Consider the following 115343-nt stretch of genomic DNA (forward strand, 5'->3'; position numbering starts at 1 on the left):
TCGATAAGCGCTGAAAGCATCTAAGCGCGAAGCGAGCCCTGAGATGAGTCTTCCCTGGCACTTTAAGTGTCCTAAAGGGTTGTTCGAGACTAGAACGTTGATAGGCAGGGTGTGTAAGTGCTGCGAGGCATTGAGCTAACCTGTACTAATTGCCCGTGAGGCTTAACCATACAACACCCAAAGGGTTTTGATGGACTCAAATAAGAACTTTGAATGTGTGATGTAACTTTTACTCTCTGTTATAGAGAAGCAGCTTTCCGAATTATTAATTTTTGCCTTTAGCCTTTTTTCGAGAAAGCTGAAGACAAATAAGAGATTTTTCTCGATGACCATAGCATTGTGGACCCACCTGATTCCATGCCGAACTCAGAAGTGAAACGCAATAGCGCCGATGGTAGTGTGGGGTTTCCCCATGTGAGAGTAGGACATTATCGGGATTTAATATCATTGTACTGAAGCACGTTAAGATAAGACTTCATTGCAATAACAATTTGTGGAGAGATGGCTGAGTGGTCGAAAGCACCGGTCTTGAAAACCGGCAACCGTTAATAGCGGTTCTAGGGTTCAAATCCCTATCTCTCCGCCACTATTCAAAACCCCAGCAGAAATGCTGGGGTTTTTGTGTTATTGGGATAGTCATTTCTTGGAAATTAATGATCTATTGGTGAATGTATCTCATACCAATAGAAGTAATTAACGGGTCAGAAAATTGCGACAAAAAAATTACTGAGAACAAGGCAAAGGTTTTCGTAGGTGGTTGTTCTACCTGTAAAATTTTCAACGCCGTTATCAGTGATTTTAACAAGCTAGAATGATCAGGTAATTGTTTTGGTTGGTATCATCCCACATAGAAGCAGTGCAGTCATAAAAGCACGGTAATGACGGCTAGCATTAATAAGCCCAATAGTTAAATGCGGCCAACAATATGAACTCTAGCATTACTCAAGTGCTGTATACGCCAACAGGCATAGATCCCTAATGCTGTATTGTGCTAAGTGTTTGTTTATCTGACGAGTTATACCAACAGCTGATGCCGATATCATTTGCCAGTCTAATACGAATAATCATCAGCTACGCCACCTCGCTGATGTAGTTGTCGTCTTAGTCATAACCATTTAGCTAGAGTGACTCGCTATCTAAGATCTAATTCCTACCTAGTGACCAATCCTTCGACATAAAAAAACACAGCGCAAAGGCTGTGTTTTTACGTTTCTATTAATGATAGAGCTTAGCTTGCGTCTACCAATGCCAAAGCCTTCTGGGCAACTTCATTGGCTGCGTTAGTGAAGTTCTGCTTATGCAGTGCATCACTCAAGTAGGCGTAGTCTTTCGTATCGCTTCGCAACTTAAGCGCAGTTTCAAACGCAAGTTGTGCAGCGCTCCAATCTTCTTCATGTAGGTGCAATTGGCCCAGTGCGCTATATGCGTCAGCTTGTTCTGGATGTTTGATCGTGTACTTCTCTAGATCTTTAATAACCGGATGACGGTCCTTAAGTTGCAACTCTGGAATGAGCTGGAACAGCGCAGCTTCAGGGTGTTTTGCAACAGTCTCTTTGATTAATGTGTAAGCGGTGCTGTCTGCGTGTCGCTCTATGAGTTGACGTACAAACGCTTCAATCAGTACTGGATCTTTGCGCTGTTTACGAGGCATGCTGTCCCAATACTTGATCAGCCCATTGGTGCCCTCAAGATTTGCGACATCTTTGAGCTTGCCACTTTGCGATAGTTGAGTCAGTTGTACCTGTTCAGGTTGTTCAAGTAAGTGTTTTTTATCCAGTGCTGGCAGAAGTTCATACAGTGGTTGCCACAATTCTAACTTCACATAACACTGCTTAATTAGCTTTAGCAGTACTGGGTTATCAGGGTACGTATTGCGAAGCGTGCTTAATACATCGAAGGCATTTTCATACTCAAGGACACTAATATGTTGTTTGGCTTTGGTTAGGCCAACGGCCAGAGTGGAATCCGGTTGCTCTGAGGCCTTTTCCAAGTACTTATCTCGCTCAGGAGTCTTTCCTTGAGCGTGTGCCGCTTCTGCAGCCACCAAATAACACAGCAAAGGTTTATCGTGATGGTTAGACCAACGGGTCACTTTCTTTTCTGCGGCCTTCCAATCGCCTTCTACAAGCTTAATGATGCCTTCGTTTGTATAGCGGCGTGCTCGTTTAAGTTTGCGAACACTAAAGTAGTTCCATGTTGCGCTGGTATAGCGAAATGACTTTTTAATTAAGGTTTCGACTAAGAACAGCAGGGCGAGCAAAATAATCACTAGGATCACAAGAGTAGTCACGCTCATTTCTAGCGTTTTATCCGCGATTGATATCAGTACATAACCTTGTTGACCCGAAAATTGCGTTCCTACAAATAGGCCGGCTGCTAAGATCGCAAATAGAAATAGAATACGTATCATGATGCCTCCTTGCTGCCTAAGGTGGTCACTTCTTTACGTAAGCGTACGCGGATGATCTCTTCTAAGATCGGTTGAGTACTGAGTTTGCTTGGATACTCGATGGAGATATCTTGATCGAGTAGTGCTTTGACTTGTTTTTGAAAGCTTTGAACTTTGGCATCATCTTGCGCAAAGTACACCGCTGACCACTCTAAAACAGTGTCGATTGATGTACGGTACAGCTCATCTTGCTCTTGATAAACACCACGGATCGCGGTTTCAAGCTTCGCCTTGGCATTCTCACGTAGGTAGAAGTGCTGCTGAGGTGACAGCAAAGGTACGGCGCTGCCATCACGGACTCGATAGGTGATGAACTGATCTGAAAACGCCTTTAAAGATGACATTAGATTATCTTGCCAGTCGGTAATGTCACTGGAGACTTCTTTAATGGCAACTTCTTCGGCTTCCGGTATAACGGCATTGGCCAGTGGCAAGGCGTCGATGGTTTTTTGCAAACTAATCAGTTTAAGAACCAGACCATCTTTATCATAGACGGGGGTCGAGCGAAGCTCGGTTAAGTCATCATTAATGTGTTGTCGTAGTTCGGTCAGGCTAGGATCGTTTAAGGCCGCAATTCGCTGATCTGCGCTTTCCATTAAGTGCGTCGCAGTAACGACATCGTGTTCTAAGTGAAGCTTGCTAGACGCTAAATTGACCAGGTAATCAGCTTCTGCCAGTAACCAATCGTTAGGACGGCGACCTTTTACATCGGTGACGGCGGACTGCAACGCTTCAATACTTTGTTGTTGCTGCGTTTGTGTCACTTCTACTCGGCTGACCATTTCTGATGTCTGTGCGGTAAGATCTTTACTCGCGTCATTCACCGATTGACTCAGCTGCTGATTATTACTGGTAATCGAGCTTTTGATAGTCGCTAACTCTTGGCTCAGTTGTTGGTTTTGCTGTTGCAAGTACCAGTAGCCGTATGCCGCGGTTATGATCGCGATAATCAGCGCAACCCACGCAATCTTGTTGCTAGGCTGCTTTTGTTTGTCTGTATCAGGCGTTTTAGGCTTAGGCTGTGACTTAGGTTTATCAGCCTGAACCGATGAGGCGTTTGACTCGTCTTTATTTGGGGTGCTTTTCGGTGATTCCTTTGCCGGAGCGGTGTCTTTCTCGGTTGTTTTGGCATCTGATGTGGAAGTAGGGGTCACGTCAGTGTCTTTGGGCTCGGAGGCGTTTGTTTTATCCGTCATACAGGAGTCCTATAGTGATTCAGCGAGCAATGTGCTGCAACAAAGTTTGGTTATCGGCTTTATGAGTTATGATTATTTGGTTAAAGCCATAATGCTGTGCCAATTTACTTATCCTAGCGCTAGTTACAAAAAGTTGCCGTGATTGTAACCAAGCTAATTGATCTAGATTGGCTTTTTTTATTAACAATTTCAATTGTTCCGCGCTGGTAACAACCAGCTTTTCGACGCCTTGTGCTTGCCAGTGTCTAAAGTGAGACTCGCTATCCCATATTACAGGGTACCTTTGGTAGCTCTCTATGTACGAGACATGAGCACCTCGGCTAGTTAATGTTTGAAATAGTAATTCCCGCCCGCTATTGCCGCGTAAAATAACTATAGAGCGCCCATCAACACTGCGCAATTTAGGGTGACTTAATAAGTGTTCGCTGTCTTCGACTGTAGGATGCAGCACCTGTTGCTTGGTAAACTGTTGCAAACAGTACGCGGAAGATTTACCCACTGCCATGTAACAAGCTGAGGTTGGCCAAGAAGAGTGGTGAGTGGTTATCCACTCATTAAGGAACATGGATGCTGGCTTGCTGACTGAGATGATGATGTCGGCTTGGGAGAGTTGTTTAAGGCAACCCTCAGACAGTGATGTGGACTGGGAAAACTCAATCAGCGGAAAGGCGATAGCCTGTATGCCTTGCAATGCCAGCTGTTGCGCTAATTCGTTGGCCGCTTGTTGCGGCCTTATGATTAGCACACTCATTAATTACGATTCCTGTTCGTAAAGTCGAGTTAATATCTCCCTTGCACCTTCATCGAGTAACTGATTGGCAAGAGAAACACCTAATGATTCACCTTGTGATTTCGGGCCGGAAATCTCACCGCGAACAATCATGCTGCCATCGGGTTCACCAACCAGGGCGCGCAAGTGTACGGTGTCGCCATCGATAGTGGCATAACTGCCGATAGGGACCTGACACCCCCCTTCTAGAGTTAAGTTCATGGCTCTCTCGCACAATACACGCTCAGTCGTTTCCTGATGGGATAATGGAGCGAGCAAGTTCAATATACGCTCGTCATCTAGGCGGCATTCGATACCTACCGCACCTTGCCCCACAGCGGGAAGCGACTGTTCCGGCTCAATAAACGATTGAATTCGCTGTTCTAGTTTAAGGCGTTTTAGGCCTGCGGCAGCCAGAATGATCGCGTCGTAGTCCCCGGCATCGAGTTTGGATAAACGAGTGCCTACATTCCCTCGAAGCTCTTTAATAATAAGGTCGGGGCGTCGCTCTTTGAGCTGACATTGACGGCGCAAGCTGCAGGTACCTACTGTTGCTCCGTGAGGGAGCTCATCTAAGCTATCATAAGTATTAGAGACAAATGCATCGCGCGGGTCTTCACGCTCACAGATGATTGCCAGCCCAAGGCCGTCAGGAAAGTCCACCGGAACGTCTTTCATTGAGTGAACGGCGAGATCGGCGCGGCCTTCTAGCATCGCGACTTCAAGCTCTTTCACAAACAACCCTTTGCCGCCCACTTTGGCTAATGGCGTATCCAATATGATGTCACCCTTAGTGACCATGGTGACCAATTCAACATTAAGTTGAGGATGATGCTTTTCCAGTTCTGCTTTAACGAATTCAGCTTGCCAAAGAGCAAGTGGGCTTTTTCTAGTCGCAATACGGACCGTATTAGTCGAGTGAGGCATGATGGTTTATGAGGTCAATTAGGTTGGTTTTATCCTAACATTCAGAGCAAGAAAGTGTACTTTTTCAGAGGTTTGTTGCGGCATTTTTTCAGCAAACGGCTCAGCCAAATGATCTAGTGTGATGTAGATCGCAAAAACTACTTGAGTCTATACAGTGCTTGAGGCAAGATGTTGCCCGACTTTAAGCACGGATGCTTGAGACGAATCCTTTACCTGATGGCCAAAAAGTGTTACATTTGTCACGTTTTTATGGTCAATTCGGTTGAGATTTATTCAACTTTGGCGTTTTGGCCCAGATAGGAAATACCTTTGCAGTCATTCACTAAAAGCATGATCCATCGTTTAGACTTGCTGAACGAGCAACGCGTTGCTCGCGCACTTGCGTTGATGGACACCAGTGCGCAAAGAGTATTCCACCTTATCCCTGCACTTTTTCACTATCAACACCCGGCATTACCAGGCTTTGTAGACGGTGACACCCCTTTTGGTATTCCTGACTTTCAGCTTGATGAGACAGCTCAACAACTGCTCGAATCTCTGGTAACAACTGAAAACACACTTCAAGCACACACTGAAACTCAAGTCCTAGGTCTTTACACTATGGGCAGCACATCATCTATTGGTCAGTCTACGACCAGTGATATCGATGTATGGGTGTGCGTGTCGTCGCTAATGTCACCAGAACAAAAATCATTGCTCAGTCATAAGTGCACATTATTGTCTCAATGGGCTTCCGAGCAGGGTGTAGAAGCAAGCTTCTTTGTTATGGACGAAATGCGGTTCAAAGCGCAACGTTCAGAAGCAATGACTGGTGACAACTGTGGTTCAAGCCAGCACATATTGTTACTCGACGAGTTTTATCGCTCGTCTATGCGAATTGCCGGGTACCGATTGTTATGGCAAGTCGTTCCACCCGAAATGGAAGAGTGCTACGACGACTATATTCAGCAGTTATGTGACAGTAATGCCATTGATTGCAGCAAATGGATCGATTTTGGTCGATTAAACTCTATTCCAGCTGAAGAGTACTTCGGCGCCAATTTGTGGCAACTGTACAAGAGCATCGACTCTCCATTTAAGTCGGTTCTTAAAGCTATTTTGTTGGAAGCGTATTCTTGGGAATACCCTAATACTCAGCTTTTAAGCCTTGATTATAAGCGCCGATTCTTTGCACATGAGCCTGATCTGTACAGCATGGATGCCTATTATCTAATGCTAGAAAAGGTAACGCGTTATTTAGAGCGCACAGGCGATCACACCAGACTTGAGCTCGTTAGACGCTGTTTCTATTTAAAAACCAAAGAAAAAATCACTCGTGAGCCAGAATCTGGCTCAGTGGCATGGCGCCGTGAAGCTCTGAAAGAGCTAACCGCTCAATGGCACTGGCAACATGACACCCTAGAGTGGCTGGATAATCGACGCAGTTGGAAGGTTGAAGACGTTAAAAGCATGCATCATCAATTGCTAGAAGCCTTGATGCTTAGCTATCGAAACCTGATCCAGTTTGCACGTCGTAATAAGATCACTTCGGCAATTAGCCCGCAAGATATCAGCATACTTGCCCGTAAGTTATACGCGGCGTTCGAAGCCTTACCGAGTAAGGTGACTTTGTTGAACCCTCAGATCGCGACCGACTTACACGAGTCTGATTTGACCTTCATCCAAGTGAATCCGGGCACAGTAAACAAACATGGCTGGTACCTTTACAAGCAACCTTTAATCGCTGAGCGCATCATTGGCCAACCTAAAATTGCGCATGATGAAAATCTCTCTAAAGTGGTCGCTTGGTCATTCTTTAATGGCTTAATTACTGAGTCCACTCGTTTGCACTCGGTAGTCAAATCATCCGACATCGATATTGATAAGTTTTATCAGATGGTTAGCGATCTAAGAAACACCTTTTCGCTTCGTAAACGAAGAGCGACGATGGAAGCGTTGGCCAGTCCATGTGAAATTAGCCAGTTAGCACTGTTTATCAATTTTGAAAACGACCCAACCAGTCGTTTAAGCAGTAAAGACGCTAAGCTCGATCCGCGCAAAGTGGATGTCTTTTCGTATGGCAAACAGAAGCAGTGTCTTATTGGCAGTGTCGATGTGGTGTACCGCAACTCTTGGCATGAAGTTCGGACAATGAGCTTCAAAGGTGAGCACAGCTTGCTTGACGCACTCAAAATGCTGCTAGGGAAAATGCACCAAGGTGCGATTCCTCCAGAATCATTGGATGTGTTCAGTTACAGTCAGAACCATCGCAACCTTATTCGCAACTCGGTCTATCAGCTGCTTGCAGAGTGTGTTCGTCTACGTTTGCAACCTGTCGAAGAGAAAGCGCAACGTGGTTACAAAACAATTGGATTGGGCCAGCAGCGCTATGGACTGTTCTTCGAACGTCGTGGGGTCTCTGTACAAGCTCTTGATGGCGGCGTCGACTTCTACCGCTCAGTGGCGGACCAAAAGCTGAATGGCTCACTATTTACCAAAATGGATCGCGATCAGTCGTTCGAGCTGCCACACGCTATCGAAACGTTTGCCAGTGAAGGGTTGATTCAGTTTTTCTTTGAAGACACTAGCGATGGATTTAACATTTACGTGCTAGGTGAGAATAACGAAGCGGAAGCGTATCATCAGCTTACTGATAAGCGCACAGATAAAAGTGAAGTTATAGCATCAATCAATCAACACTACACCGACATCAACAATGACGGCGATGTAAGTATGGCTAACTTCAATCTACCTCAGTATTACCAAATCATTCACCCTGAACAGGGCGAATGTTATGTGGTGCCTTACAGTACTGACTTTGATATAGAGTCTAGACCCTCACAAGCCGTGGGTTTGTAAGGCTACTCTGGCCAGTCTATAGGCTCATTAGCGTGTTTAACACACTCTTGTTTGACCAATTCAATGAGCTCCAACCCTGACTTTGAACAAATCCAAGCGTCTGCCTGTAGTGAAAAATGATAGCCTCCCGACTTGGACGCTAACCAAATTTCTCGCATGGGCTCTTGCTTGTTGATCACAATCTGACTGCGGTCTTCAAACTCAAGCGTAAGCACGTTACCCGTCGCTTCATAATCGATATCGGCACCCGATTCATCGATCATTTCTTCGATTTGGGTCAGCAGTGCATCCGCTAATTGGTGAAATTCACTCTCCTTCATGCTTTGTCCTATTGCTTTTCTTAATGGTGGTGCGATTATAAAGGCACTATATCACTGAAAAACAATATTGAATATCAGGCCAACATGAGAAAACTGTACATCATTGTCAGCTTAGGGTTGATGATAGGGCTTACTGGCTGCGGCCAGACAGGAGCGCTCTATCTGCCTGACGACACACAACAATCGCAACCACAACCAGATTAAAGGACAAATCGTTTGGACTACTTCAATTATCAGCAGGACGGTGAATTGTGGGCCGAACAGGTACCCTTGCGCCAAATTGCAGACACCTATGGCACACCGACTTATGTTTACTCGCGTGCTACCTTAGAGCGCCACTGGAACGCGTTTGATCGTTCCGTGGATGGGCACCCTCATTTAGTGTGTTATGCGGTTAAGGCCAATTCCAACTTAGGGGTGCTAAACACGTTGGCACGTCTAGGGTCAGGATTTGACATCGTTTCTATGGGTGAGCTTGAGCGTGTTCTTGCCGCCGGTGGCGATCCTAAGAAAGTGGTGTTTTCCGGCGTAGGTAAAACTGAAGACGAAATGCGCCGCGCTTTACAGCTCAACATTAAATGCTTCAATGTCGAATCTGAACCTGAACTGGAAAGGCTGAATAAAGTCGCCAGCGAAATGGGCGTTCGCGCGCCAATTTCATTGCGGATCAACCCGGACGTTGACGCTAATACTCACCCGTACATATCTACGGGGTTGCGTGACAACAAGTTTGGTATTGCCTTTGAGCGCGCACCAGAGGTGTATGCGTTTGCCCACGGATTACCGTCACTTGAAGTGATGGGGATTGATTGCCACATTGGCTCTCAATTGACCGACTTGGCGCCGTTTATCGATGCAACCGACCGACTATTGGGCTTGATAGACCAGCTACAAGCCAGTGGCATTGAAATCCGACATTTGGATGTTGGTGGTGGTTTAGGCGTGGTGTACCGTGATGAGTTACCGCCACAGCCGTCTGAGTACGCGAAAGCCTTACTGTCTCGGCTAGAGAACCACCCCGAGCTTGAGCTGATCTTTGAACCTGGTCGCGCGATTGCTGCGAATGCTGGGGTGTTGTTGACTAAAGTTGAATTTTTAAAACACACTGAGCACAAAAATTTTGCCATTATTGATGCCGCAATGAATGACTTGATGCGACCGGCTCTTTACTCGGCTTGGCAGGATATTATTCCTGTCGCACCAAGAAAAGGCGAAGCGCACACGTACGACTTAGTCGGCCCTATATGTGAAACCGGCGACTTTATTGGTAAAGACCGTGAGCTGGTACTGCAAAATGGCGATCTATTGGCAGTGCGCTCTGCGGGTGCGTATGGCTTTGTGATGTCATCCAACTATAATAGCCGCCCACGTGTCGCGGAAGTTATGGTGGATAAAGAAGCGACTCATATAGTTCGTCAACGCGAAACACTTTCCTCTTTGTGGGAACTCGAATCGATTTTACCGGAGTAATGCGTCGTAATGCACTTTCACTTTTCTAAAATGCACGGACTGGGTAATGACTTTTTGGTGGTGGATTGCATCACCCAAAACGTGTTTTTTTCCGCTGAACTGATTAAGCGATTGGCCGATCGTCATACTGGTGTCGGGTTTGATCAGTTACTGGTGGTTGAAGCACCGTATGATCCTGAAACTGACTTTCATTACCGAATTTTTAACGCCGATGGCAGTGAAGTGGAACAGTGTGGTAATGGTGCGCGTTGTTTTGCGCGTTTTGTGACCATGAAAGGCTTAACCAATAAACGAAGCATTAAGGTCAGCACCAAAAAAGGAAAAATGGTACTGAATTTAACTCAGGACAACTTGGTGTCTGTGGACATGGGTGTGCCCGAGTTCGAACCGAAACGCATCCCGTTTAACGCAAAACAGAAAGAAAAAACCTATATTTTACGTACTGGTGAAAAGACTCTGTTTTGCGGCGCAGTATCTATGGGTAATCCTCATGTGGTCACGACAGTGGATGATATTAATACCGATGATGTCAGCGTTTTAGGGCCAGAGCTCGAGTCACACGAGCGTTTTCCCGAACGTGTTAATGCGGGTTTTATGCACGTCATAGATCGCAAGCATATTGCGCTACGAGTGTATGAACGCGGCGTGGGTGAAACTCAGGCCTGTGGCAGCGGTGCATGCGCTGCGGTGGCCGTTGGTGTTATTCAAGGACAGCTCGACAGTGAAGTGAACGTTACTTTACTGGGTGGTGAGTTGACCATTAAGTGGGAAGGCGAAGGGAAGTCATTGTTTATGACTGGCCCTGCTACCCATGTTTACGACGGACAGATAAGCTGCTAATCATGAGCGGAGTGAATACACAAAATCAACCTCAAGAGCCTTTGAGCACAGAAGAAACCGATCTTGTTGTGGCTGAGTACCTTGAACAGCACCCTGGTTTTTTTGAGCGTCACCCAGAGTTGCTAGAAAGGTTGAATATACAAGCTAAAGACACGGGTACAGTGTCGTTGTCTGGGATCCAGTTGCAACGACAACGTAAGCGAATCCAAGAGCTTGAAGAAGAAGTGACGGACCTCATGTCTCTCGCTTCGGCAAACGACAAAACCTTTAACGAGTTTATGTCGCTACAGCAACAAGTATTGAGTTGTGAGCGTGGCAGTGACGTGATTAATGCGATTGCGACCAAAGCTCGCGATCTCAAGCTGACCGCCCATGTGGCTCTTGTCGGCAGCGAGCATTTACCGCTTTCGGCAGAAAGCTGGCATCGGTTTCAGCAAAATAATTTGCACGGTAAGTCAGCGTACCTTGGTCGATTAAAACAAGGAGATCGCAGTGCGTTGTTTGACACACTCCCTTCTTCAGTGATCCCTGAGCTGGGCTCCTACGTGATCCTGCCACTGGACAAAGCAGGTTTACAAGGGTGCTTGGTGTTTGCAAGTGAAGACGGTGGGCACTTTAGGCCAGAACAAGACACGCTGTTTTTGCGTCACTTGGCTTTAGTGACTGCCCACATGCTTGCCGACCTACCGTGGAAATAGCCGGTGACTAGTGCTAATGCGCAAGCAATGATGTCACACCAATGGGTGACATCGTTTCTTGAGTATCTCATCAACGAAAAAGGTTACAGTCCCTTAACCCAAGCCAACTATAAAACTCAACTTAATGCGATCGCGGCGTTAAGTGGTGAGTTGGGATTAACGAGCTGGGAACAGTTAGATGTTAACTGGATTAAACAGTTGGTGGCCAAAAGTGCACGTAACGGTCTTTCAAGTCGCTCTATTGCCCTTCGATTGTCGGCACTTCGCAGCTTCTTTAACTATTTAATGCTCACCGATCAAGTCACTGTGAACCCAGCCCAAGCTGTCAATGCACCGAAACAACCCAAACCGCTGCCCAAAAACCTAGACGTCGATGAAGTATCTCAGTTACTGGAAGTTAGCGACAGCGATCCCCTATCTATTCGCGATAGAGCGATGATGGAGCTGCTGTATGGCACAGGAATGCGCCTCAGTGAGTTAGTTGGCCTAACAGTGATTCAAGTGACGGATGGTCGTGATGAAATTCGCTTACTCGGTAAAGGCAACAAAGAGCGAATGGTGCCCTTTAGCGGCGAAGCCAAGCGATGGGTGGATAAGTGGCTAAGTGTGCGCCCACAACTGTTAAAGGCGCCACACAATGCGCTGTTTTTGTCTAAACTTGGTCGACAGATCTCTACGCGACAGGTGCAAGTAAGATTAAAGGAGTGGGGCCTAAAGCAGGGGGTAACTAGCCACATTACTCCTCATAAACTGCGTCATTCATTTGCAACACACGTGTTGGAGTCCAGTCAAAATCTGCGAGCTGTTCAAGAACTACTAGGCCACGAAAACCTGTCTACGACTCAAGTATATACGTCATTAGACTTTCAGCACTTAGCCTCGGTCTATGACAGTGCTCATCCTAGAGCAAAGCGCAAAAAGACCGATCAGTAATTCGGCTTGTCACCATGATTTTTGGCACACCTAGAAGGCACTCGCTATGAAGTTTTACCGCTCTTTACCTCCTTTAACTGCCATTACTTTCGATTTAGACGATACCCTCTACGACAATCACAGTGTTATGCTTCGATTGGAAGCCCGCTTTCTTGAGTGGCTAAATGACAATGCTGCGCAGATGAAGCGATGGGACCGGAAGCATTGGCGAGTATTGAGAGAGCATGCTTTACGACAAGCGCCATCGTTAAAAAATGATATGACTGCACTTCGTATTGCAACGATAGAAGCTGGATTATCAGAGCAAGGCTACACTAGGCCTCACATTGATTCGATTACGACGGCTGCAATGGAGCGGGTGTATCGATGGCGAAATGAGGTTGAGATTTTACCTTCAACACATGATGTGCTTTCCAAGTTAGCGAAAAAGTACCCCTTAGTGGCAATTACCAATGGTAATGTAGACTGTCACGCTATAGGACTAAGTCATTACTTTACTCATACTTTCTGTGCAGGACCCGATGGAGTGGCCAAGCCTGATCCACACTTGTTTAACAAAGCCGCGAAGGCGCTCGATGTAAACCCTGAGAGTATTTTACATGTTGGTGATCACTTAATTAGCGATGTTGCCGGTGCCAATGCTGCGGGGTTTAATTCAGCCTGGTTGAACACCAGTAATCGGAGCTTACGTCACTCACGGAATGTTGAGAGTCTACCGGATATTGAGCTAAGCGACCTTCGTCTGCTACTTTCGTTGTAATTTACGTGATTTTGGCCTAGGAAATCGTTTGCGCAAGGCGAATCTGGTAAGCTTTTCTTGGAACAAAACGGATAATCAGGCATAGTTATAGTATATCATACCGATAAGAGTCACCATGCATAGTCGATCACTAATATTTCACAGTATTCATGAGCTTAATGAGCATTTAGAGCAGACTGTGATCCACAGAGATGCAGATTATCTTGTTCAGCTTTTTGCCGCATGTAACGCTGATCAAGCCAAAGAGTACTCATCTGCGCTAAAAAGCGCGATCCCGAACGCCGTCGTCGTTGGTGCAAGCGCTCAGTTTACTATTGCGCAAGGCCGCACGCTTGAGAAACAGTGTGTCGTGCACATCACTCAGTTTGATACAAGCGAACTCTTCGCTTATCACGCACCGATAACGGACGATATTGTCGATACCTGCAGTGATATCGCACCGATGTATCGTCGACATAAAGATCGAAAAGCGCTTATTGGTTTTGCCGACAGTATCAATGCAAATGACTACCCGTTGTTTTCTCAACTCACCCGCTATGAGCCAATGCTACCGATCTCTGGGGGTGTCTCACATGAAGTGGATGGAGAAAGCTGGGTATTGCTCAATCAAACCACTTATCAGCGCCACTTAGTCACCGTGTTGCTATGTGGTGAGCAGCTCAATGTTGAGCGTCAATGCTTCACTGAATGGCACCCGATAGGCCGAGAGTTTGAAGTTACAGAAGCAGAATTTGGGCGAGTCTATTCACTTGATGGACAACCCCCTCTTCATTTTTACAAAAAATACCTCAATCAAGGCCACCCTGTAGCCTATGAGGTCGCTCGTGATTTCCCGCTCCTTAAAAATACTCAGTCTGGTCAAGATACCTTCATCCCAACGTCAATATCGGCCGATGGCAGTATGGATTTTATCGGTGAGTTGAAACAGGGGGATCGAGTTCGATTTTGTTACAACCACCCAAGCTTGACTCTAAACCAAGTTAACGGCGCAGTTAAACAACTCAAGCGATTTTCTCCGCAAGCTCTATTTGTTTATAACTGCCTGTCCCGTCTAGACTTTATGGAAGGGGACGAAGAGCTGGAAGTGTTTGACGACATTGAGGGGGTTAAGGCGCAGGGCTTTTTCTGCATGGGCGAGTTTTTTTATACTGCGGGTCAGCACAGCATTATGCATCACTCTATGACGCTACTCGCATTGAGTGAGAGAGAGACGCCGTTAACCTCTCAGTCTCTGATCAGTGAACAAGCGCAAGAGAAAAAGGACAATCTTCCACCGCTCTTTTCTTTGATTAAAAATGCATTGGATGATGTCGATACCATGCAGCAGCAGATGGAACAGCGATTAAAAGCACAATCTGATTCGCTACTGACCAGTTATCGGATTGACCCAAGAACAGAGCTGCCCAACCGCACGGTTCTAAAGCAGCGCTTAGAGCAATTTACCAATAACGACCACCTTATATCGGTCAAAGTGACGAACTTCCCGCAGGTGAACGAAAAGTATGGCTATGAGATTGGCGACTTACTGCTAAAAGAATTGACCGCGCACATTAAACAAACCATCGCCCAGCACATTCCTAACGGAGAGGTGAGTCTATACAGTCTTGGGATCGCAGAGTGGGCGCTGGTGTTTAACTCTCAAATGAGCCAAGAAAAAATTAAAGAATATTTTATCGGCTTGGCGGATTACACAGAAAAACTCAACTTCGAACCTGTTGGCCTACCCGAAATGGATTACTTGTCGGTGTCAGTACGAGGAGGGTTGGTTTCACGAGATAATTTCCCCGTAGACTCGCCGGATGAACTGTTGTTGAAGTCGATAGAGTCGAGACGGTTTGCCACCAAGAATCACCAATTTATTGTCAGTGCGAATGAGCTGCGCAGTGAAGAGCGCCAACGCCAAGAAGAATTTGGTTGGCTCAACAGCGTGAGCCGTGCCGTACAACGGAAAAATGTCGTTTCCTATGCGCAAGGTGTGGTGAGCGTCGAAACCAATCAACCGGCGTTTTACGAATGTTTAGTGCGTATAGAGGAAGAAGGCAAAATCATTATGCCTGGGCAATTTCTGCCAGTTATTGAAGGGACGCACCTGTATGCTCGACTGAGTCATCAAATGATCAAAGAGACTTTTCGACATATGCGTAATCGCACCGAGTCATTCTCGATAAACTTGTCGCCGCAAGACATGCTCAGTAACCGCACTATGTATTTACTGGAGCAAGAAGTTGTGCAGCTCAAAGACCCATCACGTTTTGGTGTGGAAGTGCTGGAAACCGAACAGATCAAAGACTACAACCGAATGCGTGAGATTTGCGATCATTTTCGCGCCATGGGCGTAAGAATTGTGGTGGATGATTTTGGCTCGGGGTATTCCAATATCGATGAAATCATCAAACTGGAGCCGCATATCATTAAGGTCGACGGCAGCTTGGTTCGCAATATCGATCGCGATCCCAAACAGCGTGCTATTACAGAGCAACTGGTGAACCTATGTCAGGTATTCAATGCTAAGACGGTTGCCGAGTTTGTCCATAATAAACAAGTTGCCGACATTGCAACCGATATGGGGTTTGACTTCCTGCAAGGCTTTTATTTCTTTGAGCCAAAACCTACGGAACTGATTTAACTAAGATTTTAGAGCGTGCCCACTTCGATCCGCTTGATAGGCAGCAAAATAGTGCTTCATCGAGTGAGACAGGGTGTGGGCTTGTTCTGTCTGGTTATGCAGTTTTAGAAGTTCAATGCCTATTTCACAGGTGCAGACGCTATTGGGCTTTTGATTACGTCGCAACGTAAACTCGCTGCTGTGTTCCAAATCTAAGTGAAAGGTTGGTAGAGCCTGCAACCATGGACTTTGACGCCACATTTTACCGGCCTCCTGCCATGTGGCATCTAATACAATATACAGTGCATCCGACTGAGTAAGGCTTGGTGAGCTTACCGGTTGGCTGTTCGGTGTAGGAAACAATAATACAGGATTAACGTGGTTGTTTATGATCTCTAGCAGAGCTTCAGGTGGCGTACGTCGATCCCAAGTAAACGATGCACACCGTGTCAGGCGCCATTGCAGCAATTTTGCACTGTTGGTGGCACGAGCCAACTCATTGGGGTGCTGGATCAACAGCAAGTCAAAATGATTGTCCAGTGGCGTCATCATTTCGCATACACACTGATGACGCATCCCACATTTTGGACAGCTCATGACAATCCCTGAAATGTCGCCGTTGCGATCGTTAACATCAACATTTGAGCCCATTACTCGGGCTTCTTAAACAGCACAATACCACCTTGTTGCAGTGGATACGTGGTCCCATTGACGGTTTCTTGTTGCGCAGAGAGTTGATCACCATTGCGAGTAAACACGCGTTGTGCAACCAGTCGCTGTCCTTGGTGTGAGGTACTTACTACCTCCACTTGGTTCGCGGTTTTTGCTTGCCAGTACCCAAGCTCTCGCGTGCTGGCGCTGCCATCTGAGTAATCATACTGCGTGATTGCGCTATGGTCAGGGTACAGCGAAACGTTGATAGAAAAACCGAGGCTCTCTGTACTTTGCGCCGCATATTCACCGTACCATTGCGTGTCTAACGGTTGGTTACTAGGAATGACGCACCCTTCTAACGTCTCATCGGAGATTTTGGCTTGGGCTTGCCAGCCATAAAGAGAATCACTCATACCATCGCGGCACCAGCCACGGGTCAGTGCTAACTCGCCCTTAGGTTGGTCAAAGCGAAACGTCGTTTTGTCCTGAGATGAGCGGACCTCTGAAACTGGAAAAGTTTGAGCCTCAGTGCCCATTCTTTGATAGGTGATGGCATCATTGTCCCACTTCATGATCCAGTTAGGCTCGTTACCAATGGCTCTGGCCGGTTGGAGAGATTGATTGCAGCGCTGTGGGTTTTCTGCCGACACTAGATTGGCGGCGGTGACTTTAAATTGAGCAGGAAAGTCGGTGCTAAGCACGGCTTGACCTACGGGCGCTAATACACCTTCTAGCTCCGCATACAGCGGCTGATAGGGCTCACGAGTCAGCAGCAACAGCTCTTTCGCAACCTCTGGTGCTAAAGAAACCCAGTACTGCTGATTAGAGCCACAAGGTTGGAAGCTTCGCATTTCGTGGCCGATTACCAACTGCCCTCGCAACATAACCGAGCTGTCAGCAGTAGACAGTGCGGCTTCGGCGACATTAGATTGAGTCGCGTTGGTTGAACTGCTAGAGGAAGACCCTGCAGTAGGTTGTGTGCTTTGAGAACACGCACTGAGAGCGGCGATGGCAATAACGGGAAAAAAGTAACGCATTGGCTTCCTACAGACTTTCATATTCAATATGGCGTTAGTTTAACAGGTGATCCGCCAAATAGTGAGCAACTGCGTCATCAGCGTGACTGCCAATCACTTCGTTTACAGGCAATGCTTGTTTTACTTTTGGGTGAGAGGTCTGCATCACTTTTCCGTGCTTCGCCATACTAAGCATCTCAACATCATTCATCCCGTCACCAAACGCAATACAGTTATCGAGTGAGTAGCCAAGTGACTGCGCAACGGCTTTTAACGCTTCACCTTTTGAAACTCCACTTGCCATCACTTCTAAGCATTGTGGCGTAGAAAATGCGACTTCAATACGTGCACCAAACCGTTGGTTTAATTGCGTTTCATAGTCGACTAAATGGTCATGATCATTGTGCGTAAAGAAGAGCTTAGCGATACCTTGGGTCGGTGCTGCCTGTTGCTCGAACACCTTGTAGGAGTACCCGGAGTCCTTATGAAACTGTTTGAAATAGTCAGTTTCTTGGTTGATCATCCACTGGTCATCTTTATAGATATGAACCACGGTATCGGCGTCGTTCTCAAATAGATCCACGATAGGTTGAATCAAATCTGCGTCTACATCTTTGCTGTACATCAGTGCGTCGTTGAGGTCATGCACGCGAGCGCCGTTTGAGGTGATCATGTGTGCAGGAATCCCTGCAGTTTCGCGGATAGACGCGACATCGACATGATGGCGTCCTGTAGCGAAAATAAAATGGAATCCTTGAGCGTGAAGCTGCTTCAATATCTGTTTGGTATACGCCGATAACTTATGATCCGGCGCCAGTAAGGTGCCATCGAGATCCGATGCAACAATACAGATATTTTCTAAATTGGGAGTAAGAGAAGTCATAACTAGGCCTTGAGTAGCAACATCAAAGACCTAGTTTACTCTAAAACACCTGACGCAAAGAGGGTAAAGCGTCATTTCCTCTTTTGTGTGTCTAGTCAGCGCTGTCAGTGTGGTTGTCAAACCACTGAAGTATTTCATTCATTGCCTGATTTCGCATTTTGTCGGCTTCTACTAGCAGTTCGTGGCGAGCCCCTTTAATGACGATCAATTTTGTGGAGGCAGGAGCGTGCTCCATAAACTGACCATGGGCTAGATTGTCGACGACCAAATCTTCTTCGCCTTGCATGATCAGCAGCGGTAGCGGAATCTTCGCTGCATTTTCAACACACAACTTGGCACCATCCATCGCTTGCCACACCCAGTGCGAGGTTGGTCCACCCATCTGGATCTGCTCGGTATTAAGGTGCAATTCATCGGCCCATGCATAACGCACTTTTGAGTGGCTTAAGGTGTTGTTTTCAAAAGGTTTAGGATCAAAACCAGATTGCCCTACTGCGTAGTGCGTTGTGGGGATGAGTTTTGCCATCCATTTCGACAGACCCCGAGCGATTGGCTTAAGTGCTGCAGGCAAATAGATACCAAACATTGGCGCGCTTAGTGCCGCTGCGTTGAATGCCGAGCAGTCGTGAGTTTGCAAAAAGCGCGTTGTGATTGCACCGCCCATTGAGTGTCCAAGCAAGAACCTTTGTTGATAGCCGCCAAGGTCGAAATGATCGATCATGCTGCTGAGATCTCTAACATAGTGGTCAAACTCTTCGACATGCCCCATTTGAGCATTGTGAGCGACTCTGTCTGAAAGGCCTTGACCACGATGATCAAATGAATAGACATCGTACCCTTGCTGAAACAGGTCAAAAAACAATTCTTGATACTTGAGTACGGTCTCAGTGCGTCCATTCACCATCACAATGGCTTTGCTGTGTTTTGGCGAAGTGAATTTTACCCAATACAATTTTTTGTTTTCGATGGCTGGTAAAAAACCCTGCTCGCGAGCGGCCCAGAAGTCGGCGATTGGGCCTTGCATTTGACTGACAAATTGCGCTTCTTGTGTGAAGTCCTGAGAATGATCCAGCGACATGGTAAGCAAATCCTTTTCGTTTTAACGGCAAGAGCATATCATTGTCACCATTAAAGAAACATGAAGGATATCAAGATGACACTTTCTGTATGGCTTGCGTATGTGGCAACAGCGATCGTTTTTAGTCTTGCACCGGGCTCTGGTACGGTCAACTCCATCTCTAATGGCATTAACTTTGGTGCTCGCCGCTCGCTAGCTGCCGTCGCGGGACTTCAAGTTGGATTAGTGTGTCATATTGCATTGGTTGGCGCCGGTATAGGGGCGTTGGTGGCCCAGTCCGCCACCGCGTTTTCGGTCATTAAGTGGGTCGGAGTCGTCTATTTGGTGTGGCTTGGCATCCAGAAATGGCGAGAAACCAGTGGCATGTCAGTCACCGACAGCCACGAACAGTTAAGCTCAATAACTCTTTTTCGTCAGGCCGTGCTCGTTAACTTGACCAACCCTAAGTCGATTGTTTTCTTAGTTGCGTTATTTCCTCAATTTATTAATCCCAGCCAACCGCAGTTTGTTCAGCTACTCATATTGGGTGTAACCACGGTAGTGATTGATGGTGCCGTTATGATTGGATACACGACGCTTGCCTCGCAATTGCGTCGTGCCGTTCAGTCGCCACGTTGGATGCGCTCACTCAATCGAGTGTTCGGGAGCATGTTTATTGGTTGTGGGGCCTTACTTTCTTTGGCGAAAAGCTAAATTCTTCTGTCTGTTTGCTTACAGGGGCACCCTCTGCCCCTTTATGAACTCTTTGTGACAATCCTCTAATTTCTATTGACAAACACCCCTAAATATCCGATATATACGCATATCCATATATGGGGGGGTATTTCTGTGTTACCACATCAACTGTTTAAACTTCTGTCAGACGAAACACGGCTACGCTGTTTGCTTTTAATTGCGCAGCATAAAGCGCTGTGTGTTTGCGAGCTGACAGCTGCGCTCGGAGAAAGCCAGCCTAAGATATCGAGGCACTTGGCACAGCTGCGTCAATCTGGCGTCGTCACGGATGAGCGACGTGGGCAGTGGGTGTATTACCACTTGTCTCCACACCTACAACCTTGGCAGGCAAAGGTGATAGAACAATTACATGAAGCAGATGATCTACTGGCGAATTATCAAGATGATCATCAGCGCTTAAGCAATATGGCCGATCGGCCTTGTCCCTAATATTTTAAAAGAGATCCGATTATGACGATTAAAGTAGGAATTAACGGTTTTGGCCGTATTGGTCGCCTCGCAATGCGCGCGGCATTTGATTGGCCTAATGTAGAATTTGTCCTTATTAACGATGTTGCGGGAGACACCAAAACTCTTGCACACCTGTTGGAGTTTGATTCTGTGCAAGGCACTTGGTCTCACCCAGTACAAGCTGATGGCGAGTATATGGTTGTGGCTGGCCAAAAAATTAAAACTACTCAGCAGCGTGATATTGACGCAGTGGATTGGTCTGGATGTGATGTGGTGCTAGAAGCTACAGGTGTGCATCGCAAAACAGAATTTTTGCAAAAGTACCTCGATCAAGGCGTTAAGCGTGTCGTTGTTTCAGCGCCGGTTAAAGAGGCTGGAGTAGCAAACATTGTTGTCGGTATTAATGATGACATCTTTGACCCAGCTCAGCACCGTATCGTAACGGCAGCATCATGCACGACAAACTGTATTGCACCAGTAGTTAAAGTCATCAATGAAAAATTAGGCATTGAGCAGTCGTCATTTACCACTATCCATGATTTGACCAACACTCAGACAATCTTGGATGCGCCGCACAAAGATTTACGTCGTGCCCGCGCGTGTGGAATGAGCCTTATTCCTACCACAACAGGTTCGGCGACAGCTATCGTAGAAATCTTCCCTGAGCTTAAAGATAGAATTAACGGACACGCTGTTCGTGTGCCACTGGCTAATGCGTCACTCACAGACATTATTTTTGACGTTAAGCGCGATACAACGGCGGAAGAAGTGAATGCCTTGCTTGAAGAAGCCTCAAAAAACGAGCTGAAGGGTATTCTTGGCTTTGAAGGTCGTCCTTTAGTATCGATTGATTACCGTGGCGATCAGCGCTCTACCATCGTTGACGGACTATCTACGATGGTTGTTGGCAGCCGCATGGTCAAAATTTACGCTTGGTACGACAACGAGATGGGCTACGCCACTCGTACGGCCGAGTTGGTTCTTAAAGTTGGATTAGCGGATAAATAGGAGTTTTTATGACACACCCAACATGGCAACTGAACGTCGATGAAGGCGCACTTATTTTAACGCCTTGTCCAGGTACTAAAGAGCTGGATCTTGATGCGTCTCTGGCACAGCTTAAGCAAGATGGCGTGACTGTGGTTGCCACTGCATTGAGCCACGAAGAAATGAACAGCAAAGGCGTTGGCTCTTTAGGTGAACAAGTTAAAGCACTTGGCATGAGCTGGCTGCACCTACCGATTGAAGATGACTGCGCACCGGGCGACAGTTTTTCTCAGCAATGGGCAGACGCTTCACCAGTGATTCAACAAGCGCTGAACAACGGTGAAAAGGTGGCGATGCATTGCATGGGCGGTTCAGGCCGTACTGGGCTACTTGCTGCTAATGCTTTACTCGAGCGCGATTGGCCATTGGCTAAAATCAAAACCGATGTTCAAGCATTGCGTCCAGGCGCATTCACCAAGCCAGTTCAAATCGACTACGTCGATGCTCTGGCAAAAGCCGTAAAGTAGTAATCAATAGCACAGTGGGGCTGTAAGTAATGAGTTTGGCGAGTTTAGATCGTAATATCCGTCAGTATATGTTGGTGACGTTCAACTATTGGAATTTCACAATCACCGATGGTGCCCTGCGAATGCTGGTGGTGCTTTACTTTCATGACTTAGGTTATGGCACATTAGCGATTGCCTCACTGTTTCTGTTTTACGAATTCTTTGGTGTAGTGACCAACTTGGTAGGCGGATGGTTAGGAGCACGGCTGGGGCTTAACCGGACGATGAACCTCGGACTGGCGATGCAAATTGGTGCTCTGCTCATGTTGGCAGTGCCTAATGCTTGGTTGACGATCCCATGGGTTATGGCGGCTCAAGCCTTCTCCGGCATTGCCAAAGATCTCAATAAAATGAGTGCCAAGAGTGCCATCAAATCCTTGGTGCCCAATGAGCAACAAGGGGCACTTTACAAGTGGGTTGCTATCTTAACCGGCTCTAAGAACGCACTGAAAGGCGCAGGCTTCTTTATTGGTGGTTTGCTTCTGAGCGTAGTCGGGTTCCAGTATTCTATGATGCTAATGGCCTCAGTGCTTGCCTTGGTGTTTGTAGGTAGCATCATTTGGTTAGAGAACGATTTAGGCAAAGCCAAAAGTAAACCTAAGTTCAAGCAACTGTTTTCTAAGTCTGACAGTATCAATGTTCTCTCACTTGCTCGCATGTTTTTGTTTGGTGCGCGTGACGTCTGGTTTGTGGTGGCTCTTCCTGTTTACCTTGGTACGGTATTCGGTTGGGAGCACTTATGGGTGGGAGGGTTCCTCGCCACATGGGTCATAGCTTATGGTTTCGTGCAGGGCTTTGCGCCTAGAATTACCGGCAGTTCTCTTGGCAAAGTGCCAGACGGTGCTGCAGCGATGGGTTGGGTTGCCGCGTTAGCATTGGTTACGGGCTTGATCGCTTATTCTGTACAAATCCAATGGCACCCTCAATGGGTTATTGTGATTGGCCTACTCATATTTGGCGCTATTTTTGCGGTTAACTCGTCAATTCATTCTTACTTAATTGTGAGTTACGCCAAAGGCGATGGTGTCTCTATGGACGTTGGGTTTTATTACATGGCCAATGCTATGGGACGCTTAATTGGTACCGTTCTCTCTGGTTACCTGTTCCAGGTTGGTGGACTAAGTTTGTGTCTTTGGGTTTCGTTTGGATTCTTGGTAACAACAACTCTCGTCTCGATAAAGTTGCCACGACACGCTCACTAACCCCTGTGCATGGTTGTGTAAGGCAATATAGGCTCTTCCAGAAATATATGGTAGTTTTTAGGTACTCTCCTATTTGCGACTAGCCTTATGAAACAACGTGTGCTCTTTTTTGATCTCGCCCGCTGCGTGGCAGCGGTTGCGGTGATCGCAATCCATGTATTGGCTCCCTATCGTCGTCAGCTTGGCGACATTCCATTTAATGAATGGTTTTTTGCCATTAGCGTCAACTCTGTAAGTCGCTGGGCCGTCCCTGTGTTTATTCTTATTACCGGCGCTTTGATGTTGTCGGATACACGGCCTTTTGACCTCAAATATTATGTGTCTAGACGATTAGGTAAAGTACTGATCCCGTTTGTAATTTGGTCGCTGTTTTACGCATACCTATCTGGTTGGAGTATTAATGGCTTCGATGCGGGTCATGCAATGGAAGTGGCAAGCAATGGACTCACTCATTCCACCTATTACCATTTGGGCTTTTTTTACTACTTCATTCCGCTCTATTTTGTGATCCCATTTTTCCAATGGTTTGTAAGGCGCTTTGACGATGCCGCACTATATGCAATCACGGGGATCTGGTTACTCACAACGTTATTGTATTTACTGCGATTTGATGGTCCTTGGAGCAACCAGATGTGGCTCTATTCCGGTTTGTTGCCTTTGGGGTATATTTTGTATCAAAAGGTCCCTTTAACTCGAATGAACACCATATTGCTATTCGGAGCAGGAATGCTTTCGTTTGCAGTGACAATTTATATGGTCACTACGATGAGCCTAGAAGCCGACAAGTACAGCTTTGGTCGATGGTTATCGTATAAGACGTTAAATACGATCGTGGCTGCGAGTATGGTATTCATGGTATGTCGATATTTTGGAGAAGGTCTCAGCCAAGGTGCGAACAAACTCGTAGGATTCATCAGTAAACACAGCTTAGGGATCTATATTTTGCACCCTATATTTTTATGGCCAATGAAAGAGATGGGTTGGTATCAGGGGCATCCAGCGTGGGTGATCCCGTTGTGGATAGTGATCAGTGGGGCACTATCGCTTTCTTGCAGTTGGTTACTGTCTCAATCCTCTAAAACGCGTTGGCTGCTACCTTAACGCATAGGGTTTAAACTTTGTTTCGTTACTGCTTTTGGCGGGAAAAGTGAATGAACTTGCCACCTTGGTAGGTGAGTTCACCTTTGTCGCCAGGTGATAGTGCGTGATAATAGTGAACGCCAACTTGAAACTCCCGCTTTGGTCCAAAGCGTCCTTTTTGCACATAGATCCAATATTCTTTGTCTTCTTCGCCGGGAGCTGCATCGTCAATATCAACGCTCTGTTTATCGATGACGACGACCATTGCGCTCTGTTCTGGTGCCTGCTGTCCAAGTATGTGTTTTTGATAGAATCGACTGAACACCCACAGCCCCAAAACAATGAGTAGTGCTATGGCAACAAGAAAGTATAGAGGCACGACGCTGCTCCTCGCTGGTGGTGAGTGTTGCCAGTGTAATTGGGGCGAGAATGAGAGAAAAGAGTCGATGTGAGCTTTTTGCGGAACTTCTGGCGACTTCACATTCTAATAGGTTAAAATCAATACAGTTTTATTTTACTGCCGCAAAAGCGTGGTATTCTAAAATGCCTATGACAACAAAGGAGTGCTTATGTCAGACATTGAACTTGTAGTGAGTCGATCTCGCCGACTAGAAGCGCTGCTTAAATCGCAGTTTCATGCGGAAGGTAAAGGCTTACATCAGTTGATTAATAGCGTTGAAGAACGCTTACCGCACGATATCATCAAAAAACTACGTTATATCGCTACGATTCGCAATAAAGTGGTTCATGAAGAACACTATACATTGGACGATCCAGAGGCGTTTAAACAGGCTGCTCGTGAGTGTGAGAAAGAGCTGACACCAAACAGCGGAAGAATCATATGGGGAGTGGCCATCGCGTTGGTTATCCTACTGACCGGCGCCGCGCTAGTCTTTTACTATAATAACTGGCACGCCATCAAACTTGACTGATGCACATAATTGACTCATTACGAAAAAGGGGTATGCCATGGCATACCCCTTTTTCGTAATAGGCAGTAGATGTTCGCTAAGTCGATTAGACCAGTGCTGGAATACTCATGAAACCAATGGTCAGAACGATCATTACCAATCCTTTAACTTGTGATTGTGTCATATATCCTTCTGTAGAATTTTTGTGCGCTGTATAAAAAATACCTAATACGGTTTAACTTTGCAAGTTTTTATTTGATTTTATTAATAATTACTCATAAGTGAAGTTTAATAATTAGAAGCAAACGTTTGCTTTTGTGTTGTTTTTGTTTTGATTGCTATTTAACTTGTTGATATTTAATTGTTTAAACATTCTTATTTTTATTTTTGGGGTTGTGAGTCTATTGGGTGCCTTATGTAACTGAATGGGCTCTACTTGTGGTTGGTTTTTCTTGTTATTGATACTAACTCGCAACTGAAGGTGTGAAGTTTCTAGATTCGGCCTATTTGTGTAGGGAAAGTAAGGTTAGTCGATAGAATTGATCATTAGCCTTCAAAACACGGTGTTGGATGGGTGATGTATTTTAACTGCATGTTTTTTAATGTTTAAATTTGATTTTTAATTTGGGTTTGACACGTTTTAAATGAGCTGTGCGTTCCAATCCTATTAGTTAGTCAATGCTTATAGGTAGATTATGGACACTCTGAGAAGTAGCCGAAGTTTTTGATGGTTATACCGGTGGCCTTAAAAAAAATGAGATATTGATCAATCCTAAGTACAAAAGCGGTGAATGCTTTATCGAGCTTCACTACACTAGGCGACCTACAAGCATGAGAACGTCACAGTGATTTGGATTTTTTATCTTCTATTCGCGCTAGCTCAAATCGTTAGTAATAATCGCAATAGCGCAATTGGTGGGTTCGGCCTGTTGGTCATGACCCCATCACTGATTGCTACTGCGCTATTGGTTTCCCCTGAAGCGTTCTCCGCGTCTACACCACTGTTCTGGGTCATAACTGCCTTGTTGTTTGGCTACTGCGGAGAGTGGGTGCTGAAACTCAATGATTCAGCCGTACCTTCTATGTTTATCCTGCACACCATCGCTTACATCTGTTATAGCAAAGCTATTTGGATGCAACTCGATACCATGGTCAGTTGGTGGCTGCCTATTGTGGTTATCGCGGTTGCGGTCATAGTGATTCTGCTATTACTACCAATATTGGATAAAGTTCTACTGCCCGTAATTGTAATGGGGATTATGATGCTGCAGCTATTGTCTGTATCTGCTCAAGTTTGGCTATCTGAACCTAGTTTGCAGCATGTGTTCGCCATGAGCAGTAGCGTGCTATTCATCCTAGCGGGTCTGTTTTTCGCGATTTCAAAAAATCCTCATGTCGCGCATAAGCGTGGGTATTCACGTTTAACCATGACATGCTATAGCTGTGCGCAATTGGGCATGGTGGTTTCAGTCGTTTAGAGTCATTTTCAATCGTTAGTGGCAGTGGTACACTTCGCGCACATTAAGTACGAGGTTCCTATGACACAGACTACATTGTCCAATCTACATGGGCATACGATATTGAAAAAACTGACAGAAACTCCGATGACGCTGAGTGAACTCAAATCTTGGCTCGATGGCGAGCATGGCTCTTCCTATCAATTTCATACGTGTAGTCAAGATGGATTGTCGTTTGATGCAATCATTGCTTTTTTCCAATCACGCGAAAAAATTGTTGAAGTAGACGGTAAGTGGCAAACCCAAGCGCATCGAGTGTGCAACCACTAATTTAAACAACAATTTACGACGCCGAATCAGGGAGAGAAGAATGGACATATTGTCAGCTGCAACCATGATGTTTTTGATCATGGATCCACTGGGCAATTTGCCTATCGTCCTATCCATTCTAAAACACCTCGATCCCAAAAGACGTCGTAAAGTGTTAGTTCGAGAGTTGCTATTTGCTCTTGCAATACTCATGTTGTTCTTGTTCGCTGGGCAATCAATCCTTAAGTTTTTAAACGTACAACCAGAAACATTGAGTATCTCTGGCGGTGTAATCCTTTTTGTCATTGCCATTCGAATGATCTTTCCTCAACCGGGAGGTGTGGTATCTCTTGCGGCGGGTGAGGAACCATTTTTCGTCCCCATGGCGATACCTATGATTGCTGGGCCTTCAGTGATCGCTTCAATCCTATTGCTTTCCAATCAATACCCAAACCAAATGCTAGAGCTATCTTTATCGGTGTTTCTTGCTTGGTTTGCGACCTTTATTATTCTGATGTTCTATAACTTTTTCCATAAGTTGCTGGGTGAACGTGGCTTAAAAGCCATCGAGAGGTTGATGGGGCTACTACTCATTATGATCTCTACGCAAATGTTGCTTGACGGCGTAAAAAGCTATTTAGGCTAAAGTTAGAATAAACCATGTAGAATTTAACCCTGTATCTTTGGGTGTTTTCCGGTACTTAATGTTGAGTATTGGCGGTATGACCAGTCATATGGAGCTGTGTTTTTATGAAAGTTAGGGTTTGTTTCTAAAGTGTTACTAGTTTTAACTGAATGGTTATGCGCATCGTATTTGCGTCTAAAAACGGTCAATTAGCTTTGTAACTAGAACCTCGATCACAGGGTGAACGTTTGCTTTTTTGCTCATCAGAATAAAAATTCATGAAAACCTGCGAATTAAGCATCAATCGTGCCTAAAATCTGTACAAATTCAACTTTCTAGCGATTAAATGTTGCTTTTTTGTGAGTTATTTGCCAGATTGTTCTGCCATAGATAAGAATCAGAAACTATTCTGACGCAATTATTAGTTACAGACAGAGCAGGAAGCTGCCGGCAGTAGAGGTCTGGTGCATGTCACTATTAGAAGTAAAAAACCTTCGGATTGAATACCCGTCGCGTCATGGCGTTCTCGCCGCAGTAAAGTCGTTAAGTTTCAACATCGAGCGAGGGGAGATCGTTGGTGTTGTGGGTGAATCTGGTGCGGGTAAATCGACAGTAGGTAATGCTGTGATTGATTTGCTTAGCCCTCCAGGACGCATTGCCAGTGGCGATGTGTTTCTAGACGGTGAAAAAATATCGGGGCTCACCCCCGAGCAGATGCGCAGTGTGCGTGGGTCAAAAATAGGGTTCATTTTCCAAGACCCTATGACGTCGCTTAATCCATTGTTTACTGTCGAGCATCAGTTAACTGAAACCATTCATGCCAATATGACTGTCTCGCAAGAAGAGGCCTATCAACGCGCGCTCTCATTAATGAAGCAAGTCGGCATTCCACAGCCTGAAAATCGCTTGAAACAGTATCCTCATCAGTTTTCTGGCGGCATGCGTCAGCGTGTGGTTATCGCGATTGCGCTAGCTGGCGAACCCGACCTGATTATTGCCGATGAACCGACTACGGCACTGGACGTATCCATTCAGGATCAAATACTGACACTGATCCGTGATCTATGTATTCAAAATAATGTTGGTTGCATGCTCGTCACCCATGATATGGGTGTGGTGTCTAATGTGACTGATAAAGTCGCGGTAATGTACCGTGGAGACTTGGTAGAGTTTGGTCCAACAGCGAAAGTACTTGGCGATCCAGACCACTCGTATACACGCAGTTTGATTTCTGCGGTACCACGCTCGGATGCAAAGTTAGAACGTTTTCCATTGGTGAGTTACATTGAAGAAGCAACAGAAATGCAGCCTCTCGATGTGAAAAACCACTGGTTAGGGCAAAGCCAAGATGATCGTGAGTACACTGGGCCACTGCTTAACGTAGAAAATGTAAGTCTCCGCTTTGTCACCAAAGATTCACTGTTTGAAAGCCGCCGTGAATATGTGCAAGCGTCTAATAACGTGAGCTTTGAAGTGCACGAAGGTGAGACCTTTGGATTGGTGGGTGAGTCTGGTTCAGGGAAATCGACCATCGCTCGTGTTATCGCAGGATTGTATGAGCCCAATGAAGGCAAAGTCACCTTTGAAGGCATTGACTTGACCGCGCTTAAATCTGAAAAAGAGCGTCGTCCGTTGCGTCGTCAGATGCAGATGGTTTTCCAAAACCCGTATACGTCAATGAACCCTCGAATGAAGATCTTTGACATCATTGCAGAGCCAATTCGATTCCATAAGCTCACTCGTAATGAAGCCGAAACCCGTGAAATCGTTAATGACCTGCTTGATCATGTGGGTCTAGGCCGTATGGCTGCGGTGAAATATCCGCACGAATTCTCTGGTGGCCAAAGACAACGTATTTCCATTGCTCGCGCATTAGCGACTCGTCCACGTCTTTTGATTTGTGATGAGCCAACGTCTGCATTGGATGTATCCGTTCAAGCGCAAATTCTTAATTTGTTGAAGGATTTGCAAGATGAATTAAACCTAACCATGTTGTTCATCAGCCACGATTTACCGGTTATTCGACAGATGTGTGACCGAATTGGGGTGATGAAAATGGGGACCTTGCTTGAAGTTGCGCCAACAGAAGCGCTGTTTGAGTCTCCACAACATGAATACAGTCAGCAACTTATTTCGTTAATGCCTGAATTTAAAGGGCTACGTAACGAAGACCCAATTACTGAATCTGCTGCCGTTTAGCAGGTTCGGTGAGCGCGTTAGCGCACTAAAAATAACAGAAGCAAACACAACTAACAGGGAAGACATTCCCGCATAAGGAGTTATGCAATGAAAACCATTAAGAGCAAAATTGCTATTGCACTGGCTACTGCCGGTTTAGCATTTAACGTTGCAGCAGCAGAAATTAAAGTTGCTTATGATGCGGATCCGGTATCATTGGACATTCAAGAGCAGCTTTCAGGCGGCATCATGCAGCTTGCTCACATGACCTTTGATCCTCTTGTACGCTTTAATCAAAACATGGAGTTTGAACCGCGTTTGGCAGAGTCATGGGAACGTGTTGATGACACAACCATGCACTTTACCCTACGTAAAGGCGTGAAGTTCCATTCAGGCAATGATTTTACTGCTGACGATGTAGTTTGGACGTTCGACCGTCTTAAAAAGTCTGCTGACTTTAAAGGCATTTTTGCACCACTAGTATCTTTAACTAAAGTGGACGACTACACAGTTGAAATTAAAACTGACGGCGTTTACCCACTGGTAGAAAACGTAGCAACATACATTTTCCCAATGGATAGCAAGTTCTATACGGGAACTGACGCTAATGGTGCAGACAAAGGCGAAATCGTGAAGCACGGTAACTCTTTTGCGTCAACAAACCTATCGGGTACGGGTCCATTTAAAGTGGCTTCTCGTGAGCAAGGTGTTGAAGTAGTCTTTGAGCGTTTTGACAGCTACTGGGATACAGCAAGCGAAGGCAACGTTGATAAACTGACTCTTGTTGCCATCAAAGAAGACGCAACGCGTGTTGCAGCGCTACTGTCTGGTGGTGTTGACATGATCGCTCCAGTGGGTCCAAACGACTACCAACGCATTGAAAGTGCTGGTGATGTTGATCTGTTCACTATGCCTGGTACTCGTATCATCACGTTCCAAATGAACCAAAACAGCAACCCTGCACTTAAAGATGTACGTGTTCGTCAAGCGATCACATACGCCATCAATAACCAAGGTATTGCTGACCGAGTGATGAAAGGTGCTGCAACAGCTGCCGCTCAACAGAGCCCAGTTGGCTACGCAGGTTACAACGATGCACTTAAGCCTCGCTTTGATCTAAATAAAGCTAAGATGCTGATGAAAGAAGCAGGTTACGAAAACGGCTTTACGCTAACTATGATGGCGCCAAACAACCGTTACGTAAACGATGACAAGATTGCACAAGCTTCTGCAGCAATGCTGTCTAAAATCGGTATCAAAGTTGACCTTAAAACTATGCCTAAAGCACAGTACTGGCCAGAATTCGATAAGTGTGCTGCAGACATGATGATGATTGGCTGGCACCCAGATACTGAAGATTCAGCTAACTTCACTGAGTTCCTAGCGATGACTCGTGACGCAGACACTGGTAAAGGTCAATACAACTGTGGTCACTACTCTAATGCGGAAGTTGATGAGCTAGTGGATATGTCTAACAAAGAAACTGACCTTGCTAAGCGTAGTGAAATGCTGAAGAAAGTTGAGCAAATCTTGTTTGATGAAGCAGCGTTCGTTCCTCTACACTGGCAGGATCCTTCTTGGGCAGCGAAGAGTAGCGTTGATATTCAACCAATCATCAACGGCATGAACTTCCCATACTTTGGCGACCTAGTTGTTAAGTAATGGATTGGCTGAGTAAGCCAAAATATAGGTAAGTAAGGGGGGACTCGGTTCCCCCTTCATTTACCAAGCAAGTAATAAAAAGTTTAAAAAGACACTACGTCGTTTTTTGGTGCTTAGCCTTTTTCAGTCGGGTTAGGTGCCATTTTTAAGACTGAAATCTATTCTCAGATTGAAACACAAAGGGGCAAAGGAATGTTTTCGTTTCTAGTCAAACGCGTTTATCAAGCGCTGATAGTGATGTTTGTAATCAGCTTGGTGGCCTTTTCCATTCAAGATAATTTAGGCGATCCACTACGTGAGCTAGTTGGTCAGTCTGTATCTGAAGCTGAGCGACAGGCGTTGCGTGATGAACTGGGGCTCAATGACCCTTTTATAACTAAGTACGCCCGCTTTCTCTCGAACGCCGTACAAGGCGACCTCGGCACCAGTTATACGTTTAAGCGACCTGCGGTTGACGTTATTTTAGACAAACTGCCTGCAACCTTAGAGTTGGTTGTTGGGGCGAGTATTATCATTGTTACATTATCTATACCGCTGGGCGTATATGCCGCTATTCATCCCAAAAACTGGTTTACCAAGTTTGTAATGGCGATGAGCTCGGTGGGGATCTCCATTCCTGTATTCTTAACCGCAATTATGTTGATGTACGTTTTCTCTATAGAGCTAGGGTGGTTTCCGTCCTATGGCCGAGGGCAGACTTCAGACATATTAGGATGGGATTCTGGATTCTTTACGGTAGACGGACTGATGCATTTGGTGCTACCAAGTATCGCGCTAGCCTCTATCATGCTGCCTCTTTTTATTCGTTTAGTACGCTCCGAAATGCTCGAAGTACTAGGGTCTGAGTACATAAAGTTTGGTAAAGCGAAAGGCCTAGAGCTGAATAAAATTTACTATCAGCACGCACTAAAAAACACCATGCTACCAGTACTAACCGTGGGTGGTGTACAAATAGGAACAATGGTTGCCTACACCATCCTGACAGAAACCGTGTTTCAGTGGCCAGGTATGGGCTTTCTGTTCCTCGACGCGATCAACCGCGTTGATACCCCGCTAATTACGGCCTATGTCATCTTTGTCGGGTTAATTTTTGTCGTCACTAATACCATCGTTGATATTCTGTATGGTGTCATTAACCCAACCGTTGATCTCACAGGAAAAGGAGCCTGATCATGGAACAATTAGCACAGGCCCCTAGCCGTTGGCAGCGCATTAAAAATTCAGACATCGTTTACTATTTCTTGCGTGACAAAGTTGCGATGTTTAGCGCGGCAATTTTTGCCTGCTTCTTAGTATTAGCACTGTTTGCACCAATCTTGTCACCCACTGATCCGTACGATTTAAGCAGTATCGATATCATGGATTCGGAATTGCCACCCTCTTGGATGGAATACGGTGAAGAGCGTTTCTGGTTGGGCACCGACGAGCAAGGTCGTGATATTTTCTCGACCATTTTGTACGGCTCTCGATTGTCATTGACCATCGGCTTTTTAGCGGTAGGTCTACAGTTAATACTTGGCATCATCATTGGTTTGTCCGCTGGGTATTTTGGTGGCCGCATCGATAGCTTCTTGATGCGCTTTGCGGATATTCAGTTATCGTTCTCGACAATGATGGTTGCCATCATTGTATCAGCCATCTTTAAAGCAAGTTTTGGCAGTGAGTTTTACAGCCAATATGCGGTGATCATGTTGGTGGTGATCATCGGTATCGCAGAATGGCCTCAGTACGCTCGAACAGTGCGTGCTTCGGTACTGGCAGAGAAGAAGAAAGAGTATGTGGAAGCCGCCCGTGTAATGGGCTTTAAAGCACCTCGCATCATGTTCCGCCATATCTTGCCGAACTGTTTGTCGCCAATTTTGGTTATCTCTACTGTGCAAATCGCCAATGCGATCATGTCTGAAGCAGCGCTGTCGTTTCTAGGTTTAGGGTTACCGGTAGAGCAGCCTTCATTAGGCGCCTTAATCAGCACTGGCTTTAAGTATATTTTCTCAGGCGCTTGGTGGATCACTGTGTTCCCTGGTGTGGTTCTGATTTTACTGGTGCTCGTGATCAACTTGCTTGGTGATTGGCTAAGGGATGTATTTAACCCTAAGATTTATAAAGGGTAAGTAACCCCAATCAAAGTATTGAAACCGGAAGCATATATGTTTCCGGTTTTTTTTGTGTGTATCAAAATATATTCATCGATTTGGCTGATGTGGTATGCGAATTGTATAGGTAGAGCGAATATTACAAAAAAGAGTAAGGAACTCGGATGTACAGAGCACTGCTCCGCCTTACAGTATTTTGGCTCGCAAGTGGCACAGCGCAAGCCAATGTAGGACAGTTTTACTTCGAATTTGCCAACGAAGATAAAGGGTCGATGACCAATACCTCGGAAAACTTATATGGCCCAGACGTTTCAGATGGTGGAATGACCGCATCTAGCTACCTTTCATACAGTTACCCATTAAGCAGTTATGACTATGTGACCTTTTTTATGGATCAGGCCGCTTATACTCCGAGCCGAGAAAATAAGCATGAAGAGACCGTCTAGGAGGGGGATCGGCCGTTCTCTAGCTACTTTGCTTTAGGCGTGAATTATCGCTTTCGCTACGGTCCATACGTCAATCAAATCGGCGCTCGTATGGTTGGAGCTGGTAAATATGGCTTTGGTTCAAGTATTTTGAATGGACTGCAGAATCTGGCAGGCAAAGACACTTATGACGGATGGCAAGATGAGGTGGACGACAAAGTAGGGGGAGTACTTGAGTATCGACTGGTCGGCCGAAGTTTAGGGTTTTGCCAAATGATCTGCGCTGAGGTTAATCCACACACATCCATCGCCTTGGGTAATATGCTGAATCAGGCAGGCGTGGGTGCGACAGCCAGGATCGGCAACCGGTTGCCGGAAGACTTCGGTCCGGCAGATTTTAGTTTGTTTAGTAAGGGTATGCATTACATACCATTCAAGGGTTTAACCTAGGAAGCCTACGCGGGCATTGAGGGTCGATATGTCGCTGAAAACTACTTTCTAGAGGGCGATACCAAGATTACAGGGGAGTCTATCGTGGATATGGAACGTTTACAGACGGATATCCAAACGGGTGTCTCTTTCGGTTATATTTCTTACCAGTACAGTGCGTTGATGAGTTTGGTCCTTATTCATCGTTCCCCAGAGTTCGATGGTCAACAGTCTCAACAGCTATTGCGCTTTGGATTGGGATTGCAGTACTAAACTCTCACTTTTGTCACGGCTACGTTCCTCAACACAGTGTACTATTTTATGCTTAATGGATGCGTGTACTAAGAGGAAGCCGTTGATGAGAACAAAGTGGATGCTGACATTCATAGTAAGCTTATCGATGTTTGCCCCAATGAGCTTTGCCCAGCAGGATGAAATTAATGAGTGCTTGGTTGAGCCCAGTATTGATCAAGTGACTCTAAAGTTGGACCCAGAGTGTCCTTTAGGTGATGGATTATGGGGCGATGTTCCACCACGTCATGCTGATTCGATACTGTGGATCCAGTGTCGTTTCGATCAGTTTCCTATGTCATCTCAAGCCTATTCGTTTCTTTACGCGAATGTCTCAGAGACGATAGTTGAGCAGTATGACGGAAAAGGATATCGATGCTTAATTGGTCCGTATGCCGACCATCAACAAGCTTCGCTAGAGCAGCGCCATTTAAAAGCCCACCCTCACTTTAATACTGTGTTTTTGAGAGAAGTGAAACGCCTCTAGCAGAGTGAGTGATAAGACACCACTCACTCTGTAGTGTAGAGACGCCCTAGCGCGGCTAGCGCATAGTAACAAATTCCTCTGAACCTGTTGGGTGGATCGCGACGACCGAATCAAAGTCAGCTTTGGTTGCGCCCATCTTCATGGCAACACCAAATCCCTGGATCATTTCGTCAACGGTAAATCCAATCCCGTGCAGACCAACAACGGTTTCTTCGTCACCAGCACAGATGAGTTTCATCTTACAAGGTTGACGATGTTTAGTGACCGCGGTGTACATCGCGGTAAAGCCAGAGGTATAGACTTTAATGTTGTCTTTGCCGTATTTCTCTTCTGCTTGCTGCGTGGTTAAACCAATGGTGCCGATCGGTGGGTGACTGAACACGACAGTAGGAACAAGTTCGTAATCCATCTTAGCGTTGGTTTTACCGTTGAACAGGCGCTCAGACAGTTGACGTCCAGCTTTAACCGCTACAGGGGTCAGCTCGATCCCGCCTTCCATAATGTCGCCGACACAGTAAATGCCATCCACATTGGTGGTCTGGTACTCATCCACTTTGATGTAGCCACGCTCGTTAGTTTCTACACCGGTAGCTGCGAGGTTAATTGCGTCAGTTGCAGGATGGCGACCAATCGCCCAGATCAGCTGATCCACATTTTGCGTGTTGCCATTTTCTAGGTGAAGCGTCAGGCTGCCGTCGGCTTCCTTAACCACTTCTTTTGGTACGGAATGAGTGTGAAGCGTTGGACCTTCTGCTTCCATCACTTCGACCAGCGTATCGATGATCATTGGATCGAAGCTGCGCAGCGGGGATTCTTTACGGCAGAACAGATGCGTTTCAGTACCCAGTGCGTGCAATACACCGGCAATTTCCACAGCGATGTAACCCGCTCCAATTACTGCAACGCGTTTTGGTTGCTCTTGCAGCTCAAAGAAGCCATTTGAGTCAATGCCATATTCAGCGCCAGGAATGTTTGGAATGCTTGGGCGTCCACCTACAGCGATTAAAATATGATCGGCGGTGTAAAGCTCGCCATTTACCTCTACGGTGTTGGCATCGACAAATTTCGCAAAGCCACGGATCACATTGACTTTATTGTTGCCCAGAACACGGTCGTAAGATTCATGAATACGGCCAATATAGGCTTGGCGACTTTCAACCAACTTACCCCAATTGAAGCCTTTTAATTCTACATCAAAGCCATAGTCTTCCGAATACAGGTTGATCGCTTCAGCGACTTGAGCGCCATGCCACATGACCTTTTTCGGTACACAGCCAACGTTGACACAGGTGCCACCGAGATCTTGGGCTTCAATCAGCGCAACTTTCGCACCATACATCGCCGCACGGTTTGCAGAGGCAATGCCTCCTGAGCCGCCACCAATACAGATATAATCAAAATGTGTCGCCATGTCCTTTCTCCCAGTCAAGGCTATGTTTATCGAATGTAAAAGAATTAATTGGGGAGGCGGGGTAGGTTTTCAAGCCCCGCCTGCTTAACTTTGCCGTTAGCTATTAGTCTGTTCAGTTATAAGATAAAAGTGATGGTGTGTGCGATACCCTTTTGCGCGCAAACCCCACTTTTGATCATACTTATTCAGGAACCACCCACTCAACGTTAAAGTGACCGGTAGCCGGAGCTATCACCTCTTTAAGGTAAGGCAATATTTCTTGCATTTGGCCTTCCAGTTTCCATGGAGGGTTAATAACGATCATCCCCGATGCGGTCATACCACGCTCGTTTGTGTCAGGGGAAACGCCTAACTCAATCTGTAAGATTTTGCGAATACCGAGGCCTTTCAATCCCTCAAGCATATCGTCAATGTCGTAGCGATTCACCACTGGGTACCAAATGGCATAAATGCCAGTAGCCCAGCGCTTATGACTTTGTGCTATTGCAGTGACAACATCGCGATACTCTTTGGCCAGTTCGTAAGGTGGGTCAATCAACACCAGACCACGACGCTCTTTAGGGGGTAAGCTTGCTTTTAACCGAGAAAACCCATCTTCTTTATAGATGCTTACTTGTCTATCACGATGAAACTCTTGCTCTAGCAGTGGAAAGTCACTGGGGTGCAACTCGGTCAATGTCATGCGATCGCTGCGACGAAGCTGCGCTCTAGCGACACGTGGTGAGCCCGGGTAATAACGGAGTGAACCGTCTTCATTAAGAGCTTCAACGCTTGATAGGTAGCTGTTTAGCGCATCGGGTTTATTGGGCGCAAGCCAGACGCGTTCAATACCTTGTTTGTATTCCCCCGTTTTTTCAGACCATTCGTGGGTGAGGTCGTAGCGGCCAACTCCCGAATGAGTGTCATGATAAACAAAGGGTTTCTCTTTCAGTTTTAATGAATCCAAGATAAGGCTTTGAACAATGTGTTTTACTACGTCGGCGTGATTGCCAGCATGAAAACTGTGACGATAACTGAGCACAGGCGCTCCTAAAGCGTTAAGACGATGGCACAGATTATACGCCACTATTGATTTTTCACCACAGCGTCTACATTGTATGTAGTAGCCCATCCAATCATCGTCAATTCCCCGATGTTATTTGGAAAAACAACTGGATAAGGATTCTCTATGTCAAACCCTCTGCTAAGCATCACCGATCTCCCTCCATTTTCGAGTATTAAGCCAGAGCATGTTAAACCGGCAGTAGAAAAAGCCATTGCCGATTGCCGAGCAACAGTAGAGCGGGTGCTCGATGGTAATCAATCACCAACATGGGAAAGTATCTGTGCGCCACAATTAGAAACCGAAGACACATTAAGCCGTTTGTGGTCGCCGGTCAGTCACATGAACTCTGTACTGAACAGCAACGAACTGCGTGAAGCTTACGAAAGCTGCTTGCCTCTGCTGTCGGAGTACAGCACTTGGGTTGGGCAACATAAGGGTTTGTACGACGCGTACAAAAGTATGCATCAGTCTGAGGACTTTGCGACACTGCCTCAAGCCAAGCAGAAAACCATCACTGATATGTTGAGAGACTTTGAATTGTCGGGTATTGCTTTGCCCGCCGATGAACAGCATCGCTACGGTGAAATCAGCAAGCGATTGTCCGAGCTTGGCTCGCAGTTTTCCAATAATGTCCTCGACGCGACTATGGCATGGAGTAAGCATGTCAGTGATGTTAAAGACCTGTCTGGATTGCCTGAGTCGGCATTGGCGGCAGCAAAAGCAGCGGCAGAGGCCAAAGAGCTTGATGGGTACCTTCTAACTTTGGAGATGCCGTCTTATATCCCAGTAATGACTTATGCCGACAATGCTGAATTACGTCAAGAAATGTATGAAGCGTTTGTCACACGAGCGTCTGACAGAGGCCCAAATGCTGGCGAGTGGGACAACACCGAAATCATTACAGAAGAGCTCAAGCTACGACATGAAATTGCTCGCTTACTTGGGTTTTCTTCCTACAGCGAGAAATCACTTGCAACTAAAATGGCTGAGACCCCAGAGCAAGTGTCTGGCTTTCTCAACGATCTTGCTAAAAAAGCCAAACCTCAAGGTGAGCGCGAAGTTGAAGAGTTGCGCGAGTTTGCCAAGCACACTTTTGGTGTGAGTGAGCTAAATCTTTGGGATATCGCTTACTACAGTGAAAAACAAAAACAGAAATTGTTCAGCATTTCCGACGAACAATTACGTCCCTACTTCCCTGAGCAGCGTGTGGTATCAGGACTGTTTGAAGTCGTGAAACGTGTTTTTGGTATGCAGGTTGTCGAAAGAGAAGGTGTTGACGTCTGGCATGAGTCGGTACGATTTTTCGATATTTTTGACAGTCAGGATGAGCTTCGAGGCAGCTTTTACCTCGATTTGTACGCGCGTGAACACAAGCGTGGTGGCGCTTGGATGGATGAGTGCCGTGTCCGCCGCGAGACGCTTAGCGGAGAAATCCAATCTCCAGTCGCGTACCTAACCTGTAACTTCAATAAGCCGATAGGTGATAAGCCCGCCCTGTTTACCCACGACGAAGTTGTAACGTTATTCCATGAGTTTGGGCACGGTATACACCATATGTTGACCAAGATTTCGGTAGCGCCGGTGTCTGGGATTAACGGTGTACCTTGGGATGCGGTAGAGCTGCCTAGCCAATTCTTGGAGAACTGGTGTTGGGAAGAGCAAGCACTAGCGTTTATTTCAGGCCATTACGAGACTGGCGAGCCACTTCCGAAAGAGATGCTGGACAAAATGTTGGCCGCTAAGAACTTCCAATCTGCGATGTTTATTTTGCGTCAGCTTGAGTTTGGTTTGTTTGATTTTACCTTACATACCGAGTACGACCCTGAGGTGGGAGCCAAGGTACTAGAGACATTAGCCGAAGTGAAAGCCAAAGTCGCAGTGCTGCCTAGTCTGGAATGGAATCGCTTCTCTCACAGCTTTAGTCATATATTTGCTGGTGGCTACAGTGCTGGGTATTACAGCTACTTGTGGGCGGAAGTACTCTCTTCTGACGCGTTTTCTCGCTTTGAGGAAGACGGTATCTTCAATACAGAAACTGGACAAAGCTTCTTGCAGAACATCTTGGAGATGGGAGGCAGTGAAGAGCCGATGGAGCTGTTTAAACGATTCAGAGGGCGCGAGCCGCAGATTGATGCCATGTTGAGACACGCTGGCATTGCTGCTTAATTGTTTAAGAGTTAGAAAAGTGAAAAGTCGTTGAGGCTTTTCACTTTTCATTTATAGCTACTTTAAGGTTCGACGTTTCGATTGATCGGGTTTTGCAAAGAGATCAGTGTTTCTGTTGACTGCACTTCGTCAATGGCCTGCAACTTATCGATCAACACGTACTGCAACTCTTCAATAGATCGGCACATTAATTTGACAAAAATATTGTACGCTCCTGTCGTGTAATACGCTTCAACGACTTCATCAAGAGCATTGAGCTTTTCTAGTGCCGAGTGGTAATCGCGAGCCGCATTCAGATTTATGCCGATAAAACAGCATACGTCATACCCCAGCTTTTTAGGGTTCACCAAAACCTCTGTGCCTTCAATGATTTCCGCTGCTTTCATTTTTTCGATTCGAACGTGAATGGTTGCAGGGCTCACTTCAAATTGCTTGGCCATTTCAGCGTATGGAGTGCGCGCATCATTCATTAAAGTTTTAAGAATTTTCTTATCCAACTCATCTAAGCGAGGATGACGATCCATGGTGCAGTGCTCTCTAGGTGACGACAATAGAAGCTCTAGGGTACACTTGCAGGCAAACCCGAGCAAACCTCAAGTGACTGGATTGAAAATTCGCCTACATGCTAACGATGTTGAGCAGCAGCAACGACTCACCCAATTGGCCCAAAAGTGGCAGTTGTGCCACGACGATACGGCGCTTTTCCAGCTGCAATTTAGCTCTGAGGAGCCCGCTAAGCTTGAACTGGTGAAACGAGATGAGCCAAAGCTTGGCGCTATCAGTGTCGACTTTGTTACTGGTGCGGTCGCTCATAGACGTAAGTTTGGCGGTGGAAAAGGTCAATCTATTGCGAAAGCGGTAGGGCTAAATAAAGGTGTAACACCTACAGTGGTGGATGCCACAGCAGGTTTAGGTCGGGATGCGTTTGTATTGGCGTCTCTGGGGTGTACGGTGCAGATGATCGAGCGTCACCCAGTGGTCGCAGCGCTTTTGGATGATGGGTTAACCCGCGCCTGCAATGACAGTGAGATTGGCGAATGGGTGACACAAAGGCTGTCACTGGTTAATGCCTCGAGTATTGAGCAACTCGCAATAGAGTCACAGCCTCGACCAGAGGTGATTTATCTTGATCCGATGTACCCTCACCCAGAAAAAAAGAAATCGGCCCAAATCAAAAAAGAGATGCGCGTCTTCCAAACATTGGTAGGAGCCGATCATGATGCGAGTTTACTGTTGGATCCTGCATTAAAATTAGCAACCAAACGTGTTGTCGTGAAAAGACCCGATTACGCCGATGTACTCGATGGTAAAGCCCCCTCAATGTCAATAGAGACCAAGAAAAACCGATTTGATGTTTATGTACTCGCTTCGATGAAGTAATGAGGTAAAGCCAAATTCAAACCGTTCCTTGCCGCTATGCTTGCATTTTCATCAATTTGCAATACAATCGAAGTAAGAATCATTCTTAATATCGTTTGGCGTTGGTGTAGGTGAGTTGTATGGCCAAAAAGCTGTGTAAGTATAGAAAAGAGGTTGTGGCCCAGTTAAGCGAGATAGAATCACTGGTCTCGCAGCCGCAGTTTGCGTGTAAAAGTTGCGCCCGAGTGGCTAATAGCGCCGAAAACCTCTGCTCAGCAGTGCCTATGGGAATGGCTTTAGAAAGCCCTGTATCTCTTGTAGCAGCCAATCACACCTTCGAAATTGAACACGATGCTGTGCAGCATTTTACGCCGCCTTCTGCGCCAGAGCTGACGGTTTTGAACAGCAAAAAAACACCTAAGACGTCCAAAAAGCAGGCGAAAAAACTCAAGAAGCTTAGAAAGCAAGTCGCCAAATCGGCCAAGAAACTGGCTAAGGCGCAGCGACGTTTAGATAAAAAAGGTGGAACCCCACAAGCACGCCCAACCCCAGACCAAGCTAACCCAGCCACAATGGCTAGGCTGCATTAAGTCTGCGGATTAGACGCCGCTCTCTATTTTAGAGGGTCAGTGTTTGATCGGTACGATCAACATGTCGACAGGGGTTGAATTGATCAGTTGTCGAGTCGAAGAGACGATCCTGCTCCAGAAGTCTTGATGATGTCCGCACACCAGTAAGTCCACTTTACGCTCTGAAATGGCCTCAACAATTTCATCGCTGAACTCCCCATGACTGACTAACGTATGTTTAACTGGAACGTCCGCTTGCTGAGCTAGATGTTGAAGCTTTTCGTGGGCGGCGGCATTGGCATGGTTTTGGGTGTCTCGCATATTCAGATCTATTAACCCGGTGTACAGCTCAGAATGGTTGATATCAATATGAATGAAAGAGACCTCAGCGTTGACTTCTTTGGCCAAATTGACCGCTTTATGGATAACAGTTTGGCTATCGTCGGTTAAATCAACCGCGACTAAAATGTGTTGGTAGCTCATAGTGGCATCTCCCAATGATCAATAACATGCATTACTTTAAATCCTAGCAGCTTTTGTTTTTTGTAAGCATTGTATGCGCCTCATTTTAAGCTAATTATTACAAAACTTGACGTACATTTGATGCAGTTCAAATTGGCTAAGCATTTTAATTCGTGAGTAAATTTGCCTTCTGCGGCTCTTTCAAAAAAGTGATATAGTGTTCGCAATACAACATTAAAAGGAGCCCGTCGTGTTGTCTCAATCTATGGTCGAAAAATTGAATGAGCAAATTAATCTGGAATTTTTCTCATCCAATCTATACTTACAAATGAGTGCTTGGTGTGAAGACAAAGGTTTTGAAGGTGCAGCAGAGTTTTTGCGCGTTCATGCCGCCGAAGAAATGGAGCACATGCAGCGTCTCTTTACCTACGTAAGTGAGACGGGTGCATTACCCATTCTTGGCGCCATCGAAGCCCCAAAACACGACTTTACTAGCCTTGGTGATGTGTTCCGCGAGACTTACGAACACGAGTGCATGATCACCGAACGCATTAATAAATTGGCTCACGTCGCGTTTGAAAGCCAGGACTACTCAACCTTTAACTTCTTGCAATGGTATGTTGCTGAGCAACATGAAGAAGAAAAATTGTTTAAAGGGATCTTAGATAAGCTAGAACTTGTGGGTGAAAACGGCCAGGCGCTATTTTTTATCGACAAAGATTTAGCGGCAATGGCTAAAGAAGGATCGTCTTCAATTATGGATGCGTCGGCTGCAGAGTAGCTAACATAAATCTCTGCTGATCTCTTACCGCGTATCTGTGAAGATGTAGGGAGGATAAGATGATCAGCGGCGATTTAATCATATTTACATTATTACTTGTTACCACCATCAACTTCAGTCGTTACGTAACCAGTTTGCGTGCGCTCCTGTTTCTCATGCGAGAAGCGCACCCCTTGCTATATCAGCAAGTCGATGGCGGCAGTTTCTTCACTGCCCATGGCAACGTCTATAAACAGGCACGCCTTTTCCATTACCTAAAACACAAAGAATACAGCGAACATCATGACTCTGGCTTTGTTGCGAAATGCGATAAGGTACGAGAGCTGTTTGTGGTAAGTTGCGCCTTGTTGTTGGTCACCTTATTTGTGACTTTAGTGGTCATTTAGTACTTTAGTAGGTAAAGGCTTAAAATCGAGAACCCCTGGTAATGTCTGGTTGGCTATCATAGAAGTGCGTCTACAGGTAGGGACACAAAAATGATAGATAAGTTTGCATTGCTGTTTTCAGTCACAGGGGTTCTAGCGACTCTCTGGTTGATGTTTACCAATACCGATTGGTCAAAAGAGAATAAGAAGTCAGACGTCAAAGGTAAAAAACGCTGATGTCTGATCTGCTGATTGTTATTGTCATTCTTGCTTTTGCTATTGTTGGAATATCACGCCCAGCAGTGGCTTATGCGGGCTACATTTGGGTAGACATCATAACCCCCCAGAACATACTGTTCGGTTTTCTAGCAGGGCAGCCAGTCTCTTCTGTTATGGCTGCGCTTGTGTTTCTGTCCTTTTTGTTTAATGCCAATAAACTCGCGGCTCCTCGTTCGGCATTCATTCCCGCCGTTATTGTGATATTTTCGATCTGGATTACCATCACCACGTTTGCTCTCGCGTTGTTTCCAACTGCGGCGGCTAACAAGTGGGATTGGGTAATAAAATCCATATTAATGACATCCATTGGTATGTTCGCGATCCGTGATCGACGCGATTTAAATATGTTTCTATGGATATTGTTCTTCTCGTTTTGCTTTTACGTGATTGCGGTTGGAGCAAAGACAGCCGCCGGTGGCGGAGGCTATGGACGACACCTAGTCTCAGGAGGGAATAACCGCGGATGGTCAGAAAGTTCAATGCTTGCACTAACCGTACTTATCGTGATCCCGCTTAACAAACATTTGCGAGCGCACTACACCTTTTTTCCTCCTCAATTCAAGCGACCATTTTTGTGGTTAGGTTTATCGTTGCTGGCTGTATTCGCAATGATCGGTACAACTGCGCGTAGTGGCTTAATAACGTTGGCGGGGTATATTGGTTATCGTAACTTGTCACCAGCACGGATGTTGTTCTTTGTTCCTATTATCGTCGCGCTAGCGATTGTGTCGATTGGCTTTATGCCAGAGCATTGGGTCGAACGGATGATGACCCTAAAAGATATTGAATCAGACAGCTCGGCGATGGGACGTATTGTTGTTTGGATGTGGACATTTGATTTTGTCGCTGACCATTGGGCTGGTGGTGGGTTTGATGCGTATCGTGCGAATCATGGACTGCTTGGTGATTACCATGAGTCATTTAGGAATTATTTAGGGATAAAAGCTTTCCATAACTCTTTTATCGAAGTACTTGGTGAACAAGGCTTTTTCGGGTTGTTTTTGTACGTGAGCTTACTTATTCAGTCGTACAGACTTAATAGGAAAGTCATAAAAACCGAGCCCCAAAATAGCTATCATGCATCCCTCGCTCAATGTCTCAATAGTATGTTAGTCATGTACTGTATTACAGGCATGTTTATCGGTGTCGCGTATCAACCTTTGCCGTTCATTATCATTACTCTGTGTGTGATCAACTACTCGGTGTGGCAACGTGAGCAAGAGTCGGCAGAGTCCACCTTGGACATTAATAAACTTCCCCTCAATAAACGTAAGCAAGCGCTGATGCAACAACGAGGTAACTCACAGATTTAAGTTCTGCTATTATTGCTTCTTTTTTAAGGCTCGCGGATGTCGAGTCTGATAGGTGAAGAGATAAGTCGTGGAAAAATTTGATGTGGTTATCATCGGTGCCGGCGCCGCTGGATTGATGTGTGCTGCGCAGGCAGGCAGACGAGGACGCAAAGTTTTAGTGATTGACCACGCGAAGCGCCCCGGACGAAAAATCCTTATTTCGGGCGGCGGCCGATGCAATTTCAGCAATTACGACGTCTCGTCTCACAACTTTATTTGTCAAAATCCTCACTTTGTAAAATCGGCTCTGTCTCAGTACACCAACTGGGATTTCATTTCGATGGTGTCAAAATACGGGATTGAGTTTGAAGAGCGCGATCACGGTCAGTTATTTTGTGTCGACTCGGCAAAGCAGATCGTCGACATGTTACTAAAAGAGTGTCAGCAACCCACAATCGAACAGCGTTATCAAACCGCAGTCACTCACATAGAAAAACAGCCCAATGGCTTTACACTTATGGCCAATACCCAAGCCGTTGAGTGTGAGTCACTGGTGATAGCAACGGGCGGACTGTCGATGCCTAAACTGGGTGCAACACCGTTTGGCTATAAAGTCGCTGAGCAATTTGGCCTAGAAGTAAAGGCAACCACCGCCGGGCTTGTCCCCTTTACTTTGCATACGCACGATAAAGAAGCGCTGTCAGAGTTGTCAGGCATTGCGATTCCATGTGAGATGGAAGCGCAAGATGGTACGGTGTTTAAGGAAGCTCTGCTGTTTACGCACCGTGGCCTATCGGGTCCGTCGGTGCTGCAAATATCGTCGTACTGGAAGCCAGGTGAGGCTATATCGATTAACCTTGTCCCAGATAATGATATTCAACAGTTGTTGGATATCAGCAAAGAGAAACACCCAAATCAGAGTTTAAAAAACACCCTAGCGAAAGTCTTACCAAAACGCTTGGTGGAAGCCTTGATTTTGTTAGAGTTATTTGCGGATAAGCCACTTAAGCAATATACACCTTCGCAGCTACAACAAGTCGTACATACTCTTGAGCACTGGACCATTAAGCCAAATGGAACGGAAGGTTATCGCACCGCCGAAGTGACCATGGGCGGTGTAAACACCGATCATCTTTCTTCTAAAACCATGGAGTGCAAGCAAGTGTCGGGGCTGTATTTCGTGGGTGAAGTGATGGATGTAACAGGCTGGCTAGGCGGCTATAACTTCTCTTGGGCGTGGTCGAGTGGCTATGTAGCAGGCCTAAACTGTTAAGGTTGCGCTAAACCTAATTGAGTGTTTGCCGATACTAAAAGAACAGGCGATGGCCAAGTAAAGTATATTGGTGACACTGTTTCAGCCTTAAAGGCGTATGAGCAGAGGGCAATGGGTGTGGCGAATCAATGAAAAAAATACTAATAGGATTGCTAATTCTGCTGTTTATTGCCGGCGGTGCGGGCGCGGTTTACTATTTTTTCTTTTATCAGAATCCATCTGAAAGCGACGAAGCCGATGAGCCGATGGTTGAGGTGTCTGAGTCAGCCGCATTTGAGGAAGATCTACAACCTATCCCATTTACTGAATACTTTGTTATTTCTCCTGGCGTTGAGGTGTTTGCTAAACCGACCTTTGAGTCTCAAGTGGTCGGTAAAACCGAGTTGCGTGAAGTGGTAAAGGTTTATGAAGAGCGCAATCGATGGTCTCGAGTGCAGTCATGGGTGAATGAAACCACCGGTAAAAGCCAATGGATTTACAATGAGCATTTATCGTTGGAAAACCCAGGCGACACTGTTCAAGAACGCTATCGAGACATAAAGCAATTGATTGTACGTACCGATGATTTTGAGCAGAATGAAGCGCGTTTTATTGAACTTACCGATCAAGTTTTACAGTCTCAGCAGTGCAGCCAAAGCGACTTAGAGCAGCTTCAAGGTTGGATTCGATCTTTCAATTATCCTGACGAGCCCATCTATTACAGCTATTGCGGCGGGTTAGACGTGGAAGACAAGCTCTACATTAACCTCGATAATGGCGATATATTTCGCTAAACCGTATTAAGCGGCTCGTTTTTTGGGTAACTGCTGAATGACTAAACCGGCGATAATTAACGCCAAACCTACCACTGTGGCAGGGTGAATGGCTTCACCTATGATTGTGGCTAGCAGCATTAACGAGATAAACGGCGAAATAAATATCAGGTTGCTGATCCGCGCCGTGTTATTGGTTAGTTTCATTGCGCTTACCCAAAGCACAAAAGTGATCCCCATTTCAAACAGGCCTACATAGCTCACGGCAAGCCACGCTGAAGGCAGCGATGGCCAACCTAACCCTTCTATCCAAGCCAATGCAAATGCGATAGGTAGCGCCACTAAAAAGCCCAATAAAACGCCCACAACGGGGTCAGACTTGTTCTTGGTGTTCAGTATCCAATAACCAGCCCATAACAGTGTGGATAACAGCGCTAACCCCACTCCCGTTGGGCTATCAAATTGCAGACTCAATACATCCCCTTGGGTGGCAATCACCAAAACGCCGAGATAGCCAAACGCACAGGCAACCCAGTCTTGCGCTCGAATTTTTTGCTTCAAAAAAACAGCCGCCATTAACGTGAGTGTGATTGCCCAACTGTAATTGATTGGCTGAGCTTGTGAAGCGGGTAATAATTCATAGGCCTTGAACAAAATGAGGTAGTAACACAATGGGTTTATGAGCCCGAGCAACAAAAAGTAGAGCGGATTAGCCACAAAGGTTTTACCAATTAAAGACAGCTTTCCTTGCCACGCACAAACCCCTAAAAGAGACACTGCAGACACAAAACTGGCTGCGGCGACCATTTGAGTCGGTGAAAAGTGTGAGAGGGTAATTTTGAATGCAGTGGCGACAGTAGACCATAAAAGGACCGCGGCAATAGCGTACACAAAGGCGCGTTGCTCGTTTTTCATTAAATCGCTCTCTTAAGTCTGGACATTTATCCAGTGGTTTTATTAGGATGGCACACACTCACGAATTTTACCCCCAATATTGAGAAATGCCATGGACTTCCTACTGTTATATCAAAATGAATTAGCCGCCAGCGCGGGCGGACTCATCGCCGGCTTTGCGGTAATGGCACTATGGATGAAAGTGAAACATAAAAGAGAGCTCGCGCAGACGCTACATGATCACCAATTACACGTTCAGACGATTGAAGCTGAGCTTCATCAGATGGATGAAGCAAAAGATCTCGATGCAGGCCAAATCAAAACCCTGCATGGGCAAGTGATGGGTTACGAACAGCAGGTAAAGTACCTTGAGCTGGAACAGCAGCGTGCTGTTGAGCTTTCACAAAAGCTAGAGAGCAGCGAACAGCAATTAGCAGAAGCCAGAGCGCAGCTTCGTGAACAGCACGCAAGCTTTGAGGCGCAGCTTCACGCGAGTCGAGATAAGCTGCAATTGCTAGAGCAAGCAGAAACTATCTTAAAGCAGCAGTTCGAGCAGATCGCCAATCAACTGTTTGAAACCAAAACCGCCAAAGTGGATCAGCAGAATAAGCAAAGCCTTGCAGCATTGCTTGGGCCGCTCTCTGTGCAAATTGAATCGTTTAAAAAACAGTTTAATGACGGTGTTCAAGCGGAGGCAAAAGAGCGTCATACCCTCACTCATGAAATTACCAAACTTCAACAGTTAAACTCGCAAATGGCACAAGAGGCGCTGAACTTGACCAATGCGCTTAAGGGCGACAACAAGCAGCAAGGTAACTGGGGAGAGGTGGTGCTGGCTCGAGTGCTGGCGGAGTCTGGGTTGCGAGAAGGGCACGAATACCACACCCAAGTCAGCTTGCAAGATGAGGCGGGTAAGCGATTGCAACCGGATGTGGTGGTTTCGCTACCTGGTGATAAGCAGGTGATCATCGACTCTAAGATGGCGTTGGTGGCCTTTGAGCGTTACTTTAACGCTGAGCAAGAAGCGCAAAAGAGCGTGGCACTTAGCGAACATATACAAGCATTGCGCGCGCATATTAAAGGGTTGAGCCGTAAGGATTACCACAAGCTCAATGGCGTAAAAAGTTTGGACTATGTACTGATGTTTATACCGGTCGAGCCTGCATTCCAGCTTGCCGTTGAGAAAGATCCTAGTTTGGTCGCCTATGCTATGGAACACAATATTCTGTTGGTTAGCCCAACCACGTTATTGGTGGCGCTGCGCACCATCGATAACTTATGGCGCAACGAGCGTCAGAATCAAAATGCCGCTTTAATCGCCGAAAAAGCCAGTAAGCTTTACGATAAATTGCGTTTGTTTGTCGACGACATGGAAGGGGTTGGTGCTGCACTAGATAGAGCAAAAGCGCAGCATGAAGGCGCAATGAACAAATTGGCCACCGGCCGAGGAAATATGATTCGCCAAGCCGAGAGCTTCAAAGAGTTAGGTGTTGAGACGAAGCGACCTATCTCACCAAAATTGAGCGAATTGGCACAAAATGAGTTATCGCTACAAAGACAAGCGCCAGAGGATACAGTAAACTAACCGCTTGCAAGCCGCCTAGTGCCTGTCACACTTTAGGTGAGGCAGTTAAATCGGCCCAATATGGGACGCCCTGTAGTAGAGATATAAGATGGAACTGAATGTGAATCAAGCCAGCGACCAAACCCAAACAGACACCACTCACTTTGGTTTCGAGACCGTTTCGACCGAAGAAAAAGTGCATAAAGTGGCCGAAGTGTTTCATTCGGTAGCGGCTAAATACGACATTATGAACGATCTTATGTCGGGTGGCGTTCACCGTTTATGGAAGCGCTTTACGATAGATTGCAGTGGTGCTCGCCCAGGACAGCGCATTCTTGACCTAGGTGGTGGTACGGGTGACTTAACCGCCAAATTTTCTCGAATAGTCGGTGATAACGGCCATGTTATTTTGGCTGACATCAACAACTCAATGCTCAATGTAGGCCGTGACAAGCTGCGCGACACGGGCATTGTGGGTAATGTCCATTATGTGCAAGCCAATGCCGAAGAGTTGCCATTTCCAGACAATTACTTTGACTGTATTACCATCAGTTTTTGTCTTCGCAATGTCACCGATAAAGACAAGGCTTTGCAGTCTATGTTCCGAGTGCTGAAACCGGGTGGTCGTTTGCTCGTACTCGAGTTTTCAAAGCCAATTTTAGAGCCGTTGTCTAAAATCTACGATAATTACTCGTTCCATATTTTGCCTAAAATGGGTGAGCTGATTGCGAACGATGCCGACAGCTACCGCTACTTGGCCGAGTCCATCCGTATGCACCCTGATCAAGATACCTTAGAAGGGATGATGCAGCAGGCGGGATTTGAACAAACCAAATACTACAATTTAACCGGTGGCATTGTTGCTCTTCACCGTGGCTACAAGTTTTAATTACAGGAGTCATGGATGTCGATCCAACGTGAGCTAGACGCAATGGTGACGGCGGTTATAGAAACCGGATTAAACCTAGTCATTAAGCAGCAGTCAGACGCGCAAATCAGTCTGACTCGCCTTAAAGGTAAGGTGCTCAAGTTACACCTGCAAGAAATCAACAAATCGCTCTATTTTGTGTTCAGTCAGCAAGTCGATGTATTGGCTCAATTTGAAGGTGAGGCAGATTGCTCGCTAGGGCTCTCGGTCAGCACTTTGGGGTTAATCAGAGATAAAGCTCAGCTGACACAACTGATCAAGCAAGACAAACTGACCTTAGAAGGTGATCTTGCGGTAGCGCAAGCTTTCGCTCAATTGCTGCAAGACAGTAAGCCCGATGTCGAAGAGTGGATGTCTAAGTACACAGGCGATATTGTTGCTCATACTGTCGTGTCTAGCGCAAAGGGAGCCGCTGCATTTGTTGTCGACCGCGCGAAGCGCAGTCAACGCCATGTTGGATTAGCGATTACCGAAGAGTGGAAAATCGCACCTCCAGCGCTAGAGCTTGCCTATTTTTGCGATCAGGTGGATGCCACTCACCAACAAATGGTGCAGCTAGAACAACGCTTACAAAGACTCAGTGACAGTGTTAGTGCTAAGGACGCCTCATGACGCCAACAGAGTTGCGCCGCTTATATCGCATCATTAAGTGTTTACTCAATTACGGTATTGATGAGCTCTCCCCTGATCACAAACTGACTCGACTCCCAAACCTCGCGCGAAAGTCTCTGTTTTGGCTCAATAACAAACATAAAGATAAAGTCCTGGGCGAGCGGTTACGACTTGCACTGCAAGAACTGGGTCCAGTGTGGATTAAGTTTGGCCAGATGATGTCAACACGTCGCGACCTGTTTCCTCCTCACATTGCGGACGAATTGGCTTTGTTGCAAGACCAAGTCGCGCCGTTTGATGGTGTGTTGGCCAAGCAGCAGATGGAAGAAGCGCTGGGTGGTGCGATAGAGACGTGGTTTGATGACTTCGATATTGAGCCGTTAGCGTCAGCGTCCATTGCTCAAGTGCATACCGCTCGAGTTAAGCAAACCGGACAAGAAATTGTTCTGAAGGTGATCCGCCCAGACATTCGTCCAGTGATTGATGCCGACATAAAGTTGATGTATCGCTTGGCAAAAATGGTAGCGAAAATACCAGAGGCTGCTCGTCTAAAGCCTGTGGAAGTGGTCCGTGAATACGAAAAAACATTGCTCGATGAGCTCGACCTGCGCAGAGAAGCGGCGAATGCCATTCAACTAAGACGCAACTTTGAAGGCAGCGAAGAGCTGTATGTTCCCGAAGTGCTGCCTGATTTTAGCAGTGAAACCTTAATGGTTTCAGAACGTATCTACGGCATTCAGGTGTCAGACATTGAAACCTTGCAATCCAACGGCACCAATATGAAGTTGTTGGCGGAACGTGGTGTCAGTGTTTTCTTCACTCAGGTGTTTAGAGACAGCTTTTTCCATGCTGACATGCATCCAGGAAACGTGTTTGTAAAACCAGAGCACCCTGAAAACCCTATGTGGATCGGTTTGGATTGTGGAATTGTAGGGACGCTGAATACTGAGGATAAGCGGTACCTAGCCGAAAACTTCTTGGCATTTTTCAATCGTGATTACCAACAAGTTGCTCAGCTACATGTGGATTCTGGTTGGGTGCCTGCCGACACCAATGTGCAAGAGTTTGAGTTTGCTATCCGCATGGTGTGTGAGCCTATTTTTGCGAAGCCTCTGTGCGAAATTTCTTTTGGTCACGTGCTGCTCAATTTGTTTAACACCGCAAGGCGCTTCAATATGGAAGTGCAGCCTCAGCTCGTTTTGTTGCAAAAGACGCTGCTGTATATCGAAGGCCTTGGACGGCAGCTCTATCCACAGTTGGATTTGTGGGACACCGCGAAGCCATTCTTAGAGCAGTGGATGAAGCAACAGCTCGGCCCGCAGGCGGTGATAAACGCGGTAAAAGAAAAAGCGCCTTTCTGGGCAGAGCGATTACCAGAGTTTCCAGAGTTGGTGTACGACAATTTAACGCAGATGAAACGTTTCTCTGGCAATGTAGAGCGTTTCTACAGTAATTATCATCAAACCAAGCAAAGACACGCGAAAGGGCAATTTTTATTTGGTGTTGGTGCGACTTTAATCGTATGCTCTAGCATACTTTTTATAGGAAATTTCGAATCATTAGCGTACATAAGCGCTGGTGGTGGTAGCGTATGTTGGCTGAGCAGTTGGCTAACCTATCGCAAAAGATAAGGTATAGAGGAAATTATCATGGGTATTAGTTGGCCGCAGTTGTTGATCATAGCAGTGATTGTGATTTTGTTGTTCGGAACCAAAAAGCTCAGAAACATCGGTGGTGATCTCGGTTCAGCAGTAAAAGGCTTTAAAAAAGCGATGTCGGATGACGAGACTAAACCAGCATCTAAAGACGCGGACTTCGATAAGAATATCGAGCATAAAGAGTCTGCTACCGCTGAAGACCTCGAAAAAGAAAAGCAAAAAGAGCAGGGATAATCTGTGTTTGACGTAGGCTTTTGGGAACTGATCTTAATCTCTATTTTGGGCTTAGTGGTATTGGGGCCGGAACGACTTCCGGTCGCTATTCGCTCGGTGATGAAATTCATCAACTCGGCCAAATCTATGGCCAATAACGTAAAAGATGAATTAAATCATGAACTCAAAGTGCAAGAGATGCACGATAACCTAAAAAAAGCCGAAAAAATGGGGATGGAAGAGCTCGACCCAGAGTTGCGTCGTTCTGTTGAAGAGTTAAAGGCGGCAGCACAATCTGTGACGAGACCATATGCGGACAAATCTGAGTCATCAGCGTCGTCACCAGCATCGTCTTCATCAGAGACACAATCTCAAAGCAGTACGTCTGCAGCCAGTCAGGTAAAGCCTGACTCAGCGGCAAAAACAGACTAGCGATACCTTCAAGGTTTTAAGAAAATTATGTCAGCAAACGACTCTGTGGAAAACACTCAGCCGCTCATTAGCCATTTATTGGAGCTGCGTGATCGCTTGATAAAAGCGATTGCCGCAGTGTTAGTCGTGTTCATTGGACTGATTTACTTCTCCGGTGACATTTACGAATTTATTTCTAAGCCGCTAATTGACAGGTTGCCTGAAGGGGCAACGATGATTGCCACCGATGTGGCTTCGCCCTTCTTCACGCCGTTAAAACTTACCCTTATTGCATCAGTGTTTGTTGCAGTGCCATTAATTTTGTACCAGGTCTGGGCCTTTGTTGCGCCGGCGTTGTACAAACACGAGAAAAAGCTAGTCATGCCACTTCTTTTCTCGAGTTCATTGCTATTTTATTGCGGTGTGGCGTTTGCTTACTTCGTGGTGTTTCCATTAGTGTTTGGCTTTTTTACCGCGATTTCGCTAGGTGGTGTCGAGTTTGCTACCGATATTGCCAGCTATCTGGACTTTGTGTTGGCGCTGTTTCTAGCGTTTGGTATCGCTTTTGAAGTGCCAGTAGCGATTATTTTGCTGTGTTGGACTGGGGCTACCGATGTCCCATCGTTAAAGAAAAAGCGCCCTTATGTGGTCGTGGCTGCCTTTATCGTTGGCATGATGCTTACGCCGCCCGATGTCATTTCGCAAACGCTGTTAGCGGTACCGATGCTGATATTGTTTGAGGTCGGCCTGTTGTTTGCTCGCTTTTATACCAAGCCACAACAAGATGCCAAAGAGTAAAGTGCATACGCATTAGAAAAAGGGCCATATCATTGAGTGATATGGCCCTTTTTAATGTTTACAGCGAGAGGTTAAATAGACTCAGCGTATTTTGGGTTGTGATCGCATCTATGTCAGACACCGGTGTCTCACTCAGTTGAGCGACTTTTTCTGCGACTAAACTGGTGAATGCGGGTTCATTTCGCTTACCTCTGTGAGGCACAGGCGCCAGATAAGGGCAGTCCGTTTCTAGGATGACCCATTGCATGTCGAGGTGAGGGATCACCACATCCATACCACCATTTTTGAACGTTGATACGCCGCCAAGCCCTAAATGAAACCCTACATCGTTTATCGCTTTTGCTTCATCCAACGTGCCACCAAAGCAGTGGAACACACCACGCAGTGAACCGTCTTGTTCCGCGTTAAGCAAGGCGAGTGTTTCTTCAATCGAATCACGAGTATGGATGACGACCGGCAAATCACGCTGTTTTGCCCAGTTCAGTTGCGTTGTAAAGGCGCGTTCTTGTTCGCGGCGAAACGTTTTGTCCCAATAGAGATCAATACCAATCTCACCCACAGCAATAAACTCTCTTTTGTCAAACCATGACTCTATGGTCTTCAATGTTTGGTCTACATTGCCATCGACGTAGCATGGGTGCAGCCCCATCATTGCATGACACACATCGGGATACGCCGCTTCCGTTTCGAGCATGGGTGAAATGGAGTCTAGGTCGATGTTGGGTAATAGAATTTTTTGAATGCCTTGCGCTTTGGCCCGCGCCACCACGTCGTCTCGGTCGGCGTCAAACTCAGTAGCATAAATATGGGCGTGTGAATCAATCATAGCCGTCTCATTGGTTCTGTTATGGAGCAATTATACCCTAGTATGGCAAGCCGGCTAATAGGGGATTTGTTTGGGCGCACAAGTTGCCTATTCCGATCAGCTTTTTGCCCTTTTTCGAAGCTCTCTACATTAAGCAGTGGTATGATGCAGGCAGTGTTAATATCCCATTTGGCAAGGAGCTGTCATGGCCGTATCAATAAACAATCAATTCCCAGAGCGACGTATGCGCAGATTACGCAAACACGACTTTAGCCGTCGATTAGTGGCAGAAAACACCCTAACCGTGAACGATCTTATCTACCCAATGTTCATACTAATGGGAAAAGACCGTCGTGAAACCGTCGATTCAATGCCTGGAGTTGAAAGGCTGTCTATTGATCTGATGTTGCTAGAGGCCGAGCAACTTGCCAAACTCGGTGTTCCAGCGATTGCGCTATTTCCTGTTGTAAACCAAGACGCTAAGAGTCTATGTGCCTCAGAAGCATTTAACCCTGAAGGTCTGGTTCAACGCGCGGTACGATTACTAAAAGAACATGTGCCTCAAATCGGTGTGATCACGGATGTAGCCCTAGATCCGTTTACGACACATGGTCAAGACGGCATCATCGATGACGAGGGCTATGTATTAAATGATGAAACCACCAAAGTTCTTATTAAACAGGCGCTGTCACACGCAGAGGCGGGTGCAGATGTAGTTGCGCCGTCAGATATGATGGATGGCCGTATTGGTAAAATTCGTGACGCCTTAGAAAAGGCTGGGCATGTAAATACCCAAATCATGGCTTACTCGGCAAAGTATGCTTCGCATTACTACGGTCCATTTCGTGATGCGGTCGGATCGGCTTCTAACCTTAAAGGTGGCGACAAGAAAAACTACCAGATGGATCCTGCAAACAGCGACGAGGCACTTCATGAGGTAGCGATGGACATCAATGAAGGTGCAGACATGGTGATGGTGAAACCAGGCATGCCATATCTTGATGTGGTTCGACGAGTGAAAACCGAACTACAAGTTCCGACCTTTGCTTACCAAGTGTCGGGAGAGTACGCAATGCACATGGCCGCTATTCAAAATGGGTGGTTAAAAGAGCGAGAAACTGTGATGGAATCGCTGTTGTGCTTTAAGCGTGCTGGCGCAGATGGCATCTTGACTTACTTTGCTAAGCCAGTTGCCCAGTGGTTGGCTGAAGACGACGCGTAAGCATGAGTCACTTAGAGATTCGAAGCGCCTCTATCGAAGAGGCGCTACCTGTACTGCAAGCCATCCCAGAATTTGCTTCTCCTGTCACCCATAGTGATGTGATCGCTCGACTAGACGGCAAGCGCTCACTCATTTTGATCGCGTTTGTTGATGGTCAAGCGGCTGGCATAAAGATAGGGTACGAGCAAAGTAGCCAGCAGTTTTACAGCTGGCTAGGCGGCGTTCTGCCCTCTGCAAGAGGGTATGGTGTCGCACAGGCTCTTCTTAATGAGCAAGAAAAGTGGGCTAAGCAGCAAGGTTACCAGTCTATTAACGTTAAGACGCGTAATCAGTTTCCTCAAATGATTCATATGCTAGTGAAAAATCGATACCTCATTGTGGCTACCGAACCGTACCCTAACTCATTGGAAAACAGGATCTATTTTCAAAAAACTATTTAGTTTTCCCTCTCGCAATGCCGCGTCCTCATCCTCTCTAGCTCTAGCGGCAAAAATATTTGAACAATTTGTCACCACAGGGTTGACATGATAATGAGAATTGTTATTATTTGCATCGAGGCTTTGGTGAACGCACTTGCACGTGACTTTTCACCAAATCATTCACGATGCTTCCAGTTTGAGCTCTTACATTGAGCCGCTATTTACGGTGATCGGTTTTCGGTCACCGTTTTTCTTTTCTTGAGTCCGGTCACGAACTTTTTCTTCCTTTAAATCATCATCTTGATCCGTATCTAAAACTTTTTTCCACATGCTTCGATCATTTGGGGATCTGCCTGTGTGTTTGAATTTTTATTTTAAGTTATTGTTATTAATGCCTTTTGTAGGGTTTGCCATTTTTAATAATGGTGACGATCTATCGGTTGCCACTTTTTGCTAACAAAGTTATCCACAGTGGACGAGTGGGGTCAGTTCACGGTTTTGTTTTTTGGTGATGAAAAATAGGGCGCTTAATTCAATTGAGATAGCCAGCAACCGCAACTCGTGGCATCCTTTAGCGCTACAGTAAATGACGACACGGAAAATAGTGCTATGGCGAACATTCCTGATAACCCATTGATTTTAATTGATGGCTCTTCTTACCTATATCGAGCTTTCCATGCTTATCCTGAATCAATGAGTAATGGCGATATTCAAACCAACGCAATCTATGGTGTGGTCAATATGCTGCGCAGTATGATGAAGCAGTTTTCATCTGAGCGCATAGCCGTCATTTTTGACGCCAAAGGCAAAACGTTTCGCGATGACATGTATCCGGAATATAAAGCCAATCGTCCATCTATGCCCAATGAGTTGAGAAGCCAAATAGAGCCACTGCATAACATCATTAAAGCCATGGGGTTACCTTTGTTGGTCATTCCTGGTGTCGAAGCCGATGATGTGATTGGAACACTCGCCCATCAAGCCTCTCAGCAAGGTATGCCTGTATTAATAAGTACTGGCGATAAAGATATGGCGCAGTTGGTTGATGAAAACGTCACTTTGATTAATACCATGACAAATGTGGTCATGGACCCTCAAGGCGTTGTGGATAAGTTTGGTATTGGTCCAGAACTTATTATCGACTTCTTGGCCTTAATGGGCGACAAGGTCGATAACATTCCGGGCGTACCGGGCGTGGGCGAAAAAACCGCGCTAGCACTGCTCCAAGGTATTGGTAGCATTGACGATATATATACTCGTCTCGATGATATTGCCCCATTGGGATTCCGTGGTTCGAAAACCATGGCCAAAAAACTGACTGAACATGAAGACAACGCCAGGCTGTCGTATGAGCTGGCGACCATTAAACTGGATGTTGAGTTAGAGAATGCGCCAGAGTCGCTGGTCAAACAAACCCCAAATAAAGATGAGTTGATTGCCCTTTACGGGAAGTACACCTTTAAGTCGTGGCTTAATGAGCTCCTTGAAGGTGGGACTGGTGAAGTTATTGCTGATGAGAAGTCGGGCCGCACCAGTGTCGCTTCAGGGTCATCGGACGCCTCGTCTGGCCAGCCAACTGGAGACGCTATCACAATTGATCGCAGCCAATACCAAACGATTCTGACCGAGGAAGTGTTTGCACAGTGGTTATTTAAACTTGATGCTGCAGATCTGATTGCATTTGATACCGAAACAGACAGCCTGGATTATATGGAAGCGAACCTAGTAGGTTTGTCGTTTGCGGTTGCAGAAGGCGAAGCAGCTTATGTCCCAGTGGCACACGACTACCTAGATGCTCCTGCTCAACTCGACAGAAACTGGGTGCTTGAGCAGCTAAAACCCTTGCTAGAAGACGCCAACAAAGCAAAAGTTGGACAGAACCTGAAATACGATGCCAGCGTGCTAGCGCGTTATGACATAGAGATGCGAGGTATCGCTCACGATACCATGCTTGCGTCATACGTGTTCAATAGTGTTGGTGGCAAGCACGATATGGATAGCTTGGCACTGCGCTTTTTGCAACACTCATGCATCTCGTTTGAGCAAATTGCAGGCAAAGGTAAAAAGCAACTTACGTTTAATCAGATTGATTTAGAGCAAGCGTCTCCGTATGCCGCTGAAGATGCTGATGTTACGCTTCGACTGCATAACAGTATTCAAAAAGGTATCGCCGGAAACGAAGGCTTAGAGCGAATCTATACTGATATCGAAGTGCCTTTAGTCCCCGTTTTATCCAAAATTGAGCGCACAGGCGTCTTGATCGATGCCATGAAGCTGAATACTCAATCGCAAGAAATTGCTCAGCGCTTAGATGAGCTGGAAAAGAAAGCGTACGAATTGGCTGAGCAGGAGTTTAATCTTAACTCCCCTAAGCAGCTACAAGCGATTTTGTTTGAGAAAATGGGCTTACCGGTTGTTAAGAAAACCGCGTCCGGCGCTCCATCGACTAATGAAGAAGTGCTGCAAGAACTGGCACTGGACTACCCACTTCCTAAGTTAATTTTGGAATATCGAGGATTGGCAAAGTTAAAGTCGACCTATACTGACAAGCTGCCAAAAATGATTAAGCCTCAGACAGGGCGAGTCCATACGTCTTATCATCAAGCGGTTGCGGCGACAGGCCGTCTGTCATCTACCGATCCAAACTTGCAAAATATCCCTATCCGAAATGAAGAAGGTCGTCGTATACGCCAAGCGTTCATTGCGCCAACAGGCTACAAAATTTTAGCGGTGGATTACTCTCAAATTGAGTTGCGGATTATGGCGCATCTCTCTGGCGATCCAGCACTACTTGAAGCGTTCCGTGACGGTAAAGATATCCACGCCGCTACAGCGGCCGAGATCATGGGGACCACATTAGAATCAGTCACCAGTGAGCAGCGCCGACGAGCTAAAGCGGTAAACTTTGGACTCATATATGGTATGAGTGCGTTTGGCTTGGCGAAGCAGCTTGGGATCCCACGCGGCGAAGCGCAGCACTATATGGACACCTACTTTGAGCGCTACCCTGGTGTGTTGCAATATATGGAAGAGACTCGTAGCGCAGCAACCGATCAAGGGTTTGTCGAAACTATTTATGGGCGACGCCTATACCTTCCAGAAATAAAGTCTCCTAACGGAATGCGTCGTAAAGGCGCAGAACGGGCCGCAATTAACGCACCAATGCAAGGTACCGCTGCCGACGTGATTAAGAAGGCAATGTTATTGGTGGATGCGTGGCTAGTAGAACGAGACTCTGATGATGTTCGAATGCTTATGCAAGTGCACGATGAACTGGTGTTTGAGGTGAGAGAAGAGTGCCTTGAAGAGGTAGAAGCTAAAATCTGTGAGCTGATGGAGTCTGCTGCAGACTTATCGGTACCGCTAATCGCCGAAGCTGGACACGGCATCAACTGGGACGAAGCCCACTAAACAAACAATAAAAAAAGGATCTTTGGTTACACAAAGATCCTTTTTTTTCATCAGCGCGAATAGCATTCAATGCTCATTGGCGCTCTCTAGCATCAATGTTCTCCCCACCACTATATCGACGGATACCAAGCCCATTACATTTTTGGGAGCCTGTTTGCTTTTTTGAATCCTCAATTGTTAAATCTTTCTGAATCAATGCTTTATGCTGTACGGTAACTATTTTTGAAAAAAAACAACAAAAACGGTTTCTTTTTTAGTCGGAATTGGGTATATTTGAAGACGTAGGGTACAGAGGTAAGATGTTCTATCTTTCAGACCTTTTGTTTCACGTTATTGGAATTAGAATAATTCAGCAGCCTCAATCGATATGATTGGGGCTTTTTTTATGCCTAAAATTGAGAGGCTGAGCCACTATTCTGTTCTCATCCCCCTATCTACGCCCCCTAATTGTGACAAAGGTCGCAGTTGTTGTTCTGTACTACTTAGGTATGACAATACAAAAACAGTGCGAAAAAAAAGCCAAGATATTGAGTATTTTACTCATCTTGGCTCGATAACTTTATTTTGGGCCTTATGTAATATAATTACATTTTAGACTGAAAATAAGAGGTCAACGTAAGAGAGGTAACTATCTTAAGTTGACTGTGGTGGTAATTGATTAACATCTTCGTTGCTAGTTTCTAAAGAGTCTGTTTCATCCGTTTCGATGAGAGCTGGTGCAAACCAAGTGTCTAGCTTGGCGCGCAGTTGATCTACACCTATTCCCTTGAGTGACGAGAACATATCCACACTTACATCACCACCAAACGCTAAAGAGGCGTCACGGATCTTTAGCAATTGGGCTTTTCGTGCTCCGCTTTTTAATTTATCGGCTTTGGTAAGTAAAACTTGAACGGGTATACCGCTATCCACAGCCCAGTAGATCATTTGTTGATCGAGGTCTTTCATTGGATGTCGAATGTCCATTAGTACGACTAATCCTTTTAAACATTCGCGCTTTTGCAGGTACTCGCCCAAAGACTTCTGCCACTTTTTCTTCATCTCTAGTGGAACTTGTGCAAACCCATACCCCGGTAAATCGACAATATGGCAATGGTCTCGTACTTTGAATAAGTTGATCAATTGGGTGCGACCAGGGGTTTTACTGGTTTTGGCTAAACTTCTTTGGTTGGTCAAGCGATTGAGTGCACTCGATTTACCCGCGTTAGAGCGACCGGCAAAAGCAACTTCAATGCCTTGGTCTTCAGGAAGGTGGCGAATATCGGGGGCACTAGTAATAAAGTGCGTGTTTTGGTAGAAAATTTTTTCGCTCACTGTTAACTCCATCGCGACTTTGTGTAGTCGATTGATTACTTTTTTGTGAATTTGTGTAAAATAGCCGTGCTCGGCATAGGGTCGTTGATTGTATCACGACTCTTACCCACTGGAAGCTCAATAATTATAAACGGATTGTCATGAAGAAATTAGCGCTACTATTCTCTCTATTGGCTGGCTGCTCAACTTGGGCGCTTGCAAACGACGCTCAAGGAAACATTGAGGCGGGTCTAGCCAAATCACAAACCTGTGTTGCCTGTCATGGTGCAGACGGTAATAGCCAGTTAACGAACTACCCGAAGATCGCTGGGCAGCATGCAAGGTACATCGAAAAACAGTTAAAAGAATTTAAGCTCGGTATGACCACCAATGGTAAACAAGGTCGTTACGATGCAGTGATGGGTGGGATGGCATTGCCATTATCCGATCAAGATATTTTAGACCTGTCGGCGTATTACTCTTCTTTGCCTATGTCTGAAAACAACACACCAGAAGACGTTGTCGACGTAGGTAAAGTGTTATACAACGCGGGCGATGCAGAGCGTGGTCTAGTTGCGTGTATTGCATGTCATGGTCCACGTGGTAATGGTACAGAGTTGTCAGGATTCCCCAAGATTTCTGGCCAGCATGCCGATTACAACAAATTACAACTCACCAAGTTTAAAGCCGCTGAGCGCAATAATGATCTCAACGGCATGATGCAAGATATTGCTATCAAATTGACCGACGCCGAAATTGACGCGCTGTCAAAATACGTAGGCGGCTTACACTAGTTTATCGCTGATTGCATCAAGCTCTAACAATAAGGCAGCTTTGCACAAAGCTGCCTTATTCGTATTCATTCCCGCAATATCAAAATAATCTTTCATAGTTCGTTGCACGCAATTATTGATTCACAGCTATTATCCCTACTATGTGTAAGACATTTGCCACTCTTACCTAGCTATCTTTGATGTATCAATACTGTTAACTTCAATAAAAACAATGTATTGAATGATTGGTTTGTTGTGTGGTTTTCACTGTGTGAGCTTCATCAAGCACTATTGCCAAAAAACACTGTTAAATTAGTTCCATCTTCTAGAGAACATCCTCTAAAGGACAAAATAGATAGAGCAGTGGAGGGCACTATTTATTTTCAATAGGAAAACGCTGCAATGGATAGCAGCTAACAAGGATGGTTGAGTCGCAACTTCGCGCAAATGGAACATCACCGAGGACGGTGACCGTCTAGGATGGATTAGGGAAGCAAAAATCATCAGGACGATGAACTACAACGAATTTGGTACGGAAGCCGTAACAATAGATGGACTTTGTAGGCGACAGGTTTTTCCTGTCGCTTTTTTCTTTTTAGTCTAGGGTAATTCAACCCCAAGTCACGCCATTTCACTCATAGATTTTGTCGAATTTTCCTCCACTCTTGCCTCATAATCTGCTATGTTTCGCCTCCTCCTAGTCAATCCCTAGTTAATGGAGCATAGAAATGAATGAGTGTCCGCTCTGTCATCAGTCCGATAGCGAGTTTTATCACCAAGATAAACGCCGTATTTATCGCCAATGTCAGCGCTGCCAATTGGTGTTTGTAGAGCCCCACTTTCGTTTAGATGCTGACGCTGAAAAAGCTTGTTATGACCATCATCAGAATGACCCTTATAATGATGGGTATCGACAATTCTTATCAAGAATGTCGACCCCACTCTGTGAGCGTATTAATACTGATGCTAAAGGGCTAGATTTTGGGTGTGGACCAGGTCCTGCTCTGGCATACATGTTGAGAGAGCATGGGTACAGCGTCAATCTGTTCGATATTTACTATCATCCAGATCCCAATCCGCTATCACAGACGTATGACTTTGTGACGGCGACGGAAGTGATTGAGCATTTGTATCAGCCCGATATAATTTGGTCTCAATGGCTAAATTTGCTTAACCCAGGTGGTTGGCTTGGAGTGATGACCAAAATGGTCATTGATGTTGAGGCATTTGCCTCGTGGCACTACAAAAATGACGTTACGCACGTCTGTTTTTACAGTAGAGCTACTTTTGAATACTTGGCCAATAGAGACGGGCTGCAGCTAGACTTTATTGGCAACGATGTGATCCTGTTGAGGAAACCCGAACATGAGTCGTAATAAAAAATCGAGAAAACCAGGCGCCGGCGGCGAAGTGGATGTGATTGTTGTACGTAATCGTACAGAATCTGATGTAGAAGGGCGTCTACGTAAAAAAGCGAAAAAGCGCAAAGGACTTAAAACCGGCAGCCGCCATTCAGACGGTAGCGATAACGCTGTTCGTGGAAACGGTATCGCGCGCGACCCTCGCCTTGGCAGTAAGAAGAAAATTCCTTTGGTGGTAGAAGCCAAGAAAAAACCATCCAAATCTGAGAAAAAACGCTCAGCAAAACAAGAGTTAGAGCTGCTCGAAAATGATGCTCAACTTTTGGTACTGCTTGACCGCTTAGACAATGGCGAATCCTTGGGTGCAGGCCTACAACAGTACGTTGATCAGAAGCTATCTCGCATTGAAGTGCTCATGAACCAACTTGGCCTACTGGACGACAATGATTTTGAAGACGAAATCGAGCCACAAGAAGCGCCACAGCCTCAAAAAGCCAAAACGAAAGCGAAAAGCAAAACGGATGATGCACTGCTCAACGAGTTTGAAAACTTAGATTGGGACGAATTTAAGGAATAAAGGAATGAATTGGACGCTGCTTATCATTGTGGGTATCGGCATTGTGGTGGCGCTGGCCACCTATGCGGGATACTTACTGCTGCAACTTAAGAAGCAAAAAGCTTTGATTGCTCAACAGCACAAATTGGCGGTTGAGCAGCGCAACGCCAAAATATTCGAAAGTGCCCATACGTTGTGTCTTGCCGGAATTCAAGGTCAATGCGATCTGTCTGAAATCAGCATTCGTTTATGCAATGTATTGGATTATGTTCAAGGTGAACAGCGAGTTGATGTTAAACAGAGTCTTCCTGCAACCTATGAACTGTTTGATATTGTCAATGACATGGCACGGGGAGAGTCGAGACAAGAGCTCCCTAAAAAGCAGCGCATGCAGCAGACGTTAACAAGGCATAAAGCAGAGGCTCGACTCAACGACGCAATTATTGAAGAGTTGAAAGTGTTGATCAAACAGTTGCAGCCATTGAATAACCAGATTTCTATTCAAACTGTGCATTAGTTGCGTAACAGACTGCTAACAACTGTAGTGATCTATCCCGCAATAATGGGGTTTGATCTAGAGCAACTGATAACGTTTTAAGCGTATTCATGGCGTCTATGGCAAAATAGACGCCATCGTCATATATGGGCCTTTTAAAGACAGACATTACCATGCAAAGCCAGCAAATAATTTGGGATCAAGAGATGCTAGAGAAGTATAACTACTCTGGCCCTCGTTACACTTCATACCCAACCGCAGTCGAATTTCACGAAGCCTATACCGTGGCAGAGTTTGATATGGCGTGTCTTGATTACCCTGAAAGACCCCTATCACTGTATATCCACATCCCATTTTGTCACAAGCTTTGTTACTACTGTGGCTGCAACAAGGTGATCACTCGTCACAACCACAAAGCCGATGAATACCTCGATGTGCTTGAGTGTGAAATCAGAACGCGTGCAGCGCTTTTGCAAGGCCGCACTGTAACCCAATTGCATTTTGGTGGTGGTACACCAACATTTTTAACAGAAGCCCAGATCAGTCGCGTTATGGACATTGTCCGCGACGAGTTTTCATTCTCCGATGACGCCGAGATCAGCATTGAAGTTGACCCGCGTGAAATCCAATTGACGATGTTGGATCACTTGCGTGGTGAAGGCTTTAATCGTCTTAGCATTGGTGTGCAAGACTTCAATAAAGAAGTTCAAAAACTGGTTAACCGAGAGCAGGACGAGCAATTTATCTTCGATATGGTTGCACGAGCGAAAAAACTCGGATTTCGATCAACGAACCTCGACTTGATTTACGGCTTACCTAAGCAAACTGCAGAGAGTTTTGCCGAAACGGTAAAGCAGGTTCTTGAGATGCGCCCTGGCCGTTTATCGGTGTTTAATTACGCCCACATGCCACAACTGTTTGCGGCTCAGCGTAAAATTAAAGATGATGACTTGCCACAAGCGCAAGAAAAAATGGCGATTCTGCAGCAAACCATCTCAACCCTTACCGGTGAAGGCTATCAGTTTATTGGTATGGACCATTTCGCTTTGCCTGATGATGAGCTAGCGATAGCGCAACGAGAGGGGATTTTGCACCGCAACTTCCAAGGTTACACCACACAGGGTGATTGTGACTTGGTTGGCTTTGGGGTGTCGGCGATTTCGATGATCGGCGACAGTTACGCGCAGAACCAAAAAGAACTGAAAAAATACTATAGTCAGGTTGATGACCAAAGACATGCCTTATGGAAAGGGGTTTCACTAGATAGTGACGACTTACTTCGCCGAGAAGTAATCAAAGCGCTAATCTGTAATTTCAGCTTAGACAAGTCTGCTATTGAAAAACAGTTCTCAATCACCTTCAATGATTACTTTGCTGAGGACTTAGCGTTACTACAGACGTTTGTTGACGATAAACTGGTCGAAGTAAGTGATACAGAGATTACAGTGAGTTTGCGAGGTCGATTGCTGATCCGTAATATCTGTATGTGTTTTGATAAGTATCTGCGTGACCGTGCTCGTCAACAGCAGTTCTCGAGAGTAATTTAACGATTCAATACGCAACCGGCCCAAACTAATGGGCCGGTCGCTAACTCATAACGCGGCGAATTTAGCGTTGTGCAGCCATCTCCTGAAGTGCTTTTTTGTCCCCGTCAGAAAGAAACGCGATTTCCAAACCATTGCGCTGAGCTTGCTCAATTTGCGGTTGAGTCAAAATTTGCGGCGCAGCCACTTCATACTCATACGGCAAATCAATCCCTTCTACGGCAGGATCGTCGGTGTTTAACGTTGCGAGTACGCCGCGCTCCAGAAAATGCTTAATTGGGTGAGACGCTAAAGATTCTACCGTACTGGTTTGAATGTTCGAGGTTAAGCACGACTCAATACCAATACGGTGCTTCGCTAGATAATCGACAAGGCTGTCATCTTCAAACGCTTTGACGCCATGGCCAATTCGAGTTGCACCTAAGTCTTGGATGGCTTGCCACATGCTCGCCGCTCCCGCAGCTTCGCCAGCATGAACAGTCACATTGAGATACGCGTCGCGAACACGTTTAAAGTGTTCGACAAATTGCTCACCCGGCTGCCCAATCTCATCTCCCGCTAGGTCAATGGCGATTAGGCTCTCTTTGCAGGCGAGCAGTGCATCTAGCTCTTGAGTACAGGCCTCAACACCAAATGTTCGGCTCATGATCCCAATGAGATTGGTTTTAACCCCAAAATCGCGGCTCCCAGCGGCCACACCATCGATGACGGCTTCAACCACACCCTGAACAGGTAAATTGTGTTTCATGGCCATATAGTAAGGAGAGAAGCGCAGCTCGGCGTAGTCGATTTTCGCTTGTCGTGCATCTTCGACGTTTTCATAGGCGACGCGATAAACCGCATCCAAATCACCCAGCGCTGCAACACCCCAGTCGAGTTTTTGTAGAAACGCGACTAGTGACGGTTCATTTTCGACAATTTGAACATGCGGGCGTAAGCCTTCAAGATCGTCAGCTGGAAGCTTGATGCCAAACTTTGGTGCTAAGTCCAAGATGGTTTGTGGACGAATGTTGCCATCAAGATGGCGATGTAAGTCTGTGACGGGCAATGTGAAATTTAGCATGCAATGGGCTCCATATTCTTTTTTGCCTAAGTATAACCAGTCGTAGACAAAAAGTGAGGGGGATCAAAAATTTCTGCTAAGGGTAGCGATTACGTGATGTTTTATTGTGCAGAATACAGTGCGTTTGAAGAGGTGAAACGTTGCTTCGGCTGCGATTGACAGCAGAAGCACACGTTAGATTAGGTTGCTAGGATGCAACCTAGGTTGCTCGATTAGCTAATATCCAGCTCTTTCAGTTTTCTCGTAAGCGTGTTTCGGCCCCAGCCCAATGCTTTTGCCGCATCTTGTTTGTGGCCATTGGTATGCTTAAGCGCAGTTTGCAGCAATATTCGCTCAAACTCCGGTAAGGCATCCGCCAAGATATCGATCTTGCCTTGCGCAAATTGTTGATCTGCCCAGTTTTTAAGTAGCATCTGCCAATTATGCGCTTCTGTACTGCCTGTGGCCGGTGATTCATCAAAAAGCTCTGGTGGTAAATCATCAGGCAAGACTTCATTGCCACTGGCCATCACCGTAAGCCAACGACAGATGTTTTCCAACTGACGCACGTTTCCGGGCCAAGATAATGATTCCAACGTTGAAATCGTATCTGAATGCAGCAATTTCACCTCAACACCCAACTCTTCTGCTGCAAGGGATAAGAAATGCTTAGTCAGTTTTTCGATGTCTTGTTTACGCTCTCGCAGTGCCGGGATCTGAACTCGAATCACATTGAGACGGTGGAATAAATCTTCCCTAAAGTCGCCCGCCTGAACCAATTTTTCTAAGTTTTGGTGGGTGGCAGCAACGATACGGACATCGACCTTGATCGCCTCTCGTCCACCGACTCGATAAAATTGACCATCGGCCAGCACGCGAAGCAGTCGCGTTTGAATGTCGAGTGGCATATCGCCAATCTCATCCAAAAACAGTGTTCCGCCATTAGCTTGTTCAAAGCGCCCTTGACGCACATTCGCAGCGCCCGTAAAGGCCCCTTTTTCGTGACCAAACAGCTCGGATTCGATTAAGTCTTTGGGAATTGCTGCCATGTTTAGAGCGATAAAAGGGTTTTTTGCGCGAGGAGAGTGTTTATGCAGCGCATGCGCGACCAGCTCCTTACCGGTGCCCGACTCACCATTAATTAATACTGAGATTGAAGAGCGAGATAAGCGACCAATTGCTCTAAATACTTCCTGCATAGCAGGGGCCTCACCAATGATTTCTGGCGTGCTCTCTGGCTGCTCAGCTAAAGAGAGGCTTTCTTTTTTCTGCTCTTGGCTATGAGTAATAGCACGTTCAACCAAGGTCACGGTTTCATCGACGTCAAAAGGCTTTGGAAGGTATTCAAAAGCCCCTGTTTTGTAGGCTTTGACGGCCGCGTCTAAGTCGGAGTGTGCGGTCATAATAATGACGGGCAACTCAGGTAACTTTTGATGGACCTGCTTGAGCAAATCTAAGCCATCGATACCCGGCATGCGAATATCTGAAACCAGAACATCGGGTGTTTCACGCTCAAGTGATTGCAACACGCTTTCACCATCGGCAAATGTCTCACACTGAATGTTGGCGCTGGATAAAGTTTTCTCCATCACCCAGCGGATAGAACTGTCGTCATCAACAACCCAAACGTATCCTTTACTCATAACTGGTATCCTTGAACTTACGTGTGGTAGGGAAGCCCTAAGCCACTAAAATCGGTATAAAAATGGTAAATATGGTGCGCCCTGGCCAGCTTTCGACTTCAATTTTTCCTTGATGTTGATCCACCAAAGTTTGCGCTATCGATAGCCCTAGTCCTGTACCGCCTTCACGCCCACTGACCATGGGGTAAAACAAGGTATCCTGTAGCTCTTTTGGGATGCCGGGGCCGTTGTCGGTAATTTCAATCATCGCAGCCAGTTTGTGGTGCTTGCCATGAATATTGGTCTGATGCACGGTGCGAGTTTTTAGAACAATTTTCCCATCATCACGCCCGCGTAAAATTTGTGCGGCATTGCTAATAATATTGAGCAGTGCTTGTTCAATCTGGTCGGTATCCATCAAAATGTCTGGTAGGCTCGGATCATAGTCTCGTTGAAAGACTAAGCATCGCTCGCTTTCCAGCTCAACCAATTGCCTGACTTTCTCAAGCAACAAGTGCAGATTTTCCTGCTTCTTGGTGCCAGGACGCTGCGGTCCAAGCAGTCGGTCAACGAGGCTTCGTAATCTGTCCGCCTGTTCAATAATGATTTGCGTGTATTCGTGCAAGGATGGGTCAGGAAGCATACGTTCCAGTAGCTGCGCTGCGCCGCGTAATCCACCTAATGGGTTTTTAATTTCATGGGCCAGTGAACGAACTAATAATTTCGCCGCTTGTTGCTGTGCGTGTTGGTTCAATTCTTGGCTCAGTCGTCGCTGTTGATCGACTTTTTTGAGCTCTACCAGCAACATCAATGATTTATTCAGCGTTAACGGGCTTACCGTCATTTCAACTAGCAGCGGCTTACCATCAACCACCAAAGTCACATCGCTGTCGGTCATGCTTTGGCCGCTTTGCAATGGTTGAGTCAATAACGCTAAATCCAGAGAAGCATGTTGGACAACCTTGGATAACCCTTTATCGATGATGCGTTTTCGACTGTACGAGAAAAGTTGTTCCACTGCCGGGTTGGCGTAACGAATCACCAGTGCTTCATCTAAGAGCAGTGTTGCGGTGACCATATTATCGATAATGGTTGTCGTAACTGAGTTGTCCATAATCCGACGCCTACCTATTTTAAGCCTTTTGCACCATTGTAAGTCTTTGCACAGATTTGGTGCAATAGAGTAAACCGCGATCAGACAAAGGGTTTTACGTTTTGCCTGAGCAAGCTGTGCGCTTTTTTGGTGCGAAAAGACGGAATTTCTAGCCTATTCACATAACAATGCAATTACCTTGCCGTAATTTGGTGCGAGAGGGTAAGTTATCTATTTGAAAAGTAAGTTATTTAAAACAAAAACGGCCTGCATAAGCAGGCCGTTGAATTATGCGTAAAGTATCAATTACACAGAGTAGTAAAGTTCAAACTCAAGTGGGTGAGTTGTCATGTTTACTTTTTCTACGTCTTGAGACTTAAGATCGATGTAAGAATCGATGAAGTCGTCAGAGAATACGCCGCCAGCGGTTAGGAACTCACGGTCCGCGTCTAGACATTCTAGAGCTTCTTTTAGTGAGTAAGCCACTGTTGGGATTTCAGCTGCTTCTTCTGCTGGTAGGTCGTACAAGTCTTTGTCCATTGCTTCACCTGGGTGGATCTTGTTCTTAATTCCGTCAAGACCAGCCATTAGCATTGCTGCAAAGCATAGGTATGGGTTAGCAGATGGGTCACCAAAACGTAGCTCGATACGACGTGCTTTAGGGCTTGGTACTACTGGGATACGGATAGATGCAGAACGGTTACGCGCAGAGTATGCAAGCATAACAGGTGCTTCGAACCCAGGTACAAGACGCTTGTACGAGTTAGTTGACGCGTTAGCAAATGCGTTGATTGCTTTAGCGTGCTTGATGATACCGCCGATGTAGTAGATAGCTAGGTCAGATAGACCGCCGTACTTGTCACCCGCAAACAAGTTCACACCGTCTTTTGCAAGAGATTGGTGAACATGCATACCAGAACCGTTATCGCCTACTAGTGGTTTAGGCATAAAGGTTGCTGTTTTACCAAATGCGTGTGCAACGTTGTGTACTACGTACTTGTAAACCTGAATCTCATCCGCTTTAGCTGTTAGAGTGTTAAAGCGAGTTGCGATTTCGTTTTGACCCGCAGTTGCCACTTCGTGGTGATGCGCTTCAACAACTTGGCCCATTTCTTCAAGAACCAAACACATTGCTGAACGGATATCTTGAGAAGAATCAACAGGAGCTACTGGGAAGTAACCACCTTTAACGCCAGGACGGTGACCTTTGTTACCACCTTCAAACTCAGTACCTGTGTTCCATGCTGCTTCTACGTCATCAATCTTGAAGAAAGAACCAGACATGTCAGTAGAGAACTTAACATCGTCAAATAGGAAGAACTCTGGCTCAGGACCGATTAGAACGTCGTCAGCGATGCCTGTAGAGCGCATGAAGTCTTCCGCGCGCTTAGCGATAGAGCGTGGGTCGCGATCATAGCCTTGCATAGTTGCAGGCTCTAGGATGTCACAGCGAAGGTTAAGTGTAGAGTCTTCTGTGAATGGGTCCAGTACCGCAGAGCTTGCGTCTGGCATCATTACCATGTCAGATTCGTTAATGCCTTTCCAGCCAGCAACTGAAGAGCCATCGAACATTTTGCCTTCTTCGAAAAAGTCAGCGTCAACTTGGTGAGCAGGAATCGAAACGTGCTGCTCTTTACCTTTTGTGTCTGTGAAGCGCAGGTCGACAAACTTCACTTCATTTTCTTGGATCAGTGATAGAACATTTTCTACTGACATTTCGGATAACCTCCAGTGTTTATAAATCGTTGTGTCTAGTGGCGTGTACTTCAAATGGTGCAGGCTCACTAAATATGTATTCGAAACTATTTCCATCTAAGCTAGAACTGTGCCAAATATTTTGTTCTTTATAAAACAGTCACTTAGTAATTGCCGCATCCTAATGGTGCATTTCAGTGCACCACAAAGATCCATCGATGCACTATCTTGGTGCGCCATTTTGGTGCGATAGCTACTGTTAGACTGTTTTCTGCACAGTGAATGTATTGAGCAGCTTTTTAATTTCTGTGTCAATTGCCGGCGCATTGAAACTCCACGGTCGAGATCTAAGTCATGCTTTTTATGCAATGAATGCAACAGCGTGCTACAGATTTATGTCGCTCAAGATCACAATTCTCTGGGAATTTGAGCAAAATCTGGTACATTATGCGCCAATTAACACGCTTGACAGCAAGCCTAATCCGGCGTATCACGCCGCAACAAGAGTGAAATAGATGTCTACATCAATCGACAAACTCAGAAACATCGCCATTATTGCGCACGTTGACCACGGTAAAACAACGTTGGTAGATAAGCTGCTGCAGCAATCCGGCACTTTAGAGACCCGCGGCGAAGTGGAAGAGCGCGTGATGGACTCAAACGATATCGAAAAAGAACGTGGTATCACCATTTTGGCAAAAAACACTGCCATTAACTGGAATGATTACCGCATCAACATCGTAGATACTCCAGGACACGCCGATTTCGGTGGTGAAGTAGAGCGCATCATGTCGATGGTTGATTGTGTTCTTTTGATCGTTGACGCTGTTGATGGCCCAATGCCTCAAACTCGCTTTGTTACTCAAAAAGCGTTTGCTCACGGTTTGAAGCCAATCGTTGTTATCAACAAAATTGACCGTCCGGGTGCACGTCCTGATTGGGTTATGGATCAAGTCTTTGACTTGTTTGATAACCTCGGCGCAAGCGACGAGCAGCTAGACTTCCAAACGGTATACGCATCAGCACTTAACGGTTGGGCAACTATCGAAGAAGAGACTGAAGGCACCGACATGGAGCCTCTATTTCAAGCAATCGTAGACAACGTTGCTGCGCCAGAAGTTGATCGTGAAGGCTCTCTTCAAATGCAAATCTCTCAGCTTGATTACAGCTCTTACGTAGGTGTAATTGGTGTAGGTCGTCTAACGCGCGGTACCATTAAACCAAACCAAATGGTGACGGTAATCGGTGCAGACGGTAAAACACGCAACGGTAAAGTTGGTACAGTGCTAGGCTACCTAGGTCTAGAGCGTCACGAAGTCGCAGACGCTGCTGCAGGCGACATCATCGCGGTAACTGGCCTTGGAGAGCTAAAAATCTCTGACACCATTTGTGCGCAAGGCGAAGTGGAAGCAATGACACCACTTTCTGTTGATGAGCCAACGGTCACCATGACGTTCCAAGTAAACACCTCTCCGTTCGCGGGTAAAGAAGGTAAGTTTGTTACCTCTCGTAACATCCTAGAGCGTCTTGAAAAAGAATTGGTTCATAACGTTGCACTGCGTGTTGAGCAAACGGACGATCCAGACAAGTTCCGTGTTTCTGGTCGTGGTGAACTGCACCTTTCTATCCTTATCGAAAACATGCGTCGTGAAGGTTTTGAGCTAGCAGTATCTCGTCCTGAAGTTATCATCAAAGAAGAAAACGGCCAGTTGATGGAACCGTTTGAAACTGTGACCATCGATGTGCTTGAAGAGCACCAAGGTGGCATCATGGAGAACATCGGTCTTCGTAAAGGTGAACTAACAGACATGGCACCAGACGGCAAAGGCCGTGTGCGCATGGACTTCAACATGCCTTCTCGTGGCTTGATTGGTTTCCAAACGGAGTTTATGACTCTGACTTCTGGTTCAGGTCTTCTTTACCATACGTTTGATCATTACGGTCCACACAAAGGCGGCGACATCGGCCAACGTATTAATGGCGTGTTGATCTCTAACGCGACGGGTAAAGCACTGACTTACGCACTGTTTAACCTTCAAGAGCGTGGCCGCCTATTCAGTGAGCACGCAGATGAAGTTTACGAAGGTCAGGTTATCGGTATTCATAACCGTTCAAACGACTTAACAGTAAACTGTCTGAAAGGTAAGCAGCTGACTAACGTTCGTGCTTCAGGTACTGATGAAGCTCAGGTTCTGACTCCAGCGATTAAGTACACGCTTGAACAAGCGCTTGAGTTTATCGATGACGATGAACTGGTTGAAGTAACACCAGAAAGCATCCGTATTCGTAAGAAGTTCCTAACGGAATCTGATCGTAAGCGTGCAAGCCGCGGCGCGATCTAATTAAGACATCGTCTTTTGAGAAGGGCTCCAAGTAGTTGGAGCCCTTTTTTATTGCCGGCTGTTTTTTTGCTAGAATAAGCACACTCAAGAATTCTCATAGTATTGACGTTGGTTCTGTAGGCCACTGCATTTAAAAAGTTAAACGTTAATTCTCCTTGCACGCAGGAAGCGACACATGGATTGGATCCCTCATCGAGTGCATCTGTTTTTGCACTATATTCATTACTTGGTTAAGCGGGTTAATCACGACCGATTGACCGTTAATGCCGGGTATATGGCGTACATAACGCTGCTGTCATTGGTTCCTTTGACGACAGTACTGCTTACCGCTTTGTCTCGCATCCCGACATTTGCCGGTGCTGGCGATCAGATTCAAGACTTTATCTTTAGAAACTTTGTCCCTGCTGCTGGGGAAGCGGTGCAGTCGGTGTTTACCGTATTTATTGCTAACACAGCCAAGATGACCACTATTGGTCTTGCGTTTCTGTTCGTTGCTGCGCTACTTCTCATTTCCAGTATCGATAGCAACTTAAATTATATTTGGCGGTCTAAAAAGAAAAGAGCGCGAGTGTATTCTTTTTCGTTGTACTGGACAGTGCTGACCTTAGGCCCCATTTTTGTGGGAGCGAGCATAGTAGTAAGCTCATACATTACTGGATTGCGCATCATTAGCGATGACGCGATCAACTTTTTCTACCAAGCATTACCGATACTGTTCTCTTTTAGTGCGTTTTTTGGATTGTATATGTTTGTGCCCAACCTCAAAGTTCGTGTGACTCACGCACTGACAGGGGCACTGATCGCAGGTATCTTATTTGAAGTGTCCAAAAAAGGCTTTGCCATTTACATCACACAATTTCCAACCTACGAACTGATCTATGGCGCACTATCTGCAGTTCCGATACTGTTTGTATGGGTCTATTTGTGTTGGTTTATCGTGTTGGTGGGCGCAGAGATTACCGCCAGTCTTGGTGAGAAAGAATTTTGGCATGAAGAAACCCCTTATCAAGCGAAATGGTTTGTTAAGACGACAGACAAATTAAAAAAACCATCATCCAATAGAGGAGACAGCAGTGATAGCCCTGATACAAAGAGTGAGTGAAGCCAGCGTAAAAGTCGACGGAGAGATCGTCGGCAGTATTGAACAAGGGTTACTGGTGCTGTTAGGTGTTGAAAAAACCGATGATGAAGCAAAGACCAAGCGGATGTTAGAGCGGGTCACTCAATATCGAGTTTTTGAAGACGACGCAGGAAAAATGAATTTAAATGTGCAGGATGTTGGCGGCAGCTTATTAGTTGTGTCGCAATTTACGCTACCTGCCGATACTAAAAAAGGCACTCGTGCAGGTTTCTCGCGAGGTGCGCCTCCGGCGCAAGCAAAAGAGCTTTATGAGCGTTTTATCGAGTTGAGCGCGCAACAACTGCCAACCCAAAGCGGTATCTTTGCGGCAGACATGAAAGTCTCGCTGATCAATGATGGTCCAGTCACTTTTTGGCTAGAAGCATGATGTACATGCAGTCCAAAATCGTATAACCCCCAAGTCCAGCCAATAGAAGACGCGCAATGTATAAATTGATTATTCCCAAGACGGAAAACCAACTTAATAAATATTACCATTTTCGCTGGCAGATGCTGCGTGAACCATGGCAGCGTCCTATTGGCTCGGAGCGAGATGAGTTTGATGAATTAAGCCATCACCGCATGATTGTAGACAGCCGCGGACGCCCAATTGCGATTGGTCGGTTATACATTACCCCTCAGGATGAGGGCCAGATACGCTATATGGCGGTGAAGAACAATCGCCAGGGTAAAGGGTTGGGTTCATTGATTCTGGTCGCTCTGGAGTCGCTAGCGCGCCAGGAGGGGGCAAAGCGTATTGTGTGTAACGCTCGTGAAGATGCTATTGCCTTTTATCGTGGTAACGGGTTTGAAGACCAAGGTGGCTTGCAAGATGAGCGCGGATTTATCCGCCATCAACAGATGGTTAAAGCGCTCGACCCTATGGCCAACGTGATCCGAAAGCCTGAGTGGTGCCAAGAGTTACAAAATCGATGGGAACAGCAGATCCCCATCAGTGACAAAATGGGCATTAAAATTAGCCAATACACTGGCAACAAGTTTGAATGTGTTGCTCAGCTAAACCCTAATTTAAACCCCCACAACACAATGTTTGCAGGTTCTGCATTTACCCTCGCCACCTTAACAGGATGGGGCATGACATGGCTGCTGATGAAAGAGCGAAACCTGCAAGCTGACATCGTACTTGCTGACAGTAAAATCCGCTATCGCCACCCAGTAGAGCAAAGCCCAGTAGCGGTGACCTCTCTCGACGGTATCAGTGGTGACCTCGACAGACTCGCAGGTGGCCGACGAGCACGTGTAGTGATCGAAGTTACCATATACAGTGGCGATACTCCTGCGGTGGAGTTTGTAGGTACGTATATGTTGTTACCAAACTAACCTGAACCAATCTACGATTAGGTTTATTACGCCTAGGTTTTGCAACCTAGGCGGGCATTTCGCAATAGGCAGGTGGAGTACTGCTGCCTGAAACCACAATTGACTTCAAGCAGCCTTATTGCATGCGATTATTTACTGCGGGCAACCAAGCTGCATTTGCGAACGTTGGTTTATAACGTCACGAGCTATCTGTAAGCATTGCGATTCGTGTTGGTGTTTGAGCTCAAACATGAGTTCGCTATGCTCTGGGGATAAAAGGTCACCTTCGCCATAGATAACACCTGCAACCCCTTCTCCAGACAAAGTTGACTCCGGTAAACTGAATCTGCCTCTCTCAAAGCGCAGTTCAATGAGGTTTGCATCAATGGCAAACTCTCCGGCAGGGCTAACTAGAAATAGCTCGCGCAGTTCTAAATTGCTGTAACCGGTTAGACTGTGGCTAAGCATCGCAGCGTCGCCACCTAATCCTGATAAATCCATCGTTAAATCGCCGAATCCTTGCCAGTTGAGTTGCGGAATAACCGGTTCTATCAACGATTGGCTCGGAATGCCAAAACCATCAACATGGAGCTCCCAAGGTCTGCTAGGTAAGCTCATATCCATACTGGCCTTGGTGTCAATTACACCATTTTCGAGGGGAATGTATAAATCATCAATGACCCACTTACCTTCCCGGTTATGGGTGGCTAGCCAAGGTTGCGCCGAATACAAGCCAAACGCGTTTAAGGTGTTGGCAGAGGCGGTAAGCCGCCCTTGCCATAACGCAAATTCATTGTTGTTGCGCAAGGTCAGCGACTCCCCTTCAACATCTAAACCTGAAACCTGCCACAAATTTGGGGTGGCCAAGTAGATGACCTGAACATTGCTCAGTTTTGCCTTTTCTATGGAGATATCCTGGTATCGCGCAGACAGTTGGTGTAGCAGTTGAAGTTGCGAAGCTTGTTCGATGTGCCATTTTAGACCGCGAACGGAAAAATTGGACAATTTGATGGCGTTTGGGGTGACTTGGCCGCTCAGATTAATTTGCCCTTGATGCAATTGCGTAGAAAGCTGTTCAATGTTCACTTTGTCTTGTGTGAGAGACGCCACCACGATTGGAGAAAGCCACAACTCTCCTTGCCAAACGACATTATCGGCGTCAAGGGAGAGTTCGGTATTTTGTTGCCATAGATCAAATGGTGCGGTTAACTGAGCCACATTGAGTTGCAGGTTTTCAATTCGATCCCGATCTAAATAAAAGTGACTGTTTGTGATCGCCAAATTATCGATACTGGTAATGTTATCTTGCAGCCAGTTAACGCTGCTGGAGGCAGCCGTAGAGAGCGTAGACTGATCATAGGTCAGCTTATCAATTTGCGTATTGAGCAGTCGCCACCTGTCACCCTGCTGTTCAGCCTGAGTTGAAAATGATGCTTTATTCCATGCAAAACTCAGCGCGTAGATTTTTGATTCAGCAGGAAAAATATCCATATCGAGATAGATATTGTCCAGCGCTTCTCCTTGCCAGTAAATCTGGTCAAGTTGAACTTTCAGTTGGCCTTTGGCAACACCATAGCTGGAATCGCTAGAGAACACTGGCTGAGACAGTTGCAAACTCAAGTTACGAGCAATGACCCCGTCAATCGCAATATCTACGTTACGCAGTGCAATGTGGTCGATGTCAATTTGAGCCGAGTGAAGTAGCGACAGTTCATTGATCACCGCTTTATGTTGAATATTCAAACCCGCAATCAAAAGAGAAGGGACGTTTAGTTGTGAAGGGGAGGACCACTGCCAGTTTACGTGGGCTTCTAGCAGCTCAATGTAGGTTTGGTGCGTATCATTGAGCTGCACACCTTGTAGGGTAATGGTGCTGGGAAACTGAAAGGTTGCCTTTTCTGCACTGCTAATACCTTCTATTTGTTGCAGCAGGTAGCGATTAACAACTTTGGTGGCATAGGGTGAAGTAAGCGTTGCAATGAGCAGTGCGACACTTAATGTCACAATGACCACAAGAACCAGTAACAGTTGCCATACTCGCTTCAATATTTCATCCTCAATCCCTTAAACAGGTACAAAGATGAACGATTCTTGCCTTAGACGCAAACAAAAAGGGCGTATCCATGGATGCGCCCTTTCGAAGTTAGAGGTAATTCTAATTATTGAGTCTTAATCGAGCTGAGGACCCGCTTTAATCAATGCCTTACCTTCGGCGTTGTCGGTGTATTTGGCGAAGTTCTTAATGAAACGACCGGCCAAATCTTCCGCCTTGCTTTCCCATTGTAGTGGATCCACATAGGTATCGCGCGGGTCCAAAATGTTTGGGTCTACATGTGGCAATGATGTCGGAACTTCTAGATTAAAGATTGGCACTTGAGTGGTTTCTGCATCTTCAATCGAACCATCCAAAATCGCATCTATAATGGCGCGAGTATCTTGAATCGAAATACGCTTGCCACTGCCGTTCCAACCCGTATTCACCAAGTACGCTTCTGCTCCTGCTGCTTCCATACGCTTAACCAATACTTCCGCATATTTGGTTGGGTGAAGTGTAAGGAATGCCGCACCAAAACAGGCAGAGAAAGTTGGTGTTGGCTCAGTAATACCACGCTCAGTACCAGCCAGTTTTGCTGTAAAGCCGGATAAGAAATGGTACTTGGTTTGCTCTGGTGTCAACTTAGACACAGGTGGTAGTACACCAAACGCATCAGCCGAAAGGAAAATCACTTTGTTCGCGTGACCGCCTTTAGATACAGGCTTCACAATGTTATCGATGTGATGCAGTGGGTAAGATACACGTGTATTTTCAGTTTTTGAGCCGTCGTCAAAGTCAATTGAACCATCGTTGCGAACCGTTACGTTCTCAAGCAAGGCATCACGACGGATTGCGTTGTAGATGTCTGGCTCAGCTTCTTTGGACAGTTTGATGGTTTTCGCATAACAACCACCTTCGTAGTTGAAAATACCGTCATCATCCCAGCCGTGTTCATCATCGCCGATCAGAGCGCGTTTTGGATCGGTTGATAAGGTTGTTTTACCCGTGCCAGATAGTCCAAAGAATACAGCCACTTCACCGTCTTCGGCCATATTGGCACTACAGTGCATAGAGGCGATGCCCTTCAGCGGTAAGAAGTAGTTCATCATCGCGAACATGCCTTTCTTCATTTCGCCGCCGTACCAAGTACCACCAATGAGCTGCATTTTTTCGGTTAAGTTAAAGACTGTGAAGTTTTCTGAGTTCAGACCATGCTCTTTCCACTTCTCGTTAGTGCATTTAGCACCGTTCATCACCACAAAGTCGGGTTCGAAGGTTTCTAGCTCAGCCTCGGTTGGACGAATAAACATGTTTTTCACAAAGTGCGCTTGCCACGCAACTTCTGTAATGATGCGAATGCTTAAACGAGTGTCTGGGTTGGCACCACAGTAACCATCGATCACAAACAAACGCTTGCCCGATAGCTGACCTGTTACTAATTCTTTCAAATCGTCCCAAACTGCAGGCGTGATTTGTTTGTTATCATTTTTCACAGCATCAGAGGTCCACCACATGTTTTCACGAGTGGTATCGTCCATGACGATGTACTTATCTTTTGGAGAACGACCGGTAAATTCGCCAGTGTCTACTGCGACTGCACCCAACTCAGTTACAATGCCTTTTTCATAGCCTTGTAAATCCTCGCGTGTTTCTTCAGCAAATAGCACTTCATAACTTGGGTTACGCAGTACTTCAGTGACACCAGTTAGACCATGTTTGGTCAGGTCGAGACTTGCAGCTTTAGTATGTTCCATAACAGTCATACGCGCTCCTTTTAGGATAAATTGTAGAGTAATTGTAAGAATTTATAATTTTTATCAGGCTTCTTGGTGTTTATTTACCACTCAAACAGTCGATGTCTAACGTCATACTATCCCTGTTTTTTGTGTGGTTTTAATTGTTGTGTCACACTTTTGCCTGCTCATTTTATCGTTACAATGATCTCTTGCGCTAGATCAAGTCGGTTAATTTCTCAACAAAAATAAGCTGTAATAAAGTGACTTAAGTGTTTGTTTTATTGTGATGAAATGAACTATTTTCGCTATTGCGGGGCTGTTCTGAAAGAAAGTTAGCGACAGAACAATCTAAGGTAAACTAAACTTTTAGTAGAATTTCCACATAGTACATATTTTAAGCTAATGAAAAACAAGGCCTTATTATGACGAAAACGTTACTGTTGCGCAGATGTTAAATTTCATGTTGTTTACAAGTGTAATTTTGTTTTTGTTTCAGCTATCAAAAATGAGAAAAAAGTCAGTAATTTGATCTTGGATCGATCAAAACAAAAAAAGGAGCCCCACTGGGACTCCTAGAAAATCACTATTAAGTACTAATTTGTTATTTACTGTGTCGCAGATACTAGTGAACGGTAGGTTGATTTCCATCGTTATTGAACAAATCCGCGATTTGCCCAGCATCAAACTCGTAGCTTGAACCACAATAATCGCAGTGTAACGCAACGACGCCTTCGGTTTTTAGGATGTCTTCTACCTCAGCACGCTCAATAGTCAGAATTGCACCGGCACTTCGCTCGCGTGAGCAGCCACAGTGAAACTCGACTTCTTGAGATGGAAACAGCTGCACTTTCTCTTGGTTGTACAAGCGATACAATAGATCTTGAGCAGGCAAGCTAAACAACTCTTCATCTTTAATGGTGTTGGTTAGCTGCTCTAAGTGCTCAAAATCTTGATCGCTACCCGTACCGTCTGGCATAACTTGAAGTAACATGCCGCCAGCATGGGCTTCGCCGTTATGCTCTCCAGTACGGATCCAGATGCGTGTTTTAAGCTGCTCCGAGCGCTCAAAGTACCCTTCGATCACTTCACTTATGGTGTCACCTTCTAAACCAACGACACCTTGATATTGCTCACCGTTGTTTGGCTTAATAGTGATCACAAGGTGACCCTTACCCATCATCTGATGCAAAGTGGCGTCATCGGCAATGTCCCCCTCAAAACGCGCAACACCACGCATCTTTTGCTCGTGGTCACCGTTGATCACGGCCAAAGATACCGGTCCGTCACCTTGCAGTTGCATGGTGATAGAGCCTTCAAACTTAAGTGTCGCTGTTAATAGAGAGGTGGCGACGAGCAATTCACCAAGCAACGTTTGCACTGGAGCTGGGTACGTTTTGCTGGCAATAATCTGTTGGAAAGGCTGCGCCAATTGCACAAGCTCACCACGCACAGACAATTCTTCAAACAGGTAACGATTTAGTTGGTTGTTTTCCATTCGGAAGCTCCAATTATTGATGTTTAAACTTAATCAGGTCACGACGCTGCTTTTTATCCGGGCGTCGCTCGGGGCTCGGGTTGTGAGCCAGTATTTTTCGTTGCTCTGCATTGCGATCACGCTTGGCAGTGCTTTCTTGAGTTTCTTGGTAAAGCGTTTGTGCAATCGGAGCGCCTTTACGCTGATCCGATAAAATTAGCACTTCAACCGTTTTTTCTTCGTGGCCCTGACGTAGGGTAATAGTAGCACCCAGCTCGACCAGTTTACTGGGTTTGGTGCGCTGACCATTATAGTGGACCTTGCCGCCATCAATCATGTTTCGCGCTAGAGAGCGGGTTTTGTAAAAGCGTGCAGCCCATAACCATTTGTCGAGGCGCACTGAACTGTTATCCGCATTGCCCATGATTTTTTCTTACTGATAGAATTAATTTACCTATTTATGGTGATCCAGCTTACATTTTTCAAGCATAAGAAGAGGAAAATTTCTTGATTAGGCTCAGAGCCGTTATAGGTCTGTGATAGGATGGCTGGCTAAGTCAGAAACAACTTTTGGTGTTGATAGATTTAACACCAGACAAGCGCCATTAAGTGCAGTTAGGATAACTCATGCAAACCACGCTAGGAGCTCACTCGATGCAACGTCTGCTCACCTCCATTAGCAGTCGCCAAGTCACCCTCAGTCGATGGGTGTTTGTGCTATTGCTGGTAGTGATTGCGTGGCAGCTGGGTAAAGCCGTGACAACGTTGGTTGAGCCTGCACAACCAATCCCTGCATGGACCCCTGCCGTAACTCAATCTACAAATAACTTATCAGATAACCAGAGCAGCATTGCAAACATTGTTGATGCCAATTTGTTTGGTCAGTATCAGCGTGAAGTGGTTGCCGAAAAGCAAGAAGTGAAAGACGCCCCAAAAACTCGGCTCAATCTTATTCTGGTTGGTGTGGTATCTAGCAGTGATCCAGCAAAAAGCTTAGCCGTAGTCTCCAACAGCGGCGCACAAGAAACCGTTGGCGTTGATGAGATGATCACCGGCACTCGAGCAAAAGTTGTGTCTGTATTACCTGACCGAATTATCATTGAGAATGCTGGCCGTGACGAGACACTGATGCTCGAAGGTATCGACTATCGACAAGCCTCAGCAGCGTCGACACCGGCGCAGCCTTCTCGAGCCCAGTCTAATGTCATTAGCAACAATGCTGATGTGGCAGACCTAGGGGATCTAGATGCGATTAAACAAGCCATCCTCGAGAATCCTCAACAGTTTTTAAAATACATTCGCCTGTCTCAAGTAAACAGAGATGGCGAGTTGTTTGGATACCGCGTACGTCCAGGTCGTGAGCGAGCGCTTTTTGACTCTGTCGGCTTGCAAGACGGCGATCTAGCGGTCGAGCTTAACGGCATCGATTTGACCGACAAATCGGCCATGGGCAGTATTATGCAAAGTTTTAACGAAATGACTGAAGTGAATCTCACGGTAGAGCGAGACAGTCAGCGATATGATATTTATATCCAGTTTTAAGACTAAACTTGGATAGTGAACTAAACGTAGGGAGCAACATGTGAAAGGTGGCTTTAGCAAAAGTGCGTGGCTGTTGATAGGGAGCTTATTTTGGCTTCCAAGCACTCAGGCTAACGAATTCAGTGCCAGCTTCAAGGGAACCGATATTAGTGAGTTCATTAATATTGTTGGTCGAAATCTTGAAAAGACCATTATTGTGGATCCGACCGTGCGTGGCAAAATCGACGTGCGCAGCTACGATGTGCTCAATGAAGAGCAGTATTATCAGTTCTTTTTAAGTGTTCTTGAAGTCTATGGCTTTGCAGTTGTCGAAATGGAAAGCGGCATCTTGAAAGTCATAAAGGCAAAGGATGCAAAAACATCTTCCGTACCTGTGGTAGGTGATAGCGGCTCAATCAAAGGAGATGCTGTCATCACACGTGTGGTGGCGGTACGTAATGTTTCGGTCCGTGAACTCTCCCCACTACTTCGCCAACTTAACGACAATGCTGGCGCGGGTAACGTAGTGCATTATGATCCTGCGAACATTATTTTGATTACTGGCCGTGCAGCCGTGGTGAATCGGTTAGCCGAGATCATTGAACGTGTTGACCAAGCCGGTGACAAAGAAATTGAAGTGGTAGAGCTCAAAAATGCCTCTGCTGCGGAAATGGTCCGAATTGTCGAAGCATTAAATAAAAACACCGACGCAAAAAATACGCCTGCGTTTTTGCAACCTCAGCTGGTGGCCGATGACAGAACGAACTCTGTATTAATCTCTGGCGATCCTCAAGTACGCAAACGCCTGCGCAATTTGGTGATGCAACTTGACGTCGAAATGGCCACTAAAGGCAACAATCAGGTGGTTTACTTAAAGTACGCTAAAGCTGAAGAGCTGCTTGATGTGCTTCAAGGCGTATCCGACAACTTACAAGCCGATAAACAAGCCAGCAAAGGTACCACTTCGGTAACAGTGGGTGGTGACGTGAAAATCTCCGCTCACGTTGGCACCAACTCGCTCATTTTAACCGCTCCGCCCGACATTATGGTTGCACTGCAAGACGTCATTGCACAGCTTGATATTCGCCGTGCCCAAGTACTGATAGAAGCACTGATTGTTGAACTTGCCGAAGGCGATGGCGTTAACTTAGGGGTGCAGTGGGCCAACTTAGAGACTGGCTCAGTAGTGCAATATGGTAACTCTGGCGCCAGTATTGGTCAGGTTGCAATAGGCATCCAAGATGCTCAAGACACGACGACAACTACTGCCGTATATGATGATAACGGCGATTTCTTACGAAACGAAACCACCACAGAGTCCGGCGACTTTACCGCGCTTGCCTCTGCTTTGGCCGGCGTAAACGGCGCCGCAATTAGCGTGCTTGCCGGTGACTGGGCGGCGCTTATTTCCGCAGTTGCGACCGATTCCAATTCAAACATTCTGTCATCTCCAAGCATTACCGTAATGGATAACGGCGAAGCGTCATTCATTGTCGGTGAGGAAGTGCCAGTGTTAACCGGCTCGACAGCGGGCTCGACCAATGACAACCCATTTCAAACCGTTGAACGTAAAGAAGTGGGTATCAAGCTTAAAGTGGTCCCTCAGATCAACGAGGGTGATTCTGTGCAACTCGATATAGAGCAAGAAGTGTCAAACGTGCTAGGTGCTAATGGAGCGGTTGATGTTCGATTTGCTAAGCGCCAGCTCAATACTTCGGTTATGGTCGAAGATAGCCAAATGATTGTCCTTGGTGGTTTGATTGACGAACGCGCGCTAGAGAGTGAGTCCAAGGTACCTATTTTGGGCGACATTCCTATCCTTGGGCATCTGTTTAAATCGACCAGTACCCAAGTAGAAAAGAAAAATCTGATGGTGTTTATTAAACCAACCATCATTCGTGATGGTGTCAGTGCCGACGGCATCACACAGCGTAAATACAACTACATTCGCGCCGAGCAGCTGTACAAAGCCGAAGAGGGTTTAAAACTGATGTCAGATGATCTAGTGCCAATAATGCCAAAGTTTGGTGACGATATTAGGCACCCAGCGGAAATCCAGGCCTTCATTGAACAGTTGGAAGATAAATAATGGCTGGCGATAATCCTCGCCCAGCCATCGCCACTCGCCAAACCCAAGGGCGATTGCCGTTTAGCTTTTCTAAGCGCTTTAACGTCGTGCTAGAGCCCCAAGCCACAGGCCAAATGACCTTGTGGTACATCGAGCCTTTGGCGCTTGAAACCTTGTCTGAAGTGCAGCGCGTAGTGACGGAGCCTTTGGAGCTGCGTTCAACCAGCAAAAGTGAGTTTGAAACCAAGCTCGCTAGGGCGTATCAACGAGATTCGTCGGAAGCGCGCCAACTGATGGAAGACATTGGCGCCGACAATGACGACTTTTTCTCACTCGCTGAAGAGCTGCCTCAAAACGAAGATCTACTGGAAGCCGAAGATGACGCGCCAATCATTAAATTGATCAATGCGATGTTGGGCGAAGCCATCAAAGAAGGTGCCTCCGATATACACATCGAAACCTTCGAAAAAGCATTGTCGATACGTTTTCGTGTCGACGGTGTGCTTCGCGATGTACTGGCGCCCAGTCGCAAGCTAGCCCCGTTATTAGTGTCACGTGTCAAAGTGATGGCCAAGCTCGATATCGCAGAAAAGCGCATACCACAAGATGGGCGGATTTCTCTGCTCATTGGTGGGCGAGCGGTGGACGTTCGTGTATCGACTATGCCTTCATCGCACGGAGAGCGTGTGGTGATGCGTCTGCTCGACAAAAATGCGACTCGTCTCGATTTGCACTCATTGGGTATGACGCCTCGCAACCACGATATCTTTCAAACGCTCATTAAACGGCCACACGGTATTATCTTGGTGACCGGACCTACTGGGTCGGGTAAATCGACCACCTTGTATGCAGGCCTAACCGAGCTAAACAGCGCTGAGCGCAATATCCTCACGGTAGAAGATCCGATTGAATTCGATATTGATGGCATTGGTCAGACGCAAGTGAATACCAAGGTCGACATGACGTTTGCGCGAGGGTTACGTGCCATACTGCGTCAAGACCCTGATGTAGTGATGGTCGGTGAGATCCGCGATCTCGAAACCGCTCAAATTGCGGTTCAAGCGTCATTAACCGGTCACTTAGTAATGTCGACGCTGCACACCAACAGTGCTATCGGCTCTATCACGCGACTGCGTGATATGGGTATCGAACCCTTCTTAGTCTCTTCATCACTGTTAGGCATCTTGGCGCAGCGACTGGTTAGAACCTTGTGTGAGCACTGTAAAGTGCCGTTTGAGGCTGATGCGAGTCAACGAGCTTGGTTTGATGTGGCAGAAGGGGAGTCATTAACCTTGTACAAACCCCATGGCTGTGAAAAGTGTAACCAAAAGGGCTATCGTGGCCGTACCGGTATTCACGAGTTACTGGTTATTGACGACAATGTGCAAGAGCTTATCCACAGTGAACAAGGTGAAATGGTCATAGAAAAAGCCATTCGTCAGTCTACGCCGAGTATTCGTGATGATGGGTTGCTCAAAGTGCGTCAAGGGCACACCACACTTGAAGAAATCCTTCGCGTGACCAAAGAGGGATAGTTGTGGCAGCGTTTGAATACAAAGCCCTTGATGGCAAAGGAAAACAAAAGAAAGGATTATTAGAAGCTGACACACCTAGACAGGTAAGGCAGCGCTTAAAAGAGCAGGGTCTTTTCCCCGTCGAAGTCATCGAGACTAAGGCTAAGCAAAACAAGCAAGCGAAGTCGGCGTTTTCTTACCAGCGTAAAATCAGCACCGCCGAATTATCACTGCTCACTCGGCAGTTAGCGACATTGGTTCAAGCCGCGATGCCGTTAGAAGAGTGTTTACGTGCTGTGGCTGAACAATCGGAAAGCGCCCGCATTGGCAACATGCTAATGGGGGTCAGAGCCAAAGTGGTCGAAGGCTATACCTTAGCGGACTCGCTGCGTGAATACCCTCAAGTCTTTGATGATCTGTTTTGTTCTATGGTGGCAGCGGGTGAAAAGTCGGGCCATTTAGATGAGGTGCTGGAGCGCCTTGCGGATTACGCAGAAAAAAGGCAGCAACTAAAATCTAAACTGCAGCAAGCGATGATTTATCCGGTAATGCTGATTGTGATTGCGGTAAGCGTAGTGGCCTTTTTGTTGGCCACCGTAGTGCCTAAAATCGTGGCGCAGTTTGTACAAATGGGGCAAGAGCTGCCGACACCAACTCAAGTGTTACTGATGTTAAGTGACTTTGTTTTAGAGTACGGTGTGGCGATCTGCGTGGCTTTGGTTCTGCTAGTGGTCGTGACCAAGCTTTTATTAAAGCGCCCTGCAATACGCTTAAAGTGGGATCAAAAAGTCCTGAATTTGCCCGTCATTGGCAAAGTCGCCAGAGGACTTAACACCTCACGTTTTGCTCGAACACTGTCGATTTGTACCTCAAGCGCGATTCCCTTGTTGGAAGGAATGATGGTCGCGGCAGATGTAATGGGGAACCAATTCTTTAAACAGCAGGTCTTAGAAGCGGCAGACAAAGTACGAGAAGGTGGGAGTTTACGACGTTCACTAGAGCAAACTAAGCTGTTTCCACCGATGATGCTGCATATGATCGCCAGTGGAGAACAAAGTGGCGAACTTGAGCAAATGCTCACGCGCTCTGCCGACAATCAAGATCGTGACTTTGAATCTCAGGTCAATATAGCACTTGGCGTCTTTCAGCCGCTGTTAGTTGTAGCGATGGCTGGGGTGGTGCTTTTCATTGTCATTGCCACTATATTGCCATTAATGGAAATGAATAATTTAGTATCAGGGTAGATGAATAACTGCCCATTTTGGAGAAGTAAGATGAACAACAAACAACGCGGTTTCACACTGTTAGAAGTAATGGTCGTGATCGTCATTTTGGGCATTTTGGCCAGCATTGTGGCGCCAAACATTCTCGGAAACAAAGAGCAAGCGGATCAGAAAAAGGCCGTGACCGACATTGTTGCATTGGAAAATGCCCTAGACATGTACAAGCTCGATAACAGCGTCTATCCAACCACCGATCAAGGGTTAGAAGCGCTCGTGTCTGAGCCAAGCATTTCTCCTGAGCCACGTAATTACAAAAACGGTGGTTACATACGTCGTTTACCTACTGACCCATGGGGCAATGCGTACCAATACATTAGCCCTGGGGACAAAGGCAGCATCGATATCTTTACGCTTGGCGCAGATGGTCAAGAAGGCGGCGAAGATGCAGCAGCCGATATCGGTAACTGGAACCTTCAAGACTTTCAATAAGTCCACGTACTAGTTTATCGCCGAAGACTCTTCGTATGTCTGCTCGAGCGTTCACCCGTTTACACCCAAGCCGTGCTGACAATCAGCGCGGCTTTACCCTTATTGAGCTAATGTTGGTGTTGGTCATACTGTCGGTAGGCGCTGGCGCTGTGGTGATGGCACTTCCTCAAAGTGAGGACGACAAGCTCGAACAAGCGACGCGCTCGTTGCAGCTGCGATTGCAGCTACTGTCCGATGAGGCTCTGTTGTCGGGGATCACGTACGGCTTGCATGTCGACAATGACACGGCTATTTATCAGTGGGGGCAGTTAACCAGTGACGGTTGGCAGGCAATAGAGCACCGCCAAATACCGGCGAAGCTTGAGCTCGATGGCGTCGAACTATCTTTGGAGTTGGGTGCTGAAGACGCTGACCAGCGGTGGTTTAACGACACGTTATTTGAAGGTGACGGCAGCTTGTTTGAGCAAGGAAGTTTTGAGGATGACAGCAAACCGACCTTCCCCGAGCCGCAAGTATGGATCACCGCCAACGGTGAGATTACCGAAGCCCGAGTCATACTGTACCCCACACGACAAAGCAGCGATGAGCAACAAAACTGGCGGGTCGTGATCCGCGAAAATGGCAGCATCATTTTACTGCGCCCAAATCAGAGTATGGAGCAGTGGCTTGATGCTCAGGAGGAGAGTGATGCATAGAGCCTCAGCCACCTCCAAAAAACAGCGAGGCATGACGCTGATTGAAGTCATGGTTGCTTTGGCGGTATTTGCCACCGCGTCTTTGGCTGTGATTCAAGCCGTTTCGTCACACATTAATAGCCTTGGGTATCTAGAAGAAAAAACCTTAGCCGCTATGGTTGCCGACAATCAGATGGCGGCAATCTATCTGCAAGCGACGCCCAATTTAAGTCAAAAAGGCAAAGTGAGCATGGCCAATCGAGAATGGTATTGGCAGGTGACTCCGATTGAAACCAGTAATGACATGCTCAAAGCCATGGACGTTAGCGTGTCACTGCAACCCGATTATTCTAGTCCTTTAGTCACGGTGAGAAGCTATGTCACGCCGTAAACTGACTCACCGGATACACCTAAAACGTGGCTTCACTCTCATTGAGGTGTTGGTGGCCATCGCCGTTTTCGCAAGCCTGAGTGTTGCGGCGTACACCGTGCTTAATCAAGTGCAGCGAAGCAATGCACAATCCATGTCGACAGTCAGCGATCTTCAAGCATTTCAAAAAGCCTGGTCAATGATTGACAGTGATTTTCGCCAAATGGCGCTTCGCCAGTGGCGCCATGAAGGAGAAAGCCCTTCCGAATACCTGTTGGCCTGGGGACCAGGTATTCTCGAATCCGAAAACAATGGTGTCATGTTTACTCGCCTCGGCTACAGCAATCCGATGTCACAACTGCCGCGTGGCGAAGTCACCAAGGTAGGATACCGAGTTAAAGATCAGGCGCTGCAACGAGTATGGTGGCGCTACCCAGATACATCGGTGAGCGAGCCGGCAATAGAGCGAACGCTACTAAAAAACGTCGAAAGCTTTGAGCTGCAGTTTTACAACGGCAGTGAATGGTTGAATGAGTGGGCGGTTAAATTTGAGCTGCCCTATGCGGTGAAGATGACTCTAGAGCTCGAGAAATGGGGCACAATTGAACGCCTTTACTTGGTGACTCAGGGGCGTGTAGATACAGCAGCCTCCGCCGAAGAGGACAACCAATAATGTGGGGTCAGAGTCGCTTAGGCCGTCGTCATCAGTCAGGCGTCGCACTTATCGTGGTGTTGATGTTGCTTGCGATTATGGCAGCGATAGCCGCGACCATGTCAGAGAGACTGACGCTTGGGATCAGTCGCTCGGCGCAAAAGAATGACCATCAGCAAGCCTATTGGTATGCTGTAGGTGTGGAGCAGCTTGCAAAATATGGCATTGAAGAAAGCTTCTCTGACAGTGATACGGTAAATTTATCCCAGCCGTGGGCGCTTGATGATCAAGTATTCCCACTGGATTATGGTGAAGCGCGCGGTCGTATGGTCGATAAGCAGGCGTGTTTTAACCTCAATGGGTTAGCACAGCTCAGTTTGGATGGCTCGGAAAACCAGCGGCCATACTTAATGTTAGCGCTTATTCAATTACTGAAATCGAAACAGATCGATGAGTATCAGGCGGAAGTGATCGTCGACTCGCTGTATGAATTCGTCGACAGCGACTCGTCAGTGGTAACACTTTCAGGTGTGGAGGAGAGCAGTTATGAAGCGCTCAAACCCGCTTATTTAACACCGAACGGCCTGCTGAGTGACAGCAGCGAGCTGCGCAGTATCTATCAAGTAGATAGAAACGTGATGCATCAATTACATGGGTTGGTGTGCGCTTTACCCACTGATCAGTATTTATTGAATGTAAATACCGTACGAGAGTGGCAAGCACCACTTTTAGAAGCGATGTTTAATGGAGAACTATCACTCGATGATGCGACGCAACTCATTGAGAACAGGCCGTTTGACGGTTGGGGCAGCGTCGATGAGTTTATGCAAGAAGGCGTGATTAACGCGCTTAACTCGGACATCAAAAATAACGCGAAGGCCCACTTTAGTGTTGATAGCAGCTATTTTGAGCTAGATGGGGAAGTGCTAGTCGGAGACTCACGGATCCGTGTACGCAGTCTATTTTTTAGTAATGACAAACAATCGGTGCAGGTCGTAAGGCGCCGCTTTGGAGGGATCGTTGAGCGAATACCTAACCCTGAGGCTGAGTGATCGCCCGGGATGTACGCTACCTTGGGTTGTCTGGTCTACTGCCGAACAGCAGGTGATTGCTAGTGGTGAGCTAGAATCCATAGAAGAGTTTGAACAATTACGTGACGTCGCGGGAAATCGCGCCGTAATTGGTGTACTGGATGCATCGGATGTATCACTAAAGTCGGTTGAGATCCCTAAAGTCAGCGCCCGTCAATTGGCGGGGATGTTACCTTTTTTGCTCGAAGATGAACTGGCGCAAGATCCCGACCAAGTCAATGTCACCCTTTTACATCGCGACAACGACGCAGAAGGTGGCCCACGCGCTCAAGTGGCGATTGTCGATAGGTCACTCATCGATTTCTGGTACCAAAGCCTAAAAGATGTGGGCATTGAGCTGAAAAAGTTGTTGCCAGACGTTATCGCACTTGGAGCGACAGAGCCCAAATCTCAGACGCCGATTTTACTTAGTGTTGGATCTCAATGGTTATTGCACCACTCAAAAACTTTGGGTGTGGTGTTTGATAACGCTCAGCTTCCTATTGCGTTAGGGAGCGAGCTCTTCGACAACTATCGTGAGCCCACTGATTCGGCGGGCGTTTTGGTGCACCTACAACAAGATCAAACCTTCCCTCACAGTGATATACAGTGGCACGCCGCTGAGCCTGAGCTTGGCATTGTAGTGCTGGCCAAAGGCGCCATAGCCAGCTCAGTGAACCTATTGAGTGGTCTATATAAAAAGCCATCGCTGTGGCGTAAGCACTTAAAAGTGTGGACAAGCGTGTTGGTGGCATGTGCGGTGTTGCTTGGCGTCTTTTTGGGGCAATCGTATTGGCACGTTAACCAACTCCAACAACAAGCCGATGCGTACCAGCAAGCGCGCGAAGCCATTGTGCGAAAAGTTTTACCCGACAGACGAAATTTTCCCACTGTTAGCTATTTAAAACGATTGCTCGATGACGAAGTGACTTTACTCAGTGGCGGCAGCATTGAACAGGGATTACTTGAGTGGTTGAGCGCGGTTCCAGAAGGGTTGGACAATTACCCAAATGTGGATATCACTGCGCTCAAGTTTGATCTTGGCAGAGAAGAGTTACGGCTGGATGTGCTCGGTCCCGATTTTCAAACGTTTGAGGCGTTGCGTGAAAACTTTGCCATATACAGTCAGGTGGAACTTGGCTCGCTAGATCGCAGTAGTGACGGTAAGGTCAGTGGCCAGTTTGTGTTGAAGGTGTCCCCATGAATGAACGATTAACCTCGGTCATTGAACCGATCAACCAATGGTGGAAAGGCATTTCTCCTCGCGAGAAACTGTTAGTCATCGTTTTATCTGTATGTTTGGTTATTGCATCAATTTATTGGGGCATTGTTGCACCTCTGCAAGCGCAAAAATCCTTGGCCGAGCAGCGCCTTATCAACGAAAAACAGCTCTACAGTTGGGTAGAAGACAAAGCCAATCAAATCACGTCGCTGCGCGCTGAGCGCGGACAAGTAAGGGTAAACAATCAAGCCTTAAACCAAGTGGTTTCAAGCAGTGTTAAACGCTACAACATAGAGCTGCAGCGCGTTCAGCCTCGAGACGAAGCGCTGCAAGTCGTCATTGGACCGCTTGCGTTTAATACTCTGGTGCAGTGGTTGGAGTTTTTGCAGAAGCAGTACGGGGTCAAAGTCGAGTTTATGGATATAAACCAAACCGATACTGAAGGTGTGGTGGAAGTGAAAAGACTGCAGTTAACCCGTTAATTGCGTAATCGGAGTGATTTTTTGAAACGTATTATTTTGTTAGCCGTGCTGTTTATACTGACCTTTTCAGTAAGCATTGTTACGCATTTACCCGTAGCACTGGTACTCGACAAGCTGCCGTTACCAAAAGAGCTGACTTACCAAAGTGCCTCTGGAAGCATTTGGAACGCTCAGTTAGATGATGTCTATTGGCAAAATCTCAGCCTAGGAAGCATTTACTCGCAGATGCAATGGTCATCGTTGTTGAAAGGTCGCGTTGAAGTGCTTGTCCGTGCTGGGAGAGATAGCGAGCTTGGTTACTCGCTCAAAGGGTATGCGGGTGGTTCAATTAACGGCTGGTACGCACGAGAGGTTTTCGCGTCTCTTCCAGCTAAATCTGTCACCGATCAGCTGCAATTACCGATTCCGATCGATGGACAAGGAACCTTAGATCTCACGCTTCGTGACTATCAATATCAGGCTCCCTATTGTGCTTCCGCAACGGGCTCTTTAGCGTGGACGTCAGCGCAAGTGACCTCACCTTTTCTCACATTAGATCTTGAGCAAGCCATTGCCGACTTTAGCTGTGAAGACAACACCATTACGGCAAATGGCGATCAGTCCAGTGAACAAGTGAGCGCAGAATTTGAAGCAACGCTGACCGGGAATGGGCAGTATCAGACAGCCGCGAAGTTTAAGCCTGAAGCGCAATTTCCGGCAAATGCTCGAGGGCAGTTGTCATGGTTAGGAAATCCTGACGCACAAGGCTACTATGCATTTGATTATGCGGGACGTTTGTAGTGGAGTAAAAGTCTCGGCTAACCCACAATCAACGGATGCAGGCCCAGACGAGTTTGGCTATAGTAGTAGCATCTTGCGAGATCACGTCGAAAAGTGATTGCGTTTCAAAATCAAAAACTTGTCAGGATGTTGACGTGTTTTGGCCCTTTTAGGGCTGTAGATAAGGAGATCGGTTGTGTCCAAACAGAAACCTAAGATCCACTCTGTAACTGAGGTGGCAAAATCGCGATTGTTTACCATCGAGTCACTGGATCTGTCGTTTTCTAATGGCGAGAAACGAGTCTACGAGCGCATGAAGCCAAGTGGTCGTCACGCCGTATTAGTGGTGCCGATCACCAGCGATGGTGACCTATTGCTTGTTCGAGAATACGCAGCAGGGACCGAGTGTTACGAGTTAGGCTTTCCTAAAGGACTGATTGACCCGGGCGAGAGTGCGAGTGATGCTGCAAATAGAGAGCTAAAAGAAGAAATTGGATATGGCTGTAAGCAATTGACACCCCTAAAAGAAGTGGTGTTGGCTCCGTCTTATTTCTCAAGCAAAATGACGCTGTTTGTTGGGCAAGATTTATACCCAGAAAAGCTACAAGGCGATGAGCCTGAAGAGCTTGAAATTGTGCGCTGGCCTCTTTCACAAGCCGAGGAGCTGATCACCCATTGTGATTTTAGCGAGGCTCGCAGTATTACCGCGTTAATGCTTGCACTGAAAGTACTGGGCAAGCAGTAGCTAAGCCAATAACGTTTTAACCAAGATTTTTTAGTCGATAGCAAGGACAGGCCATGACTCACACTGACTACTCGCAGCATATTCCCGCTGTTATTGAAATTGCTCGTGCAGCTGGGCAGATGATCCTTGATATCTACGAAAAGCAAGATTACCAAGAGTTCACTAAAGACGACGATACGCCGGTAACCAGTGCGGATATTGCCGCGCATAAGCTCATCATGAAACGGTTGTCTCAGCTCACCCCCGACATTCCGGTGCTCTCGGAAGAGGCGGCCGACATCAGCCTCGACAAGCGTTCGCAGTGGGGCTGTTATTGGCTAGTCGATCCACTGGATGGGACGCAAGAGTTCATCGCTCGTAGCGGCGACTTTGCTACTATCATCGCTTTGGTGGATAACAATCGTCCGGTCATGGGGGTTGTGTATGGCCCCGTATCTGGAGTGACCTATTACGCTTACGAAGGAAAAGGCGCGTGGAAGATACCGGATATGGCCGAAAGTGTGCGTATATCGACGCACAGCCACCCGCAAGATGATTCGGCTATCGTAATGGCTATTAGTCGCCGTCAAAATATCAATCACACCACCGCGCGCATGTCGACGGCGTGGAACTACGAAATGATGCCTTTAGGTTCGGCGGCGCTTAAAGCCTGCTTAGTGGCCGAAGGTGCATCAGACTGTTATTTAAGATTGGGACCAACTGGAGAGTGGGATACGGCGGCAACGCAATGCATCGTCACTGAAGCGGGCGGAACCATTCTAAGCACAGCACTAGAGCCGCTTTCGTATAACTTGCGTGAGACGTTAGAGAATCCGAACTTTATTGTGATTGGGGATCGGGATTTACCTTGGGCAGAGATATTGCTGCAAAAATGAGGTAAGAGCTAGGGTCGAGGACGCTGTGCTTCGAGAGACGAGGGCGCTGCGCTTCGAGGAGCTAAGAGCTAAGCTCGTTGTTGGTGTTCTCGGATTGGAAGATTAGGGTGGTTTTTAGACCGCCTTCACGTCGATTGACAACGTTTACTGCGCCGCCGTGCTGCTGCATGATGCGTTTAACAATGGCTAAGCCTAATCCAGTGCCTTCACTGCCACGGGCTGTGTCGCCTCGAGTGAAAGGTTGGAACAGTTTCTCGAGATCACTTTCTTTAATTCCAGGACCATTATCTTCTATACAAACCCATACTTGGCTGCGTGCTGCGTTCATGCCTGTGGAGAGTCGTACCCAGTGATTTCCATAGCGTAAGCTATTGACCAAAATATTGCTCACAGCTCGACGGACGGTGACGGGCTCGCCATGCGCACTTAAAATGTTCTGCTCGGGTGAGCACTCAATAGTCAGCCTTGCGGTATTAATATCTCGGCTTAGTGACTCTTCGTTGGGCTCATCAGACGCCAACAACGCTTTTTCCCGTAGCTCAGCGATCAATACATTCAAATCGATGCTCTCAAAGCTGTCGGCGGTGACAGGTTTGAGGTACTGCATAAACTGGGCAATGATCTCGTTACACTCTTCGGTATCCTCAATGATCCCCTCGGCCAAGAAGCTGTCTCGATCAGACATCATTTCAGTGGCTAAGCGAATTCGGGTCAAAGGGGTACGAATATCGTGAGATATACCGGCCATCAGTAAGGTGCGGTCGTCTTCGAGCTCTTTAATGCCTTTCGCCATCGAATTAAACGCGCGGGTAACGGCGCGCAACTCAGTCGCACCTCGCTCTGCAAGAGGGGGAGGGAAATCACCCTGACCAATGCGGATTGCGGAATCTTCAAGTGACTTAAGCGGCTTATTTTGTCGCCTCAGTAACACCCAGCTGCCAACCACAATAAACAGTGAGATAAACAAACTAGCGGCAAAAAACGGATAATAAACGTTGCCTTTAAGCTCGGTCAGTGGGATTCGGAGGAGGTGTTTAGGTAAAGCGTCTAGTTGTACCCAGAGAACGTAGCTTTCTGGCCCTAAAATGAGTCGAACTTCGGCGTTTGTCCCCAGTTCTTCGGTAAATTCTGCGCTCATGAAATCGATACTTCGCGCACGCTCATAGGGCTGAGCATCTTCTGTATCTTTTCGGACTACGCTCACTCCCATTTTAATCAACATCGCTTGGCGCAACTCAGCGAGACGATGCTCTTCGAGTGTCACCTGATTTGGCGTGGTATCTAATTTGGGGTGTAGCGCCTCTTCGAGCACCAAACTGAGTTCGTAAGAGAGTATACGGTTGAACTGTTTGAGACTTGGCAATAGCGCGTAGTTAAACACTGCGTAGTACGACATCACTTGGGTGGCGACAACCAACCCAATAAAGATGAAGAACGACTGAGCGAATGAACTGCGCGCATTGATCATAACAAGCTTCTACGCAGAGGTGCCATCAGGAACAAATACGTAGCCCAATCCCCACACGGTTTGAATGTAGCGTGGTTTACTTGGGTCTTCTTCAAGCATGCGGCGAAGTCGAGAAATTTGCACGTCGATGGAACGCTCGGTTGCCGAGTATTCACGGCCACGCGCTAGGTTCATTAGCTTGTCACGAGACATTGGATCGCGAGGATTGCTCACTAAAATCTTGAGGACAGCAAATTCACCGGAAGTGAGCGAAATACTCTCTTCACCTTTAAACATTTCCCGTGTTGCAAGGTTTAGGCGGAACTCACCAAACGTTACTTCTCTTTCTTCACTCGCAGGCGCGCCAGGAGCCTCTACTGGGTTTCTGCGTAAGACGGCACGTACGCGTGCAAGCAGTTCCCGAGGGTTAAATGGCTTAGGAAGATAGTCGTCAGCACCCACTTCCAAACCGACGATACGGTCAATTTCATCGCCTTTCGCGGTTAGCATAACGATAGGCAAAGGGTTGTTAGCACTGCGCAAGCGGCGGCAGATGGATAAACCGTCTTCACCAGGAAGCATTAGGTCTAAGACCATCAAATGGAAGGTTTCACGCTGCAGAAGACGATCCATCTGCTCAGCATTGGAGACACTACGTACTGAAAAACCTTGTTCGGTTAAGTAGCGCTCAAGCAGAGAACGTAAGCGTGAGTCGTCATCGACCACCAATATTTTATAGCTTTCTTGCATCTCAATGTTTCCCGTGCTGGCCACACTTCCTGGGAGCAGGTGTACTGGCCAACATTTACAGTTATTATTTTAAGAGCAATCCATTTGCAGTTGGGGGTCTACCATGACAAGTCGAAAATGCAGGTTACGACAATTTGATGTCGTGCAAGTTCACCCCCAAAATGTAACAAAAATTGCCTGTGTGTTTTTCGTTCAATTGTTAGCAAATGTTACTACAAGCTCTGACCCGCTACGCCATATCAGACCAGTATTGCACCATTATGACAGTGCGTTTTGATAACTTATCTTATTAATAAACCACATTTTTTCACCTTCAGGTGTTCGAACGGTGAATTCTTCATCAATTTGTTTCTTTAGCGCAGCTCTCGACATTGGAGAGTCGATCGAGATGTAACCTTTCGAGTCGCCATAGATTTCATCGGGGCCAACTATGCGAAATCGTAAGAATTCTCCCTCTTCGTTTTCTATCTCCACCCAAGCGCCAAAAAAAACTTTTCCATCCTGTTCTGGCGAGTGATCGACGACGGTCAAATCGGGCATTCGTTTTCGCAAATAGCGTATTCTGCGATCGATTTGCCTTAGCAGTCGTTTGTTGTATTGATAGTCCGCGTTTTCAGAGCGGTCACCTAAACTGGCGGCCCATTGAACCACTTTAGTGATTTCTGGGCGTCGTTCATGCCATAAAAAATCGTGCTCTTTTTGTAACTTTTCAAATCCCTCGCGGGTGATCAGGTTAGTCTTCATTCGTTGTCTTGATAAATTGTTTGTCACTGCTGACGATCACGCCGTGCTCAAGGAAGTTTTTGCCCAGGATCATGCTGTACTCAAAGCGCGAACGATCTTGCAGGTTAACTCTAATGGTTTCAGAAATATCCCCAAGCGAGACCTTCATTTCGACAACAGGACGCTCCTCTGGCTCTTCGCCTGCTTTGGCTCGAATGCGCATGACGTCCACAACCGCACGTTCAAAGGTTTGCTGTTGACCTTGTTGATTGTTGTAATCAAAGCGAACCATGTCTATTCCAGCCTCTTTGAAGCGTTCGATGTTGCTGGCGTTAATCGCGCTGACATCGGCACCGGTGTCGAGTTTTACTGGAAAGGTAAGATTCTCGATTGTGGCGTTTTCAATATAACCAGCGACGTAAATGGGCTCTGGAGAGAGTAGGTTACGGCTGCGTGCATTGACCAGTACACCATCACGCGATGCACTAGCGCCAAATGCGAGGTAGCTCTCTTCGCCTTCATCAGCTTTATCTAGTGCAAATTGAACCGGTCTTTCTTCACCATTTGCGCTGACAACCCCTTTCACTACCGGACGAGTACGGCTGCCCACTTTAATTTCTTTCACGATAGGTTTGGTCACTTGTTGTGGCGAACGAGTGCCGTTTGGCATCTTAAAGGTAATTTCATCCCCTTCTTTGCCTTTTTTGATTGAGTAGTCGTCGACAAATAGCACGGGAGTTATCACGGCTGTTGATGGGTACGCCATCACAGAATAACCATCCAGTTTTAAATGCTCTTCAGTGGAGACCACAATAGGTTCGTCGCGTTCCATCCATTGTTCAAAGGTTTTCGGTTCGCTCTTGAGTAGATTTTCTTTGCGGGTATGAACGACAAAGTGACGGCTCTGCGATTCCGTGCCTAAGCGCAACTGCGTGCTTAAAGACGAGCGATCACGCAAGTACACCAGAATGTGTGTATCGAACTCGCCTTTAGATACAGGCACGTACACTAAAGGACGCTTCACTCCACTCACCGAAAGCATGCGAATAAGCGGTAAGGTCAAATTGGTGCTTTTGTCATTAATACCGATAGTATCGAAACTAACAGTACCGGCTTGCTCATCGACGTTGATATTGGTCGCATGCATATTGCTGTAGCGGTTGACGAATGAGTAGCTAACGGCCAATTCAGACTCGCCAATGTTAAGGGTTTCTTTTTTACCCATAACAATCGCCTTTGGCTGCTCTTGTAGGTAGTCATAACCCGCAGCAACCCAAGCGTGTTGCTTAAGGAACGTTTTACCAATCAGTACGGGCGCAGAGAAGTGGCTTCGGTCGGTGAGGTTAACGTCAGTCGTCACTGTGGTGTCGGCAATACGCAGCGGAATGGAAATCACCGGTCGGTAAATTGGCGTGCTGCTAGTGCGGCTTCGGATCACACTGGTTCGCGCTAAAGGACGCTCTAGTTCCAGTTTTTCACCGGTTGTTGGATGGGTTAAATGAAATTTAACCACCCCTTGAATGTCGCGCTCTGGTGTATCGAAACTTTCAAGCCACCAGTTGCTGGCGGGGCCACCAAATTCGTCAACGATGGTTTGCATCAGCTCAACGTTTTTTAGGCCCTTGTATTTAGGGTTGGTACTGTAGACTTCAATATTGTCAGCGTGCATGGATGTGGTGTCAGCACCGGTGTCGATTTTGCCAATCAGTGGAAAGTCGCTCATCGCGTCAATACCACTGAGATAGACGCTTTCAAGACGCCCCAAGACAACTTTATCGTCGATATGATACGCAGGGTTTGCGGTCGAATAGCCACTCAAATCGCTTGAGTTAGCGGCAAGGACTGCGCTTGAAGTCACCCATTGAGCAGTCAGTAATGAAGCACACAGCAGCAAAGAGCGTGAATAAGTCGTCATATAACAATCCCTATTGAAAAGACTAACAGTAACAATGCATTGAGCAGCAAAGGTTAAATTTATGCTAATTCGTTGATTTAACCACTGCTTACACAGTCAGTCTAGCTAAAAAGCGAGCAAACGGTGCCATAAATCTAGGGATTCGCCCTAGAAAAAAGCGTTTTTGCCCCAATTGTTGAAGCTTAGGAACCCTACACGACAGCAGAGATTGCGATGACGACATCCCCTTCCACGACCATAGCTCAAACCATTGCGAGCGAATTGAGCGTTCGACTTCAACAAGTGAGCGCGGCCATTCAACTATTAGACGATGGCAACACCGTTCCTTTTGTGGCTCGTTATCGTAAAGAAGTCACTGGAGGGCTGGATGATACTCAGCTGCGTAATTTAGATAGCCGCCTTACTTATTTGCGTGAGCTTGAAGACCGTCGTCAGACCATTCTCAAGTCGATCAACGATCAAGGTAAATTGACGCCAGAGCTAGAAAAACAGATCACCGAAACGGACAGTAAAAACCGATTAGAAGATTTGTACCTACCCTACAAACCAAAACGCCGAACCAAAGGGCAGATTGCGATCGAAGCAGGGTTAGAGCCACTGGCAGAGCTTTTATGGGAACATCCAGAGCATCAACCCGAGGTTGAAGCCGTGCGATTCGTCAATGCCGATAAAGGGGTTGCGGATACCAAAGCGGCGCTAGATGGTGCGCGAGCAATCATTATGGAGCGCATTGCTGAGGATGCGTCGCTTATTGAAAAAGTTCGAGTATATTTGACCAAGCACGCCCAATTGCAAGCGCGAGTCATTGACGGGAAGCAGCAACAAGGCGAAAAGTTTAAGGACTACTTTGAACACAATGAGGTGATGAGCAAAGTGCCATCTCATCGTGCTCTTGCCATGTTGCGTGGGCGCAATGAAGGGATACTGTCCTTATCGATGAACGCCGATCCAGAGCAGGACGACTCGATTCGTTCTTCGTATTGCGAAACCATCATCGCAGAGCACTACAATTTGCACCTTAGCCAAGCGCCAGCCGACACTTGGCGTAAGCAAGTGATCAGTTGGGCATGGCGCATAAAAGTGTCGATGCACATGGAAACAGAGCTTATGGCAGGCATGAAAGAGCGCGCTGAAGAAGCCGCTATCGAAGTGTTTGCGACTAATCTTAAAGACTTATTAATGGCTGCACCTGCGGGTCCTCGCACAACACTAGCGTTGGACCCTGGGCTACGTACCGGATGTAAAGTTGCGGTAGTGGACGCGACAGGCAAGGTGTTGGCGACCGATACCATCTACCCACATCAGCCGCAAAAACAGTATCACCCTGCAATGCAAACGGTCGCCAGCTTGATCAAAGCGCACAACGTAGACTTGGTGGCCATAGGCAATGGTACCGCATCTCGAGAAAGTGATGCTTTTGTGGCGGATTTGATTAAGCAAACGGGCCTAAAAGTGCAAAAAATCATGGTTAGCGAAGCTGGAGCGTCCGTTTACTCGGCGTCTGAACTCGCGGCCAAAGAGTTTCCAAATATGGATGTCTCGCTGCGTGGCGCCGTGTCTATTGCTCGCCGTTTACAAGACCCTCTTGCAGAGCTGGTGAAAATTGATCCTAAATCCATAGGTGTGGGCCAGTACCAACACGACGTAAGTCAATCACAGCTGGCTAAACGTCTTGAGGCAGTGGTCGAAGATTGTGTTAACGCCGTAGGGGTTGACGTCAATACCGCATCGGCGGCTTTGCTGAGTCACGTTGCGGGGCTGTCGAGCACCATTGCTCAAAATATTGTTGATTACCGCGACAGCAATGGCCGATTCGAATCGCGCACCACGCTTAAAAAGGTGACTCGACTTGGGCCAAAAGCCTTTGAGCAGTGTGCTGGTTTCTTGCGAATTATGGATGGTAAAAACCCATTAGACGCGTCGTCGGTGCACCCAGAGGCCTACCCTGTAGTGAAGCAAATTGCCGAAAAGCAGCAACGAAAATTGGAAAAACTGATTGGCGATTCAGCGTTTTTGCACCAATTGCACGCTGCCGATTACATCAGTGACGAATTTGGTTTGCCAACGGTTACGGACATCATTAAAGAGTTGGATAAGCCAGGTCGAGACCCGCGTCCAGAATTCAAAACGGCAGAGTTTGCCGATGGCGTCGATAAGATCAGCGACCTCGAGCCTGGTATGGTGCTAGAAGGCGTGGTGTCCAACGTGGCTAACTTTGGCGCCTTTGTCGATATTGGTGTTCACCAAGATGGTTTGGTCCATATTTCGGCACTGAGCGATCGCTATGTTGCTGACCCTCGTGATGTCGTCAAAGCGGGTGATATAGTCAAAGTTAAGGTGATGGAAGTGGATGTTCAGCGTAAGCGCATTGGTTTGTCTATGCGTCTTAATGATGAGCCGGGTCAAGCAGCTAAATCCAATGCTAACAGCGAGCGACCAACTCATCAGAAAAACAAGCGGCAGTCTCAACGCGGCAATAATACGTCGTCTTCGCCAAACAGTGCGTTTGCTGACGCGTTTGCCCGAGCCAAAAAATAGTAAAACCTACCCACCGTTTCACGATGTTTGCCGAGCCAAAGATCACACGTCAAGTGTCTCGGCAACGCGTGAGCGGCTCTACGTCTCGCAATAGAGTGGGTCGCTAGTGTCTATTTAGTGTGTCGCATCAAGTCACCGCAATCGTATATGAAGGACTGTTTGGCAGCGCTGAGTGTCCATAGTGATAACGGATTACTGTGCGCCTTCGCGCCATCTTCCCTTCTTGCAAAGCCGCGTCTAACACCTTTTTAGGCAAACGGAATCGAATGGTGTACTCGGTATTTTTATTTTTCGTGTAGCTATCGAGCGATAGGAGTGCAAAAAGCCGTTCCAATTCATTTTGAGGCGGCTCTTCCCTCTCATCGGATTCGGCTTCTTCATCATAACCGGGGTGCTCAGCAGGATCCCAAGCACTTTGCTTGCGCCGCTTTTCATCTGCATCAATCGCTTTTTCGGCTTCTGACTTAGCCAGTCGATGCGTTTCTTCCACAGCAGGGCGGGATTTATTGTCTTTCGCCGCTTGTTCAGTTTGCACATTCACGCTAGGAGCAATAAGCGGCACACTGATGTTGTTTGCCGAGACAATCATTGTTTGCACACCTCCTAACTTGCTGTAAATGAAATGGCGCCTCACAAGGTAAGGCGTTGATGACTCACAAGCTGTTATCGACCATGGCGCGCAAACATTGAGCAGCTTTATCGATTTTTTTCTGTTGAGAACTGTTCGATGAGCATCTCGCAGAACAGTTCTGCTTCAGTGATAAAAGGGGCGTGTGATGATTGCTGAAACACATGACTGGTGGACGCGTGATGATCTTGGGTGGTGACATCTAAATCATTGGCCACCTTAACAGGAACTAATCCATCAAGTCGGCCGTACCATCTCGCAACTGGCATCGTCAGCGTAGGAATGACCTCTCGATAGTCAATATCGGCTAATAGGTCTAACCCTAATTGTAAAGCCTTTGGGGAAGGCGCTGGACGAGATAGTACCGCTTGCTTTAACTGCTTTGTATCTTTGCGGGCTGAATGGCTTCCCATTGCTTGCAGTGCCATAAAACGATCGACGGTTGTCGGGAGATCATCCAACAGCTGCTCGGTAAATGCGCTTAATACTTCAGGTTTGATCCCTCTCCATGGCCGAGCTTGAGCAAACTTTGGGGAACTCGCTACTGTCACGAGCTGTGTGACTCGATGAGGGTAATAATGAGCAACATGCGTAGCGATAAGCCCGCCTAGCGACCAACCTAACCAAATGGCTTGTTCAGGGGCGTCAATCAGAACGGAGTCGGCGATAGAGTCAATATTGTCACACGAAATTTGGTTGCTGTGCCCATAGCCTGGTAAGTCTGGAATGTGCAGTGTGAAATACGGGCTCAATACGTCTAAAAGCTGCTCCCAGACGGCGCCATTCATCCCCCATCCGTGCAATAACACTAAGTTGGGTCCTTGACCTTGTACGTGCCAATGTATCGACTGCTCAGTGGTCACAGTGTGGCTCCTTTCATACGAATTCCATACTTTTCAGTTCCTTTTGGGGAGTAGTCTATGGGGAAAAGTGGAGTTTGCATAGGGGAAGAGCTAGGAGCGAGGACGCTGCGCTGCGGGGGCGCTGCGCTTCGAGGGACGAGAGGCGAGTAGCTAGGAGCGAGGATGCTTCGCTGCGAGGGGATTTAGGGGGGGGGGGGTGCTGTAGTGGGTAGGTTGGTGGCGGGGATAAAAGCGATGCTTGGTGTTTTGGGCAATCAATGTCGTTGTTGTGAGCGGATGATCCCTGTTAAGGGGGAGTGTTTGTTGTGGTGCAGTGAATGTTTCTCTTTTTATGAGGACTCTAAGGCTCGGTGTTCATGCTGTGGATTGGTGTTTGGAGAAGATTCACTGACTTCACGTCCTGTCATGTGCGGAGAATGCCTCAACAAACCACCAAACTGGGATAAGCTTTATTGTGTTGGGGATTACGGTGGCGCGTTAAAAAGCGATTTGTACAAACTGAAGTACAAACATGACTATCACATTGCTAGAGAGTATGGCCAGTTGATGGTTCGCAGAGTAGGGGCACTCAAATCTTCTGAATTACCTACAGTATTAGTGGTGGTGCCAGTGCCTTGGCTGCGTTATTGGCGACGCGGTTATAACCAAAGTCAGCTACTAGCTCGGTCGGTTCGTGAGCACTTTGCTGTAAAAGGCGTCAATGTATCGATTGTGTGCCCATTTGGACGCCAGTATCGTTGGCGTGGTCATACTCGGTTAAATCGTAAGCAGCGTCTGAGTCATTCTCAGTCTGAATTTTACATAAAATCAACTCAAATTGAGCCACTTAGGCAGCACTCTCACGTCGCAATCGTCGACGATGTTGTGACAACGGGCGCAACAATCCAGCAACTTTCAAGCTTGCTCCTTGAAAATGGCGTATCGCGCATCGATATCTATTGTGTGGGCCGCACCGCCAAGCCAGCAAAATCGCGTTAACAAAAAACACGCCATTCCCCAACGTTAGTGCTAAAAAAAGAGTGGCAAGCTTGAGCGAGTGCAGTAAAATAGCAAAAACCGACAAAATTACTCAGGTATTCATCGTGTCTCATCCTATTACTATTTCAGACGCCGCACAGGCGCACTTTTCGAAGCTTTTAGAGCAGCAGCCTGAAGGCACAAACATCCGTGTGTTCGTCGTGAACCCTGGTACTCAAAATGCGGAGTGTGGTGTTTCCTATTGCCCACCGGAAGCGGTAGAGTCTACGGATACTGAATTTAAGTACGAGCAACTTGCAGCATTTGTTGACGAAGTGAGCCTTCCATTTTTGGAAGAGGCCGAGATTGACTACGTAACAGACAAAATGGGTTCTCAGCTTACTTTGAAAGCCCCTAACGCCAAAATGCGTAAAGTAGCCGATGATGCTCCGCTTCTTCAGCGTGTCGAGTACGTCATTCAAACTCAGGTTAACCCACAACTTGCCGGTCACGGTGGTCACCTAAGCCTTATCGAAATTACCGATGAAGGTGTGGCACTGGTTCAATTTGGCGGTGGGTGTAACGGCTGTTCTATGGTCGACGTAACCCTTAAAGATGGCATTGAAAAGCAGCTTATGGAAGAGTTCTCCGGTGAACTTACCGCTGTTCGTGATGCGACAGAACACGAAGCCGGCGAGCACTCTTACTACCAGTAAGCGTTCCAAGTCGCTAACCCCTTGGTACGTCCACACTCATAGTGTCGGCGTACCAACTGTGACATAAAAAATGTATCAGCACCGCGAACCTCACAGCGCAACCTCCTGATCTTTATTCTCGCCCCTCGCCCCTCGCTCCCCGCAGCGCAGCGTCCTCGCCTCCTCGCCCCTAATCACCCCCCAGCATTTCGCGATCATAATCACCAACCTATGAAACTTGACTCGTATTGAGTTGTACAAAACACCACATCATTCACAATTTCCTTTCCCTATACCGATCCTTGCCCGTGCGCCTGCTAGCGTTATTAACACCCATCTAGCAAAAGCACACTTACAAGGAGAGTTCATGATCAGTCGCTTCTTTTGCATTGACAAGCAGTCCGCCAATTTCCACAACAAAGTCGTTCTCTTTAGCCAAGGCATTAATATTCCGGGTGTTGCCAAAAAGTACATATCGATGTCGAGGACACTTAAAGAAACGGTGACCAAAGCCCGAGTGCTCGATATGGGGACGGCGTCTGATCAAGACAGGATTATTTCTCGGCATGAGATTAAACAGCAGGTCGCACAAATGATGACGGCAGTGTTAAACGCGCACAAAGAAGGGCAGTTTGATGAGGGGGAAACTCGTGAGCTTTGTACCCTGCTTATGCAAATTGATGGGATCGCAAATGAAGAAATTGACATGGTGCTCGACCCCGAAAAGTACAATATTTCAGAAGAAGCAAAGGTAGTGGCTAATCGTACATTTCGTTATAAAGAGAAAAGAGCACGTTGAAGTCGTCTCACCAACTGACCCCAGAAATCAATGTGATACACCATGGTGCAAAGCATGGGGTGACGGGCTCTTGCCATCAACTCAACTTGCCCGGCGGTTCGCTGTTAGTGGATTGCGGACGATTTCAGGGCCATGAAACAGGTGCACTGGATATTGATTTCGATGTGACCAAGATTAATGCACTCATCGTCACACACGCGCACATTGATCATGTTGGGCGCATCCCTTGGTTACTTGCTGCAGGCTATCGGGGGCCTATTTACTTAACTCATGCGAGTCAGCACTTGCTGCCGCTCATGCTTGATGATGCGCTGGATATTGAAGGGCTGGCAGCCAAAGCTCGCGAGAAGATACTCGCGACATTAACCATGCAAATGCAACCTTGTGATTATAAGCGGTGGGTACCCATCGAATGCGGTAAAGGCGTAACGGTTCGTTTTCAACCAGCAGGTCATATACTGGGCTCGGCATACGTTGAGATAAACGACAATGACAATACCCGCATTGTGTTTTCTGGTGATTTAGGGCCCAATCAAACACCGTTGCTACCTGATCCTCAATCACCAAATAGGGCTGATTTCCTATTTTTGGAATCGACCTACGGTAATCGTAAGCATCAGAGCATCGTTGACCGAAAAGCGCGATTAGCCAACATACTGCATGACGCCATCAAGAACCAAGGCACAGTAATCATTCCAGCGTTCAGTGTCGGGCGTACACAAGAGCTGCTGTACGATATTGAACAGCTGATCCATAGCCATGAGCTATCGAGCTCTCTGCCAATCATTGTAGACTCTCCTATGGCGATGAAAGTGACGGATTCTTATCGATTGTTTAAACGCCTATGGGGCAACGAAGCCAAACATAGAGTGAAATCTGGTCGACATCCACTGGCCTTTGAGCAGTGCATTACCATAGACAGTCATGAGCAGCATTTAGCAATCGTAAATCAGCTTGCCAGCACCGAGCAATCAGCCATCGTGGTTGCTGCCTCCGGAATGTGTACCGGTGGACGAGTGGTCAATTATTTAAAAGCGCTCCTTCCACTGGCAAGTACAGAAGTGCTGTTTTGTGGCTATCAAGCGAAAGGGACATTAGGTAGCGAACTCGTCGAAGCACCTAACAATGTACAAATTGATGATCAGTCAGTTCCAGTTAAAGCGTCAATATACACAATGTCCGGGTACTCCGCGCATGCCGATCAAGCTGATTTAGTTAGTTTTGTTAGGAGCATTAAGTCGTCGATTCAGCAAGTTCATCTAATCCATGGTGAGACAAAGGCAAAAAGGGGCTTAAAATCGCAGTTACAGGCGCTGGCCAACGTCCAACAAGTGATTGAGTAGCGCTGACCCGCCAGCTATTCAGTGAGAACAGTCTCAATTTACGCATCAAATTACGCTAAGCTAAATAAAGCAGTTGCCAAGCTTTCAATTCTGGCAATGATAGCCACTATGTAATGCATATGTGCATAGGTTTATCCTCAGGACTCACTATGAAAAAAGCCATCTACCCAGGCACTTTTGATCCAATCACGCTTGGCCACTTAGACTTGATCAAGCGCGCTGCAGAGATGTTTGACCATATTGTCATTGGCGTAGCCGCCAGCCCAAGTAAAAATACGTTGTTTAGCCTCGAGGAGCGAGTTGAGCTGATCAGCCAAGTCTGCGCTGAGCTAGACAATGTCAGTGTCCATGGCTTTAGTGGCTTGCTAGTCGATTTTGCCAAGCAGCAACAAGCCAATTTGTTAATTCGTGGGCTAAGAACCACCATGGATTTTGAATATGAATTTGGGTTAACAACCATGTATAGACGACTGATGCCAGAGCTAGAAAGCATCTTTCTAACCCCAGCTGAAGAGTACGCGTTTTTGTCATCGACATTAGTGCGCGAGGTCGCGATCCATGGTGGGGAAGTGGCGCAATTTGTACCCGAAGTCGTTAACCAACGACTTCAATGTAAAATCTAGCGTCAAAATGGGATATAATTTAGTGGTACAACGTCATGACAAGAACTAGCGAGCAACTCCATGAAAACTAAGAAAGTAAGCGTCATAACAGCGATATACAATCAGTTACCAATGAATAAGATTTTCTATGAGAATTTGGTTAAAAACACCTTTTATGACTTCGAATTAATCATCATTGATAATAATTCCAATGACGGTTCAAGGGAGTTTTTTAAGTCTTGTGATGTGATTGTTATTGAAAATGATGGCAACTACTCATACCCATTTTGTCAAAACCAAGGTATTGATGCCGCGAGCGGAGAGTATTTGTGCTTTCTCAACAATGACATCATCGTGAGTAAAGATTGGGACAAAAATTTAATAGAGAGCATGGAAGCTAACGAACTTGAAGTTGCGACGAGTTGTGGAATCGAAAGAATAGAAACGAAAGAGGCAACTAAAAAGATTAAACGCAAGTGGAAAGCGATTAAAAATCCGCTAAGTCTGTTTGGTTTCAACGATATCAATTTGAGATTGATGCACAAATTGATGTATGGCAACTGGGACCAATACACCCAAGCTCGAAAAACTGAATTTGATCGTCAAATTTTAGAAGGCTTTGTTGGTAACACCGTTGTCATTAAAGATTCAGCATTGGAAAAAATTGGACGGTGGGATGATAGGATCCAGGCAGCAGACTTTGACTTATTCCTAAGAACAAAAGAACGGCACCTGACGCATGGCGATATTAAACCCGTTCACATTGCGCTAGATACATTCAATCATCACTACATCCGCCTAACGGCCAAAATAAAGTACCCGCCATTTAAAGACAAAAACAATTTGATTTCTTTAGATGAAAAGTGGGGAAAAGAAACCCAAAGCAAGTATTTGCCAAGCGATGCGTAATTAGTGAATAGGTTCGTTTGCTGACCCCAGATCGCTACTTTTCATCAATTTAAATTGCTATACTGCGAGCAAAATATTCGCTAGAGAGAACTAACATGATCATAGTTACCGGTGGTGCTGGAATGATTGGCAGCAATATTGTCAAAGCACTCAACGAGCAAGGCATTCGCGATATTCTGGTTGTGGACAACCTTAAAAACGGTAAAAAGTTTAAAAATTTGGTTGATCTCGATATCGCTGACTACATGGATCGAGATGATTTTCTTGCACAGATCATGGCCGGTGACGACTTTGGTCCCGTAGATGCAGTGTTCCATGAAGGCGCATGTTCAGCCACCACAGAGTGGGATGGCAAATATATGATGCTGAACAATTACGAGTACTCGAAAGAGCTTTTGCATTACTGCCTTGAGCGAGATATCCCCTTCTTGTATGCCTCATCAGCTGCGACCTACGGCGACACCGATGTCTTCAAAGAAGAAAAACAGTACGAAGGTGCACTCAACGTTTATGGATACTCTAAACAGCAGTTTGATAACTATGTTCGTCGGATATGGCAAGATGCGCAAGAGCACGGCGAAACCGTAAGTCAGATTACAGGTTTTCGTTACTTTAACGTATATGGCCCAGGTGAAGACCATAAAGGGTCGATGGCATCAGTGGCGTTTCATCTCAACAACCAAATGTTGGCTGGAGAAAACCCGAAATTGTTTGAAGGCAGTGGCCACTTTAGACGTGACTTTGTGTATGTCGGTGACGTAGCAGCTGTTAATCTATGGTTTTTAAACGCAGGCAAATCAGGCATCTTTAACCTTGGAACAGGTAACGCAGAGTCATTTGAGGAAGTCGCTAAAGCTGTAGTGGTTCATCATGGTAAAGGAGAGGTCGAAACAATACCGTTTCCTGAACACCTTAAAGGCGCTTACCAAGAATATACTCAAGCGGATTTGACCAATTTACGAGCGGCTGGATGTGCTCATTCTTTTAAAACGGTATCTGAAGGTGTAGCAGAATACCTATCGTTCAAGAATAAATAATCCCGGCTAACCTTGTTTCCCCTAGTGTATATAGACACTGCTTTAGATTAAACGCAGTGTCTATCCTACCGTTGAAGATGATGCGTAATGACCCAGCGAAATGATTTCGACCCTAAAGCCTATAACCCTACTTTTCAGTGGCGATTTTTCGCACCTAAATACTGGGGTGTTTGGCTCGCCTTGATTGTGGGAATCCCAGTGGCCTTGCTGCCACGAAAGTGGCATTTGAAGTTAGCGACAATTATTGCCAATCATTTCCATAAAAAAGAGAGGGGCCCTGCACATCGAGCACGTGTAAATCTGCATCTCTGTTTTCCAGAAAAATCTTATGAAGAACGTGAAGAGATCATTCGACAAACCTTCATAACCGCCGTTTCCTTTTTACTTTCTTTTCCTGCGCTGACATTAAAAAATAAGCAGTGGTTAGCAAAAAATACAACTGTTAGTGGTTTAGAGAACATAACTCAAGCAACGGACAATGGCGACAATGTTATTTTGCTGGTTCCTCATACATTTGCCATTGATATCCCAGCTATTTTGCTCGCTTCCAAGGGGATGCCTGTTTCCGCGATGGCTAAAAAGCAGAAAAATGAAGTGGCAGACTGGCTAATGCATCGGCAACGGGTTCAGTATGGTGGTCGAGTCTATGAAAGAAGTGGCGGCATTAAGCCATTCATTAAGTCGATAAAAGAAGGATACCTAGGCTACTACCTTCCCGATCAAGACCATGGACCAGAGCACAGTATTTTTGTGGACTTTTTTGCGACCACCAAAGCCACATTACCAGGCTTGGGCAAACTATCTAAAGTCTCAAGAGCAAAAATTGTCCCTGTCTACTCTATGTACAATGCACAGCTTGGTCGATATGAAATCAAAATTGAACCCGCATTTTCTCCCTTCCCAACAGACACTGAAGAAGGTGATGCTCGCGCCATGAATGGGTTTATTGAACGCAATGCTACTGCAAGACCCGAGCAGTACATGTGGGTATTGCAACTGTTACACAGTCAGCAAAGTGGTAAAGACTTATATGTCGAGCTCAACGATCTATTTTATCCCCGCTAATTCAGAAACTCGCTAATGCCATTCTTACAATAAGAGAGCTTCTTACCAATAGTATCATTCAATATTTGGTCATTTTCAGGCAATGCATCTCTGCTGTTTTCGTTGTGATAAAGATGGTAGCCAGCACCAGAGAACTTTAAGTACAATCGGTTCAGGCCCGAATTTAACAGCCTTACTACAAATTCACTGTCCTCACGACCCCAACCAACAAAGTCGTTATTGAAGCCATTAACAGCAATGATGTCGCTTTTCCAAAAGGACATATTGCAACTTCTTGTAGACTTATCCGTATTAGATATGCGTGAAAAAACTCTTGAAAGTAGGCGGCTGTTAATAATGTTTTTTCTATTTTTTAGACCTGAAGTCCAAAAAGAAATCGTTCTATTGTCTTCAATTACTTCTTGAGAAAGGGTGTTACTAAGTAATACTCGTCCACCTTGAATAAACTGGTTCGGAGTAGCATTACTGGCGTGATCTTCAATAAAGGTTGGGGGAAGAATCATATCGCCATCTATGATGATAATATAGTCGCCTGCAGCGCTAGCAATCGCTTTATTTCGAGATCGTGCTGCTCGAAAACCACAGTCGTCTTGCCAACTGTGGATCAGAGGAACGGGAAAATCCTTACTCAGATTTAGCAGCATTTCTCGTGTGTCAGCCCCCGAACCATCGTCTGCGACAATGACCTCAGAGGGCATAGTATTTTGCTGTGTAACGCTATGTAACACAGCCAGTAATGCTTCTTTCCAATTATATGTAGTGATAACTAGCGTGACAGCAGGTAAAGTCATGTTCAACTCCGAATTTTTCGACGGCTCTGTTCTTTTTGTGAGTATGCCATGCACAGTGAAGTTGCGATTATGTATACAGTTAGACTTCGAGCATCAGAAAAGGGCGTATAGGCCATGGCCGCTACTGCAAAAACCACCGGTGGACCAACAATAATGAGCGAGTCATCATGACGACTTTTGATAGCTCGATAAACGGGATATAGCAGTAGAATCAGCATAAAAATTAGACCAACCAGGCCATATTTGACCCACTTCTCAAAGTAATCGTTGTGGAAATCCCAACTGACGACTTGATGGACTAGCGGAGTTATTTCACCTGACTCTAGCATTGCGTCCCATCGAGGAGCAAGTTTATTACCATGACCAAATATCGGCGCCTCTGGAATCATACCTAAGGCAACATTATAGACTTGTAGCCTTTGCCCAATAGACGTATCTAAGTTGCCTGCAGAAATTGCCTGTACTTCTCCAATTGTAACGATGATTCTATTTTTTGTTATAGGGTAGCTCAGTACTGCAGATAGTGACAAAATGACCATGCCAATAGCCATTACTTTTCCTCTGTTTTTGCTTTTTACAACTAGCCACAAAACAGTGAGTCCTACAAATACCACAAAAGCAATAATAGCACTTCTGATATCGGTAGCTAATAAAGTAATAGTGAGTATTAGTAAGTTTATGCCGAAGAATATTCGAGTTCGTGGCTTTTTATTCACGATTAATAAACTAAGAGATATAGAGGCTAGTACAGCAATGCTCGCGGCAAAAGGTAATGGGTTGACTGGCCAAAGATTTCTGGGTACAGGGTCTATAATTTGAAAGTTAGTGACGTAGATTAGACCGTTTATCGACGCCACTAACATGAGTAACGCTATATACTTAAAGTTAAGTGTTGATAGATTAACACTCATTAAAAACAGTGCCGAAATTATCAGCGCCCGCGTTTCTCGGCTATTGAAACCGTGAATTTCTCCAGAAACTACAGCAAAAGCTAAGTACAACAATATTAGTTTTAACCAGCTACTGGATTTAATTTTATTAATTATGGATTTAGGGCCATTAATTACTGTTATTACTAAAAATGAAATAGCCATGATGCCTACGAGAAACTTGTCACCTCTCGAATACCAGAACATGCCTGTAACTATCCATATTAATGGTAAATAGGAAAATACACTCAACAGTCTGTTTTTATTGTTCATTTTCAATAAGGTTCTCTAAGTTCACAGGGCTCGTTAACGCGCTCAAAAGGCGCTAATTTTGTCTAAAACTGTTCGACTCGAAATGTCGGTAAGGCATTTCAAATGACCGAAAGGGCAGGTTCTTTTAAAGCAGGGTCTGCATTCAATATCGGTATGGACTATCGCACACTGCTCAGTCAAGGGAGGAGTATAATCTGGAGAGGTGGAGCCGTAAATGGCTACTATGTTACAACCGACCGCTGCAGCTATATGCATCAGTCCAGAATCGTTGGCAACAACCGTTTTACAAGCCGCTAGGAGATCGACTGCGTCAATCAATGATGTTTGCCCTGCGAGTACTTTGATGTTGGGCTTAGCACTGTCGTCTACAAGATTGAGAATGCTTTCACAAGTGGCAAGATCTTTTTGCGAACCAAACAACCAAACCTGCTTTCCCTGTTCAGCTAGTGACTGCGCAACACTGGCGTAATGAGCTTCTGGCCATTTTTTGGCTGGACCAAATTCGGCACCAGGGCATAGACCTATCACTTCCGACTCAACGGATAAACTAAGCCTTTTTGTTGCCGCTTCTTGCGCGCTTTTATCGACGGTAAACTTGGGTGTTGGCAGTCTGTTTAATTGAACGATATTGCTGTTAGCGTTTAACGTGCCTTGAGAGTGAGCTAAGGCGCAATATCGTTCAACCATATACGAATACTGGTTAGGTTTTTTTCTCTGGTCATTAAGTAAAACAAATCTTGGCTCTCGTTTTTGCCAGCCAACTCGCTTTGGGATATTGGCAAGCCAAGGAATGATGGCCGATTTAATTGAGTGGGGTAACACATAAGCAATATCATAACCGTTTCGTTTGAGCTTTTTAGCTAACTTGAAACGTGTTGCTAAGCCAATAGAGCCATGGCCAACAGGCATTGCAATAGCACCGTCAACCTCTGGCATGCGTTCGAGTAGCGGTAAGCACCAGTCGGGCGCGAGAACGTCAATGCTAGCGTTAGGGTGTTGACTCTTTAGGGTCGTGTATAAAGATTGAGACATGACCATATCCCCAATCCAGGAAGGGCCCACAACCAGTATTTTCATGTTATATGGTACTCTTTGTCTTATTCAGAGAAATAATCCCCGCAATTAACAGACTAATCACTTGAGGTTTATAGTCTAACACCGCTAACATTGCGAGGCTATAATAGTCCCAGACGGACAGCCTATTTCGTGTGCTGAACGCATGAATGGCATGTTCGCTCAATTTTGTGGTCATCCAATGATAAAAATACGCGTTCAAGAACACCCAAAACACGATATCTGGTTCGACAATGACCTTATAACTCAAAAACAGGCATTGCTGTGTTTAGATATTGAAAAATCTGGGGCAGATCATTTAATCACGGGAAAAGCGAGTGGGCGAGGCACGACATGGTTTTTGCAGCTTACCGCGACGCTTGAAGTCGCAGTGCGGCGATATCGACGCGGTGGGGTTATTGGTCGATTCATTAAAGAGCGTTTTTTCTTTTTGGGTACTTCAAAACTGCGCAGCTACGCCGAGCTCAAATTGCTTGAAAAACTGAGTGAACGTGGCGTCCATGTACCTAAGCCGGTTTGCGCGAGTGTTACCTTTGTCACTCCATTTTCTTACACCGCAGACATTGTCACGCAACGCATTCATCACGCCCGCGACTTGGCAGAAACGTTAAGCCAGTCGACACTTCCAACGGATGTGTGGCAAACAATAGGCATTGAAATTGCGAAAATGCATAACATTGGCGTCAATCATACCGATCTGAACCTTCGCAATATTATGCTCGATAGCCAGCAACAAGCCTGGCTCATCGATTTTGATAAGTGTATTGACGAATCGGCCCGAGGCGTAGGTTTCCTAGGGCAGACTCGATGGAAGACCAATAACCTCT

At 46.3% G+C, this 115343-nt stretch carries 112 protein-coding genes, 1 tRNA gene, 2 rRNA genes and 1 pseudogene (1 of these 116 running past the window's edge); 81 read left to right on the top strand and 35 right to left on the bottom strand.

What is annotated here, in order from left to right; all coding sequences use genetic code 11:
* From JQC93_RS14215 to JQC93_RS14225, 3 genes are all read left to right on the top strand, one after another.
* Nucleotides 1–170: ribosomal RNA gene (locus tag JQC93_RS14215) — 23S ribosomal RNA — on the top strand; the annotation flags it as partial.
* A 151-nt stretch (nucleotides 171–321) separates the two neighbouring features.
* Nucleotides 322–437: ribosomal RNA gene (gene rrf / locus JQC93_RS14220) — 5S ribosomal RNA — on the top strand.
* 58 nt (nucleotides 438–495) lie between these two features.
* Nucleotides 496–586, top strand: a tRNA-Ser gene (locus JQC93_RS14225).
* Between the two features lie 642 nt (nucleotides 587–1228).
* On the opposite strand, the gene JQC93_RS14230 is transcribed toward JQC93_RS14225, so the two are convergent.
* The 4 genes from JQC93_RS14230 to hemC are packed head-to-tail and all read right to left on the bottom strand — an operon-like array spanning nucleotide 1229 to nucleotide 5341.
* Complete coding sequence (locus tag JQC93_RS14230) at nucleotides 1229–2410, bottom strand: heme biosynthesis HemY N-terminal domain-containing protein (RefSeq protein ID WP_205159092.1); 1182 nt, start codon at nucleotides 2408–2410, stop codon at nucleotides 1229–1231.
* Nucleotides 2407–3645 carry a uroporphyrinogen-III C-methyltransferase gene (locus JQC93_RS14235; protein ID WP_205159093.1) on the bottom strand — a complete coding sequence of 413 codons (1239 nt, stop codon included), beginning with the start codon at nucleotides 3643–3645 and terminating at the stop codon, nucleotides 2407–2409. The genes JQC93_RS14230 and JQC93_RS14235 overlap by 4 nt, the downstream gene beginning before the upstream one ends.
* Nucleotides 3646–3664: 19 nt before the next feature.
* The gene (locus tag JQC93_RS14240; RefSeq protein WP_205159094.1) at nucleotides 3665–4396 is read right to left on the bottom strand and encodes a uroporphyrinogen-III synthase; all 732 of its coding nucleotides are present in this window, start codon (nucleotides 4394–4396) and stop codon (nucleotides 3665–3667) included.
* A 3-nt stretch (nucleotides 4397–4399) separates the two neighbouring features.
* A complete protein-coding gene (gene hemC, locus JQC93_RS14245; RefSeq protein ID WP_205159095.1) occupies nucleotides 4400–5341 on the bottom strand; it encodes a hydroxymethylbilane synthase in 942 nt (313 codons plus the stop codon).
* 309 nt (nucleotides 5342–5650) lie between these two features.
* Here hemC and JQC93_RS14250 point away from each other — a divergent pair, with 309 nt between their 5' ends.
* The gene (locus JQC93_RS14250) at nucleotides 5651–8179 is read left to right on the top strand and encodes a class I adenylate cyclase (RefSeq protein ID WP_205159096.1); all 2529 of its coding nucleotides are present in this window, start codon (nucleotides 5651–5653) and stop codon (nucleotides 8177–8179) included.
* A 2-nt stretch (nucleotides 8180–8181) separates the two neighbouring features.
* Here the strand turns inward: JQC93_RS14250 and cyaY are convergent, their stop codons facing one another.
* Nucleotides 8182–8499: an iron donor protein CyaY gene (gene cyaY / locus JQC93_RS14255; protein WP_205159097.1), complete on the bottom strand. Its 318-nt coding sequence runs from the start codon at nucleotides 8497–8499 to the stop codon at nucleotides 8182–8184.
* 84 nt (nucleotides 8500–8583) lie between these two features.
* Here cyaY and lptM point away from each other — a divergent pair, with 84 nt between their 5' ends.
* The 7 genes from lptM (at nucleotide 8584) to JQC93_RS14290 (ending at nucleotide 15826) form a co-directional block, all read left to right on the top strand.
* A complete protein-coding gene (lptM, locus tag JQC93_RS20330) occupies nucleotides 8584–8703 on the top strand; it encodes an LPS translocon maturation chaperone LptM (RefSeq protein ID WP_236009574.1) in 120 nt (39 codons plus the stop codon).
* A 12-nt stretch (nucleotides 8704–8715) separates the two neighbouring features.
* On the top strand, nucleotides 8716–9969 hold the full coding sequence (lysA, locus tag JQC93_RS14265) for a diaminopimelate decarboxylase (protein WP_205159098.1): 1254 nt from the start codon (nucleotides 8716–8718) through the stop codon (nucleotides 9967–9969).
* 9 nt (nucleotides 9970–9978) lie between these two features.
* The gene (gene dapF / locus JQC93_RS14270) at nucleotides 9979–10809 is read left to right on the top strand and encodes a diaminopimelate epimerase (RefSeq protein ID WP_205159099.1); all 831 of its coding nucleotides are present in this window, start codon (nucleotides 9979–9981) and stop codon (nucleotides 10807–10809) included.
* Nucleotides 10810–10811: 2 nt separating this feature from the next.
* The gene (locus JQC93_RS14275) at nucleotides 10812–11507 is read left to right on the top strand and encodes a DUF484 family protein (protein ID WP_205159100.1); all 696 of its coding nucleotides are present in this window, start codon (nucleotides 10812–10814) and stop codon (nucleotides 11505–11507) included.
* 27 nt (nucleotides 11508–11534) lie between these two features.
* The gene (gene xerC, locus JQC93_RS14280; RefSeq protein WP_205159307.1) at nucleotides 11535–12440 is read left to right on the top strand and encodes a tyrosine recombinase XerC; all 906 of its coding nucleotides are present in this window, start codon (nucleotides 11535–11537) and stop codon (nucleotides 12438–12440) included.
* A 46-nt stretch (nucleotides 12441–12486) separates the two neighbouring features.
* Nucleotides 12487–13200: an HAD-IA family hydrolase gene (locus tag JQC93_RS14285; protein ID WP_205159101.1), complete on the top strand. Its 714-nt coding sequence runs from the start codon at nucleotides 12487–12489 to the stop codon at nucleotides 13198–13200.
* Nucleotides 13201–13315: 115 nt separating this feature from the next.
* Nucleotides 13316–15826, top strand: coding sequence for a bifunctional diguanylate cyclase/phosphodiesterase (locus tag JQC93_RS14290; protein ID WP_205159102.1), 2511 nt, complete (start codon nucleotides 13316–13318; stop codon nucleotides 15824–15826).
* Here the strand turns inward: JQC93_RS14290 and JQC93_RS14295 are convergent, their stop codons facing one another.
* The 4 genes from JQC93_RS14295 to JQC93_RS14310 all read right to left on the bottom strand — a co-directional run bounded on the left by JQC93_RS14295 (nucleotide 15827) and on the right by JQC93_RS14310 (nucleotide 19436).
* Nucleotides 15827–16456 (bottom strand): tRNA-uridine aminocarboxypropyltransferase, encoded by a 630-nt coding sequence (locus tag JQC93_RS14295; protein ID WP_205159103.1) that lies wholly within the window; start codon nucleotides 16454–16456, stop codon nucleotides 15827–15829.
* On the bottom strand, nucleotides 16456–17496 hold the full coding sequence (locus tag JQC93_RS14300; protein WP_205159104.1) for a COG3650 family protein: 1041 nt from the start codon (nucleotides 17494–17496) through the stop codon (nucleotides 16456–16458). Before JQC93_RS14300 ends, JQC93_RS14295 begins: the two co-directional genes overlap by 1 nt.
* 34 nt (nucleotides 17497–17530) lie before the next feature.
* Nucleotides 17531–18358 (bottom strand): Cof-type HAD-IIB family hydrolase, encoded by an 828-nt coding sequence (locus JQC93_RS14305; RefSeq protein WP_084884399.1) that lies wholly within the window; start codon nucleotides 18356–18358, stop codon nucleotides 17531–17533.
* 91 nt (nucleotides 18359–18449) lie between these two features.
* Nucleotides 18450–19436, bottom strand: a complete 987-nt coding sequence (locus JQC93_RS14310) for an alpha/beta fold hydrolase (RefSeq protein WP_205159105.1) — start codon at nucleotides 19434–19436, stop codon at nucleotides 18450–18452.
* A gap of 75 nt (nucleotides 19437–19511) precedes the next feature.
* On the opposite strand from JQC93_RS14310, the gene rhtB reads away from it, so the two are divergent.
* The 6 genes from rhtB to JQC93_RS14340 all read left to right on the top strand — a co-directional run bounded on the left by rhtB (nucleotide 19512) and on the right by JQC93_RS14340 (nucleotide 24477).
* A complete protein-coding gene (gene rhtB, locus JQC93_RS14315) occupies nucleotides 19512–20129 on the top strand; it encodes a homoserine/homoserine lactone efflux protein (protein ID WP_205159106.1) in 618 nt (205 codons plus the stop codon).
* 135 nt (nucleotides 20130–20264) lie between these two features.
* Entirely contained in the window at nucleotides 20265–20600 is a 336-nt protein-coding gene (locus tag JQC93_RS14320) for a metalloregulator ArsR/SmtB family transcription factor (RefSeq protein ID WP_205159107.1), read from the top strand.
* 21 nt (nucleotides 20601–20621) lie between these two features.
* Nucleotides 20622–21629: an ArsJ-associated glyceraldehyde-3-phosphate dehydrogenase gene (locus tag JQC93_RS14325; protein ID WP_205159108.1), complete on the top strand. Its 1008-nt coding sequence runs from the start codon at nucleotides 20622–20624 to the stop codon at nucleotides 21627–21629.
* A gap of 8 nt (nucleotides 21630–21637) precedes the next feature.
* Nucleotides 21638–22135 (top strand): cyclin-dependent kinase inhibitor 3 family protein, encoded by a 498-nt coding sequence (locus JQC93_RS14330; protein ID WP_205159109.1) that lies wholly within the window; start codon nucleotides 21638–21640, stop codon nucleotides 22133–22135.
* Nucleotides 22136–22164: 29 nt separating this feature from the next.
* On the top strand, nucleotides 22165–23376 hold the full coding sequence (gene arsJ / locus JQC93_RS14335; protein WP_205159110.1) for an organoarsenical effux MFS transporter ArsJ: 1212 nt from the start codon (nucleotides 22165–22167) through the stop codon (nucleotides 23374–23376).
* Nucleotides 23377–23463: 87 nt separating this feature from the next.
* Nucleotides 23464–24477, top strand: a complete 1014-nt coding sequence (locus tag JQC93_RS14340) for an acyltransferase (RefSeq protein ID WP_205159111.1) — start codon at nucleotides 23464–23466, stop codon at nucleotides 24475–24477.
* Nucleotides 24478–24502: 25 nt separating this feature from the next.
* Here JQC93_RS14340 and JQC93_RS14345 read toward each other — a convergent pair whose 3' ends face one another.
* Nucleotides 24503–24835: a DUF2500 domain-containing protein gene (locus tag JQC93_RS14345; RefSeq protein WP_205159112.1), complete on the bottom strand. Its 333-nt coding sequence runs from the start codon at nucleotides 24833–24835 to the stop codon at nucleotides 24503–24505.
* Nucleotides 24836–25025: 190 nt separating this feature from the next.
* On the opposite strand from JQC93_RS14345, the gene JQC93_RS14350 reads away from it, so the two are divergent.
* The 11 genes and pseudogenes from JQC93_RS14350 (at nucleotide 25026) to JQC93_RS14405 (ending at nucleotide 35323) form a co-directional block, all read left to right on the top strand.
* The gene (locus tag JQC93_RS14350) at nucleotides 25026–25388 is read left to right on the top strand and encodes a DUF4145 domain-containing protein (protein ID WP_205159113.1); all 363 of its coding nucleotides are present in this window, start codon (nucleotides 25026–25028) and stop codon (nucleotides 25386–25388) included.
* Nucleotides 25389–26212: 824 nt separating this feature from the next.
* Nucleotides 26213–26845 (top strand): lysoplasmalogenase family protein, encoded by a 633-nt coding sequence (locus tag JQC93_RS14355; RefSeq protein ID WP_205159114.1) that lies wholly within the window; start codon nucleotides 26213–26215, stop codon nucleotides 26843–26845.
* Between the two features lie 60 nt (nucleotides 26846–26905).
* Nucleotides 26906–27154 carry a YecH family metal-binding protein gene (locus JQC93_RS14360; RefSeq protein ID WP_236009575.1) on the top strand — a complete coding sequence of 83 codons (249 nt, stop codon included), beginning with the start codon at nucleotides 26906–26908 and terminating at the stop codon, nucleotides 27152–27154.
* 40 nt (nucleotides 27155–27194) lie between these two features.
* Nucleotides 27195–27779: a YhgN family NAAT transporter gene (locus tag JQC93_RS14365; RefSeq protein ID WP_084884379.1), complete on the top strand. Its 585-nt coding sequence runs from the start codon at nucleotides 27195–27197 to the stop codon at nucleotides 27777–27779.
* A 447-nt stretch (nucleotides 27780–28226) separates the two neighbouring features.
* Nucleotides 28227–29957, top strand: a complete 1731-nt coding sequence (locus JQC93_RS14370; protein WP_205159115.1) for a dipeptide ABC transporter ATP-binding protein — start codon at nucleotides 28227–28229, stop codon at nucleotides 29955–29957.
* An 87-nt stretch (nucleotides 29958–30044) separates the two neighbouring features.
* On the top strand, nucleotides 30045–31598 hold the full coding sequence (locus JQC93_RS14375; RefSeq protein ID WP_205159116.1) for an ABC transporter substrate-binding protein: 1554 nt from the start codon (nucleotides 30045–30047) through the stop codon (nucleotides 31596–31598).
* Between the two features lie 192 nt (nucleotides 31599–31790).
* On the top strand, nucleotides 31791–32768 hold the full coding sequence (locus tag JQC93_RS14380) for an ABC transporter permease (RefSeq protein ID WP_205159117.1): 978 nt from the start codon (nucleotides 31791–31793) through the stop codon (nucleotides 32766–32768).
* A gap of 2 nt (nucleotides 32769–32770) precedes the next feature.
* Nucleotides 32771–33709, top strand: a complete 939-nt coding sequence (locus tag JQC93_RS14385; RefSeq protein ID WP_205159118.1) for an ABC transporter permease — start codon at nucleotides 32771–32773, stop codon at nucleotides 33707–33709.
* A gap of 146 nt (nucleotides 33710–33855) precedes the next feature.
* Nucleotides 33856–34137 carry a hypothetical protein gene (locus JQC93_RS14390; protein WP_205159119.1) on the top strand — a complete coding sequence of 94 codons (282 nt, stop codon included), beginning with the start codon at nucleotides 33856–33858 and terminating at the stop codon, nucleotides 34135–34137.
* A 15-nt stretch (nucleotides 34138–34152) separates the two neighbouring features.
* Nucleotides 34153–34818: pseudogene (locus JQC93_RS20335) on the top strand (lipid A-modifier LpxR family protein); the annotation flags it as partial.
* 85 nt (nucleotides 34819–34903) lie between these two features.
* Entirely contained in the window at nucleotides 34904–35323 is a 420-nt protein-coding gene (locus JQC93_RS14405) for a hypothetical protein (RefSeq protein WP_205159121.1), read from the top strand.
* A gap of 55 nt (nucleotides 35324–35378) precedes the next feature.
* On the opposite strand, the gene gorA is transcribed toward JQC93_RS14405, so the two are convergent.
* Both gorA and JQC93_RS14415 read right to left on the bottom strand, forming a co-directional pair.
* Complete coding sequence (gene gorA, locus JQC93_RS14410; protein WP_205159122.1) at nucleotides 35379–36734, bottom strand: glutathione-disulfide reductase; 1356 nt, start codon at nucleotides 36732–36734, stop codon at nucleotides 35379–35381.
* 181 nt (nucleotides 36735–36915) lie between these two features.
* The gene (locus JQC93_RS14415; RefSeq protein ID WP_205159123.1) at nucleotides 36916–37755 is read right to left on the bottom strand and encodes a 23S rRNA (adenine(2030)-N(6))-methyltransferase RlmJ; all 840 of its coding nucleotides are present in this window, start codon (nucleotides 37753–37755) and stop codon (nucleotides 36916–36918) included.
* Nucleotides 37756–37902: 147 nt separating this feature from the next.
* On the opposite strand from JQC93_RS14415, the gene prlC reads away from it, so the two are divergent.
* Nucleotides 37903–39945 carry an oligopeptidase A gene (prlC, locus tag JQC93_RS14420; RefSeq protein WP_205159124.1) on the top strand — a complete coding sequence of 681 codons (2043 nt, stop codon included), beginning with the start codon at nucleotides 37903–37905 and terminating at the stop codon, nucleotides 39943–39945.
* Between the two features lie 62 nt (nucleotides 39946–40007).
* Here the strand turns inward: prlC and asnC are convergent, their stop codons facing one another.
* Nucleotides 40008–40469: a transcriptional regulator AsnC gene (asnC, locus tag JQC93_RS14425; RefSeq protein WP_084884336.1), complete on the bottom strand. Its 462-nt coding sequence runs from the start codon at nucleotides 40467–40469 to the stop codon at nucleotides 40008–40010.
* A gap of 82 nt (nucleotides 40470–40551) precedes the next feature.
* On the opposite strand from asnC, the gene JQC93_RS14430 reads away from it, so the two are divergent.
* Together JQC93_RS14430 and JQC93_RS14435 are read left to right on the top strand one after the other, a co-directional pair.
* Nucleotides 40552–41325 (top strand): class I SAM-dependent methyltransferase, encoded by a 774-nt coding sequence (locus JQC93_RS14430; protein WP_205159310.1) that lies wholly within the window; start codon nucleotides 40552–40554, stop codon nucleotides 41323–41325.
* A 119-nt stretch (nucleotides 41326–41444) separates the two neighbouring features.
* Nucleotides 41445–41894 (top strand): hypothetical protein, encoded by a 450-nt coding sequence (locus JQC93_RS14435; RefSeq protein ID WP_205159125.1) that lies wholly within the window; start codon nucleotides 41445–41447, stop codon nucleotides 41892–41894.
* 36 nt (nucleotides 41895–41930) lie between these two features.
* On the opposite strand, the gene JQC93_RS14440 is transcribed toward JQC93_RS14435, so the two are convergent.
* Nucleotides 41931–42356 carry a universal stress protein gene (locus tag JQC93_RS14440; RefSeq protein ID WP_084884333.1) on the bottom strand — a complete coding sequence of 142 codons (426 nt, stop codon included), beginning with the start codon at nucleotides 42354–42356 and terminating at the stop codon, nucleotides 41931–41933.
* 229 nt (nucleotides 42357–42585) lie between these two features.
* Between JQC93_RS14440 and ftnA the strand changes: the two genes are divergently transcribed.
* The 6 genes from ftnA (at nucleotide 42586) to JQC93_RS14465 (ending at nucleotide 47098) form a co-directional block, all read left to right on the top strand.
* On the top strand, nucleotides 42586–43116 hold the full coding sequence (gene ftnA, locus JQC93_RS14445) for a non-heme ferritin (protein ID WP_205159126.1): 531 nt from the start codon (nucleotides 42586–42588) through the stop codon (nucleotides 43114–43116).
* A 59-nt stretch (nucleotides 43117–43175) separates the two neighbouring features.
* On the top strand, nucleotides 43176–43502 hold the full coding sequence (gene uspB / locus JQC93_RS14450; RefSeq protein WP_205159127.1) for a universal stress protein UspB: 327 nt from the start codon (nucleotides 43176–43178) through the stop codon (nucleotides 43500–43502).
* Between the two features lie 90 nt (nucleotides 43503–43592).
* On the top strand, nucleotides 43593–43718 hold the full coding sequence (locus JQC93_RS20410; RefSeq protein WP_268980179.1) for a hypothetical protein: 126 nt from the start codon (nucleotides 43593–43595) through the stop codon (nucleotides 43716–43718).
* A complete protein-coding gene (locus tag JQC93_RS14455) occupies nucleotides 43718–45073 on the top strand; it encodes a putative O-glycosylation ligase, exosortase A system-associated (RefSeq protein ID WP_205159128.1) in 1356 nt (451 codons plus the stop codon). The genes JQC93_RS20410 and JQC93_RS14455 overlap by 1 nt, the downstream gene beginning before the upstream one ends.
* Before the next feature lie 67 nt (nucleotides 45074–45140).
* Nucleotides 45141–46325 (top strand): BaiN/RdsA family NAD(P)/FAD-dependent oxidoreductase, encoded by a 1185-nt coding sequence (locus JQC93_RS14460; protein ID WP_328836381.1) that lies wholly within the window; start codon nucleotides 45141–45143, stop codon nucleotides 46323–46325.
* Between the two features lie 128 nt (nucleotides 46326–46453).
* On the top strand, nucleotides 46454–47098 hold the full coding sequence (locus tag JQC93_RS14465; protein WP_205159129.1) for an SH3 domain-containing protein: 645 nt from the start codon (nucleotides 46454–46456) through the stop codon (nucleotides 47096–47098).
* A gap of 6 nt (nucleotides 47099–47104) precedes the next feature.
* On the opposite strand, the gene JQC93_RS14470 is transcribed toward JQC93_RS14465, so the two are convergent.
* Nucleotides 47105–47992, bottom strand: a complete 888-nt coding sequence (locus tag JQC93_RS14470; RefSeq protein ID WP_205159130.1) for a DMT family transporter — start codon at nucleotides 47990–47992, stop codon at nucleotides 47105–47107.
* Nucleotides 47993–48083: 91 nt separating this feature from the next.
* Here JQC93_RS14470 and rmuC point away from each other — a divergent pair, with 91 nt between their 5' ends.
* The 7 genes from rmuC to tatC all read left to right on the top strand — a co-directional run bounded on the left by rmuC (nucleotide 48084) and on the right by tatC (nucleotide 54155).
* Nucleotides 48084–49556 carry a DNA recombination protein RmuC gene (rmuC, locus tag JQC93_RS14475; protein WP_205159131.1) on the top strand — a complete coding sequence of 491 codons (1473 nt, stop codon included), beginning with the start codon at nucleotides 48084–48086 and terminating at the stop codon, nucleotides 49554–49556.
* Nucleotides 49557–49644: 88 nt separating this feature from the next.
* Complete coding sequence (gene ubiE, locus JQC93_RS14480; protein ID WP_205159132.1) at nucleotides 49645–50424, top strand: bifunctional demethylmenaquinone methyltransferase/2-methoxy-6-polyprenyl-1,4-benzoquinol methylase UbiE; 780 nt, start codon at nucleotides 49645–49647, stop codon at nucleotides 50422–50424.
* A 15-nt stretch (nucleotides 50425–50439) separates the two neighbouring features.
* Nucleotides 50440–51075 (top strand): ubiquinone biosynthesis accessory factor UbiJ, encoded by a 636-nt coding sequence (locus tag JQC93_RS14485; RefSeq protein WP_205159133.1) that lies wholly within the window; start codon nucleotides 50440–50442, stop codon nucleotides 51073–51075.
* Entirely contained in the window at nucleotides 51072–52706 is a 1635-nt protein-coding gene (gene ubiB, locus JQC93_RS14490; RefSeq protein WP_205159134.1) for a ubiquinone biosynthesis regulatory protein kinase UbiB, read from the top strand. The genes JQC93_RS14485 and ubiB overlap by 4 nt, the downstream gene beginning before the upstream one ends.
* A 15-nt stretch (nucleotides 52707–52721) precedes the next feature.
* Complete coding sequence (gene tatA, locus JQC93_RS14495; protein ID WP_205159312.1) at nucleotides 52722–52967, top strand: twin-arginine translocase TatA/TatE family subunit; 246 nt, start codon at nucleotides 52722–52724, stop codon at nucleotides 52965–52967.
* Between the two features lie 3 nt (nucleotides 52968–52970).
* On the top strand, nucleotides 52971–53378 hold the full coding sequence (gene tatB, locus JQC93_RS14500) for a Sec-independent protein translocase protein TatB (protein ID WP_205159135.1): 408 nt from the start codon (nucleotides 52971–52973) through the stop codon (nucleotides 53376–53378).
* Between the two features lie 27 nt (nucleotides 53379–53405).
* Complete coding sequence (tatC, locus tag JQC93_RS14505; protein WP_084884294.1) at nucleotides 53406–54155, top strand: twin-arginine translocase subunit TatC; 750 nt, start codon at nucleotides 53406–53408, stop codon at nucleotides 54153–54155.
* Between the two features lie 58 nt (nucleotides 54156–54213).
* Here the strand turns inward: tatC and JQC93_RS14510 are convergent, their stop codons facing one another.
* On the bottom strand, nucleotides 54214–54981 hold the full coding sequence (locus JQC93_RS14510) for a TatD family hydrolase (RefSeq protein WP_205159136.1): 768 nt from the start codon (nucleotides 54979–54981) through the stop codon (nucleotides 54214–54216).
* A gap of 184 nt (nucleotides 54982–55165) precedes the next feature.
* Here JQC93_RS14510 and hemB point away from each other — a divergent pair, with 184 nt between their 5' ends.
* Nucleotides 55166–56182: a porphobilinogen synthase gene (gene hemB / locus JQC93_RS14515; protein WP_205159137.1), complete on the top strand. Its 1017-nt coding sequence runs from the start codon at nucleotides 55166–55168 to the stop codon at nucleotides 56180–56182.
* Between the two features lie 2 nt (nucleotides 56183–56184).
* Entirely contained in the window at nucleotides 56185–56622 is a 438-nt protein-coding gene (locus JQC93_RS14520; protein WP_205159138.1) for a GNAT family N-acetyltransferase, read from the top strand.
* A 183-nt stretch (nucleotides 56623–56805) separates the two neighbouring features.
* Here the strand turns inward: JQC93_RS14520 and JQC93_RS20415 are convergent, their stop codons facing one another.
* Nucleotides 56806–56931 carry a hypothetical protein gene (locus JQC93_RS20415; protein WP_268980180.1) on the bottom strand — a complete coding sequence of 42 codons (126 nt, stop codon included), beginning with the start codon at nucleotides 56929–56931 and terminating at the stop codon, nucleotides 56806–56808.
* Nucleotides 56932–57210: 279 nt separating this feature from the next.
* Between JQC93_RS20415 and polA the strand changes: the two genes are divergently transcribed.
* On the top strand, nucleotides 57211–60012 hold the full coding sequence (gene polA, locus JQC93_RS14525; RefSeq protein ID WP_205159139.1) for a DNA polymerase I: 2802 nt from the start codon (nucleotides 57211–57213) through the stop codon (nucleotides 60010–60012).
* Nucleotides 60013–60311: 299 nt separating this feature from the next.
* On the top strand, nucleotides 60312–60383 hold the full coding sequence (locus tag JQC93_RS20550) for a hypothetical protein (protein WP_456243399.1): 72 nt from the start codon (nucleotides 60312–60314) through the stop codon (nucleotides 60381–60383).
* Nucleotides 60384–60645: 262 nt separating this feature from the next.
* Here JQC93_RS20550 and yihA read toward each other — a convergent pair whose 3' ends face one another.
* Complete coding sequence (yihA, locus tag JQC93_RS14530; RefSeq protein ID WP_205159140.1) at nucleotides 60646–61338, bottom strand: ribosome biogenesis GTP-binding protein YihA/YsxC; 693 nt, start codon at nucleotides 61336–61338, stop codon at nucleotides 60646–60648.
* A gap of 128 nt (nucleotides 61339–61466) precedes the next feature.
* On the opposite strand from yihA, the gene JQC93_RS14535 reads away from it, so the two are divergent.
* From JQC93_RS14535 to hemN, 5 genes are all read left to right on the top strand, one after another.
* Nucleotides 61467–62099, top strand: a complete 633-nt coding sequence (locus tag JQC93_RS14535; RefSeq protein ID WP_205159141.1) for a c-type cytochrome — start codon at nucleotides 61467–61469, stop codon at nucleotides 62097–62099.
* 707 nt (nucleotides 62100–62806) lie between these two features.
* Nucleotides 62807–63454 carry a class I SAM-dependent methyltransferase gene (locus tag JQC93_RS14540; RefSeq protein ID WP_205159142.1) on the top strand — a complete coding sequence of 216 codons (648 nt, stop codon included), beginning with the start codon at nucleotides 62807–62809 and terminating at the stop codon, nucleotides 63452–63454.
* On the top strand, nucleotides 63444–64016 hold the full coding sequence (gene yihI, locus JQC93_RS14545) for a Der GTPase-activating protein YihI (protein WP_205159143.1): 573 nt from the start codon (nucleotides 63444–63446) through the stop codon (nucleotides 64014–64016). Before JQC93_RS14540 ends, yihI begins: the two co-directional genes overlap by 11 nt.
* Nucleotides 64017–64020: 4 nt before the next feature.
* Nucleotides 64021–64512, top strand: a complete 492-nt coding sequence (locus JQC93_RS14550) for a DUF2489 domain-containing protein (RefSeq protein ID WP_205159144.1) — start codon at nucleotides 64021–64023, stop codon at nucleotides 64510–64512.
* Nucleotides 64513–64664: 152 nt separating this feature from the next.
* A complete protein-coding gene (gene hemN, locus JQC93_RS14555; protein ID WP_205159145.1) occupies nucleotides 64665–66038 on the top strand; it encodes an oxygen-independent coproporphyrinogen III oxidase in 1374 nt (457 codons plus the stop codon).
* A gap of 61 nt (nucleotides 66039–66099) precedes the next feature.
* Here the strand turns inward: hemN and add are convergent, their stop codons facing one another.
* The 4 genes from add to glnA form a co-directional block, all read right to left on the bottom strand.
* On the bottom strand, nucleotides 66100–67098 hold the full coding sequence (gene add / locus JQC93_RS14560) for an adenosine deaminase (RefSeq protein WP_205159146.1): 999 nt from the start codon (nucleotides 67096–67098) through the stop codon (nucleotides 66100–66102).
* Between the two features lie 212 nt (nucleotides 67099–67310).
* The gene (gene glnG / locus JQC93_RS14565) at nucleotides 67311–68720 is read right to left on the bottom strand and encodes a nitrogen regulation protein NR(I) (RefSeq protein ID WP_205159147.1); all 1410 of its coding nucleotides are present in this window, start codon (nucleotides 68718–68720) and stop codon (nucleotides 67311–67313) included.
* Between the two features lie 37 nt (nucleotides 68721–68757).
* Nucleotides 68758–69813: a nitrogen regulation protein NR(II) gene (gene glnL / locus JQC93_RS14570; RefSeq protein WP_205159148.1), complete on the bottom strand. Its 1056-nt coding sequence runs from the start codon at nucleotides 69811–69813 to the stop codon at nucleotides 68758–68760.
* A gap of 285 nt (nucleotides 69814–70098) precedes the next feature.
* Nucleotides 70099–71508: a glutamate--ammonia ligase gene (glnA, locus tag JQC93_RS14575; RefSeq protein ID WP_205159149.1), complete on the bottom strand. Its 1410-nt coding sequence runs from the start codon at nucleotides 71506–71508 to the stop codon at nucleotides 70099–70101.
* A gap of 494 nt (nucleotides 71509–72002) precedes the next feature.
* Between glnA and typA the strand changes: the two genes are divergently transcribed.
* The 4 genes from typA to JQC93_RS14595 all read left to right on the top strand — a co-directional run bounded on the left by typA (nucleotide 72003) and on the right by JQC93_RS14595 (nucleotide 76290).
* Complete coding sequence (typA, locus tag JQC93_RS14580; RefSeq protein WP_205159150.1) at nucleotides 72003–73829, top strand: translational GTPase TypA; 1827 nt, start codon at nucleotides 72003–72005, stop codon at nucleotides 73827–73829.
* Nucleotides 73830–74004: 175 nt separating this feature from the next.
* Nucleotides 74005–74931, top strand: a complete 927-nt coding sequence (locus tag JQC93_RS14585) for a virulence factor BrkB family protein (protein WP_205159151.1) — start codon at nucleotides 74005–74007, stop codon at nucleotides 74929–74931.
* Nucleotides 74903–75337, top strand: a complete 435-nt coding sequence (dtd, locus tag JQC93_RS14590; protein WP_205159152.1) for a D-aminoacyl-tRNA deacylase — start codon at nucleotides 74903–74905, stop codon at nucleotides 75335–75337. The genes JQC93_RS14585 and dtd overlap by 29 nt, the downstream gene beginning before the upstream one ends.
* Nucleotides 75338–75393: 56 nt before the next feature.
* Nucleotides 75394–76290, top strand: coding sequence for a bifunctional GNAT family N-acetyltransferase/hotdog fold thioesterase (locus JQC93_RS14595; protein WP_205159153.1), 897 nt, complete (start codon nucleotides 75394–75396; stop codon nucleotides 76288–76290).
* Nucleotides 76291–76422: 132 nt separating this feature from the next.
* Here JQC93_RS14595 and JQC93_RS14600 read toward each other — a convergent pair whose 3' ends face one another.
* The 4 genes from JQC93_RS14600 to hslR all read right to left on the bottom strand — a co-directional run bounded on the left by JQC93_RS14600 (nucleotide 76423) and on the right by hslR (nucleotide 81938).
* Nucleotides 76423–78315, bottom strand: coding sequence for an AsmA family protein (locus JQC93_RS14600; RefSeq protein WP_205159154.1), 1893 nt, complete (start codon nucleotides 78313–78315; stop codon nucleotides 76423–76425).
* A gap of 123 nt (nucleotides 78316–78438) precedes the next feature.
* Nucleotides 78439–80067, bottom strand: coding sequence for a phosphoenolpyruvate carboxykinase (ATP) (pckA, locus tag JQC93_RS14605; protein ID WP_205159155.1), 1629 nt, complete (start codon nucleotides 80065–80067; stop codon nucleotides 78439–78441).
* A 595-nt stretch (nucleotides 80068–80662) separates the two neighbouring features.
* Entirely contained in the window at nucleotides 80663–81535 is an 873-nt protein-coding gene (gene hslO, locus JQC93_RS14610) for an Hsp33 family molecular chaperone HslO (protein WP_205159156.1), read from the bottom strand.
* Nucleotides 81536–81548: 13 nt separating this feature from the next.
* Nucleotides 81549–81938: a ribosome-associated heat shock protein Hsp15 gene (gene hslR / locus JQC93_RS14615; protein WP_205159157.1), complete on the bottom strand. Its 390-nt coding sequence runs from the start codon at nucleotides 81936–81938 to the stop codon at nucleotides 81549–81551.
* Between the two features lie 203 nt (nucleotides 81939–82141).
* On the opposite strand from hslR, the gene gspC reads away from it, so the two are divergent.
* From gspC to cysQ, 14 genes are all read left to right on the top strand, one after another.
* On the top strand, nucleotides 82142–83056 hold the full coding sequence (gspC, locus tag JQC93_RS14620; protein WP_205159158.1) for a type II secretion system protein GspC: 915 nt from the start codon (nucleotides 82142–82144) through the stop codon (nucleotides 83054–83056).
* A gap of 40 nt (nucleotides 83057–83096) precedes the next feature.
* Entirely contained in the window at nucleotides 83097–85124 is a 2028-nt protein-coding gene (gspD, locus tag JQC93_RS14625) for a type II secretion system secretin GspD (protein WP_205159159.1), read from the top strand.
* Nucleotides 85124–86638: a type II secretion system ATPase GspE gene (gene gspE, locus JQC93_RS14630; protein ID WP_205159160.1), complete on the top strand. Its 1515-nt coding sequence runs from the start codon at nucleotides 85124–85126 to the stop codon at nucleotides 86636–86638. The genes gspD and gspE overlap by 1 nt, the downstream gene beginning before the upstream one ends.
* 2 nt (nucleotides 86639–86640) lie before the next feature.
* Nucleotides 86641–87861: a type II secretion system inner membrane protein GspF gene (gspF, locus tag JQC93_RS14635; RefSeq protein WP_205159161.1), complete on the top strand. Its 1221-nt coding sequence runs from the start codon at nucleotides 86641–86643 to the stop codon at nucleotides 87859–87861.
* Between the two features lie 30 nt (nucleotides 87862–87891).
* On the top strand, nucleotides 87892–88329 hold the full coding sequence (gene gspG / locus JQC93_RS14640) for a type II secretion system major pseudopilin GspG (protein WP_084884244.1): 438 nt from the start codon (nucleotides 87892–87894) through the stop codon (nucleotides 88327–88329).
* A gap of 35 nt (nucleotides 88330–88364) precedes the next feature.
* The gene (locus tag JQC93_RS14645; RefSeq protein WP_205159162.1) at nucleotides 88365–89024 is read left to right on the top strand and encodes a GspH/FimT family pseudopilin; all 660 of its coding nucleotides are present in this window, start codon (nucleotides 88365–88367) and stop codon (nucleotides 89022–89024) included.
* Nucleotides 89017–89394, top strand: coding sequence for a type II secretion system minor pseudopilin GspI (gene gspI / locus JQC93_RS14650; RefSeq protein ID WP_205159163.1), 378 nt, complete (start codon nucleotides 89017–89019; stop codon nucleotides 89392–89394). The genes JQC93_RS14645 and gspI overlap by 8 nt, the downstream gene beginning before the upstream one ends.
* Entirely contained in the window at nucleotides 89381–90046 is a 666-nt protein-coding gene (gspJ, locus tag JQC93_RS14655; RefSeq protein WP_205159164.1) for a type II secretion system minor pseudopilin GspJ, read from the top strand. Before gspI ends, gspJ begins: the two co-directional genes overlap by 14 nt.
* Nucleotides 90046–91077 carry a type II secretion system minor pseudopilin GspK gene (gene gspK, locus JQC93_RS14660; protein WP_205159165.1) on the top strand — a complete coding sequence of 344 codons (1032 nt, stop codon included), beginning with the start codon at nucleotides 90046–90048 and terminating at the stop codon, nucleotides 91075–91077. Before gspJ ends, gspK begins: the two co-directional genes overlap by 1 nt.
* On the top strand, nucleotides 91046–92299 hold the full coding sequence (gene gspL / locus JQC93_RS14665; RefSeq protein ID WP_205159166.1) for a type II secretion system protein GspL: 1254 nt from the start codon (nucleotides 91046–91048) through the stop codon (nucleotides 92297–92299). The genes gspK and gspL overlap by 32 nt, the downstream gene beginning before the upstream one ends.
* Nucleotides 92296–92799, top strand: a complete 504-nt coding sequence (gspM, locus tag JQC93_RS14670) for a type II secretion system protein GspM (RefSeq protein WP_205159167.1) — start codon at nucleotides 92296–92298, stop codon at nucleotides 92797–92799. Before gspL ends, gspM begins: the two co-directional genes overlap by 4 nt.
* A gap of 21 nt (nucleotides 92800–92820) precedes the next feature.
* Nucleotides 92821–93579, top strand: coding sequence for a type II secretion system protein N (locus JQC93_RS14675; protein ID WP_205159168.1), 759 nt, complete (start codon nucleotides 92821–92823; stop codon nucleotides 93577–93579).
* Between the two features lie 175 nt (nucleotides 93580–93754).
* Nucleotides 93755–94303: an ADP compounds hydrolase NudE gene (gene nudE / locus JQC93_RS14680; protein WP_205159169.1), complete on the top strand. Its 549-nt coding sequence runs from the start codon at nucleotides 93755–93757 to the stop codon at nucleotides 94301–94303.
* 53 nt (nucleotides 94304–94356) lie between these two features.
* Nucleotides 94357–95178 (top strand): 3'(2'),5'-bisphosphate nucleotidase CysQ, encoded by an 822-nt coding sequence (gene cysQ, locus JQC93_RS14685; protein ID WP_205159170.1) that lies wholly within the window; start codon nucleotides 94357–94359, stop codon nucleotides 95176–95178.
* A 61-nt stretch (nucleotides 95179–95239) separates the two neighbouring features.
* Here cysQ and envZ read toward each other — a convergent pair whose 3' ends face one another.
* The 4 genes from envZ to JQC93_RS14705 all read right to left on the bottom strand — a co-directional run bounded on the left by envZ (nucleotide 95240) and on the right by JQC93_RS14705 (nucleotide 100013).
* The gene (gene envZ / locus JQC93_RS14690) at nucleotides 95240–96643 is read right to left on the bottom strand and encodes a two-component system sensor histidine kinase EnvZ (RefSeq protein ID WP_205159313.1); all 1404 of its coding nucleotides are present in this window, start codon (nucleotides 96641–96643) and stop codon (nucleotides 95240–95242) included.
* Nucleotides 96644–96655: 12 nt separating this feature from the next.
* Nucleotides 96656–97375, bottom strand: coding sequence for an osmolarity response regulator transcription factor OmpR (gene ompR / locus JQC93_RS14695; RefSeq protein ID WP_205159171.1), 720 nt, complete (start codon nucleotides 97373–97375; stop codon nucleotides 96656–96658).
* 258 nt (nucleotides 97376–97633) lie between these two features.
* Entirely contained in the window at nucleotides 97634–98119 is a 486-nt protein-coding gene (greB, locus tag JQC93_RS14700; RefSeq protein ID WP_205159172.1) for a transcription elongation factor GreB, read from the bottom strand.
* Nucleotides 98109–100013 (bottom strand): putative ATP-dependent zinc protease, encoded by a 1905-nt coding sequence (locus JQC93_RS14705; protein WP_205159173.1) that lies wholly within the window; start codon nucleotides 100011–100013, stop codon nucleotides 98109–98111. Before JQC93_RS14705 ends, greB begins: the two co-directional genes overlap by 11 nt.
* Before the next feature lie 213 nt (nucleotides 100014–100226).
* Here JQC93_RS14705 and JQC93_RS14710 point away from each other — a divergent pair, with 213 nt between their 5' ends.
* Entirely contained in the window at nucleotides 100227–102551 is a 2325-nt protein-coding gene (locus JQC93_RS14710) for a Tex family protein (protein ID WP_205159174.1), read from the top strand.
* Between the two features lie 127 nt (nucleotides 102552–102678).
* Here the strand turns inward: JQC93_RS14710 and JQC93_RS14715 are convergent, their stop codons facing one another.
* Both JQC93_RS14715 and bioH read right to left on the bottom strand, forming a co-directional pair.
* Complete coding sequence (locus JQC93_RS14715; protein WP_205159175.1) at nucleotides 102679–103140, bottom strand: ATP-dependent Lon protease; 462 nt, start codon at nucleotides 103138–103140, stop codon at nucleotides 102679–102681.
* Nucleotides 103141–103247: 107 nt separating this feature from the next.
* Nucleotides 103248–104042 (bottom strand): pimeloyl-ACP methyl ester esterase BioH, encoded by a 795-nt coding sequence (gene bioH / locus JQC93_RS14720; RefSeq protein ID WP_205159176.1) that lies wholly within the window; start codon nucleotides 104040–104042, stop codon nucleotides 103248–103250.
* 204 nt (nucleotides 104043–104246) lie between these two features.
* On the opposite strand from bioH, the gene JQC93_RS14725 reads away from it, so the two are divergent.
* The 8 genes from JQC93_RS14725 to lpxM all read left to right on the top strand — a co-directional run bounded on the left by JQC93_RS14725 (nucleotide 104247) and on the right by lpxM (nucleotide 111449).
* Nucleotides 104247–105020, top strand: a complete 774-nt coding sequence (locus JQC93_RS14725) for a ComF family protein (protein ID WP_205159177.1) — start codon at nucleotides 104247–104249, stop codon at nucleotides 105018–105020.
* A gap of 104 nt (nucleotides 105021–105124) precedes the next feature.
* Nucleotides 105125–105715 carry a Fe-S biogenesis protein NfuA gene (gene nfuA / locus JQC93_RS14730; protein WP_205159178.1) on the top strand — a complete coding sequence of 197 codons (591 nt, stop codon included), beginning with the start codon at nucleotides 105125–105127 and terminating at the stop codon, nucleotides 105713–105715.
* A gap of 346 nt (nucleotides 105716–106061) precedes the next feature.
* Nucleotides 106062–106493: a hypothetical protein gene (locus JQC93_RS14735; protein ID WP_205159179.1), complete on the top strand. Its 432-nt coding sequence runs from the start codon at nucleotides 106062–106064 to the stop codon at nucleotides 106491–106493.
* Entirely contained in the window at nucleotides 106490–107836 is a 1347-nt protein-coding gene (locus JQC93_RS14740; protein WP_236009579.1) for an MBL fold metallo-hydrolase RNA specificity domain-containing protein, read from the top strand. Before JQC93_RS14735 ends, JQC93_RS14740 begins: the two co-directional genes overlap by 4 nt.
* 149 nt (nucleotides 107837–107985) lie before the next feature.
* On the top strand, nucleotides 107986–108459 hold the full coding sequence (coaD, locus tag JQC93_RS14745) for a pantetheine-phosphate adenylyltransferase (protein WP_205159180.1): 474 nt from the start codon (nucleotides 107986–107988) through the stop codon (nucleotides 108457–108459).
* Between the two features lie 60 nt (nucleotides 108460–108519).
* Nucleotides 108520–109347: a glycosyltransferase family 2 protein gene (locus JQC93_RS14750; protein WP_205159181.1), complete on the top strand. Its 828-nt coding sequence runs from the start codon at nucleotides 108520–108522 to the stop codon at nucleotides 109345–109347.
* 95 nt (nucleotides 109348–109442) lie between these two features.
* Entirely contained in the window at nucleotides 109443–110384 is a 942-nt protein-coding gene (rfaD, locus tag JQC93_RS14755; RefSeq protein ID WP_205159182.1) for an ADP-glyceromanno-heptose 6-epimerase, read from the top strand.
* 87 nt (nucleotides 110385–110471) lie between these two features.
* Nucleotides 110472–111449: a lauroyl-Kdo(2)-lipid IV(A) myristoyltransferase gene (gene lpxM / locus JQC93_RS14760; protein ID WP_205159183.1), complete on the top strand. Its 978-nt coding sequence runs from the start codon at nucleotides 110472–110474 to the stop codon at nucleotides 111447–111449.
* On the opposite strand, the gene JQC93_RS14765 is transcribed toward lpxM, so the two are convergent.
* The 3 genes from JQC93_RS14765 to waaF are packed head-to-tail and all read right to left on the bottom strand — an operon-like array spanning nucleotide 111446 to nucleotide 114519.
* Nucleotides 111446–112240, bottom strand: coding sequence for a glycosyltransferase family 2 protein (locus tag JQC93_RS14765; RefSeq protein WP_205159184.1), 795 nt, complete (start codon nucleotides 112238–112240; stop codon nucleotides 111446–111448). The two genes, lpxM and JQC93_RS14765, sit on opposite strands and share 4 nt — an antisense overlap.
* Nucleotides 112241–112242: 2 nt before the next feature.
* Nucleotides 112243–113442 (bottom strand): O-antigen ligase family protein, encoded by a 1200-nt coding sequence (locus JQC93_RS14770; protein ID WP_205159185.1) that lies wholly within the window; start codon nucleotides 113440–113442, stop codon nucleotides 112243–112245.
* A gap of 42 nt (nucleotides 113443–113484) precedes the next feature.
* Nucleotides 113485–114519 (bottom strand): lipopolysaccharide heptosyltransferase II, encoded by a 1035-nt coding sequence (gene waaF / locus JQC93_RS14775; RefSeq protein WP_205159186.1) that lies wholly within the window; start codon nucleotides 114517–114519, stop codon nucleotides 113485–113487.
* 178 nt (nucleotides 114520–114697) lie between these two features.
* Here waaF and JQC93_RS14780 point away from each other — a divergent pair, with 178 nt between their 5' ends.
* Nucleotides 114698–115343 carry the 5' portion of a 3-deoxy-D-manno-octulosonic acid kinase gene (locus tag JQC93_RS14780; protein ID WP_205159187.1) on the top strand. The gene runs 113 nt beyond the window's last position, so only the first 646 of its 759 coding nucleotides appear in the window; it begins with the start codon at nucleotides 114698–114700; the stop codon falls past the right edge of the window.

Origin of the sequence: Vibrio ulleungensis, assembly GCF_016900875.1 — a bacterium.
Classification (GTDB): Bacteria; Pseudomonadota; Gammaproteobacteria; order Enterobacterales; family Vibrionaceae; genus Vibrio; species Vibrio ulleungensis.

What these genes read in the sequence shown, in the direction of transcription:
- JQC93_RS14405 (WP_205159121.1), top strand. Translation starts at nt 34,904, where the DNA reads ATGAGAACAAAGTGGATGCTGACATTCATAGTAAGCTTATCGATGTTT.
- lptM (WP_236009574.1), top strand. Translation starts at nt 8,584, where the DNA reads ATGAGAAAACTGTACATCATTGTCAGCTTAGGGTTGATGATAGGGCTT.
- JQC93_RS14290 (WP_205159102.1), top strand. Translation starts at nt 13,316, where the DNA reads ATGCATAGTCGATCACTAATATTTCACAGTATTCATGAGCTTAATGAG.
- JQC93_RS14310 (WP_205159105.1), bottom strand. Translation starts at nt 19,436, where the DNA reads ATGTCGCTGGATCATTCTCAGGACTTCACACAAGAAGCGCAATTTGTC.
- JQC93_RS14340 (WP_205159111.1), top strand. Translation starts at nt 23,464, where the DNA reads ATGAAACAACGTGTGCTCTTTTTTGATCTCGCCCGCTGCGTGGCAGCG.
- rhtB (WP_205159106.1), top strand. Translation starts at nt 19,512, where the DNA reads ATGACACTTTCTGTATGGCTTGCGTATGTGGCAACAGCGATCGTTTTT.
- JQC93_RS14715 (WP_205159175.1), bottom strand. Translation starts at nt 103,140, where the DNA reads ATGATTGTCTCGGCAAACAACATCAGTGTGCCGCTTATTGCTCCTAGC.
- JQC93_RS14365 (WP_084884379.1), top strand. Translation starts at nt 27,195, where the DNA reads ATGGACATATTGTCAGCTGCAACCATGATGTTTTTGATCATGGATCCA.
- JQC93_RS14300 (WP_205159104.1), bottom strand. Translation starts at nt 17,496, where the DNA reads ATGCGTTACTTTTTTCCCGTTATTGCCATCGCCGCTCTCAGTGCGTGT.
- JQC93_RS20415 (WP_268980180.1), bottom strand. Translation starts at nt 56,931, where the DNA reads ATGTGGAAAAAAGTTTTAGATACGGATCAAGATGATGATTTAAAGGAA.
- hslR (WP_205159157.1), bottom strand. Translation starts at nt 81,938, where the DNA reads ATGGGCAATGCGGATAACAGTTCAGTGCGCCTCGACAAATGGTTATGG.
- gspG (WP_084884244.1), top strand. Translation starts at nt 87,892, where the DNA reads ATGAACAACAAACAACGCGGTTTCACACTGTTAGAAGTAATGGTCGTG.
- hemC (WP_205159095.1), bottom strand. Translation starts at nt 5,341, where the DNA reads ATGCCTCACTCGACTAATACGGTCCGTATTGCGACTAGAAAAAGCCCA.
- gspI (WP_205159163.1), top strand. Translation starts at nt 89,017, where the DNA reads ATGCATAGAGCCTCAGCCACCTCCAAAAAACAGCGAGGCATGACGCTG.
- hslO (WP_205159156.1), bottom strand. Translation starts at nt 81,535, where the DNA reads ATGGAAAACAACCAACTAAATCGTTACCTGTTTGAAGAATTGTCTGTG.
- glnA (WP_205159149.1), bottom strand. Translation starts at nt 71,508, where the DNA reads ATGTCAGTAGAAAATGTTCTATCACTGATCCAAGAAAATGAAGTGAAG.
- JQC93_RS20410 (WP_268980179.1), top strand. Translation starts at nt 43,593, where the DNA reads ATGATAGATAAGTTTGCATTGCTGTTTTCAGTCACAGGGGTTCTAGCG.
- ubiB (WP_205159134.1), top strand. Translation starts at nt 51,072, where the DNA reads ATGACGCCAACAGAGTTGCGCCGCTTATATCGCATCATTAAGTGTTTA.
- JQC93_RS14595 (WP_205159153.1), top strand. Translation starts at nt 75,394, where the DNA reads ATGTATAAATTGATTATTCCCAAGACGGAAAACCAACTTAATAAATAT.
- JQC93_RS14370 (WP_205159115.1), top strand. Translation starts at nt 28,227, where the DNA reads ATGTCACTATTAGAAGTAAAAAACCTTCGGATTGAATACCCGTCGCGT.
- JQC93_RS14735 (WP_205159179.1), top strand. Translation starts at nt 106,062, where the DNA reads ATGATCAGTCGCTTCTTTTGCATTGACAAGCAGTCCGCCAATTTCCAC.
- JQC93_RS14550 (WP_205159144.1), top strand. Translation starts at nt 64,021, where the DNA reads ATGAATTGGACGCTGCTTATCATTGTGGGTATCGGCATTGTGGTGGCG.
- JQC93_RS14510 (WP_205159136.1), bottom strand. Translation starts at nt 54,981, where the DNA reads ATGATTGATTCACACGCCCATATTTATGCTACTGAGTTTGACGCCGAC.
- JQC93_RS14465 (WP_205159129.1), top strand. Translation starts at nt 46,454, where the DNA reads ATGAAAAAAATACTAATAGGATTGCTAATTCTGCTGTTTATTGCCGGC.
- arsJ (WP_205159110.1), top strand. Translation starts at nt 22,165, where the DNA reads ATGAGTTTGGCGAGTTTAGATCGTAATATCCGTCAGTATATGTTGGTG.
- lpxM (WP_205159183.1), top strand. Translation starts at nt 110,472, where the DNA reads ATGACCCAGCGAAATGATTTCGACCCTAAAGCCTATAACCCTACTTTT.
- yihI (WP_205159143.1), top strand. Translation starts at nt 63,444, where the DNA reads ATGAGTCGTAATAAAAAATCGAGAAAACCAGGCGCCGGCGGCGAAGTG.
- JQC93_RS14240 (WP_205159094.1), bottom strand. Translation starts at nt 4,396, where the DNA reads ATGAGTGTGCTAATCATAAGGCCGCAACAAGCGGCCAACGAATTAGCG.
- JQC93_RS14520 (WP_205159138.1), top strand. Translation starts at nt 56,185, where the DNA reads ATGAGTCACTTAGAGATTCGAAGCGCCTCTATCGAAGAGGCGCTACCT.
- gorA (WP_205159122.1), bottom strand. Translation starts at nt 36,734, where the DNA reads ATGGCGACACATTTTGATTATATCTGTATTGGTGGCGGCTCAGGAGGC.
- JQC93_RS14535 (WP_205159141.1), top strand. Translation starts at nt 61,467, where the DNA reads ATGAAGAAATTAGCGCTACTATTCTCTCTATTGGCTGGCTGCTCAACT.
- prlC (WP_205159124.1), top strand. Translation starts at nt 37,903, where the DNA reads ATGTCAAACCCTCTGCTAAGCATCACCGATCTCCCTCCATTTTCGAGT.
- JQC93_RS14285 (WP_205159101.1), top strand. Translation starts at nt 12,487, where the DNA reads ATGAAGTTTTACCGCTCTTTACCTCCTTTAACTGCCATTACTTTCGAT.
- pckA (WP_205159155.1), bottom strand. Translation starts at nt 80,067, where the DNA reads ATGACTGTTATGGAACATACTAAAGCTGCAAGTCTCGACCTGACCAAA.
- JQC93_RS14385 (WP_205159118.1), top strand. Translation starts at nt 32,771, where the DNA reads ATGGAACAATTAGCACAGGCCCCTAGCCGTTGGCAGCGCATTAAAAAT.
- JQC93_RS14235 (WP_205159093.1), bottom strand. Translation starts at nt 3,645, where the DNA reads ATGACGGATAAAACAAACGCCTCCGAGCCCAAAGACACTGACGTGACC.
- JQC93_RS14585 (WP_205159151.1), top strand. Translation starts at nt 74,005, where the DNA reads ATGGATTGGATCCCTCATCGAGTGCATCTGTTTTTGCACTATATTCAT.
- JQC93_RS14470 (WP_205159130.1), bottom strand. Translation starts at nt 47,992, where the DNA reads ATGAAAAACGAGCAACGCGCCTTTGTGTACGCTATTGCCGCGGTCCTT.
- dapF (WP_205159099.1), top strand. Translation starts at nt 9,979, where the DNA reads ATGCACTTTCACTTTTCTAAAATGCACGGACTGGGTAATGACTTTTTG.
- cysQ (WP_205159170.1), top strand. Translation starts at nt 94,357, where the DNA reads ATGACTCACACTGACTACTCGCAGCATATTCCCGCTGTTATTGAAATT.
- JQC93_RS14380 (WP_205159117.1), top strand. Translation starts at nt 31,791, where the DNA reads ATGTTTTCGTTTCTAGTCAAACGCGTTTATCAAGCGCTGATAGTGATG.
- cyaY (WP_205159097.1), bottom strand. Translation starts at nt 8,499, where the DNA reads ATGAAGGAGAGTGAATTTCACCAATTAGCGGATGCACTGCTGACCCAA.
- JQC93_RS14295 (WP_205159103.1), bottom strand. Translation starts at nt 16,456, where the DNA reads ATGGGCTCAAATGTTGATGTTAACGATCGCAACGGCGACATTTCAGGG.
- typA (WP_205159150.1), top strand. Translation starts at nt 72,003, where the DNA reads ATGTCTACATCAATCGACAAACTCAGAAACATCGCCATTATTGCGCAC.
- gspJ (WP_205159164.1), top strand. Translation starts at nt 89,381, where the DNA reads ATGTCACGCCGTAAACTGACTCACCGGATACACCTAAAACGTGGCTTC.
- waaF (WP_205159186.1), bottom strand. Translation starts at nt 114,519, where the DNA reads ATGAAAATACTGGTTGTGGGCCCTTCCTGGATTGGGGATATGGTCATG.
- JQC93_RS14230 (WP_205159092.1), bottom strand. Translation starts at nt 2,410, where the DNA reads ATGATACGTATTCTATTTCTATTTGCGATCTTAGCAGCCGGCCTATTT.
- JQC93_RS14305 (WP_084884399.1), bottom strand. Translation starts at nt 18,358, where the DNA reads ATGACTTCTCTTACTCCCAATTTAGAAAATATCTGTATTGTTGCATCG.
- JQC93_RS14325 (WP_205159108.1), top strand. Translation starts at nt 20,622, where the DNA reads ATGACGATTAAAGTAGGAATTAACGGTTTTGGCCGTATTGGTCGCCTC.
- JQC93_RS14440 (WP_084884333.1), bottom strand. Translation starts at nt 42,356, where the DNA reads ATGAGCTACCAACACATTTTAGTCGCGGTTGATTTAACCGACGATAGC.
- xerC (WP_205159307.1), top strand. Translation starts at nt 11,535, where the DNA reads ATGATGTCACACCAATGGGTGACATCGTTTCTTGAGTATCTCATCAAC.
- JQC93_RS14350 (WP_205159113.1), top strand. Translation starts at nt 25,026, where the DNA reads ATGTCAGACATTGAACTTGTAGTGAGTCGATCTCGCCGACTAGAAGCG.
- JQC93_RS14540 (WP_205159142.1), top strand. Translation starts at nt 62,807, where the DNA reads ATGAATGAGTGTCCGCTCTGTCATCAGTCCGATAGCGAGTTTTATCAC.
- JQC93_RS14485 (WP_205159133.1), top strand. Translation starts at nt 50,440, where the DNA reads ATGTCGATCCAACGTGAGCTAGACGCAATGGTGACGGCGGTTATAGAA.
- JQC93_RS14275 (WP_205159100.1), top strand. Translation starts at nt 10,812, where the DNA reads ATGAGCGGAGTGAATACACAAAATCAACCTCAAGAGCCTTTGAGCACA.
- JQC93_RS14705 (WP_205159173.1), bottom strand. Translation starts at nt 100,013, where the DNA reads ATGACGACTTATTCACGCTCTTTGCTGCTGTGTGCTTCATTACTGACT.
- ompR (WP_205159171.1), bottom strand. Translation starts at nt 97,375, where the DNA reads ATGCAAGAAAGCTATAAAATATTGGTGGTCGATGACGACTCACGCTTA.
- JQC93_RS14770 (WP_205159185.1), bottom strand. Translation starts at nt 113,442, where the DNA reads ATGAACAATAAAAACAGACTGTTGAGTGTATTTTCCTATTTACCATTA.
- add (WP_205159146.1), bottom strand. Translation starts at nt 67,098, where the DNA reads ATGCTAAATTTCACATTGCCCGTCACAGACTTACATCGCCATCTTGAT.
- ubiE (WP_205159132.1), top strand. Translation starts at nt 49,645, where the DNA reads ATGGAACTGAATGTGAATCAAGCCAGCGACCAAACCCAAACAGACACC.
- gspE (WP_205159160.1), top strand. Translation starts at nt 85,124, where the DNA reads ATGGCTGGCGATAATCCTCGCCCAGCCATCGCCACTCGCCAAACCCAA.
- hemB (WP_205159137.1), top strand. Translation starts at nt 55,166, where the DNA reads ATGGCCGTATCAATAAACAATCAATTCCCAGAGCGACGTATGCGCAGA.
- polA (WP_205159139.1), top strand. Translation starts at nt 57,211, where the DNA reads ATGGCGAACATTCCTGATAACCCATTGATTTTAATTGATGGCTCTTCT.
- JQC93_RS14710 (WP_205159174.1), top strand. Translation starts at nt 100,227, where the DNA reads ATGACGACATCCCCTTCCACGACCATAGCTCAAACCATTGCGAGCGAA.
- uspB (WP_205159127.1), top strand. Translation starts at nt 43,176, where the DNA reads ATGATCAGCGGCGATTTAATCATATTTACATTATTACTTGTTACCACC.
- JQC93_RS14645 (WP_205159162.1), top strand. Translation starts at nt 88,365, where the DNA reads ATGTCTGCTCGAGCGTTCACCCGTTTACACCCAAGCCGTGCTGACAAT.
- JQC93_RS14765 (WP_205159184.1), bottom strand. Translation starts at nt 112,240, where the DNA reads ATGACTTTACCTGCTGTCACGCTAGTTATCACTACATATAATTGGAAA.
- JQC93_RS14750 (WP_205159181.1), top strand. Translation starts at nt 108,520, where the DNA reads ATGAAAACTAAGAAAGTAAGCGTCATAACAGCGATATACAATCAGTTA.
- greB (WP_205159172.1), bottom strand. Translation starts at nt 98,119, where the DNA reads ATGAAGACTAACCTGATCACCCGCGAGGGATTTGAAAAGTTACAAAAA.
- gspC (WP_205159158.1), top strand. Translation starts at nt 82,142, where the DNA reads ATGCAAACCACGCTAGGAGCTCACTCGATGCAACGTCTGCTCACCTCC.
- glnG (WP_205159147.1), bottom strand. Translation starts at nt 68,720, where the DNA reads ATGAGTAAAGGATACGTTTGGGTTGTTGATGACGACAGTTCTATCCGC.
- rmuC (WP_205159131.1), top strand. Translation starts at nt 48,084, where the DNA reads ATGGACTTCCTACTGTTATATCAAAATGAATTAGCCGCCAGCGCGGGC.
- JQC93_RS14455 (WP_205159128.1), top strand. Translation starts at nt 43,718, where the DNA reads ATGTCTGATCTGCTGATTGTTATTGTCATTCTTGCTTTTGCTATTGTT.
- yihA (WP_205159140.1), bottom strand. Translation starts at nt 61,338, where the DNA reads ATGGAGTTAACAGTGAGCGAAAAAATTTTCTACCAAAACACGCACTTT.
- gspK (WP_205159165.1), top strand. Translation starts at nt 90,046, where the DNA reads ATGTGGGGTCAGAGTCGCTTAGGCCGTCGTCATCAGTCAGGCGTCGCA.
- JQC93_RS14330 (WP_205159109.1), top strand. Translation starts at nt 21,638, where the DNA reads ATGACACACCCAACATGGCAACTGAACGTCGATGAAGGCGCACTTATT.
- JQC93_RS14435 (WP_205159125.1), top strand. Translation starts at nt 41,445, where the DNA reads ATGGCCAAAAAGCTGTGTAAGTATAGAAAAGAGGTTGTGGCCCAGTTA.
- tatC (WP_084884294.1), top strand. Translation starts at nt 53,406, where the DNA reads ATGTCAGCAAACGACTCTGTGGAAAACACTCAGCCGCTCATTAGCCAT.
- asnC (WP_084884336.1), bottom strand. Translation starts at nt 40,469, where the DNA reads ATGGATCGTCATCCTCGCTTAGATGAGTTGGATAAGAAAATTCTTAAA.
- coaD (WP_205159180.1), top strand. Translation starts at nt 107,986, where the DNA reads ATGAAAAAAGCCATCTACCCAGGCACTTTTGATCCAATCACGCTTGGC.
- JQC93_RS14390 (WP_205159119.1), top strand. Translation starts at nt 33,856, where the DNA reads ATGTACAGAGCACTGCTCCGCCTTACAGTATTTTGGCTCGCAAGTGGC.
- hemN (WP_205159145.1), top strand. Translation starts at nt 64,665, where the DNA reads ATGCAAAGCCAGCAAATAATTTGGGATCAAGAGATGCTAGAGAAGTAT.
- JQC93_RS14360 (WP_236009575.1), top strand. Translation starts at nt 26,906, where the DNA reads ATGACACAGACTACATTGTCCAATCTACATGGGCATACGATATTGAAA.
- JQC93_RS14375 (WP_205159116.1), top strand. Translation starts at nt 30,045, where the DNA reads ATGAAAACCATTAAGAGCAAAATTGCTATTGCACTGGCTACTGCCGGT.
- rfaD (WP_205159182.1), top strand. Translation starts at nt 109,443, where the DNA reads ATGATCATAGTTACCGGTGGTGCTGGAATGATTGGCAGCAATATTGTC.
- glnL (WP_205159148.1), bottom strand. Translation starts at nt 69,813, where the DNA reads ATGGACAACTCAGTTACGACAACCATTATCGATAATATGGTCACCGCA.
- gspM (WP_205159167.1), top strand. Translation starts at nt 92,296, where the DNA reads ATGAATGAACGATTAACCTCGGTCATTGAACCGATCAACCAATGGTGG.